This window comes from Microbacterium sp. Gd 4-13, assembly GCF_003095395.1.
Classification (GTDB): domain Bacteria; phylum Actinomycetota; class Actinomycetes; order Actinomycetales; family Microbacteriaceae; genus Microbacterium.
The window spans coordinates 1-114553 of the sequence record NZ_QEIJ01000006.1 but is presented as its reverse complement, the minus strand read 5'-3'; the positions used below and the strand labels follow the sequence as shown (position 1 = coordinate 114553).

General features: G+C 69.6%; 113 protein-coding genes and 1 tRNA gene (1 of these 114 cut by a window edge). 28 read left to right on the top strand and 86 right to left on the bottom strand.

All coding sequences use genetic code 11. The annotated features are described in order from the left end of the window. The 4 genes from DEA06_RS12510 to DEA06_RS12495 all read right to left on the bottom strand — a co-directional run. A protein-coding gene (locus tag DEA06_RS12510) for a M14 family zinc carboxypeptidase (RefSeq protein WP_116648334.1) crosses the window boundary here: on the bottom strand, positions 1-1492 show its 5' portion. It extends 1367 nt beyond the left edge of the window; only the first 1492 of its 2859 coding nucleotides appear in the window; it begins with the start codon at positions 1490-1492; its stop codon lies beyond the left edge, outside the window. Positions 1493-1660: 168 nt separating this feature from the next. Next, complete coding sequence (locus DEA06_RS12505; RefSeq protein ID WP_116648333.1) at positions 1661-2626, bottom strand: carboxypeptidase-like regulatory domain-containing protein; 966 nt, start codon at positions 2624-2626, stop codon at positions 1661-1663. Between the two features lie 84 nt (positions 2627-2710). Further along, positions 2711-2962, bottom strand: coding sequence for a hypothetical protein (locus tag DEA06_RS12500; protein ID WP_116648332.1), 252 nt, complete (start codon positions 2960-2962; stop codon positions 2711-2713). Between the two features lie 51 nt (positions 2963-3013). Then, on the bottom strand, positions 3014-3583 hold the full coding sequence (locus DEA06_RS12495; protein WP_165817993.1) for a helix-turn-helix transcriptional regulator: 570 nt from the start codon (positions 3581-3583) through the stop codon (positions 3014-3016). A 222-nt stretch (positions 3584-3805) separates the two neighbouring features. Here DEA06_RS12495 and DEA06_RS12490 point away from each other — a divergent pair, with 222 nt between their 5' ends. Then, positions 3806-4837 (top strand): TerC family protein, encoded by a 1032-nt coding sequence (locus DEA06_RS12490; protein ID WP_116648330.1) that lies wholly within the window; start codon positions 3806-3808, stop codon positions 4835-4837. A gap of 156 nt (positions 4838-4993) precedes the next feature. Here DEA06_RS12490 and DEA06_RS12485 read toward each other — a convergent pair whose 3' ends face one another. Both DEA06_RS12485 and DEA06_RS12480 read right to left on the bottom strand, forming a co-directional pair. Beyond that, positions 4994-6169: a glycoside hydrolase family 3 N-terminal domain-containing protein gene (locus DEA06_RS12485; RefSeq protein ID WP_116648329.1), complete on the bottom strand. Its 1176-nt coding sequence runs from the start codon at positions 6167-6169 to the stop codon at positions 4994-4996. Positions 6170-6227: 58 nt separating this feature from the next. Next, entirely contained in the window at positions 6228-6614 is a 387-nt protein-coding gene (locus DEA06_RS12480; protein WP_165817992.1) for a DoxX family membrane protein, read from the bottom strand. 87 nt (positions 6615-6701) lie between these two features. Between DEA06_RS12480 and DEA06_RS12475 the strand changes: the two genes are divergently transcribed. After that, entirely contained in the window at positions 6702-7157 is a 456-nt protein-coding gene (locus tag DEA06_RS12475; protein WP_116648327.1) for an SRPBCC family protein, read from the top strand. Positions 7158-7210: 53 nt separating this feature from the next. On the opposite strand, the gene DEA06_RS12470 is transcribed toward DEA06_RS12475, so the two are convergent. After that, positions 7211-7588 carry a PPOX class F420-dependent oxidoreductase gene (locus DEA06_RS12470; protein WP_116648326.1) on the bottom strand — a complete coding sequence of 126 codons (378 nt, stop codon included), beginning with the start codon at positions 7586-7588 and terminating at the stop codon, positions 7211-7213. A 113-nt stretch (positions 7589-7701) separates the two neighbouring features. Here DEA06_RS12470 and DEA06_RS12465 point away from each other — a divergent pair, with 113 nt between their 5' ends. Then, positions 7702-8175, top strand: a complete 474-nt coding sequence (locus DEA06_RS12465; protein ID WP_116648325.1) for a MarR family transcriptional regulator — start codon at positions 7702-7704, stop codon at positions 8173-8175. 12 nt (positions 8176-8187) lie between these two features. Here DEA06_RS12465 and DEA06_RS12460 read toward each other — a convergent pair whose 3' ends face one another. After that, the gene (locus DEA06_RS12460; RefSeq protein ID WP_116648386.1) at positions 8188-8511 is read right to left on the bottom strand and encodes an ATP-dependent DNA ligase; all 324 of its coding nucleotides are present in this window, start codon (positions 8509-8511) and stop codon (positions 8188-8190) included. A 315-nt stretch (positions 8512-8826) separates the two neighbouring features. Between DEA06_RS12460 and DEA06_RS12455 the strand changes: the two genes are divergently transcribed. After that, positions 8827-9858, top strand: a complete 1032-nt coding sequence (locus DEA06_RS12455; RefSeq protein ID WP_116648324.1) for a glycoside hydrolase family 6 protein — start codon at positions 8827-8829, stop codon at positions 9856-9858. Between the two features lie 130 nt (positions 9859-9988). Beyond that, complete coding sequence (locus DEA06_RS12450) at positions 9989-11005, top strand: response regulator transcription factor (protein ID WP_116648323.1); 1017 nt, start codon at positions 9989-9991, stop codon at positions 11003-11005. A gap of 81 nt (positions 11006-11086) precedes the next feature. Here DEA06_RS12450 and DEA06_RS12445 read toward each other — a convergent pair whose 3' ends face one another. Together DEA06_RS12445 and DEA06_RS12440 are read right to left on the bottom strand one after the other, a co-directional pair. Then, positions 11087-12562, bottom strand: a complete 1476-nt coding sequence (locus DEA06_RS12445) for a glycosyltransferase family 2 protein (RefSeq protein WP_116648322.1) — start codon at positions 12560-12562, stop codon at positions 11087-11089. A gap of 122 nt (positions 12563-12684) precedes the next feature. Further along, a complete protein-coding gene (locus DEA06_RS12440; protein ID WP_116648321.1) occupies positions 12685-13416 on the bottom strand; it encodes a fructose 1,6-bisphosphatase in 732 nt (243 codons plus the stop codon). Positions 13417-13595: 179 nt separating this feature from the next. Here DEA06_RS12440 and DEA06_RS12435 point away from each other — a divergent pair, with 179 nt between their 5' ends. Both DEA06_RS12435 and DEA06_RS12430 read left to right on the top strand, forming a co-directional pair. Next, entirely contained in the window at positions 13596-15257 is a 1662-nt protein-coding gene (locus DEA06_RS12435; RefSeq protein ID WP_116648320.1) for a PAS domain-containing sensor histidine kinase, read from the top strand. Between the two features lie 12 nt (positions 15258-15269). Next, a complete protein-coding gene (locus DEA06_RS12430; RefSeq protein WP_116648319.1) occupies positions 15270-16388 on the top strand; it encodes a hypothetical protein in 1119 nt (372 codons plus the stop codon). Here the strand turns inward: DEA06_RS12430 and DEA06_RS12425 are convergent, their stop codons facing one another. Further along, complete coding sequence (locus DEA06_RS12425; RefSeq protein WP_240606934.1) at positions 16389-17015, bottom strand: hypothetical protein; 627 nt, start codon at positions 17013-17015, stop codon at positions 16389-16391. Between the two features lie 75 nt (positions 17016-17090). On the opposite strand from DEA06_RS12425, the gene DEA06_RS12420 reads away from it, so the two are divergent. Together DEA06_RS12420 and DEA06_RS12415 are read left to right on the top strand one after the other, a co-directional pair. Continuing rightward, on the top strand, positions 17091-18866 hold the full coding sequence (locus DEA06_RS12420; protein ID WP_240606933.1) for a DUF4012 domain-containing protein: 1776 nt from the start codon (positions 17091-17093) through the stop codon (positions 18864-18866). A gap of 143 nt (positions 18867-19009) precedes the next feature. Beyond that, positions 19010-19549: an LPXTG cell wall anchor domain-containing protein gene (locus DEA06_RS12415; protein WP_240606932.1), complete on the top strand. Its 540-nt coding sequence runs from the start codon at positions 19010-19012 to the stop codon at positions 19547-19549. A 60-nt stretch (positions 19550-19609) separates the two neighbouring features. On the opposite strand, the gene DEA06_RS12410 is transcribed toward DEA06_RS12415, so the two are convergent. Together DEA06_RS12410 and truA are read right to left on the bottom strand one after the other, a co-directional pair. Next, on the bottom strand, positions 19610-20311 hold the full coding sequence (locus tag DEA06_RS12410) for an endonuclease/exonuclease/phosphatase family protein (RefSeq protein WP_116648317.1): 702 nt from the start codon (positions 20309-20311) through the stop codon (positions 19610-19612). A 76-nt stretch (positions 20312-20387) separates the two neighbouring features. Next, positions 20388-21239: a tRNA pseudouridine(38-40) synthase TruA gene (gene truA, locus DEA06_RS12405; RefSeq protein ID WP_116648316.1), complete on the bottom strand. Its 852-nt coding sequence runs from the start codon at positions 21237-21239 to the stop codon at positions 20388-20390. Positions 21240-21311: 72 nt separating this feature from the next. On the opposite strand from truA, the gene DEA06_RS12400 reads away from it, so the two are divergent. Continuing rightward, positions 21312-23207, top strand: coding sequence for an acyltransferase family protein (locus tag DEA06_RS12400; protein ID WP_116648315.1), 1896 nt, complete (start codon positions 21312-21314; stop codon positions 23205-23207). A 70-nt stretch (positions 23208-23277) separates the two neighbouring features. Here the strand turns inward: DEA06_RS12400 and rplQ are convergent, their stop codons facing one another. The 55 genes from rplQ to DEA06_RS12125 all read right to left on the bottom strand — a co-directional run bounded on the left by rplQ (position 23278) and on the right by DEA06_RS12125 (position 73393). Then, positions 23278-23844, bottom strand: coding sequence for a 50S ribosomal protein L17 (gene rplQ, locus DEA06_RS12395; protein ID WP_116648314.1), 567 nt, complete (start codon positions 23842-23844; stop codon positions 23278-23280). Positions 23845-23882: 38 nt separating this feature from the next. Next, entirely contained in the window at positions 23883-24872 is a 990-nt protein-coding gene (locus DEA06_RS12390) for a DNA-directed RNA polymerase subunit alpha (RefSeq protein WP_116648313.1), read from the bottom strand. Between the two features lie 124 nt (positions 24873-24996). After that, entirely contained in the window at positions 24997-25395 is a 399-nt protein-coding gene (gene rpsK / locus DEA06_RS12385; RefSeq protein ID WP_116648312.1) for a 30S ribosomal protein S11, read from the bottom strand. Positions 25396-25427: 32 nt separating this feature from the next. After that, positions 25428-25802, bottom strand: a complete 375-nt coding sequence (gene rpsM, locus DEA06_RS12380; RefSeq protein ID WP_116648311.1) for a 30S ribosomal protein S13 — start codon at positions 25800-25802, stop codon at positions 25428-25430. A gap of 197 nt (positions 25803-25999) precedes the next feature. Beyond that, the gene (gene rpmJ, locus DEA06_RS12375) at positions 26000-26116 is read right to left on the bottom strand and encodes a 50S ribosomal protein L36 (protein WP_005050492.1); all 117 of its coding nucleotides are present in this window, start codon (positions 26114-26116) and stop codon (positions 26000-26002) included. A 64-nt stretch (positions 26117-26180) separates the two neighbouring features. Continuing rightward, on the bottom strand, positions 26181-26402 hold the full coding sequence (infA, locus tag DEA06_RS12370; RefSeq protein WP_116648310.1) for a translation initiation factor IF-1: 222 nt from the start codon (positions 26400-26402) through the stop codon (positions 26181-26183). 193 nt (positions 26403-26595) lie between these two features. Next, positions 26596-27621, bottom strand: a complete 1026-nt coding sequence (locus tag DEA06_RS12365; RefSeq protein ID WP_116648309.1) for a hypothetical protein — start codon at positions 27619-27621, stop codon at positions 26596-26598. Positions 27622-27803: 182 nt separating this feature from the next. After that, complete coding sequence (locus DEA06_RS12360; RefSeq protein WP_116648308.1) at positions 27804-28493, bottom strand: thioredoxin domain-containing protein; 690 nt, start codon at positions 28491-28493, stop codon at positions 27804-27806. Between the two features lie 3 nt (positions 28494-28496). Beyond that, complete coding sequence (gene map / locus DEA06_RS12355) at positions 28497-29336, bottom strand: type I methionyl aminopeptidase (RefSeq protein ID WP_116648307.1); 840 nt, start codon at positions 29334-29336, stop codon at positions 28497-28499. Position 29337: 1 nt separating this feature from the next. Continuing rightward, the gene (locus DEA06_RS12350; protein ID WP_116648306.1) at positions 29338-29925 is read right to left on the bottom strand and encodes an adenylate kinase; all 588 of its coding nucleotides are present in this window, start codon (positions 29923-29925) and stop codon (positions 29338-29340) included. After that, on the bottom strand, positions 29925-31247 hold the full coding sequence (gene secY, locus DEA06_RS12345; protein ID WP_116648305.1) for a preprotein translocase subunit SecY: 1323 nt from the start codon (positions 31245-31247) through the stop codon (positions 29925-29927). Before secY ends, DEA06_RS12350 begins: the two co-directional genes overlap by 1 nt. A gap of 143 nt (positions 31248-31390) precedes the next feature. After that, a complete protein-coding gene (gene rplO, locus DEA06_RS12340) occupies positions 31391-31939 on the bottom strand; it encodes a 50S ribosomal protein L15 (protein ID WP_116648304.1) in 549 nt (182 codons plus the stop codon). Continuing rightward, the gene (rpmD, locus tag DEA06_RS12335; protein WP_091484804.1) at positions 31939-32124 is read right to left on the bottom strand and encodes a 50S ribosomal protein L30; all 186 of its coding nucleotides are present in this window, start codon (positions 32122-32124) and stop codon (positions 31939-31941) included. The genes rplO and rpmD overlap by 1 nt, the downstream gene beginning before the upstream one ends. Further along, positions 32124-32822 carry a 30S ribosomal protein S5 gene (gene rpsE / locus DEA06_RS12330; protein WP_276308356.1) on the bottom strand — a complete coding sequence of 233 codons (699 nt, stop codon included), beginning with the start codon at positions 32820-32822 and terminating at the stop codon, positions 32124-32126. The genes rpmD and rpsE overlap by 1 nt, the downstream gene beginning before the upstream one ends. Then, a complete protein-coding gene (rplR, locus tag DEA06_RS12325; protein WP_116648303.1) occupies positions 32819-33178 on the bottom strand; it encodes a 50S ribosomal protein L18 in 360 nt (119 codons plus the stop codon). Before rplR ends, rpsE begins: the two co-directional genes overlap by 4 nt. Positions 33179-33180: 2 nt before the next feature. After that, entirely contained in the window at positions 33181-33717 is a 537-nt protein-coding gene (gene rplF / locus DEA06_RS12320) for a 50S ribosomal protein L6 (protein WP_116648302.1), read from the bottom strand. 6 nt (positions 33718-33723) lie between these two features. Further along, on the bottom strand, positions 33724-34122 hold the full coding sequence (rpsH, locus tag DEA06_RS12315) for a 30S ribosomal protein S8 (protein WP_116648301.1): 399 nt from the start codon (positions 34120-34122) through the stop codon (positions 33724-33726). Between the two features lie 69 nt (positions 34123-34191). Next, the gene (gene rplE / locus DEA06_RS12310) at positions 34192-34782 is read right to left on the bottom strand and encodes a 50S ribosomal protein L5 (protein ID WP_116648300.1); all 591 of its coding nucleotides are present in this window, start codon (positions 34780-34782) and stop codon (positions 34192-34194) included. A 2-nt stretch (positions 34783-34784) separates the two neighbouring features. Continuing rightward, positions 34785-35144 (bottom strand): 50S ribosomal protein L24, encoded by a 360-nt coding sequence (gene rplX / locus DEA06_RS12305; RefSeq protein ID WP_116648299.1) that lies wholly within the window; start codon positions 35142-35144, stop codon positions 34785-34787. A 2-nt stretch (positions 35145-35146) separates the two neighbouring features. Beyond that, positions 35147-35515: a 50S ribosomal protein L14 gene (gene rplN / locus DEA06_RS12300; protein ID WP_116648298.1), complete on the bottom strand. Its 369-nt coding sequence runs from the start codon at positions 35513-35515 to the stop codon at positions 35147-35149. Positions 35516-35518: 3 nt separating this feature from the next. Next, positions 35519-35821, bottom strand: coding sequence for a 30S ribosomal protein S17 (gene rpsQ, locus DEA06_RS12295; protein WP_116648382.1), 303 nt, complete (start codon positions 35819-35821; stop codon positions 35519-35521). Between the two features lie 92 nt (positions 35822-35913). Beyond that, the gene (gene rpmC, locus DEA06_RS16920; RefSeq protein WP_116648297.1) at positions 35914-36225 is read right to left on the bottom strand and encodes a 50S ribosomal protein L29; all 312 of its coding nucleotides are present in this window, start codon (positions 36223-36225) and stop codon (positions 35914-35916) included. After that, positions 36225-36644 carry a 50S ribosomal protein L16 gene (gene rplP, locus DEA06_RS12285; RefSeq protein ID WP_116648296.1) on the bottom strand — a complete coding sequence of 140 codons (420 nt, stop codon included), beginning with the start codon at positions 36642-36644 and terminating at the stop codon, positions 36225-36227. The genes rpmC and rplP overlap by 1 nt, the downstream gene beginning before the upstream one ends. Further along, positions 36644-37414 carry a 30S ribosomal protein S3 gene (gene rpsC / locus DEA06_RS12280; protein WP_116648295.1) on the bottom strand — a complete coding sequence of 257 codons (771 nt, stop codon included), beginning with the start codon at positions 37412-37414 and terminating at the stop codon, positions 36644-36646. The genes rplP and rpsC overlap by 1 nt, the downstream gene beginning before the upstream one ends. Beyond that, positions 37414-37812 (bottom strand): 50S ribosomal protein L22, encoded by a 399-nt coding sequence (gene rplV / locus DEA06_RS12275; RefSeq protein ID WP_116648294.1) that lies wholly within the window; start codon positions 37810-37812, stop codon positions 37414-37416. The genes rpsC and rplV overlap by 1 nt, the downstream gene beginning before the upstream one ends. A 25-nt stretch (positions 37813-37837) precedes the next feature. After that, a complete protein-coding gene (gene rpsS / locus DEA06_RS12270; protein WP_116648293.1) occupies positions 37838-38119 on the bottom strand; it encodes a 30S ribosomal protein S19 in 282 nt (93 codons plus the stop codon). Between the two features lie 13 nt (positions 38120-38132). Beyond that, a complete protein-coding gene (gene rplB, locus DEA06_RS12265) occupies positions 38133-38972 on the bottom strand; it encodes a 50S ribosomal protein L2 (RefSeq protein WP_116648292.1) in 840 nt (279 codons plus the stop codon). 25 nt (positions 38973-38997) lie between these two features. Continuing rightward, positions 38998-39294 carry a 50S ribosomal protein L23 gene (rplW, locus tag DEA06_RS12260; protein ID WP_116648291.1) on the bottom strand — a complete coding sequence of 99 codons (297 nt, stop codon included), beginning with the start codon at positions 39292-39294 and terminating at the stop codon, positions 38998-39000. After that, complete coding sequence (rplD, locus tag DEA06_RS12255) at positions 39291-39953, bottom strand: 50S ribosomal protein L4 (protein ID WP_116648290.1); 663 nt, start codon at positions 39951-39953, stop codon at positions 39291-39293. Before rplD ends, rplW begins: the two co-directional genes overlap by 4 nt. 4 nt (positions 39954-39957) lie before the next feature. After that, entirely contained in the window at positions 39958-40617 is a 660-nt protein-coding gene (rplC, locus tag DEA06_RS12250; RefSeq protein ID WP_116648289.1) for a 50S ribosomal protein L3, read from the bottom strand. Positions 40618-40625: 8 nt separating this feature from the next. After that, the gene (gene rpsJ, locus DEA06_RS12245) at positions 40626-40934 is read right to left on the bottom strand and encodes a 30S ribosomal protein S10 (protein ID WP_116648288.1); all 309 of its coding nucleotides are present in this window, start codon (positions 40932-40934) and stop codon (positions 40626-40628) included. Positions 40935-41403: 469 nt separating this feature from the next. After that, on the bottom strand, positions 41404-41766 hold the full coding sequence (locus tag DEA06_RS12240; RefSeq protein WP_116648287.1) for a hypothetical protein: 363 nt from the start codon (positions 41764-41766) through the stop codon (positions 41404-41406). 178 nt (positions 41767-41944) lie between these two features. After that, positions 41945-42160 (bottom strand): Rv0909 family putative TA system antitoxin, encoded by a 216-nt coding sequence (locus tag DEA06_RS12235; protein ID WP_116648286.1) that lies wholly within the window; start codon positions 42158-42160, stop codon positions 41945-41947. A gap of 142 nt (positions 42161-42302) precedes the next feature. Then, positions 42303-43496, bottom strand: coding sequence for an elongation factor Tu (gene tuf / locus DEA06_RS12230; RefSeq protein ID WP_116648285.1), 1194 nt, complete (start codon positions 43494-43496; stop codon positions 42303-42305). A gap of 166 nt (positions 43497-43662) precedes the next feature. After that, positions 43663-45777 (bottom strand): elongation factor G, encoded by a 2115-nt coding sequence (gene fusA, locus DEA06_RS12225; protein WP_116648284.1) that lies wholly within the window; start codon positions 45775-45777, stop codon positions 43663-43665. Between the two features lie 91 nt (positions 45778-45868). Beyond that, positions 45869-46339, bottom strand: a complete 471-nt coding sequence (rpsG, locus tag DEA06_RS12220) for a 30S ribosomal protein S7 (RefSeq protein ID WP_116648283.1) — start codon at positions 46337-46339, stop codon at positions 45869-45871. 5 nt (positions 46340-46344) lie between these two features. Next, positions 46345-46713, bottom strand: coding sequence for a 30S ribosomal protein S12 (gene rpsL, locus DEA06_RS12215; protein WP_017201609.1), 369 nt, complete (start codon positions 46711-46713; stop codon positions 46345-46347). A gap of 317 nt (positions 46714-47030) precedes the next feature. Then, the gene (locus tag DEA06_RS12210) at positions 47031-47684 is read right to left on the bottom strand and encodes a hypothetical protein (protein WP_133241762.1); all 654 of its coding nucleotides are present in this window, start codon (positions 47682-47684) and stop codon (positions 47031-47033) included. Further along, on the bottom strand, positions 47681-48274 hold the full coding sequence (locus DEA06_RS12205) for a hypothetical protein (RefSeq protein ID WP_116648281.1): 594 nt from the start codon (positions 48272-48274) through the stop codon (positions 47681-47683). The genes DEA06_RS12210 and DEA06_RS12205 overlap by 4 nt, the downstream gene beginning before the upstream one ends. After that, positions 48271-49101 (bottom strand): hypothetical protein, encoded by an 831-nt coding sequence (locus DEA06_RS12200; protein ID WP_133241761.1) that lies wholly within the window; start codon positions 49099-49101, stop codon positions 48271-48273. Before DEA06_RS12200 ends, DEA06_RS12205 begins: the two co-directional genes overlap by 4 nt. A gap of 10 nt (positions 49102-49111) precedes the next feature. Then, positions 49112-50482 carry a hypothetical protein gene (locus DEA06_RS12195; protein WP_116648279.1) on the bottom strand — a complete coding sequence of 457 codons (1371 nt, stop codon included), beginning with the start codon at positions 50480-50482 and terminating at the stop codon, positions 49112-49114. Further along, positions 50479-50775 carry a hypothetical protein gene (locus tag DEA06_RS12190; protein WP_116648278.1) on the bottom strand — a complete coding sequence of 99 codons (297 nt, stop codon included), beginning with the start codon at positions 50773-50775 and terminating at the stop codon, positions 50479-50481. The genes DEA06_RS12195 and DEA06_RS12190 overlap by 4 nt, the downstream gene beginning before the upstream one ends. A 91-nt stretch (positions 50776-50866) precedes the next feature. After that, a complete protein-coding gene (locus DEA06_RS12185) occupies positions 50867-51157 on the bottom strand; it encodes a WXG100 family type VII secretion target (RefSeq protein ID WP_240606931.1) in 291 nt (96 codons plus the stop codon). Between the two features lie 117 nt (positions 51158-51274). Then, entirely contained in the window at positions 51275-55747 is a 4473-nt protein-coding gene (locus tag DEA06_RS12180) for an FtsK/SpoIIIE domain-containing protein (RefSeq protein ID WP_116648277.1), read from the bottom strand. Next, positions 55744-56832 carry an RDD family protein gene (locus tag DEA06_RS12175; RefSeq protein WP_116648276.1) on the bottom strand — a complete coding sequence of 363 codons (1089 nt, stop codon included), beginning with the start codon at positions 56830-56832 and terminating at the stop codon, positions 55744-55746. Before DEA06_RS12175 ends, DEA06_RS12180 begins: the two co-directional genes overlap by 4 nt. 102 nt (positions 56833-56934) lie before the next feature. Beyond that, positions 56935-57564, bottom strand: a complete 630-nt coding sequence (locus tag DEA06_RS12170; RefSeq protein WP_116648275.1) for a hypothetical protein — start codon at positions 57562-57564, stop codon at positions 56935-56937. After that, positions 57561-59060, bottom strand: a complete 1500-nt coding sequence (locus tag DEA06_RS12165; protein WP_116648274.1) for a DUF5684 domain-containing protein — start codon at positions 59058-59060, stop codon at positions 57561-57563. The genes DEA06_RS12170 and DEA06_RS12165 overlap by 4 nt, the downstream gene beginning before the upstream one ends. After that, on the bottom strand, positions 59057-61516 hold the full coding sequence (locus DEA06_RS12160; RefSeq protein ID WP_240606930.1) for a transglutaminase-like domain-containing protein: 2460 nt from the start codon (positions 61514-61516) through the stop codon (positions 59057-59059). Before DEA06_RS12160 ends, DEA06_RS12165 begins: the two co-directional genes overlap by 4 nt. Then, positions 61513-62886, bottom strand: coding sequence for a DUF58 domain-containing protein (locus DEA06_RS12155; protein ID WP_116648273.1), 1374 nt, complete (start codon positions 62884-62886; stop codon positions 61513-61515). Before DEA06_RS12155 ends, DEA06_RS12160 begins: the two co-directional genes overlap by 4 nt. Positions 62887-62914: 28 nt before the next feature. Further along, positions 62915-63880 (bottom strand): MoxR family ATPase, encoded by a 966-nt coding sequence (locus tag DEA06_RS12150; RefSeq protein WP_116648272.1) that lies wholly within the window; start codon positions 63878-63880, stop codon positions 62915-62917. 31 nt (positions 63881-63911) lie between these two features. Beyond that, entirely contained in the window at positions 63912-69842 is a 5931-nt protein-coding gene (locus DEA06_RS12145; RefSeq protein WP_165817991.1) for an Ig-like domain-containing protein, read from the bottom strand. Next, positions 69843-70976, bottom strand: coding sequence for a serine/threonine-protein kinase (locus DEA06_RS12140; RefSeq protein ID WP_116648271.1), 1134 nt, complete (start codon positions 70974-70976; stop codon positions 69843-69845). Positions 70977-71105: 129 nt separating this feature from the next. Then, positions 71106-71780: a spermidine/putrescine ABC transporter substrate-binding protein gene (locus DEA06_RS12135; protein ID WP_116648379.1), complete on the bottom strand. Its 675-nt coding sequence runs from the start codon at positions 71778-71780 to the stop codon at positions 71106-71108. A 62-nt stretch (positions 71781-71842) separates the two neighbouring features. After that, on the bottom strand, positions 71843-72328 hold the full coding sequence (locus tag DEA06_RS12130; protein ID WP_116648270.1) for a hypothetical protein: 486 nt from the start codon (positions 72326-72328) through the stop codon (positions 71843-71845). Positions 72329-72340: 12 nt separating this feature from the next. Then, positions 72341-73393 (bottom strand): ABC transporter, encoded by a 1053-nt coding sequence (locus tag DEA06_RS12125; RefSeq protein WP_116648269.1) that lies wholly within the window; start codon positions 73391-73393, stop codon positions 72341-72343. A 127-nt stretch (positions 73394-73520) separates the two neighbouring features. Between DEA06_RS12125 and DEA06_RS12120 the strand changes: the two genes are divergently transcribed. After that, positions 73521-74117 carry a hypothetical protein gene (locus DEA06_RS12120; protein WP_116648268.1) on the top strand — a complete coding sequence of 199 codons (597 nt, stop codon included), beginning with the start codon at positions 73521-73523 and terminating at the stop codon, positions 74115-74117. An 82-nt stretch (positions 74118-74199) separates the two neighbouring features. Here the strand turns inward: DEA06_RS12120 and DEA06_RS12115 are convergent, their stop codons facing one another. The 6 genes from DEA06_RS12115 to DEA06_RS12090 all read right to left on the bottom strand — a co-directional run bounded on the left by DEA06_RS12115 (position 74200) and on the right by DEA06_RS12090 (position 85834). Further along, on the bottom strand, positions 74200-74832 hold the full coding sequence (locus DEA06_RS12115; protein WP_133241760.1) for a hypothetical protein: 633 nt from the start codon (positions 74830-74832) through the stop codon (positions 74200-74202). A 268-nt stretch (positions 74833-75100) separates the two neighbouring features. Further along, on the bottom strand, positions 75101-78991 hold the full coding sequence (gene rpoC, locus DEA06_RS12110; protein ID WP_116648266.1) for a DNA-directed RNA polymerase subunit beta': 3891 nt from the start codon (positions 78989-78991) through the stop codon (positions 75101-75103). A gap of 107 nt (positions 78992-79098) precedes the next feature. Then, the gene (locus tag DEA06_RS12105; protein WP_116648265.1) at positions 79099-82599 is read right to left on the bottom strand and encodes a DNA-directed RNA polymerase subunit beta; all 3501 of its coding nucleotides are present in this window, start codon (positions 82597-82599) and stop codon (positions 79099-79101) included. A 958-nt stretch (positions 82600-83557) separates the two neighbouring features. Continuing rightward, positions 83558-84427 carry a biotin-dependent carboxyltransferase family protein gene (locus tag DEA06_RS12100; protein ID WP_116648264.1) on the bottom strand — a complete coding sequence of 290 codons (870 nt, stop codon included), beginning with the start codon at positions 84425-84427 and terminating at the stop codon, positions 83558-83560. Continuing rightward, entirely contained in the window at positions 84424-85068 is a 645-nt protein-coding gene (locus DEA06_RS12095; protein ID WP_116648263.1) for an allophanate hydrolase subunit 1, read from the bottom strand. Before DEA06_RS12095 ends, DEA06_RS12100 begins: the two co-directional genes overlap by 4 nt. A 10-nt stretch (positions 85069-85078) precedes the next feature. Next, positions 85079-85834, bottom strand: coding sequence for a 5-oxoprolinase subunit PxpA (locus tag DEA06_RS12090; RefSeq protein WP_116648262.1), 756 nt, complete (start codon positions 85832-85834; stop codon positions 85079-85081). 158 nt (positions 85835-85992) lie between these two features. On the opposite strand from DEA06_RS12090, the gene DEA06_RS12085 reads away from it, so the two are divergent. From DEA06_RS12085 to DEA06_RS12070, 4 genes are all read left to right on the top strand, one after another. Next, positions 85993-86859, top strand: a complete 867-nt coding sequence (locus DEA06_RS12085; protein ID WP_116648261.1) for a fused MFS/spermidine synthase — start codon at positions 85993-85995, stop codon at positions 86857-86859. A 79-nt stretch (positions 86860-86938) separates the two neighbouring features. Continuing rightward, entirely contained in the window at positions 86939-87466 is a 528-nt protein-coding gene (locus tag DEA06_RS12080) for a hypothetical protein (RefSeq protein ID WP_116648260.1), read from the top strand. Between the two features lie 44 nt (positions 87467-87510). Further along, the gene (locus DEA06_RS12075; protein ID WP_116648259.1) at positions 87511-87999 is read left to right on the top strand and encodes a SprT-like domain-containing protein; all 489 of its coding nucleotides are present in this window, start codon (positions 87511-87513) and stop codon (positions 87997-87999) included. Between the two features lie 36 nt (positions 88000-88035). After that, positions 88036-88542, top strand: a complete 507-nt coding sequence (locus DEA06_RS12070) for a hypothetical protein (RefSeq protein WP_116648258.1) — start codon at positions 88036-88038, stop codon at positions 88540-88542. A gap of 293 nt (positions 88543-88835) precedes the next feature. Here DEA06_RS12070 and DEA06_RS12065 read toward each other — a convergent pair whose 3' ends face one another. From DEA06_RS12065 to DEA06_RS12050, 4 genes are all read right to left on the bottom strand, one after another. Further along, positions 88836-90305 carry an FtsX-like permease family protein gene (locus DEA06_RS12065; protein WP_116648257.1) on the bottom strand — a complete coding sequence of 490 codons (1470 nt, stop codon included), beginning with the start codon at positions 90303-90305 and terminating at the stop codon, positions 88836-88838. Further along, positions 90302-91081 (bottom strand): ABC transporter ATP-binding protein, encoded by a 780-nt coding sequence (locus DEA06_RS12060; protein ID WP_116648256.1) that lies wholly within the window; start codon positions 91079-91081, stop codon positions 90302-90304. The genes DEA06_RS12065 and DEA06_RS12060 overlap by 4 nt, the downstream gene beginning before the upstream one ends. A gap of 240 nt (positions 91082-91321) precedes the next feature. Next, positions 91322-91975, bottom strand: coding sequence for a response regulator transcription factor (locus tag DEA06_RS12055; protein WP_116648255.1), 654 nt, complete (start codon positions 91973-91975; stop codon positions 91322-91324). After that, complete coding sequence (locus DEA06_RS12050; protein WP_116648378.1) at positions 91972-93111, bottom strand: histidine kinase; 1140 nt, start codon at positions 93109-93111, stop codon at positions 91972-91974. Before DEA06_RS12050 ends, DEA06_RS12055 begins: the two co-directional genes overlap by 4 nt. Positions 93112-93250: 139 nt before the next feature. On the opposite strand from DEA06_RS12050, the gene DEA06_RS12045 reads away from it, so the two are divergent. The 7 genes from DEA06_RS12045 (at position 93251) to DEA06_RS12015 (ending at position 100542) form a co-directional block, all read left to right on the top strand. Then, positions 93251-94099 (top strand): nitrilase-related carbon-nitrogen hydrolase, encoded by an 849-nt coding sequence (locus tag DEA06_RS12045; RefSeq protein WP_116648254.1) that lies wholly within the window; start codon positions 93251-93253, stop codon positions 94097-94099. An 88-nt stretch (positions 94100-94187) separates the two neighbouring features. After that, positions 94188-95618 (top strand): dihydropyrimidinase, encoded by a 1431-nt coding sequence (gene hydA / locus DEA06_RS12040; protein WP_116648253.1) that lies wholly within the window; start codon positions 94188-94190, stop codon positions 95616-95618. A 56-nt stretch (positions 95619-95674) separates the two neighbouring features. Beyond that, positions 95675-96709 carry a TIGR03842 family LLM class F420-dependent oxidoreductase gene (locus DEA06_RS12035; RefSeq protein WP_116648252.1) on the top strand — a complete coding sequence of 345 codons (1035 nt, stop codon included), beginning with the start codon at positions 95675-95677 and terminating at the stop codon, positions 96707-96709. An 85-nt stretch (positions 96710-96794) separates the two neighbouring features. Next, positions 96795-98117: an aspartate aminotransferase family protein gene (locus tag DEA06_RS12030; protein WP_116648251.1), complete on the top strand. Its 1323-nt coding sequence runs from the start codon at positions 96795-96797 to the stop codon at positions 98115-98117. Between the two features lie 25 nt (positions 98118-98142). Further along, positions 98143-99678: a CoA-acylating methylmalonate-semialdehyde dehydrogenase gene (locus DEA06_RS12025; protein WP_116648250.1), complete on the top strand. Its 1536-nt coding sequence runs from the start codon at positions 98143-98145 to the stop codon at positions 99676-99678. A gap of 87 nt (positions 99679-99765) precedes the next feature. Then, positions 99766-99838, top strand: a tRNA-Arg gene (locus DEA06_RS12020). 176 nt (positions 99839-100014) lie between these two features. Beyond that, complete coding sequence (locus tag DEA06_RS12015) at positions 100015-100542, top strand: hypothetical protein (protein WP_133241759.1); 528 nt, start codon at positions 100015-100017, stop codon at positions 100540-100542. 35 nt (positions 100543-100577) lie between these two features. Here the strand turns inward: DEA06_RS12015 and DEA06_RS12010 are convergent, their stop codons facing one another. Together DEA06_RS12010 and DEA06_RS12005 are read right to left on the bottom strand one after the other, a co-directional pair. Further along, positions 100578-101144 carry an asparagine synthase gene (locus tag DEA06_RS12010; protein WP_116648248.1) on the bottom strand — a complete coding sequence of 189 codons (567 nt, stop codon included), beginning with the start codon at positions 101142-101144 and terminating at the stop codon, positions 100578-100580. Between the two features lie 43 nt (positions 101145-101187). Next, entirely contained in the window at positions 101188-101619 is a 432-nt protein-coding gene (locus DEA06_RS12005) for a YdeI/OmpD-associated family protein (RefSeq protein ID WP_116648247.1), read from the bottom strand. Between the two features lie 176 nt (positions 101620-101795). On the opposite strand from DEA06_RS12005, the gene DEA06_RS12000 reads away from it, so the two are divergent. Further along, a complete protein-coding gene (locus DEA06_RS12000) occupies positions 101796-102206 on the top strand; it encodes a DUF4383 domain-containing protein (protein WP_116648246.1) in 411 nt (136 codons plus the stop codon). Between the two features lie 17 nt (positions 102207-102223). Continuing rightward, positions 102224-102805: a hypothetical protein gene (locus DEA06_RS11995; RefSeq protein WP_116648245.1), complete on the top strand. Its 582-nt coding sequence runs from the start codon at positions 102224-102226 to the stop codon at positions 102803-102805. An 18-nt stretch (positions 102806-102823) separates the two neighbouring features. Here the strand turns inward: DEA06_RS11995 and DEA06_RS11990 are convergent, their stop codons facing one another. From DEA06_RS11990 to DEA06_RS11965, 6 genes are all read right to left on the bottom strand, one after another. Continuing rightward, positions 102824-103777 carry an aldose 1-epimerase family protein gene (locus DEA06_RS11990; protein WP_116648244.1) on the bottom strand — a complete coding sequence of 318 codons (954 nt, stop codon included), beginning with the start codon at positions 103775-103777 and terminating at the stop codon, positions 102824-102826. A 1-nt stretch (position 103778) separates the two neighbouring features. Beyond that, positions 103779-105290, bottom strand: a complete 1512-nt coding sequence (araA, locus tag DEA06_RS11985) for an L-arabinose isomerase (protein ID WP_116648243.1) — start codon at positions 105288-105290, stop codon at positions 103779-103781. A gap of 150 nt (positions 105291-105440) precedes the next feature. Further along, complete coding sequence (locus DEA06_RS11980) at positions 105441-106460, bottom strand: LacI family DNA-binding transcriptional regulator (RefSeq protein WP_116648242.1); 1020 nt, start codon at positions 106458-106460, stop codon at positions 105441-105443. Continuing rightward, a complete protein-coding gene (locus tag DEA06_RS11975; protein ID WP_133241758.1) occupies positions 106457-107569 on the bottom strand; it encodes a hypothetical protein in 1113 nt (370 codons plus the stop codon). The genes DEA06_RS11980 and DEA06_RS11975 overlap by 4 nt, the downstream gene beginning before the upstream one ends. Positions 107570-107719: 150 nt before the next feature. Further along, complete coding sequence (locus tag DEA06_RS11970; protein WP_116648240.1) at positions 107720-109297, bottom strand: FGGY-family carbohydrate kinase; 1578 nt, start codon at positions 109295-109297, stop codon at positions 107720-107722. Continuing rightward, on the bottom strand, positions 109294-110007 hold the full coding sequence (locus tag DEA06_RS11965) for an L-ribulose-5-phosphate 4-epimerase (RefSeq protein WP_116648239.1): 714 nt from the start codon (positions 110005-110007) through the stop codon (positions 109294-109296). Before DEA06_RS11965 ends, DEA06_RS11970 begins: the two co-directional genes overlap by 4 nt. Positions 110008-110280: 273 nt before the next feature. Here DEA06_RS11965 and DEA06_RS11960 point away from each other — a divergent pair, with 273 nt between their 5' ends. The 4 genes from DEA06_RS11960 to DEA06_RS11945 all read left to right on the top strand — a co-directional run bounded on the left by DEA06_RS11960 (position 110281) and on the right by DEA06_RS11945 (position 114354). Continuing rightward, positions 110281-111201, top strand: coding sequence for an oxygenase MpaB family protein (locus DEA06_RS11960; protein WP_116648238.1), 921 nt, complete (start codon positions 110281-110283; stop codon positions 111199-111201). 184 nt (positions 111202-111385) lie between these two features. Further along, positions 111386-111964 carry a DUF1992 domain-containing protein gene (locus DEA06_RS11955; protein ID WP_116648237.1) on the top strand — a complete coding sequence of 193 codons (579 nt, stop codon included), beginning with the start codon at positions 111386-111388 and terminating at the stop codon, positions 111962-111964. 78 nt (positions 111965-112042) lie between these two features. Further along, the gene (locus DEA06_RS11950; RefSeq protein ID WP_116648377.1) at positions 112043-112786 is read left to right on the top strand and encodes an ABC transporter ATP-binding protein; all 744 of its coding nucleotides are present in this window, start codon (positions 112043-112045) and stop codon (positions 112784-112786) included. Further along, positions 112768-114354 (top strand): hypothetical protein, encoded by a 1587-nt coding sequence (locus DEA06_RS11945; protein WP_116648236.1) that lies wholly within the window; start codon positions 112768-112770, stop codon positions 114352-114354. The genes DEA06_RS11950 and DEA06_RS11945 overlap by 19 nt, the downstream gene beginning before the upstream one ends. Positions 114355-114553 lie beyond the last annotated feature (199 nt).

Here is a 114553-nt window from a genome sequence, read left to right as displayed (position 1 = left end):
TCGCGAGGCCGCGGACGGGCTGGTGCATGTCGACGTAATAGGACCCGGCGGGATAGGTGACGCCCTCGGCGGTGAACGGTGCCGTGGTGCGCGAGACCTCGATGCCGTTGACGAGCAGTTGCTGCACGAGCGTCTGCGCGTCGGAGTCGGAGCGCTGGCCCGCGCCCTGCGGGATGACGTAAGCGCGCGGGAAGTCGGTCGTGTAGATGTCGTTCTCGTCCCAGATGTCGGTCCACTCCGTGGGCACGCCCTCGGGGAGGTCGTCCGGCGAGACGTCCGCGGGGATCTCGACGCTCTCGGCGCCGGTGAGCCCGCGCCCGAAGATCTCGATCTGGTTCTCCAGCAGCGAGGCGCTGTTGTCCTGCACGTAGTCGGCGACGGTATCGATGACCACCTCGGCGACCTCGATGTTCACCTTCGCGCGCGCCGGCTGGTCGCCGCTGCGACCGAGCGGCAACTCGACCGTGTTGGTCACGGCACCCTGATACGCGACGTACTGCGGGGCGAAGATCGGCGGCCAGTCGTCCCATCCCGAACGCTGGTCGCGGTAGGGGATGTTGATGAAGCCGGTGTTGGTCGACGTCACTCCCCCGGTCTCGGGGTTGTAGTAGGTGTTGCCCGGGATGTTCGCCTCGGTCACGGCCTTCTCGATGTCGAGCGCGGTCGCGTAGGCGTGCGGCACGAACAAATCGTACTCGTAGTTCTCGCCGTGGGGCGGACCGCACGGCTCGACCTGCAGCACGCTGGTGTAGCCGTGCAGATCGATGAAGTACGTCGGCTGGATGATGCTGGCGAGGTCGCGGACGATGGATGCTTCCTTCGTCGCGCCGGTGATGAAGTCGCGGTTGGGGTCGTACCCGTTCACGGTGCCGCGCTGTCCGAGCGCGCGCCCGTCGGGGTTGTTGGTGACCGTGAAGTAGATGCGATGGTTGTCGAGCAGATCCTGGACGACCGGGTCGGCGCTGGTGGCGAGATCCTCGATGTAGTTCAGGGTGGCGTCGGTGCCCTCCCACTCGTTGCCGTGGATATTCGCGTTGAACCACAGCGGCACCTTGTAGCCCTCGGCGAGCGCCGCATCGGAAGCCGCCGCCGCGGGGTCGTACTTCACTTTGGTCCGCCAGGCGTCCTGCTGAGCCGTCTCGGCGGGGGTCTCACGCGACGTCACCGTCACCATGTAGATCTCGCGGCCCTGGTAAGAGGTGCCCACGACCTGCGACGACACGCGGTTGCTGCGGTCCATGAGGCGGTTCAGGAACGGCGCGATCTCGTCGTACGGCATCACACCGCGCGCGATCGACGCATCGGTGGGCAGGTCGGGGACGACGGTGAGACGGGGCTGGTACGGATACTGCGTCGGCATGTCGATCGACGACGTCGGGCGCACGATCGAGAGCGCGGGCGGGGCGACCGCCGCCGTGGCCGGCGCGAACGCCAGCATGGACGAGACGATGGCGACGACGCCACCTATGGACACGAGAGCACGGGTTCGCACGAAGCGGACTCCATTCGAAAGGGGGGAACTCGACGCACGCTCGGAGCTGAGCGCGCGAGACCACGCCGTCCGGTGGGACGCGGATCGAAGAGACAGGCGGTGCCCCCACCCTAGGAAGCGCGTGTTTCGCTCCCGTGTCGGTCGGGTGTCGGGAAGACTATGCGCGGGCTATGCGGGGATCGGACGGTCGGCGACGCGCGCGACGCGGTCGGGTTCGACCGTCACGACGAGGGACGGCGTCCGCGCGACCCCGTCGACCGCCACGACGTAGCGCCCCGGGGCGAGTCCTTCGAAAAGCACGCGCCCGGCCTGATCGGTGAGACCGTCCCGCTCGACGCGGAGGCATCCCTGCCGCGCCAGCGTGACATCGGCTTCCGCCGCGAACGCCCCGTCGTCCGCGCACAGGTGAAGCTCGACCGCGCCGGCCATCGGCACCACCACCGGAGTGACCTCGACGTCGCCGCGGCTCGGGAGCTCCACGCGCTCCTCCGAGAGCGCGTAGGGCAGCCAGTCGTGACCGAAGCGGCGGTAGACGAGCAGCTCATACCCGCCGGCCGGAGCCCGGAGGGCGAAGCGGCCCGCGCGGTCGATCTCGACCACGAGCGTGTCGCCGTCGAAGGGATCGACCGGGGTGGGCTCGTCCAACAGCGCGACGGCGTACTCGCCCACGGCACCCGAGATCACGCCCGTCACGCGTCCGGCCGCGGTCAGGACCGCGTCGACGTCCACGGTCTCCACACCGGCATCCACGATCACGCGGGCCGCATCGTCGCCCCGGCGGACGTTGGGAAACCAGGCCTCCGCGTATCCGAAGGGGGCATCGGGGAGAGCGATGTCGGAGGGGCGGAACAGCACCGCGTAGCGACCGGCAGGGACGTCGCTGATCGCGTAACCGCCGTCCGATCGCGCCGTCGCGCTGTACGCCCGACCGGTGGTCTCGTCGATCGCGACGATGTCGCCGGCAACCGGCTCGCCCCTGTTCGAGGCGAGGCGCCCGAGGATGCGGCCCGTCCCCGGCTCTGCGGCGATGGCCGCGGCCGGCGCGAAGAACGATCCCGCGACGACCGCGGAGGCGAGGAGGGCGGCAGCCCGGCGCAGCGACCCGGGCCGGTGCGAGCCGTTCGAGTGGTTCACGTGCCCGCTCCTGCTGAGGTCGATCCGCCGCCGTGGTCGGCCGCGGTCGCCGCACCGTAACAGGTGCGGATGGCGCGGAGGTGACTACTCGGTGTCGCTTTCGTGCTCGATCTCTCCGGCGGCGATCGCCTCGGCGTAGGTGCGCAGGTCGGGTCCGGGTTCGTAATCGATGAACCGGTCCTTCAGACGGGCGTTCAGCTCGGCGAACGCTTCGTCGGCCGTCGCCCCGGGGTGGGTCTTCGCGACGTCGACGACCGCTTCGCGCAGCACTCGGTTCGCGTCGTCGACGATCTTCGCCCGCGCCGGTTCGTTCCAGGAGATCTCTGAGGTCTTCATGCCGCGAGCGTACGTCGCGCGGGGTCCGCGAAAGCCGGGGTTGCGCCCGCGCTACCGACGGTGTGCGGCGGAGTCGGAGCCGATTCTCTCATCGACCCAGCCCTGGAGCTTCCAGGCCGGCACGCGGAAGACGCGGGCGATCGCCGCGACCGAGTACCGCGCCTCGATCACGGCCGCGACGGCGAACTGCGGCAGGGTGTCGAACGAGCGGCCGGCCAGCGCTCCCGTGCGCAGATCCGCGAACGTCCGCGGAGGCCGCTCGGCGGGCGCGGCCGGATCACGCGGCGATGCCGCAGCGACCGTCGGCGCCCCCGCGGGCGCGTAGCCGCGCGACGGGGACGGGGGCGCAGCATCCGCCGAGGTCTCGCCGACCGAGACGAACGAGCGCACCGGCACCCCGAGCGCATCCGCGGCCGCGAACAGCGTGAACAGCGTCGTCGCACCCTCGCCGCGCTCGAGCGCCGACAGTGCGGGGGCGGCGACGCCGGCGAGCGTGGCGAACTCCTGCAGCGACAGCCCCTGCGCCGTCCGGTGTTCATGGATGCGGCGGCCCAAGGCGGCTACGCCGACACCCGCTCGTGCCGCCCTCTCCGAGCGTCCGTGCGATGCGATCGTCCCCATACGATCCTCCCCGCCTCGGATCGTAGCGCTACCACATGAACGCCGCATCCCGAAGCCCTCCGTGGATGCCTTATCCTGGAGGAGCAAGGGGAGTACTCCCACTCGCGGCGCTGCCGTCATTACGGACTCGACATCGAGTCCCGGCACGTCGGTCCCGACCCCGGTCGTGATGGAGGAGACCTTGACGTCGTTGTAACGTCCTCTCACCCCTGGAGCTCTCCCGTGGAGATCACGCCTCTCATTTGGCTTATCACGATCGCGGTCACCATCGCGTTCTTCGTCTACGAATTCTTCGCGCACGTGCGCACACCGCATGAACCGACCGTGGGCGAGTCCGCCCGCTGGTCGGCGTTCTATATCGGGCTGGCGCTGCTGTTCGGTGTCGTCATCGGCGCGGTGTGGGGCTGGAACTTCGGCGGCGAGTACTACGCCGGATACCTCACCGAGAAGGCGCTGTCGATCGACAACCTCTTCGTGTTCCTTCTGATCATGACGGGCTTCGCGGTGCCCAAGAAGTACCAGCAGAAGGTGCTGATGGTCGGCATCGTCATCGCGCTCATCATGCGTGGCGCGTTCATCGCCGTCGGCGCGGCGCTGATCGACAACTTCTCGTGGATCTTCTACCTCTTCGGCGCCCTGCTGCTGTTCCTCGCGTACCGCCAGGCCTTCTCCCACGGTGAGAGCGACCCCGCCAACGGCAAGTTCATGAGGTTCGTTCGTCGCCACCTCGCCGTCACCGAGGAGTACCACGGAGACAAGCTCACCGTGAAGCTGGACGGCAAGCGCTTCGTCACCCCGATGCTGCTCACCATCGTCGCGATCGGTTTCATCGACCTCGTCTTCGCGGTCGACTCGATCCCCGCGATCTACGGCCTGACGAATGAGGCCTACATCGTGTTCACGGCCAACGCCTTCGCGCTCATGGGCTTGCGTCAGCTCTACTTCCTTATCGGCGGCCTGCTCGAGCGTCTCGTGTACCTCGCCCAGGGGCTGGCGGTCATCCTCGCCTTCATCGGTGTGAAGCTCGTCTTCCACGCCCTGCACGTCAACGAGCTGCCGTTCATCAACGGGGGCGAGCCGCTCCTGTGGGTGCCCGAGATCCCGATCTGGTTCTCGCTCCTGTTCATCGGCGCGACCATCGCCGTCGCCACGGTCGCGAGCCTCGCGAAGACCCGCAACGACGCCCGGAAGAAGGACCGCACCCGCATCGAGGGCGAGCCCGTCATCCACGCCGACGAGGAGTCGCAGCACTAGCCCCCGCATCCGCCTCTCGCCCGGCTCGTCCCGCCGCGAGAGGCGCGCGTCCGGCCACGGGCGGCGGAGACCTCACGAGCGGAGGACGGTTCCCCAGAAACTGGTCCTCCGCTCGTCGGTTGTCCTCCGGCGGTGACGGATGCTGCGCCGGCGCGATCAGCCGAGCGAGGCCTTCGCCTCGACCACGCGGCGGGCGGCGGCGTCGACCTTCGCCGCGAACGCATCGTCGGTCTGTGCGCGCGACAGCACCGCCGCGTACATCTCGGGGAACACCGTCGGGTCGGCCGAGACGAGCACCAGGTCCACCCCGGCCTCGATCGAGAGCAGGGCGCGGTCACCGGGTGCCCAATCGCGGATCTGGGCGGCGGCCGAGAGGTCGTCGGTCGTGACCACGCCCTCGAAACCGAGCTGTTCCCGCAGCAACCCCGTGACGACGGTGGGCGAGAAGGCGGCGGGCGCGGCGGGGTCGATCCGCGCGTAGACCGCGGTCGACATCATCACGACCGCCGGCCCCTCGGCGAGGAGATCGCCGTAGACGGCCACGTCGGCCGAATCGGCGCCGACGACGTCGTCGACGACGCCCGACCGGGTGTCGGTGTTCTGCGTCGCCCGCCCGAGACCGGGGAAGTGCTTCAGCGTCGGCATGACGCCCGAGGTGCGCATCCCGGCGGCGAAGGCTCCGGCCTTGTCGGCGACGGTCGCCCGGTCGAACCCGTACTCGCGGTTCAAGGCACCGATCGGCGGGTTCTGGGGCCCCGCTTCGGCACTCGTGACGATGTCGGCCACCGGGGCGAGGTTCATGTTCACCCCGGCCTGCGCGAGCTGGGCGCCCCAGCGGGTGGCGTCCGTCTCGAGCGTCGCGGTGTCGGAGCGCGCCTGGGTGAGGGCGGTGGGCATGCTGTCGAAGCCAGGACCCGAGAGCACCTGCACGTCGCCGCCCTCCTGGTCGGTCGCGATCCACAGCGGCGGGACGCTCTCGAGATGGGCGTCTTCGAAGGTCTTCACGAACGCGGCCGCCGCTTCGACGCCGGCCGAGGAGCGGCCGTGCAGGAAGATCCCGCCGACATGCTGCTGCGACACCGCCTCGAGGGTGATCGGATCGGGCCCACCGACCGAGGTGCCCACCATGAAGAGCTGCCCCACCCGCTGTTCGAGCGACAGGTCGGCGATCGGGTCGACGGGTGTGGGGGTGACGGTCGGGGACGCCGGTGCAGCCGTCGAGGGGGCCCTGCTCGACGACTCCGCGGTCGGCGACGGGGACGCCGCCGCGCATCCGACGAGGCCGAGGAGCGCGACGACGGCCAGGGCTGCGGGGGGAAGGATTCTCGTCACCCCTCCATCGTGGCAACCCGATCGTCTCGCGGGGCCCGGGTTGCGCGTGCGCGGGGTGCTATGCGGCGCGACGCGTCGACCACCACGCCCACGCCACCAGCACCGGCTGGAAGAACAGCCGCACGTACCGCCGACGGTCGGTGTCGAGGCCGAAGGCCGAGCGCCCCTTGCGCCACTGGTCGAGATTCCCCGGGAACACCGCGACGAAGAACGCCGCGAGAAGCGCACCGATCCGCCGGCGTTCACCGGGGAGGGCGACCAAGGCCACACCGAAGGCGACCTCGACCACTCCCGAGGCCACGACGACCGTGTCCTTGTCCAGCGGCATGCCGTCGACGAGGGCGTCGGGCACCTGCGCCTGGAAATCCTTCCTCGCCCACAGGAGGTGACTCAGTCCGGCGAAGACCATGGCGGCGGCGAGCGCCCAGCGGGCGACTGTTCTCATGCATTCGAGGGTAGTTGTCAAGGCCGGGGCGCGCGACGGCGGGCCCGCGCCACGATGGGAGCACACCCCGCAACAGGAAGGCAGAACATGGCCCGGATCATCGAGACCATCGACGTGGACGTCCCCGTTCGTGTCGCCTACAACCAGTGGACGCAGTTCGAGGAGTTCCCCGAGTTCCTCAGCTTCGTCGAGTCGATCGTGCAGACCGACGACAAGACGCAGCACTGGAAGGTGAAGGTCGGCGGCCAGGAGCGCGAGTTCGACGCCGAGATCACCGAGCAGCACCCCGACGAGCGCGTCGCGTGGAACAGCATCGCGGGCGAGGAGAACCACGCCGGCGTCGTGACCTTCCACAAGCTCAGCGACACCACCTCGCGGGTCACCGTGCAGATCGACTGGGAGCCCACCGGCCTGCTCGAGAAGGCCGGAGCCCTGGTCGGCGTCGACGACATCGCCGTCAAGCGCGACCTCGCGAACTTCAAGAAGTTCATCGAGTCGCGCGGGTCCGAGACCGGTGCGTGGCGAGGCGACGTCGAGAACTGACGCTCGCTGGAGGACGGACGGCGGTGGGAGCGATCCTGCCGCCGTTCGGCGTATCAGGCCCGGAAGTCGGGCGAGCCCAGCACGCGGTCGGGACGGATCTCGAGCACGACCCGCTCGGGATTCACACGCGGCTGGCGGTAGCGCCGCGCATACAGGTCGACGGCGTGGGCGACGGCCCCCTCATCGTCGAGCACCCTCGCGGCGCCCTCGAAGCTGATCCACCGCCGACCGTCCACCGAACAGATCGACGCGCGCCCGCGGCGCTCGGCGTTGAGGAACTTCTGCGAACCTCGCGATCCGATCACGCGCACGACGTCGTCCTCCCACGTGAAGCCCACGGGCACCGCGTGGATCCGGTCATGCCGCCCGAGGGTCGAGAGGGTGGCGAGGTGGTATTCGGAGAGGAAGGCGCGCGCGGCGGCGGTGATCATCGTCCCAGCGTGCCAGAGTGGAAGTTCTTTACTCGGCTAGTAATCACCGAGCCTAAGTAGAATGTGCTCCGGCACGGACCATGCACCCTGAGCCCCCAGGGAAGGAGTGACCGGTGACCATCACCGACACCGACACCAATTTCGAGACGAACGAGGCGATCCACGACGCCGCCCGGTCGGTGGAGCTGCTGCGACTCTCCGAGGCCCGTCTCTCTCGCAGACGACAGACCCACTGCGGTCCCAGCGAGAACGCCCGCGCGGCGATGCGATACATCCTCGAGCGAGCCGATGGCGGCGAGGGAGTCACGCCGAGTGAGATCGCGGCTCACCTCGGTGTCTCGGGCGCCTCGGTCACCGGCATGCTCGATCGATTGCACGCCGGAGGCATGATCGCGTTCGAAGCGCACCCTCGCGACCGGCGCAGCAAGCTGGTCGTTCCTTTCGACCGTTCGACGGACGCGGACGACGTCGACCCGGTGACGGCCAAGATCCGCCAGTTCGCCGGCGATCTCTCCCCCGAAGCGGCGGCCCAGATCGCCGACTTCCTCGAACGCGTGCGCGAGGTCGTCGACGCCGAGTGCGCCTGACAGCCGCGGCCGTCAGCCGACGACAGGCTCCGGCGGAGCGTCGGCGTCGGGCTCGGGCGTCACGGCCAGCCCGTTCGGGCTCCCGGCCTCGAGCATGAGCTGATCGACCCAGCGACGGTTGAGCGACGGCGGGCGGCTTCCGTAGAAGTGGAAGACCAACGGGATGGACGGATGGATCCAGATCGACCGCGAACCGCTTCCGTCGCCGGCGGCGAACTGGAACATGAACGACTCGTTCCGGCGCAGCTTGTTCATGAACACGATCCGCAGGTGAGACAACGCACGGTCCTCGATGTCGAAGGAATGACCCTGCGCGTTGTAAATCAGTTTGCCCACGATCACAGACTACCGCGCGCACCGACTTAACTAGTCAGGGCGGCGGCGGTGAACGATCTCCGGCGCGGCGCCATTTTTCACCCTCCCACGGCCTCGTGACGCTGTCCGCCCTTCCCGCGAGTTCACCGAGAATCGATGCACGAGAATCCACTTTTGTCCCCCGAACGGGGGACGCCGCCCGTATGATGGGCGGGACGGCCCGGCACCGGTCGTCAGCCCTCGCCGGCGTGTGACTTCGTCCACCCGACGGGGGCACTCTTTTTCCCTCCCGTCCGGATCGCACCGGTCGGCCCACCGCGAGTAGAGTCCCTTCTGATGGGTACCCCGACGTCTCGTCCGACGACGCGTCGACGGACAAAAAAGACCCTGCTGATCGCCGCCGCCGCGCTACTGGCCATCGGGCTCGTCGCTGTGATCGCGTTCGTCGGGATCAACGCGCAGACCTTCTTCCACGCGTTGGGCGCGCGTCCGCCCGCGGTCGGAACGACGATCGTGGCCCCGAGCGAGTCCAAGGCCGCCCGGTCGGCCGCCTCCCCGACCGGGCTGTCCGACGATGAGACCGCCGCGGCCACGTATCTCGCCGCGCAGCCGACCGCCTACTGGTTGACGCCCGAGCTCGACCCGATCGACGAGGTGTGGGACCGGATCGCGCATCTTGCCGACGAGGCACGCGATCAGGATGCTGCGCTCGCGGTCGTCGTCTACGGCCTGCCCGGGCGCGATTGCGGCAACCATTCCGCCGGCGGGCTCGACCCCGAGGCGTACGTCGAATGGACCGACCTCATCGGTCAAGCGCTGCGCAACGCCCAGGACGTGCAGAAGATCGTGATCCTCGAGCCCGACAGCCTCGCCCTCGCCCCCGACTGCGGCAACGTCGACGAGAGAGTCGTGCAGCTCTCCGGCGCCGCCGACCGGTTGGCCGGGATCGACACCTGGATCTACCTCGACGGCGGGCACTCCGACTGGCTGTCGGCGCAGCAGATGGCCGATCTGATCCGCCAGGTCGGCGTCGCCGACCGCGTGCGAGGCTTCGCCACGAACGTGTCGAACTACCAGTCCACGTCCGCCGAGTTCGACTACGCGCACGAGGTGGCTGCCCTCCTGGGAGGCAACGTGCACGCGATCGTCGACACGTCGCGAAACGGCGCCGGTCCGGCCGGCAGCGAGTGGTGCAATCCCGGAGGACGCCTGGTCGGAGACCCCGGAGGCACGTACGGCGACGACGTGGTCGACACGAACCTCTGGATCAAGCCGCCCGGCGAGAGCGACGGCACCTGCAACGGCGGCCCCGACGCCGGTGTGTGGTGGCCGGAGGGCTCCGCCGAGCTCACCCGCGACGTACGGTGAGGCTGTCACTGCCCCGCTCACGCCGTATGTACAAGTATGTAATGATAACGCTGGACCGAGCGGTGCCACCGGTCTGCGCGACTTCCGGTTCGCAGCATCCGCTCACCTGATAAGCCCGGAGAGCAGGGACATGAGCGATTCAGCGGACGTCAAGACCGCCGTCATCGTCGAGGACGATCCCGACATCCGGCACCTTCTCGTAGAGGTCCTCGAGTCGGCCGGCTTCTCGACCGTCTCGGTCGGCAACGGCATCGACGGGGTTCGGGCGGTCATCGCCTACCAGCCGTTGATCACCACCCTCGACGTGAACATGCCCGGCATCGACGGATTCGAGGCCGCCCGCCGCATCCGCGCGCAGAGCGACACCTACATCATCATGCTGACCGGCCTGGAGGACGAGGCCGACGTCGTGCTCGGACTCGGCGCAGGTGCCGACGAGTACGTCGTCAAGCCGTTCCGGCCGCGTGAACTCCGAGCGCGCATCGAAGCCCTCCTGCGCCGCCCCCGAGGCGGCGACACCCAGGCGACGACACCGCGACAGGACTCCGTCGGGCCCTCGTTCCCCGGCGCGCGTGCGACCGGTCACACGCAGTCGATCCCGATCGTGCGCAATGTCCCCGACGCCGCCTATCACCAGGCACCCACGGGGCAGCCCTCTGTCGCGGCATACGAGGAGCACCGCCTTCCGCCGACCGGCGCGATGCCCGGCTCCCCCGTCATCGTCCCGTCCTCGCACGGCCCCGCCTCCTACCCGCCCGCGGGTTCCGACGTGGCCGTCCGTCCGAGCGGCTCCGTCGCGCCGACCGGCGCGCACTGGGTGCTGCACCGAGACCTGCAGCTCGATCCCGAGACCCGCATCGTCTTGGTCGCCGGGCAAGAGATGGATCTGACCCGCACCGAGTTCGATCTGCTGGCGACGCTGCTCGAATCCAAGCGGCGCGTGCGCAGCAAGGCCGACCTCACCCTGGTCCTGAGGGGCGAGTCCTACGTGACGAGCTACTTCGTCGGCGACGCCGACAAGCGGGCGATCGAAGCGCACATGACGAACCTCCGCCGCAAGCTCGGCGACAACCCGGCCGCACCGCGCTACATCGAGACGGTGCGGGGAGTCGGCTACCGCCTCACGTCCGAGCTCACCTCGGCGTGATCCGCGCGCACCACGCAGAACGGATGCCTCGACCCTCCCCAGGGCCGAGGCATCCGTGTTTCTGACACGTCGGATTCGTGATCAGACCTTGTATCCGTGGTAGCGACGGACGAGCTTGAAGAACATTCCGAGGGTCTGGAGCACGGTCACGACGCCGACGATCGGCCAACCGATCCACAGGATCGTGGACTGGGCCATCGGGCCGATCAGCAACCAGACGATCGTCATCGCGATAGCGATGGCGACGAGCACGATGAGCGGCGTCCAGTGTCCGAGGCCGCCACCCTTCTCGGCCTTGGCCTGCATCGCCCAGTTGTCGACCTTCTTCCGCGAGAAGAAGCGGCTCCAGGAGCGGACGAAGTGACTGAGCCGCACCCACATGAACATCTCGGCGGGGAGGAAGGTCGCCGCGAAGAGCAGGTCGCGGCTGTTGCTGTCCTTCATCGTCCGCGCGATGCGCACGTTCAGCAGGATCGCCATCCCCGACGGGATGAGCCACCACGGCGAGAAGACGAAGGCGTTGATCGACAGCGAGCCCGCCAGCAGCGTCACGAAGGCGACGCGCACGAACAGGTTGGTGAGCATGCCGAAGTTCTCGAGCCAACGCAGACGCAGGTTCGGGTGGAGGGGCTGGCCCTTGGTGTCGCCCCGCTGGCCGGGCCACATGAGCTCGATCGCACCGTAGGTCCACTTGACCTGCTGCGCGTCGTAACCGGAGAGCGTGGTCATTCCGCCGACGTTCGCGCGAGCGTAGGGGCTGATTTTCGTGAGGTAGCCGGCGCTCTTGATCTGCAGCGAGAGCAGCGAGTCCTCGACCTCGGAGTCGCGCACCCAGGGAGAGTTCTGGTGGTTCTGCCGCATGGCTTCGCGCAGCGCGTGCGTGGAGAAGATCGAGAACTGCCCGCCCAGAACGGCCATGTTGCGTCCGCGCAGCAGGTTCTGGAGGTTGAAGGCCGCGAACTGCGTGCGCTGGCCGGCGATGAGGAACTTCGCGATAGCGCCCTTGATCGGGCGGTCGTCGATCGAGTAGATCGCCGAGATCCCACCGATGCGCGAATCGGCGACGGCTTCGCTCTCGAGGTACTCGACGGCCTGCGTGTCGGCGATGGTGTCGCCGTCGACGCCGAGCAGGTAGTCGTACCCCTCCACCAGCGAGTAACCGTAGTTGAGCGCGCCGACCTTCTTGTCGGGGTTCTTTCCGATGTCGTGCACGAAGACCTCGGTGAACTGCTCCCCGAGGTCGGTCGTGATCTCGTGCGGCCCGCTGTACTCGGAGGCGATCTTGACGGTCGCGTCGGAGGTGTTGTTGACGACGACGTGGATGACGTCGGGCACGCGGGTCTGCTTCAGGAGCGCCTCGATCACCTCGGCGATCGACTCCTCCTCGTTGTAGGCGGGGATGACGCACCCGATGGTGGAGCGGTGTCCGCCGTTGTCCTCGAGCACCGCGGAGAAGTCGTCGGCGAACCCGGCCGCCGAGTTCGCCTGGATGGGCTCGTGGGTGAACGAGGGGGGCGCGAACGCCTGCGTGGCGAGGGAGGTGCGCGTGTCGCTCATGGGGTGTCTTCCAATCGGATTCTTCGACCTTCCGGCCGAGACCCACTCTGGCGGACCCCCCTCAGGGAATCAGCGCGCGTACGTCACGCTTTCCCACAAGATTCCCTCAAGATCCCCTCGGTTCATCCCGCCGAGCCGGCGGGGTAGATCGCGATGGGCACGTACTGGTAGACCGTCTGCTGCGAGAAGGAGTTCTCGTCGTTGGCGCCGCCTTCGACCCAGATGTTCATTGCGAACTCCAGAGTGACGCCGTAGGTGTCGTTCGGCATCTGGCGCATCGTCGTCTCGGGAACGTGCAGGCCGCCCTGGAAGCTGTTCAGCAGCAGACCGCGGTCGGACCGGTTCGTGTCGGCCGGGACGAGCGTGCGCGGGTCGGCGCTGAACTGGAACGGGCTCTGCACCTGACCCGACGTCTGGGCGGTCTGCGACGTGATCGAGATCGCCGAGATGTAGACGCGGCGCTTCTGGGTGAGAACGGCCTTCTCGTCCACGCGCTGGTCGTACGCGTTGACGGCGAATCCGAACGTCTTCTCCCGATCGGTCGTCCATTCCTGGGTGCGCCGTGAGTCGACCGCCCACATGTCGAGCGTCACCTCGAGCCCGTCGGCGACCTCGGTCTTGAGCGAGACCGAGCCGTCGTAGGTGAACTGGGAGGCGAAGTCCATCGACTCCGACGGCTGCGGCTGCGGGGTGACGACCGCGCTCGGGGCGCTCGCGGGCTCGGCGATGCCTTGCACGTTGTTGAACGTGTCGACCAGCTGCGCGCACCCGGTGAGCGATAGCCCGGCAAGGGCGAGGGAGGCGACGACGGCCGCGGAGCGGACTTTCCGGCGCGAAGAAACACGGAGGCTCATGGGCCCACTCCTGAGGATGTGATGCGCGGGTGCGCGAAGGGTCGATTCGGCGACCATCACGCTGCGGGATGCAGGCCTCAGGGGGAGTCTGACCGGGGCGATGAGTCGGGAGCATACATCGGCCGGAGCAGAGACAGGATGGCGCGCAAGAGAATACACCACCGCCGTAGACTCACCGCATGGGTGCCGCGATTCGTCTTCCGGTGTCGTCGCCGGTCGACGTCGTGGAAGACCCAGACGACGCGTCTCCGAGCAGCCGCACGCGGTCGATCTGGCTGTTCCAGCTCGTCCTGGCGGCGAGCGTGATCGTCACGGTGATCGTGGTCGAAGCGCTTCAGCCTCGCCTGTTCGGTTCATGGACGTTCGCGGCCGGAGTGATCGCGATCGTCGTCTTGACGGTCGCGACCCTGGTCGTGCCTTGGCAGCGCGTGTCGCGCAACGCCGTCGTCGTCATGCCGTTCCTCGATCTGATCGGGATCGGATTGCTCGCGTACGACAGCGACATGCGCTTCGGTTTCTTCTGGGTGTTCCCGGTGACCTGGATCGCCTCCTACTACTCCCTCCTGCACCTCGGCGGGGCGCTCGGGACGGTCGGCGCGATCATCCTCATCGATGCCAGCGTGAACGGCCCCACGCCCTTCGCCGCGCTGCGGCTTCTCGTGGTGATGCTCTCGCTCACCTTCATCGGCCTCACCACCTACCTGACGGCCCGCCAGAACAACGCCTTCAAGAATCTCCTCCGCCGTCAGGCGTCCCGGCTTCAGAGCACGCTCCAGCGTGTCACCGGACAGGAGAGGCGCGTGTCCGAGATGCTGAACGGCCTCGACACCGGTATCGCTCGCCTGTCGTCGGATGGAGAGGTACTCGCCCTCAACGACACCTACGTCACGCTCTATGCCGTCGACCGCGACGACCCCAAGCGTCCGGGGGCGTCGGTGGAGTACGCGACCCTCCGCGGCGAGCCCCTGCCCGAGCCCGACCGGCCGTTCATGCGCGCGGCCCGGGGCGAGCAGTTCGAAGACGAGCGCGTCTGGCTCTACGACACGCACGGACAGTGGCACGCACTGTCGGCATCGACGCGTCGCCTCACCTCGAACGCCGACGAGCCGGCCACGACGCTCCTCATCGTCCACGACGTCACAGCCCTGATCGAGGCGGAGCGCGCGCGGGAGCACATCGCGACGGTCGTCTCGCACGAACTCCGCAACCCCCTCACGGCGATCATCGGTCACGCCGACCTGCTCCTGGACCACGACGACCTCCCGGCCCGCGTCCGGGAGCAGATCGAAGTCATCGACAACGCCGGCCAGCGCATGCAGAAGCTGATCTCCGAGATCCTCGCGGGCTCCCGCGCGCGATCGGACGAGTCGAGCACTCAGACCTCCGCCGACGTGCGTCGCATCATCGATGCATCCGTCCAATCCTTCCGCCCGGCCTCCGACGGGCGTCGCATCGCGATCCTGGTCGACGCGCCCGACCACCTCCCCCACGTGGGTGACGCGTTCCGGTTGCGGCAGGCGTTCGACAACATCCTCAGCAACGCGATCAAGTACACGCCCGGCGGCGGGACGGTGCGCATCAGCGCGGCGAAGACCGACGACCGCCTCGTCGTGGCGTTCGCCGACACCGGCGTCGGCATCTCGCCCGCCGACCTGCCGCGCATCTTCGACCCGTACTTCCGCACGCAGTCCGCGCGCGAGAGCCCCACGCCGGGCACGGGACTGGGAATGGGCATCGTTCGCGACATCATCGAGCAGCAGGGCGGTACGCTCGACGTGGACAGCGAGCAGGGAACCGGCACCACCGTGACGGTCTCGCTGCCGGTCGTGACAGAGGCATAAACGGGGTTCTTCATGGGGTCGATCGCCGTCGCCAACCTCGGCGTCGCCCAGGCGGTCGTCGCATCGTTGGGCACCGTGATGATCGTCGGTCTCGGGTTCCTGCAGCGCCCGTCGCGGTCGTCGCTGCTGTGGTCGCTCGCCTTCATCCTCGCCATGGTCAGCACCTGGGTCACCCTCGCGGGCGAGGCATTGGCGCTCGAGGGGCTGCGGCGTCTGGGCCTCGGCCTCATGCTCGGAGCCCCGGCACTCATCTGGTCGGGCTTCCGCGCCCGACGCCGGGTGCGCGCGTTCCCGTGGATCGCCGCCGTGCTGGCGGCCGTGTGCGCCGTGATCCTCATCGTGCTGACCGACCCCCAGGCGTACAGCCTCGGGTTCCGCACGGTGTTCCTCGCCTCGAGCGTCTTCGCCGCGCTCACCGTCGTCGAGATCCAGCGCTCCCCCGACCGGCACGAAAGGCTCGTGCTCCCCCTGCTGCTGGTCTCGTCCGCGTTCGTGGTGCTGGGCGTGTTCTCCCTTCTGGCGGGTCTGATCTCCTCCCCCGGCACCGTCGAGGACCTCGCACTCGTGCGACTTCTGAATTCGCTCGGGATGCTGGTGTACCTCGTGTGCGTGACCGTCACCCTCCTGTTCTTCACCTCGGTGTCGAGCGCGGGCGTTCAGACGGCCCGGTCGTGGACGCAATTCGCGGTCGCCGCCACCGACCGTCTCGCGCGCGCCCGCGCGGCCGGCGAGACCAGCTGGGTGCTGCTGTCGGTGCAGATCGACGACCCCGACGAGATCCGCGCGGCCGCCGGCGAAGCATCCTTCTCCCGCATCGCCGAACGATTCGACTATGCCGTCGTCTCCTCGTTCCCCGCCGAAGCCGACATCGGACGCGAGGGGCGGGGCCGCCTGGTCGTGCTGACCGCGCGACCCGGTCCCGTGATCCGCGAGCACATGCGCACCCTGCTGCGCGAGGTGTCGACCATCGACGCCGCCCAGCAGATCTCCGTGCAGCTGTCGGCCAGCATCGGATGGGCCCCGGCCGACGTCGTCGGTTACGACTTCCCCGCCCTGCTCACCGCGGCGCAGCAGGCGTCCGCCGAGGCATCCGCGCTCGGTGGCGACCGATGGCAGCGGATCGGCGCCTGACTACTCCGCGCCGCCCGCGATGGCGACGGTGAGCGTGTCGGTCGCGGTCTGCTTCGCGTACTCGCTCGACGTCGGCGTCGTCTGCACGAGGTACTCGTACGTGAACTGCAGGGTGACGAAGGTCGCGCCGTCGGGCACCTCGCCCACGTTGAACGTCTGCGAGTAGCTGTAGGGGTCGAGCACGGGATATCCGGGGCTCACCGTCGACTGATCGACCTGCGCGGTCAGCGGCGCGAACGACTCCGTCGCGTTGCCGGGCACCGCGATCATCGACGCACGTTGCAGATAGACCTGCTGGCCGTCGTTCGGCGTGACGGTGGTCACCATCGAGAGCTGGATCGGCTTCAGCGCCGTCGCCGTCCACCTGTCCATCGACAGGGTCGACCAGTAGTTCACCTCGGCGGCGACCGATCCCGCCTGGATCTTGCGCTCGGTCGATCCGCTCGAGAGGTCGTTGGGCACCGGCTGCGGGGCCACCGACTGCGTCGGGGAGGGCGACGTCGAGACCGCCGGCTCGTCCGTGCCGTCCACCGCCCAGGGCGGGGTCCCGCAGGCCGTCATCACGAGCGCGGCCGTCAGCGCGAGGGCGCCCGCACCCACGGTGCGGCGTCGATTCGAACCAAACATGTGCGGCCTCTCCCTGGATGACTGCGATTCTATCCGCGGGGGGATGAACCACCCGTGACCGCCTAGGGTGATCGGGTGAGCGCATCGACTCCCGACGCCCCCCGGAGCCTGCCGGGTCGCATCGTCGCCTGGACGCTGGCGGCGATCCTCGCCCTCGCGGTCCTCGGGGCACTGTGGATCGGCGTGCGCGGCGTGATGGCCTACGGGCACCTGACCGACGCTCAGGATGCGGCGGCCGAGGTCGCCGCCCGTCTGAACGACCCCGCCGCGGCCGCCGAGGCCATCGCCGGTATCTCCGGCGACACGGCGCACGCACGCGCTCTCACGAGCGACCCGATCTGGCGGGCCGCCGAATCCCTGCCGTGGATCGGTGCGCAGCTGTCGGCGGTGTCGACGGTGACCGCCGCCGTCGACGACGTCGCGAGCTCGGCGCTCACCCCGCTGGCCGAGGTCGCGTCGTCGTTCTCGGTCGATGCCATCCGCCCCCGGGACGGCGCGATCGACATCTCGCTCTTCACTTCGCTCGCGCCCGCGGCGCGTACCGGTGCCGACGAGATCGGCGCCGCCGCAGCATCCGTCGGTTCGATCGACACGTCGCGGTTGATCGGCCCCCTGCGGGAGCCGATCCTCCAGGCGCAGGAGCTTCTCGAGACGACCACGGCCGGCGCCGAGGCCCTCGCCCGCGCGACCGAGCTCATGCCCGCCATGCTCGGCGCCGACGGGCCCCGCAACTACCTCGTGATCTTCCAGAACAACGCCGAGTGGCGCTCGCAGGGCGGCATCGTCGGCGCGATGGCCGTGATCAGCACCGACGGCGGGCGGATGTCGCTCTCCGCGCAGGGGTCGTCGGGCGACTTCCGGCGGTACGACGCGCCGGTGGTGCCGTTGTCGCCCGAACTCCTCGGCGTGTACGGCGAGCGCCCCGGGCTCTACATACAGAACGCCACCCAGGTGGCCGACTTCGCGCTCACCGGGCAGATCGCCAAGGAGATGTGGGCGCGCGAGTTCGGCACGCAGGTCGACGGCGTCATCTCCCTCGATCCGGTCGCCCTGTCGTACCTGCTGGCGGCGACGGGTCCGATCACCCTGCCGACCGGTGACGTGCTGACCAGCGACAACGCGGTCGACCTCCTCCTCAACGGCGTGTACCAGCGGTACGAACGACCCGCAGACCAGGACGCCTTCTTCCAGGCAGCCGCGGCCGAGGTCTTCTCGGCACTGTCGTCGGGCGCCGCCGAGCCCCGCCCCCTCCTCGAGGCCCTCGCGCGAGCGGGCGACGAGAACCGCCTGCTGCTGTGGAGCGCACGGAACGATGACCAGGCGATCCTCGACGCGACGACGCTGCAGGGCGGGCTGCCGGTGACCGACGCGCAGCAGACGGCGTTCGGCGTGTACCTCAACGACGGCACCGGCTCGAAGATGGACTACTACCTGACCGCTGACGCGGGTGCGGGGTGGTGCACCGGCGTCGACGGCGAATCGACCGCGGAGGCGGTCGTCATGATTCGCAACGACGCACCGGCCGATGCGGCGAGCCTGCCGACGTACATCACCGGCGGGGGCAGCTTCGGCGTACCGGAGGGATCGGCGCGCTCGGTCGCCTACGTCTACCTGCCCTCCGGGGCCGAGCTCGTCTCGAGCGAGGCCTCGAACGCCGGTGGTACGCCGGTTTTCGGCGGTGGTTTCGATTCGGGCCGCCAGGTGATCTCGTGGACGAGCGAGCTCGCCCCCGGCGAGGAGGCAACCCTGCGCGTGCGGGTGAAGACGCCGCAGACCTCGCAGTTGGCCATGCACATAACACCGACTGTTAACACGAATGAAACGCCGCGAGTTGCAACTACCTGTGAGTAGCCTCGATAATCGTTTATAGGGGACCCTCAGGATCCACCTCCACCGTCGTTCCCCTGCCTTGCACAACGCTGCGAATCCGCGGCGACATGCTGACCAAGAGACAGGTGCCCCCCATGAAAAATAGTTTTGCGAAGGTAGCCGCGGTGATCACACTCGCCGCCGCCGCCACATTCGTTCCGCTCGCTGCCCAGGCCTACCCCACCGGTGACGAGGCGGGTGTCTCCAGCCCCACCGTCACGCCCGGAGGAACCGTCGAGTTCACCGTGGCCGACGACACGTTCGCTCCGGGCGAGCCCGTGACGATCACCCTGACCGGCGAGAACGCGTCGGGCGCGAGCCTGGCCGCTATCAAGATGGCCGTCGAAACCGCCACGCTCGGAACCGTCACGGCCGCGGCCGACGGTTCGATCAGCACCGGCATCACCTTCCCCGCCAACGCGTCGGGCGTCTACACGATCACCGCCACGTCGCCCTCGGTTCCGGCGGGCGTGAGCGTCAGCGTGTCGGCCGCAGCGGCTGGTGGCGGCACCGGCGGTTCCAACGCCGGTGGCAGCCTGCCGGCCACCGGTATGGACTCCGGCTCGCTCCTCGGCCTCTGGGTCGGCGGCGGCGCGCTCGTCCTCGCCGGTGGTGCCGTCGCGGTCGGTGCAGCAGTGCACCGCCAGCGCAAGCACGCCGCGTAAGACACAGCGGTTCGCAGAGAGGGTCGTCCGGAAACGGACGGCCCTTTCTCGTTGCCGCGGTCAGTCCGCGTCGTCGCCGACGGGGGTGTGGGAGTCGGACACCTTCGCGGTGATCAGGATCGGGAGGTGGTCCGACAACCCCTGGGGCAGGGTGCGGATGCGCTCGATGTCGAAGCCGGAGGACGTCGCGAAGTCGTAGTGCCCCCGGAAGAACCGGTACCGGGTGTACGTGCGCGAGTCGCTGAGGGTCAACTCGTACCCCTGCGCACGGATCTTCTGCCCCAGGTACTCCTTGAAGACGGGGTAGTTGTAGTCGCCGACCATGAGCGTCGGCAGCCCCTCCCCCAGGTTCTGCAGGGCCGACAGCGCCGTGCGGATCTGGTGACGCCGCAGCGAGTTCAGCGCCGTCAGCGGCGCCGCGTGGAACGACGCCACGATGATCTCGCGTCCGTGGTCGATGTCGAACAGCCGCACGGCCAGCATCCGCTCCTCGGCGGGCTTGAGCACATAGTCGTGCAGAGACTTCTTCAATGCGAGGGAGCGCACCTCGACGGCGCGGAAGGTGTTCGCCCGGTAGTACACCGCCAGACCGAGTCGGTTGCGCTGCGTCGCTTCTGCGAGACGGAGGCCGGCGATCTCGGCGGGCAGGCCGGTCCTGTCGCACTCCTGCAGGCAGAGGACATCGGCCCCGTGGGCCTCGACGAGCTCGGCGAGCTCGGTGGCCGCGCGGTGCTTGCGCAGGTTGTAGGAGATGACCTTCATAGCGGGTCCAGCCTAGGCACACGATCTATGGGGGCCTGCCAGGTTGACACCGGCTCGCCGTCGATCGACGCGACGCTCACTCCTGGTCTCGCCGGCGACGCGTCTGCTCGGCTCGATCGGCGAGCAGGTCGGCCGCCGGATAACCCACCTCGGTGAGCGTCAGGCCCCGGGCGGCGAGCACCTTCGTCTCGCTCGTGCGCACCGCCCCGTCGCGGATCGACACCACGTCGTCGACGCTCAGCCGCCCCTCCCCGACGGCGACGCAGGCCCCCACGAGGGCGCGCACCATGCTGTGGCAGAACGCGTCCGCCCTCACGTGCGCGAGAAGCACCCCGTCGTCGGTGCGGCGCCAGTCGAACTCGAGCAGGGTGCGGATCGTCGTCGCCTCGTCCCGCGGCTTGCAGTACGCCGCGAAATCGTGGAGTCCGATGAGCGAGCGCGCCGCAGCATCCATGCTCCCGACGTCGAGCGCACCTCGGACGGTCGTCGTGCGCAGCCGTTCCAGCGGTTCGTACCGAGCGACACCGTCGGCGATCCGATACTCGTAGCGACGCCAGACGGCCGAGAACCGCGCGTCGAATCCCTCGGGCGCGACCGCGGTCGACCGGACGGTCACGTCGGGGTAGGCGCCGAGCACGCCGCGCACACGCCCCGACAGTGCCGTCGCGGCTTCGTCGGGCTCGACTGCCTCCGCCCCCCGCCCCCGCGGAAGGCGGCGCACCTGCTCGGGATCGAGGTCGAGGTGGGCGACCTGGCCGGTGGCGTGCACGCCGGCATCGGTCCGCCCCGCGACGACGAGCCGCGGCGCGCCGCCGACGATGCGTGCGAGCGCGTCTTCGAGCGTCCCCTGCACGGTGCGAAGACCGGGCTGTCGAGCCCATCCGCGGAATGCGGTGCCGTCGTAGGCGATGTCGAGACGGATCCGCACCGCCCCAGCCTATGCGTCCCGCGCGCCTGTTTAGACTGGCATGTCCGCGAGTCTCGGAGCCTCCCCCCGCCCATGACAGATCGTCCGCCACGCCCTGCCCGCTATGCGGGTCTCGACGGCATGCGTGCCATCGCCGTCGCCCTTGTCATCGTCTACCACCTCTTCCCGGGGTGGGTCTTCGCGGGCGGTTTCGTCGGCGTCGACGTGTTCTTCGTCATCAGCGGGTTCCTGATCACCTCGCTCCTGCTCGTCGAGCACCGGGCGGCGGGCCGCATCGACCTGCGCGCCTTCTGGACGCGCCGCGCGAGGCGGCTGGCGCCCGCGCTCCTGCTCGTGGTGACCGTCTGCGCGAGCGTGGCCTGGCTCGTCGGAGGCGACGTGCTCGCGCGCATGGGGGCGCAGATCCTCGGCGCGGTGACCTTCAGCTACAACTGGGTGTCGATCGCCGGGGGCTCCGACTACTTCGCCGCGACGTCGCCCGAGCTCTTCCGCAATCTCTGGTCACTCGCCGTCGAGGAGCAGTTCTACGTGCTGTGGCCGGTGGTGCTTCCCCTCCTGCTGCTCGTGCGCTCCCGCGTGGTGCGGGTCGCGGTCGTGCTCCTGGCCGCCGGCGCGTCGGCGGCCTGGATGGCGCAGGTCATCGGCGGCGGCGATCTCACGCGCGCCTACTTCGGCACCGACACCCACGCGTTCGGCATCCTCATCGGCGTCGCTCTGGCTCTCGTCCTGCGGGCGGCCCTCGCCGAACCACCGTCGTGGATGCTGCGACGTCGCGCGACGACGCTCGTCGGTTCCGCCGGCGTGGTGGCCCTCGCCGCGCTCCTCGTCGTGGCCGCCCTCCCCGCCGCCGATTCCGCGGCGACGTTCCCGGGCGCGATGCTCGCCGCGAGCCTGCTCACCGCCGTGGTCATCACCGCCGCGACCTGGCCGGGCGCGCCTCTCGGCCGATGCCTCGACGTCGCGCCGCTGCGGTGGGTCGGCGACCGCTCCTACGGTCTCTACCTGTGGCACTGGCCCGTGCTCGTGCTCCTCGCCGCCACGTCGGGCGCGACACCCGCCGAGGTGCCGCTGACCATCGCCGTGGTCACGCTCGTCGTCACCGTCGTCGCGGCTGAGCTGTCGTACCGACTGTGGGAGACCCCCGTGCGCCGCCGAGGCTTCCGAGGCGCGGCACGGGCCGCGTGGGGCGCGCTGAGAGGCTCCCCACAGCGCCGCCTGCGCGCGGTGGCCGCCGCAGGCGCTCTGCTTCTCATGCTCGGGGGAACGACGGCCGCCATCGCGGCAGCCCCCGCCGAGACCTCCGCCGAATCCGCGGTGCGGGCGGGAATCGATGCCCTCAACGACGCGCAAGGCACTCAGCCCGACGCCACGCCGACGGCCGACCCCCTCCCCGTGCCGACGCCGGTGCCCACGCCCGTCGGAGGCACCGAGATCACCGCCGTGGGCGACTCCGTCATGCTCGCCTCCGCGCCCGCGCTGGTCGATCGCTTCCCCGGAATCCAGGTGGATGCGGCGGTGTCGCGCTCGATGTATGCCGGCCCGGGCATTCTCGAGCAGCTCGCCTCCGCCGGTCAGCTGCGCCGCTACGTCGTCGTCGCTCTCGGCACCAACGGGGCGATCGACCGCGCCACGCTCGACGAGATCGAGCGGATCGTCGGACCCGACCGCGAGCTCGTCGTCGTGAACGCCCACGCGCCACGCGACTGGATCGCGGGCGTCAACTCCGAGCTGCAGACCTTCGCCGCCGACTACCCCACCGTCGAGCTCGCCGACTGGTCGGGGGCGATCGGCGCGCACGAGGATCTTCTCGCCGGCGATCGGATCCACCCCGAATCCGCGGGAGGACGCATCTTCGCCGACACGGTCGGCGCGGCCGTCGACACCGCCCAGAAGGACCGGCTCGACCGCCAGTACGCCCTCGACCTGCGGAGCTACGAGCTCAACCGACGCCTGCTCGGCAGCAACTGAGCCGGGAACGCGGAACGGCCCGCGCATCTCGCGATACGCGGGCCGTTCGAGCCGGAGATCCGGCGGGGTGTTACTTCTTGTCGTCTTCGACGACCGCGTCGTCGGCGGCAGCCTCGGCGGCGGCGCCCTCTTCGGGCGACTCCGAACCTGCGTCGGCGGCGGCGTCGTCCGCAGCATCCGCGTCGGCGACGGCGTCGGTGGCCTCGTCTTCGACGGGCTCCTCGACCGGGGCGGCGGCGGCCGGAGCCGTGCGCTTCGCCGAGCTCGCCTTGGGCGTCACGGGCTCGAGAACGAGCTCGATGACGGCCATGGGGGCGTTGTCGCCCTTGCGGTTGCCGATCTTGGTGATGCGGGTGTAGCCGCCCTGGCGCTCGGCGACCAGGGGCGCGATCTCGGTGAAGAGCGTGTGAACGACGTCCTTGTCACCGATGACGCTCAGCACGCGACGACGCGCGTGCAGGTCGCCGCGCTTGCCGAACGTGATGAGACGCTCAGCGAGCGGACGGAGGCGCTTTGCCTTCGTCTCGGTCGTCTGAATCGACTTGTGCGTGAACAGTGCCGCGGCGAGGTTCGCCAGCAGGAGACGCTCGTGGGCCGGACCGCCGCCGAGGCGGGGACCCTTCGTGGGCTTGGGCATAGTGATTTACTCCAGTGGAATCGAGGCGGAAGCCGGGATCAGACGGTCTCGTCGTCGTAGCCGCTGTAGAACTGGGCGCCGTCGAAACCGGGCACCGAGTCCTTGAGCGACAGTCCGAGCGACGTGAGCTTGTCACGAACCTCGTCGACCGACTTCTGACCGAAGTTGCGAATGTTCATCAGCTGCGTCTCCGAGAGGGCGACGAGCTCGGACACCGTGTTGATGCCCTCGCGCTTCAGGCAGTTGTACGAACGGACCGAGAGGTCGAGGTCTTCGATCGGCATCGACAGCTCGTTCGAAAGGACGGTCTCGACCGGCGCGGGGCCGATCTCGATGCCCTCGGCCTCGACGTTCAGCTCGCGAGCGAGGCCGAACAGCTCGGTCAGCGTGCGACCGGCCGACGCGACCGCGTCGCGCGGGGCGATGGACGACTTCGACTCGACATCGAGGATGAGCTTGTCGAAGTCGGTGCGCTCACCGGCACGAGTGGCCTCGACGCGGTAGCTGACCTTCAGCACGGGCGAGTAGATCGAGTCGATCGGCACCTGGCCGGCCTCGGCATACTCGTTGCGGTTCTGGGTAGCCGACACGTAGCCGCGGCCACGCTCGATCGTCAGCTCGAGCTCGAACTTCGCGGTGTCGTTCAGTGTCGCGATGACGAGCTCGGGGTTGTGCACCTCGACGCCGGCGGGGGCGGAGATGTCGGCCGCGGTGACCTCACCGGAGCCGGTCTTGCGCAGGTAGGCCGTGATGGGCTCGTCGCGCTCGCTCGAGACGACGAGCTGCTTGATGTTGAGGATGATCTCGGTGACGTCCTCTTTCACACCCGGGATGGTGCTGAACTCGTGCAGCACTCCATCGATACGGATGCTGGTGACGGCCGCACCGGGGATCGACGAGAGGAGGCTGCGACGCAGCGCGTTGCCGATCGTGTAACCGAAGCCGGGCTCGAGCGGCTCGATGATGAAACGGCTGCGGAACTCCCCGACCTTCTCCTCGGTCAGAGTGGGACGCTGTGCGATAAGCACGATGTGTTCCTTTCGATCACGTATCCGCTATATGACACGTGCAATGGGTGAGGTATTGAGTTGTGGTCGAGCGGATGCTGCGGCCACCGAAACGGGTGGCCGCAGCATCCACGGTCGACGGGTGTCAGACGCGACGGCGCTTCGGCGGGCGGCAGCCGTTGTGCGCCTGCGGGGTGACGTCCTGGATCGATCCGACCTCGAGGCCGGCGGCCGTGAGCGAACGGATCGCGGTCTCGCGGCCGGAGCCCGGACCCTTCACGAAGACGTCGACCTTCTTCACGCCGTGCTCCTGCGCCTGGCGGGCGGCCGACTCTGCGGCGAGACCTGCGGCGAAGGGCGTCGACTTGCGCGAGCCCTTGAAGCCCACGCCGCCGGACGATGCCCAGCTGATGACCGCACCCGAGGGGTCGGTGATCGAAACGATCGTGTTGTTGAACGTCGACTTGATGTGGGCGTGGCCCAGCGCGATGTTCTTCTTCTCCTTGCGGCGCGGCTTGCGCGCTGCGGACTTGGGGGTAGCCATGATTCTCCTGAAACCTCAGCGCCGGCGCAGGCCTAGCGCGCCTTCTTCTTGCCGGCGACGGTGCGCTTCGGGCCCTTGCGGGTGCGAGCGTTCGTCTTGGTGCGCTGTCCGCGCACGGGAAGACCGCGACGGTGGCGGATGCCCTCGTACGAGCCGATCTCGACCTTGCGGCGGATGTCGGCGGCGACCTCACGGCGGAGATCACCCTCGACCTTGTAGGCGGCCTCGATGTGATCGCGCAGGGCGATCAGCTGGTCGTCGGTGAGGTCCTTCACACGGATGTCGGGGCTGATGCCCGTCGCCGTGAGGATCTCTTCGGAACGGGTACGGCCAACGCCGTAGATGTAGGTCAGGGCGATGATCACGCGCTTGTCACGCGGGATGTCTACGCCGGCGAGACGTGCCATGCGACTCTCCTAGGAGTGTTGTGGAGGTGTGGAGCAGGATCGGTGCCCGGGCCTCCGCCCGAGGTGTCACCTCCGTCTTCGGTCTTCGAGCGGGTCGAAGGGCCGATGGCGGAGGATCTGATCCTGCCGGTGTGTCTTCAGTTGCGAGTTTCGAGGTGCGGCGCAGGCTGCGATGAGACGGCCTGGCGCAGCATCCGTCAGCCCTGGCGCTGCTTGTGACGCGGGTTGCTCTTGCAGATCACCATCACCCGGCCGTGACGGCGGATGACCTTGCAGTGGTCGCAGATGGGCTTGACGCTGGGGTTTACCTTCATGATTTCCTGCTTCGCTGTCTTCGTTCCCCGCACCGCGGCACGGGGACGTTACTTCTCGACCGGCCTAGCGGTAGCGGTAGACGATTCGACCGCGCGTGAGGTCGTAGGGGCTCAGCTCTACGACGACGCGGTCTTCGGGGATGATGCGGATGTAGTTCTGTCGCATCTTGCCCGAGATCGTGGCGAGCACCTTGTGTCCGTTGGTGAGCTCGACGCGGAACATCGCGTTGGGCAGCGCCTCGGAGATTGTGCCCTCGATCTCGATGACACCGTCTTTCTTCGCCATATACTCGCTATCACTTGGAGACCGGTCGGTCTGCGTTGGATGGGTGTCGGTGCAGAAGCACGCCAAAGTAGGCGCAACGCACCAACGAACGAGCATACGCCACGCGCCGCCGTGCGGCAACTTCGCCCCGCCCCTGCGCCCCCGACGCCGTGAATCAACACGTCTGCGATCGAATCAACCGTCGATTGTCGCGTCAGAATGTTGATCGAGGCATCTCGAAGTGGATTCGCAGATGCGGCACGGGGGCGGTGACGCCGAAGGCGGCGAGGTGACGTCGGAAAGAGGCCGGGCTGGCGATGTGCGACCAGCCCCATCGCAGCACCGGACGACCCGTGGTTCCACGAATCCAGTCCTCCCTGGCCTTCTCTGCGAGTACCGCCGCAGCCGTCGACTGCCCCGCGAGCATCTGCGGGTCGGTGTACTTCGCCTGGCCGTCGAACTCCCCCCACGCGGGTACATCGTCCAGACCGAGGTCGATGACCCACTCCTCGCCGTTCGGTCCCGTGACCGGCACCTGCAGGCGCGGCCGGCCGAACCCGAGTCGTTCGAGATAGAGACGGCTGATGCTCTCCCCTGGCCGTTGCGCACGGCCGTCGGCGAACTCGAGCACCCACCTGGCCTGGACGATGCCGCGAGCACCGCCGCGTCGGGCCAGGTGCTCCCGCATCTCCGTACGCCAGAGCTCAGCGGCGACCGCGTCATAGGTGCGCGTGTCCTCGCGCCATGCGACCGACCGCATCGCCGCGTCGGCGAGCGAGACCGCCGACTCCAGGGGCAGATGACCGATGAGGTCGCAGACGGTGCGCATCAGGCTCGTCACGCTCACACCGAACCGCGTCGTCACGTCGGAAGCCGTCAGATCCGCCCGATGACGCGCGACGAGCCGATCCGACGCCACCCGTCCGTTCGCCCTCGCCGAGACCAGGTGCACCTTCTTCGGCGAGATCCGCGCGATCGGCAGAAGCAAGAACGCGGCCGCTGTCGTGTGCGACGCTATTGCGCGTTCCGAGCGCGCAGCACCGAAGACCGCGAGCCCCTGGGCCACCTGGCGACCCTCGCTGTACAAGGTCGCCCAGTACGCCGCATCCATGTACCACCCGCGGTGCACACGGACGAGCCTCCCCTCACGCAGGTCGGCTTCGATGGAGGCACGGGTGCGTCCGGTGGCGCGGAGCTCCGCTGTCGACAGAAGATGAGCACCGATCTCGGGGATATCCATCCCCACACCGTGCCGCGCTCCCCGAGTCCGTGGTCCGCGCGCTCAACTATCGCGAGCAACCGACACCCTTCCCCTGCCTGTGCAGGAGGCAATGGTGCGCGCGAATCAACAACCGAACGCGCGAATCCACATCCGCACGCAGCATTCGGCGGTGGATTCACGCAACAGAATGGTGCTTCGGGTCAGCTGAAGCGGGCGACGATGTCGGCCTGCGGGTCACCCGTGAGGTCGGTCTGGTTCGTGAGGGTCTGGCCGTTCACGACGATCGTCGGGGTCGATATGCCCCCGGCCCCCGACTGCACCGGCGTCTCGCGCGTCTTCGCGGTGACGTAGCGGCTGTAGGTTCCGTCGGTGATGCAGGATGCGACGCCCTCTCCCGCTCCGACGCTCTCGGCGATGCTCGTGAGGGTGGCGTCGTCGAGACCGGTGGACTGCTCCTGCGGCTGGTTCTCGTAGAGGGCCTGCAGGAAGGGCAGCGCGTTGGCCGGGTCGTCGGCCGCGACGCAGTACATGGCGTTCGCCGAGCGTGTCGAGTACTCCGTGCCCTGCGAGGCGCGATCGAGGATCGAGATCGGGTGGATGTTGAGGGTGATCGTGCCGTCGTCGGCGAGCTGCGAGAGCGTCGAGCCGTAGGTCTGCTCGAAGTTGTTGCAGATCGGGCACATGAAGTCGACGTACGTGTCGACGGTGTTGGGGCCGCTTCCAACCGCGATCGCACCGGTCTCCTGGTTGATCGCGGAGCTCTCGGGGGCCGGGCCCGGCGAGGCCGCCTGCGAGTTCGAGAACCACACGATGCCCCCGACCGCGACGATCACCACAACGACAGCGGCGCTCACCCAGATCGCGAACCAGTTCGTCTTACCCGCAGCCATGCTCTATCCGATCACTCGTGGAACGACGCCGAAGGGCGCCAACTTCGCGGCTCCTCCGTCGGGCGACGTCAGGACCCAGATGCCTCCATCGTGCACCGCGACGCTATGTTCCCAATGTGAGCCGGGCGACCCGTCCACGCTCGTCACGGTCCAGTCGTCGTCTTCGACGAAGGTCTCCTGATCGCCCGCGACCACCATCGGTTCGATCGCCACGGCGAGCCCCGGCCGCACCTCGGGACCGGGGTCGCTGATGCGGTAATTGAAGACGCTGGGCGCCTCGTGCATCTTGCGCCCGATCCCGTGACCGACGTAGTCGCGCAGGATGCCGTAGCCCCCCTCGGGGGCGTTCGCCTCGACGTAGGCCTCGATCGCCGTGCCGACCTCGCCCAGCCGCGACGCAGACGCCAGCGCGGCGATCCCGGCCCAGAGCGACCCCTCGGTCACGTCCGACAGGCGCCGACGCTCCTCGACGATCGCGGCGGGAGCGTCACCGGGCACGATCATCGTGAACGCGGAGTCGCCGTTCCAGCCCTCGAACTGGGCACCGGCGTCGACCGAGACGATGTCGCCCGGCTCGAGCACGCGCTCCCCCGGGATGCCGTGCACGACCTGGTCGTTCACCGACACGCAGATCGTGTGGCGGTACCCGCGCACCATCTGGAAGTTCGACTGCGCACCGCGGGCCCGGAGCACGGCGGATGCTGCGGCGTCGAGCTCGATCGTTCGCACACCCGGTGCGATCATCGCGCGCACCGCGTCGAGCGCGGCGGCGGTGATCAGTCCGGGTTCGACCATTGCCCGCAGCTGGGCGGGCGACTTGTAGATCGAGGTGCGGAAGCGCACGTCAGACGGAGCGGGAGAGCCCGCGGGCGTCCAGCGCCGCGAAGATGCGTGCCGTCACCTCGTCGAACGACCCGACGCCGTCGATCTCGTCGACCACGCCACGGGTTCCGTAGACACCGAGGATCGGCGCCGTCTCGGACTCGTAGATCGACAGACGGTGCGCGATGACCTCTTCGGTGTCGTCGGCACGACCCTGCTCCTGCGCGCGCTTGCGCAGTCGGTCGATCGACTCGTCACGGGGAACCACGAGAGCGATCACCGCGTCGAGCGACTCGTCGCGCCCTTCGAGGAACTCGTCGAGGTGCAGCACCTGACCGAGGTTGCGGGGGTATCCGTCGAGAAGGAAGCCGTCCGCAGCATCCGCCTGCGAGAGACGGTCGCGGACGACCGCGCTGGTGAGCTCGTCGGGAACGAGGCGGCCGGCGTCGATGATCTCTTTGACCTGCAGGCCCAGATCGGTTCCTTCAGCCACATTCGCCCGGAAGACGTCGCCCGTGGAGACCACGGGGATGCCGAACGACTCCGCGATGCGCACGCCCTGCGTGCCCTTGCCGGAACCCTGGGGGCCGACGATGAGAAGGCGCGCCATCAGCGGAGGAGCCCTTCGTAGTGACGCTGCTGCAGCTGGGCGTCGATCTGCTTCACGGTCTCGAGGCCGACACCGACGATGATGAGGATCGAAGCGCCGCCGAACGGGAAGTTCTGGTTGGCACCGACCGTCGCCAGGGCGATGAGCGGCAGGAGCGCGATCAGACCGAGGTAGATCGAGCCCGGCAGGGTGATGCGGGTCAGCACGTAGTCGAGGTACTCGGCCGTCGGGCGTCCGGCACGGATGCCGGGGATGAACCCGCCGTACTTCTTCATGTTGTCGGCGACGTCGACCGGGTTGAACGTGATCGCCACGTAGAAGTAGGTGAAGCCGATGATGAGCAGGAAGTACGTCGCCATGTAGACCGGCTGGTCACCGGACGTGAAGTACTGCTGGATCCACGCGACCCAGCCCGGAACCTCCTGGCCCGGCTGCGGCTGGTTGAACTGCGCGATGAGCGCGGGGATGTACAGCAGCGACGAGGCGAAGATGACGGGCACGACGCCGGCCATGTTGACCTTGATCGGGATGTAGGTGTTCGATCCGCCGTAGGTGCGTCGGCCGACCATACGCTTCGCGTACTGCACCGGAATGCGTCGCTGCGACTGTTCGACGAAGACCACCAGCGCGACGACCACGACGCCGACCGCCAGGACCATGAGGAAAACCTCGAAACCGCGGGCGGCCCAGATCGAGCCCATCGCCGACGGGAACGTCGCCGCGATCGAGGTGAAGATGAGGATCGACATTCCGTTGCCGACACCGCGCTCGGTGACCAGCTCGGCGAACCACATGATGAGGCCGGTACCGGCGGTCAGCGTGATGATCATGAGCAGCTGAGCCCACCACACGTCGTTGGTGAGGAGCTGCTGGCACTCGGGGATGCTGGTGGCGCCGAAGAGCTGGCCCGACCGTGCGACCGTGACCAGCGTCGTCGACTGGAGGAGCGCGAGGGCGATCGTGAGGTAGCGCGTGTACTGCGTCAGCTTGCTCTGGCCCGCCTGGCCCTCCTTGTAGAGGGTCTCGAAGTGCGGGATGACCACGCGCAGCAGCTGCACGATGATCGTGGCGGTGATGTAGGGCATCACGCCGAGCGCGAAGATCGACAGCTGCAGCAGCGCGCCGCCCGAGAACAGGTTGACGAGCGAGAGGAGACCCTCGGTGCTCCCCGACTGGTCGAGGCACGACTGCACGTTCGGGAAGTTCACGAACGGCGTCGGGACGTGCGCACCCAGACGGTAGATGGCGATGATCGCGAGAGTGAAGCCGATCTTCCTCCGCAGGTCGGGTGTGCGGAACACCCGCGCGATGGCGCTGAACAAGGGGACTCCTCCGGAATGGTTCCGCGCGCACAGAGAGCGCACAAGAAGCCAGCGTAGCCCAGCCGGGCGCGCGGGGTGGTCCGCGCCTCCCGACTGGAACGGCAACAGGGGCCGGAGGAAGCCTCCGACCCCTGTCATGGGTGTTACTGAACGGTGCCGCCCGCGGCGACGATCTTCTGCTCGGCGGAACCCGAGACCTTGTCGACCGACACGGTGAGCTTCACCGAGATGTCGCCGGTGCCGAGCACCTTGACCTTCTCGTTCTTGCGAACCGCGCCCTTGGCGACGAGGCCCGCGATGGTGACCTCTCCGCCCTCGGGGTACAGCTCGGCGAGCTTGTCGAGGTTGACCACCTGGTACTCGACGCGGAACGGGTTCTTGAACCCGCGCAGCTTCGGCGTACGCATGTGGAGGGGCATCTGCCCACCCTCGAAGCCGACGCGCACCTGGTAACGAGCCTTCGTTCCCTTGGTACCGCGACCGGCGGTCTTACCCTTCGAGCCCTCACCGCGACCCACGCGGGTCTTGGCCTTGTGGGCGCCGGGGACCGGACGGAGGTGGTGCACCTTCAGCACACCCGGGCGGGTGGCAGGAGCTTCCTTCGTCTTCGCCGCAGCGGCAGGCTTCTTGGCGGCGGGCTTGCGCGCCGGAGCCTTCTTGGGCTCGGCGGCTTCGGTTTCGTTCTCAGCCATTAGTCGATCTCCTCAACCTTGACGAGGTGGGCGACGGTCTTGACGTAGCCGCGCGTCTGCGCGTCGTCGGGACGAACGACCGAGTCGTTGATCCGCTTCAGACCGAGGCTGCGCAGCGTGTCGCGCTGGTTCTGCTTCTCGCTCACCTTGGACTTGATCTGCGTGACCTTCAGACGGGCGGCCATCAGGCACCTACCTTCTGGGCGGCGATGGCGTCGGCCTCGGCACGGACGAGACGGGCGGGTGCCACCTGGTCGAACTCCAGGCCGCGGCGGGCGGCCACGGCGCGGGGCTCTTCGAGCTGCTTCAGGGCGGCGACCGTCGCGTGCACGATGTTGATCGTGTTCGACGAGCCGAGCGACTTCGACAGGACATCGTGGATGCCGGCGCACTCGAGGACGGCGCGGACCGGACCACCGGCGATAACACCGGTACCGGCAGCGGCCGGACGCAGCAGCACGACGCCGGCCGCGGCTTCGCCCTGCACCGGGTGCGGGATCGTCGATGCGACGCGGGGAACGCGGAAGAAGTTGCGCTTGGCCTCTTCGACACCCTTCGAGATCGCCAGGGGGACCTCGCGGGCCTTGCCGTAACCGACGCCCACGACACCGTTGCCGTCACCGACGACCACCAGGGCGGTGAAGCTGAAGCGCTTTCCACCCTTGGTGACCTTGGCGACACGGTTGATCGTCACGACGCGCTCGAGGAACTGGCTCTTGTCGTCGCGCGAACCGCGGTCACGCTGGTTGGCGTTGCGCTCACGGCCGCCGCGACGCGGCTCGCGCTCGCGCTCGGCGGGCGCCTGAGCTGCAGCAGCCGGCGCCTCGGCGGGCGCGGTCTGCTCGGCATCCACTGCCACTTCGGTCTCCTTGTTGTCGCTCACAGGTTCAGCCCCTTCTCGCGGGCGCCATCGGCGATCGCTGCAACGCGTCCGGCGTAGCGGTTGCCGCCACGGTCGAACACGGCGTCGGTCACGCCGGCGGCGATCGCACGCTCGGCGACGAGCTCGCCGACCTTGCGCGCCTTGGCGGTCTTGTCGCCGTCGAGGCCGCGCAGGTCGGTCTCGAGGGTCGACGCGGAGGCCAGCGTGCGGCCCTTGCTGTCATCGACGAGCTGCACGAAGACGTGACGCGCCGAGCGGGTGACGACGAGACGAGGACGGGCCTCGCTGCCGACGATCTTCTTGCGAAGGCGGGCGTGACGACGCGCGCGTGCTTCGCTCTTTGTCTTGAGAGCCATGGCTACTTACCACTCTTTCCGGCCTTGCGGCGCACGACCTCGCCCGCGTACCGCACACCCTTGCCCTTGTACGGCTCGGGCTTGCGGATCTTGCGGATGTTGGCGGCGGCCTCACCGACGGCCTGCTTGTCGATGCCGCTCACGGTGACCTTGTTGTTGCCTTCGACCGTGAGGGTGATTCCCGCGGGGGGCTCGACGAGAACCGGGTGCGAGAAGCCGAGGGCGAACTCGACCGAGCTGCCCTTCTGTGCGACGCGGTAACCCGTGCCGACGACCTCAAGACCCTTGGTGTACCCCGTGGTGACACCGATGATGTTGTTGCTGATGAGCGTGCGGGTCAGCCCGTGGAGCGACCGCGACTCGCGCTCGTCGTCGGGACGGCTGACGAGAACCTGGTTCTCCTCGACCTTGACCTCGAGCGGGCGCGACACGGTGAGCGTGAGCTCACCCTTGGGGCCCTTGACTGCCACATCCTGGCCGGCCACCGTAACGGTGACGCCGGCGGGGATGTCGATGGGAAGACGTCCGATTCGCGACATGTCAGATCACCACACGTAGGCGAGGACTTCTCCGCCCACGCCCTTCTGGTCGGCCTGGCGGTCGGTGAGAAGACCGGAGGAAGTGGACAGGATGGCAACGCCGAGGCCACCGAGCACGGTGGGGATCTCGGAGGACTTCGCGTAGACCCGCAGACCGGGCTTCGACACGCGCTTGATGCCGGCGATCGACCGCTCGCGGTTCGGGCCGTACTTCAGCGTGAGGGTCAGGGTCTGACCGACGCGGGCGTCTTCGACGATCCAGTCGGAGATGTAACCCTCCTGCTTGAGGATGTCGGCGATGTGGGTCTTGAGCTTCGAGCTCGGCAGCGACACGGAGTCGTGGTGCGCCGAGTTCGCGTTGCGCAGACGGGTCAGCATATCTGCGACCGGGTCTGTCATCGTCATGTGATGCTTCTTTCGTTCATGAGGTTTCGGCTGCCGTTACGCGGCAGACGACCTTCGATGATGGATGGCTTATGCCTGGGTCTCGGCGGCCTGGAAGGGGAAACCGAGCTGCCGCAGCAGCGAGCGGCCCTCGTCGTCCGTCTTCGCGGTGGTCACGACAGTGATGTCGAAACCGCGAACACGGTCGATGCGGTCCTGGTCGATCTCGTGGAACACCGACTGCTCCTGGAGGCCGAACGTGTAGTTGCCGTTGCCGTCGAACTGCTTCGACGACAGACCGCGGAAGTCGCGGATACGGGGAAGCGCGAGGTTCACGAGGCGGTCGAGGAACTCCCACGCACGGTCGCCGCGGAGGGTGACGTGAGCGCCGATGGCCTGGCCCTCGCGCAGCTTGAACTGCGCGATGGACTTGCGGGCCTTGGTGACGACCGGCTTCTGGCCGGTGATCTTGACGAGGTCGTCGACCGCGCCATCGATCACCTTGCTGTCGCGAGCTGCCTCGCCGACACCGGTGTTCACGACGACCTTCACGAGACCGGGGATCTGCATGACGTTCGAGTAACCGAACTCTTCCTGCAGAGCCTTCTGGATCTCGTTCTTGTACTTCTGCTTCAGGCGCGGCTGGATTTTGCCAGCGGGCGCGGCAGTATCGGTGCTCATATTCAGAGGTCCTTGCCTGACTTCTTCGCGAAACGAACGCGAACGGTCCGCTTCACGCCGTCCTTGACCTGCTCCTCGACGCGGTGGCCGACGCGGGTCGGCTTCTTGCTCGAGGGGTCGACCAGGGCGACGTTGGAGATGTGGATGGGGGCTTCGAAGGTCTCGATGCCACCCGTCTTGGTTCCGCGCTGGGTCTGGCCCACGCGGGTGTGCTTGGTGACGTAGTTCACGCCCTCGACGATGACGCGGTTCTGCTCGACAAGGATCTCGAGGACCTTACCCTGCTTACCGCGGTCGCCGCCGCGCTCGGGCTTGGCGCCCGAGATGACCTGAACCAGGTCGCCCTTTTTGATCTTCGCCATGATCAGATGACCTCCGGTGCCAGCGAGACGATCTTCATGAACTTCTTGTCACGAAGCTCACGACCGACCGGCCCGAAGATGCGGGTGCCGCGGGGCTCCCCGTCGGTCTTCAGGATCACGGCGGCGTTCTCGTCGAACTTGATGTACGAGCCGTCGGGGCGACGGGTGTGCTTGATGACGCGCACGACGACAGCCTTGACGACGTCGCCCTTCTTGACGTTTCCGCCAGGGATCGCGTCCTTGACCGTCGCCACGATGACATCACCGATGCCCGCGTACCGACGGTTGGAGCCGCCGAGCACACGGATGGTGAGCAGCTCCTTGGCGCCGGTGTTGTCGGCGACCTTGAGGCGGGATTCGTTCTGAATCATGGGTTACTTCGCCTTCTCGAGGACCTCGACCAGACGCCACCGCTTGGTGGCGCTGAGCGGGCGGGTCTCGTTGATCAGCACGAGGTCGCCGATGCCGGCGGAGTTCGTCTCGTCGTGCGCCTTCACCTTGGAGGTGCGACGGATGACCTTGCCGTAGAGCGGGTGCTTCACGCGGTCTTCGACCTCGACGACGATGGTCTTGTCCATCTTGTCGCTGGTGACGTAGCCACGGCGCGACTTGCGGTAACCGCGAGCGTCCGCGTCGCGCACATCGCGCTCGGAGCTCTCGTGTCCCTTGGCCTGCACGGCCTCGTCCACGACGGGCGCCTCGGCGGCCGCAGCCGCCTTGGTCGACGCCTTGCGGGCGGGAGCCGTCTTCTTCTCGGTGGTCTCAGCCATCACTCGGCCTCTTCCTTCGCGGCCGAGTCAGCGGCATCCGCCTTCTTGGCCTTGGTCTTCTTCGCCTTCGTCGCCTCCACCGGAGCGGGAGTGGCACGGATGCCGAGCTCGCGCTCACGGATGACGGTGTAGAGCCGCGCGATGTCGCGCTTGACGGCGCGGATGCGGCCGTGGCTCTCGAGCTGGCCGGTGGCCGACTGGAAGCGCAGGTTGAACAGCTCTTCCTTGGCCTTGCGCAGCTCTTCGACCAGACGCTGGTCTTCGAACGTGTCGAGCTCGCTCGGGGCGAGCTGCTTGGTGCCGATCGCCATTACGCGTCGCCCTCCTCGCGCTTGATGATGCGTGCCTTGAGGGGCAGCTTGTGAATTGCCCGGGTGAGCGCCTCGCGAGCGAGGGACTCGTCGACACCGGAGACCTCGAAGAGGACCCGGCCCGGCTTGACGTTCGCGACCCACCACTCGGGCGAACCCTTACCGGAACCCATGCGGGTTTCGGCGGGCTTCTTGGTCAACGGACGGTCGGGGTAGATGTTGATCCACACCTTTCCACCACGCTTGATGTGACGCGTCATGGCGATACGAGCGGACTCGATCTGACGGTTGGTCACATAGGCGGGAGTCAGTGCCTGGATGCCGTACTCGCCGAAGCTCACCTCGGTGCCGCCGGTCGCCTGACCGGACCGCCCGGGGTGGTGCTGCTTGCGGTACTTGACCTTACGGGGGATGAGCATTACGCCGACGCTCCTTCTGCCACGGGGGCCTCGTTGCGGGGGCTGCGCGGCGGACGGCGGTCGCCGCGGTCGCCACGGTCGTCGCGACCGCGGGACTTCGGCGCGTTGGCCTGCTCGCGAGCGAGCTCCTTGTTGGTCATGTCGCCGTTGTAGATCCAGACCTTCACGCCGATGCGGCCGAAGGTGGTCTTCGCCTCGTAGAAGCCGTAGTCGATGTTCGCGCGGAGCGTGTGCAGGGGCACACGGCCTTCGCGGTAGAACTCCGACCGGCTCATCTCGGCGCCGCCGAGGCGGCCGGAGACCTGGATGCGGACACCCTTGGCGCCGGCGCGCTGTGCACCCTGCATGCCCTTGCGCATCGCGCGGCGGAACGCCACACGACCCACGAGCTGCTCGGCGATGCCCTGCGCGACGAGCTGAGCGTCGGCCTCGGGGTTCTTGACCTCGAGGATGTTCAGCTGGATCTGCTTGCCGGTGAGCTTCTCGAGGTCGGCGCGGATGCGCTCGGCCTCGGCGCCACGACGACCGATCACGATGCCCGGGCGGGCGGTGTGGATGTCGACGCGGACGCGGTCACGGGTGCGCTCGATCTCGATGCTGCTGACACCGGCGCGGTCGAGCGACGTGGTGAGCAGACGACGGATCTTGATGTCCTCCGCCACGTAGTCGGCGTAGCGCTGGCCCGGCTTCGTCGAGTCGGAGAACCACCGGGACACGTGGTCCGTGGTGATACCGAGGCGGAAGCCGTACGGGTTGACTTTCTGGCCCATTACTTGCTCGCCTTCTTGGTCGGGGTTCCGGACTCGGCCGTCGGCGCCTCGGGCGTCGACAGCACGACCGTGATGTGGCTCGTGCGCTTCTTGATCTGGAAAGCGCGGCCCTGGGCACGGGGACGGAAGCGCTTCAGCGTCGCGCCCTCATCGACGTACGCGTTCGCGACGAACAGATCCTGGTCGTCGAGGTACTCGTTCGTCTTGTCGGCCGTGACCCGAGCGTTCGCCATCGCCGAGGCGACGAGCTTGTAGATCGGCTCGCTCGCGCCCTGCGGCGCGAACTTCAGGATGGCGAGGGCCTCAGCGGCCTGCTTGCCCTTGATGAGCGCAACGACACGACGAGCCTTCTGAGGGGTCACGCGGATGTGTCGCACGCGTGCGATGGACTCCACCATTTCTCTCTCCTCTAGCGCCCCCGCGTCAGCGGCGGCGGCCCTTCTTGTCGTCCTTCTCATGGCCGCGGAAGGTGCGGGTGGGCGCGAACTCGCCCAGTTTGTGGCCCACCATGGTCTCGGTCACGAACACGGGGATGTGCTTGCGACCGTCGTGCACGGCCACGGTGTGGCCGAGCATGGCGGGGATGATCATCGATCGACGCGACCAGGTCTTGATCACGTTCTTGGTACCGGCTTCGTTCTGCGACACGACCTTGCGAAGCAGGTGCTCGTCGACGAAGGGGCCCTTCTTAAGACTGCGTGGCATCTTCTGTTCCTACCTACTTGCGCTTCTTGCCGGCGGTACGACGACGGACGATGAGCTTGTCGCTCTCCTTGTTGGGGTGGCGGGTGCGCCCCTCCTTCTGACCCCACGGGGTCACGGGGTGACGTCCACCGGACGTCTTGCCCTCACCACCACCGTGCGGGTGGTCGACCGGGTTCATCGCGACACCGCGGACGGTCGGGCGGATGCCCTTCCAACGGTTGCGACCGGCCTTGCCCCAGTTGATGTTCGACTGCTCGGCGTTGCCGACCTCGCCGATCGTGGCGCGGCAGCGCACGTCGACGTTGCGGATCTCGCCCGAGGGCAGACGCAGCTGGGCGTACGGGCCGTCCTTGGCGACCAGACGCACGGATGCGCCGGCCGAACGCGCCAGCTTCGCGCCGCCGCCGGGGCGGAGCTCGATGGCGTGGATGACCGTACCGGTCGGGATGTTGCGCAGCGGCAGGTTGTTGCCGGGCTTGATGTCAGCACCGGCACCCGACTCGATGACGTCGCCCTGCGACAGCTTGTTCGGCGCGATGATGTAGCGCTTCTCGCCGTCCGCGTAGTGCAGCAGCGCGATGCGCGCGGTGCGGTTGGGGTCGTACTCGATGTGAGCGACCTTGGCGTCGATGCCGTCCTTGTCGTTGCGACGGAAGTCGATCAGACGGTACTGGCGCTTGTGGCCGCCACCGATGTGACGCGTGGTGATGCGGCCCTGGTTGTTGCGGCCACCGGTCTTCGACAGCGGTCGGAGCAGCGACTTCTCAGGCGTCGATCGCGTGATCTCGGCGAAGTCTGCCACCGACGAACCGCGGCGACCCGGGGTCGTGGGCTTGTACTTGCGAATAGCCATGTTCTGTAGTCCTCAGTCCCGACCGTCAGCCGACTGCCGTGAAGATGTCGATGGTGCCCGACTTCAGCGTGACGATGGCGCGCTTGGTGTCCTTGCGCTTGCCGAGGCCGAAGCGGGTGCGACGCGCCTTGCCGACGCGGTTGATGGTGTTCACCGCGGCGACCTTGACGTCGAAGATCTTCTCGATGGCGAGCTTGATCTCGGTCTTGGTGGCGCGGGTGTCCACGTAGAACGTGTACTTGCCCTCGTCGATGAGCCCGTAGCTCTTCTCGGAGACGACCGGCTTCAGGATGATGTCGCGCGGGTCCTTGTTTACGGTCATGCCGACACCTCCTGGGTGGTCGCCGACTTCGACGCGACGAAGGCGTCGTACGCGGCCTTGGTGAAGACGATGTCGTCCGAGACGAGCACGTCGTACGCGTTGAGCTGGTCGAACGTGAGGACGTGGACGTACGCGAGGTTGCGGACGCTCTTCACGGCGACGTCGTCGCCGCGCTCGATGACGACCAGCACGTTCTTCGTCGCCGAGAGGGCACCGAGCACGGATGCTGCGGCCTTCGTCGACGGCGTGCCGTCGAACCCGAACGAGTCGATGATGTGGAGACGGTCGCCGCGTGCGCGGTCGCTCAGTGCGCCGAGGAGGGCGGCCGAGATCATCTTCTTGGGGGTCCGCTGCCCGTAGTCGCGGGGCTTGGGACCGTGGACGATGCCACCACCGGTCATGTGGGGAGCACGGATCGAACCCTGACGGGCGTTACCGGTTCCCTTCTGCTTGAACGGCTTGCGGCCGGCACCGGAGACCTCACCGCGACGCTTGGTCGAGTGGGTTCCCTGGCGAGCCGCCGCGCGCTGCGCGACGACGACCTGGTGGATCAGCGGAATGTTCGTCTTGACGTCGAAGATCGCGGCGGGCAGCTCCACGGAGCCAGCCTTCTTGCCGTCTGCCTTCAGCACGTCGAGCGCGAGAGTCGAGTCAGCCATGAGTTCAGGCACCCTTCACTGCGTTGCGGACGTAGACGATGCGGCCACGTGCGCCGGGGACGGCGCCCTTGACGAGCAGCAGACCCTTCTCGGCGTCGACGGCGTGCACCGTGAGGTTGAGGACGGTCACGCGCTCGCCGCCCATACGGCCGGCCATGCGCATGCCCTTGAAAACGCGGCTCGGGGTCGACGATGCGCCGATCGAACCGGGCTTGCGGTGGTTGCGGTGCGAACCGTGCGATGCCGAGACGCCCTTGAAGTTGTGACGCTTCATGACACCGGCGGTTCCCTTGCCCTTGCTGGTGCCGACGACGTCGACCAGCTGGCCGGCCTCGAAGAGGCCTTCCGCGGTGAGTTCCTGCCCGAGCGAGTAGTCGCCGGCGTCCGCGGTGCGGATCTCGGTGACGTGACGACGGGGGGTGACGCCCGCGGCCTCGAAGTGGGCCGTCAGGGGCTTGTTCACCTTGCGGGGGTCGATCTGCCCGTAGGCGATCTGCACGGCGTTGTAGCCGTCCTTCTCGGGGGTGCGAACCTGGGTGACCACGTTCGGAGCCACCTCGATGACGGTGACGGGAACGAGCTTGCCGTTGGCATCCCAGACCTGGGTCATGCCCAGCTTGGTGCCCAGCAGGCCCTTGGAAATCTTGGAGTTGATGTCAGCCATGTCGAACCTCAGAGCTTGATCTCGATGTTGACATCGGCCGGGAGGTCGAGACGCATCAGCGAATCGACGGCCTTGGGCGTCGGGTCGATGATGTCGATCAAGCGCTTGTGGGTGCGCATCTCGAAGTGCTCGCGGCTGTCCTTGTACTTGTGCGGCGACCGGATGACCGCGATGACGTTCTTCTCGGTCGGAAGCGGCACGGGGCCGACGACCGTAGCGCCGGCACGGGTCACGGTGTCGACGATCTTGCGCGCGGACGAGTCGAGTCCGGCGTGATCGTACGACTTCAGGCGAATGCGGATCTTCTGTCCCGCCATTGTCTGCTCTCTCTCTTTACGCGTCTTACCCCGGGCCATTCGGACCCGGTGGCATTGGACGCACGACGGCGCTTGCGCGCCCTGGCACTTCTGCTCGCTCTCGCGAGCGATGCTGCACCGCTGTTCTGCTGTCAAACCGGCTGCCGAAGCATCCGGCCCGCCCCTCCTCGCGCACGAAGACGCACTCCCGAAAGAGTGGAGGGTTTCGGTGGGATGTTCTCCTGCCCGCGGCCTAGCTCACTTTCGTGTCGCTATGCACTGCCCTGGCAGTGACCGGCGGCACGCAGAGCGACCACCGGAGTGTGGAACTGGATTAGTCTACGTGCCGCCCGGGCGTGTCGCAAACCCGGGCGTGTCGCGACAGGCGATATGCAGCGCTCCCCCAGCCTCGCACACACCGAGGGTGCCCCTTTCGGCCGAGGGTGCCCGAAATTGCGGCCTCGAATGGCGGATTCGGGCACTCTCGGCGTCAGTCGAGCACGTCGTGGGAGCGCAGGAACGCCGCGAAGGCCGTCAGCGAGGCCAGGCGCTCCCATCCCCAGCGGACGGGCAGCCACCCGGTGGCCTCCGTGACCGCGGACTCTCGAGCGCGCTGATCGCGCAACGTCTCGCGGATGCTGCGGCCACCGGTCATTCCGGGATCGACGTACTTCCCGTCACCGTCGAACTCGGCGAACCGCCGCCGCCTCGGCCACGCGAAGTCGGGGTAGGCCCTCCGCCCATCCCGCACGCGCACCTCGGTCTGCAGCACCGGCGCCTCCGCCCTCACGGCGCCGGCGGTTCCGACGCGGGCGAGATCGGCGGTGCGAATGAGGGGTCCATCGGCGCGCATCCCCCGAGGATGCTCCCGCCCGCGCTCCCCCGGCCCCTCGATCGCGCGACCCCGCGTCATCCGCTCGGCGCCCCGCCCTGGGGAGGAGAGGACGCCAGACGTCGAAAGTGCCCGTTCCCGCCGGGGGTGCCCGTCTAAACGGGCACGTTCGGCAGAAACGGGCACTTTCGGTGCGGCGCTACTGGTTGCCGATGTTCTTGTCGACGTTGGCGCGGACCTCGTCGATCTTCCCGTGGTGCTGCTCGGGAGCGACCTTCTTGATCGCGTCGGCGGCGCCGTCGAGGAACCTGTCGCTGACGTCTTCGGCCTTCTCGCTCTTGAGGGCCTCCTCGATCTTGTCGCGGTTCTGCTCGAACATCTGCTTGCCCTTGTTGATGATGTCGTCGACTCCCATGGTGGGACCTCCTCGTGATCGGGATCCTCATTCTCGGACGCCGCCTCCCTGCCCTGCAAGGGCTGGCGCGCGGACGAGAAAGCCCCCCGGATCCTGATGGACCCGGGGGGCTGCTCGTTCGCTCGCGGGGCGAGCGGAGGTGTTACTTGAGGATCTTCGTGACCGTGCCGGCGCCGACGGTGCGGCCACCCTCACGGATCGCGTAGCCGAGGCCCTCTTCCATGGCGATGGGCTGGATCAGCTCGACCGTCATGTCGGTGGTGTCGCCGGGCATGACCATCTCGGTGCCCTCGGGCAGCGTGATGACGCCGGTGACGTCGGTGGTGCGGAAGTAGAACTGCGGGCGGTAGTTCGTGAAGAACGGGTTGTGACGGCCGCCCTCTTCCTTCGACAGGATGTAGGCGGTGCCCTCGAACCCGGTGTGCGGCGTAACCGAACCCGGCTTCACGACGACCTGGCCACGCTCGACGTCGTCACGCTTGGTGCCGCGCAGGAGCAGACCACAGTTCTCGCCGGCCCAGGCCTCGTCGAGCTGCTTGTGGAACATCTCGATACCGGTGACGATCGTCTTCTGCGTCGGACGGATGCCGACGATCTCGACCTCGGAGTTGATCGCCAGCGTGCCACGCTCGGCGCGGCCGGTGACGACGGTTCCACGACCGGTGATCGTGAAGACGTCCTCGACGGGCATGAGGAACGGCTTGTCCTTGTCACGCACCGGGTCGGGGATGGACGCGTCGACGGCTTCCATGAGCTCGACGATCTTCTCGACCCACTCGGCGTCGCCCTCGAGAGCCTTGAGGCCCGAGACGCGGACGACGGGGGCGTTGTCGCCGTCGAAGTCCTGGCTCGAGAGCAGCTCGCGAACCTCGAGCTCGACGAGCTCCAGGATCTCCTCGTCGTCGACCATGTCGGACTTGTTCAGCGCGACGAGCAGGTAGGGGACGCCGACCTGCTTGGCGAGCAGAACGTGCTCACGGGTCTGAGCCATCGGGCCGTCGGTGGCGGCGACCACGAGGATCGCGCCGTCCATCTGGGCAGCACCGGTGATCATGTTCTTGATGTAGTCAGCGTGGCCCGGCGCATCGACGTGGGCGTAGTGACGCTTGGGGGTCTCGTACTCGACGTGCGAGATGTTGATCGTGATACCACGCTGACGCTCTTCCGGCGCCGAGTCGATCGACGCGAAGTCACGCTGAACGTTGGTGGCCGACGGGTACTTGTCGGCGAGCACCTTCGAGATGGCAGCGGTGAGCGTGGTCTTGCCGTGGTCGACGTGACCGATCGTTCCGATGTTCACGTGCGGCTTGGTCCGCTCGAACTTGGCCTTAGCCACTGGGTCCTCCTCAGGACGGTCATGTGTAGAGGGTCCGGGCACTGGTTTGCGACCGGTTCTCTACGGGGATGGTTCTCAGCTTAGTAGAGGTGTGATGTGAAGTTGTGGGGTGGATGCTGCCGGCCCCTCACCGGGGCGCGGCACCGGCAGCATCCGGAGGACGGAGTTACTCGCCCTTGGTCTTCTGGACGATCTCGTCGGCCACCGCGCGCGGCACCTCGGCGTAGCTGTCGAACTCCATGGAGTAGACGGCACGGCCGGAGGTCTTCGAGCGCAGGTCGCCGATGTAGCCGAACATCTCCGAGAGGGGGACGTTCGCCTTGACGACCTTGACGCCCTGGGCATCTTCCATCGACTGGATCTGGCCACGACGCGAGTTGAGGTCGCCGATGACGTCGCCCATGTACTCCTCGGGAGTACGCACCTCGACGCCCATGATGGGCTCGAGGATGATGGGGTTCGCCTTGCGGACGGCTTCCTTGAATCCCATGGAGCCGGCGATCTTGAACGCCATTTCCGAGGAGTCGACGTCGTGCGACGCACCGTCGAGCAGGATGGCCTTGACGCCGACCATGGGGTAGCCGGCGAGCACGCCGACGTTCATGGCGTCCTGGAAACCCTGGTCGGTGGGGCCGATGTACTCGCGCGGGATGCGGCCACCGCTGACCTTGTTCTCGAACTCGTACGTCTTGTCGGCCGTGACCTCGAGCGGCTCGATCGCGAACTGGATCTTCGCGAACTGACCCGAACCACCGGTCTGCTTCTTGTGCGTGTAGTCGTGACGCTCGACGGCCTTCTTGATCGTCTCGCGGTAGGCCACCTGGGGCTTTCCGACGTTCGCCTCGACGCGGAACTCGCGCTTCATGCGGTCGACCAGGATGTCGAGGTGGAGCTCGCCCATGCCCTTGATGACGGTCTGACCGGTGTCGGAGTTCTGCTCGACGCGGAACGTCGGGTCCTCCTCCGCGAGCTTCTGGATCGCGAGACCCAGCTTCTCCTGGTCAGCCTTGGTCTTGGGCTCGATGGCGACCTCGATGACCGGCTCGGGGAACGTCATCGACTCGAGCACGACCTGGTGCTGCGAGTCGGAGAGCGTGTCGCCCGTGGTCGTGTCCTTGAGGCCGATGACCGCGTAGATGTGACCCGCGGTGACCGAGTCGACCGGGTTCTCCTTGTTCGCGTACATCTGGAAGATCTTCCCGATGCGCTCCTTCTTGGACTTGGTCGAGTTGACGACCTGTCCGCCGGAGTCGAGGTGACCGGAGTAGACGCGGATGTAGGTGAGACGACCGAAGAACGGGTGCGTCACGATCTTGAACGCGAGGGCCGTGAACGGCTCTTCGCGGTCGGCGTGACGCTCGATGACGATCTCTTCGTCCTTCGGGTCGTGGGCCTCGATGGCCGGCACGTCGAGGGGCGACGGGAGGTAGTCGACGACCGCGTCGAGCATGGGCTGCACGCCGCGGTTCTTGAACGCCGAACCGCACAGGACCGGGTAGACCTCGGACGCGATGGTGAGCTTGCGGATCGCGGCCTTGACCTCGGCCACGGTCAGCTCCTCGCCGCCGAAGTGCTTCTCGAGAAGCTCCTCGTCCGACTCGGCGACGGTCTCGAGCAGCAGCTCGCGGTACTCGGCGGCCTTGTCGGCGAGGTCGGCCGGGATCTCCTGGATCTCGTACTTCGCTCCCATGGTGACGTCACCCTTGGAGTCGCCGGGCCAGACCAGGGCGCGCATCTCGACGAGGTCGATGACGCCGACGAAGTCGTTCTCCGCACCGATGGGGAGCTGGATGACGAGCGGCTTGGCCTTCAGCTTGTTGACGATCGTGTCGACGGTGAAGTAGAAGTCGGCGCCCAGCTTGTCCATCTTGTTGACGAAGCAGATGCGGGGGACGTCGTACTTGTCGGCCTGACGCCACACGGTCTCGGACTGGGGCTCGACGCCCTCCTTGCCGTCGAAGACGGCGACGGCGCCGTCGAGGACGCGGAGCGAGCGCTCCACCTCGACGGTGAAGTCGACGTGACCGGGGGTGTCGATGATGTTGATCTGGTTCTTGTCCCAGAAGCAGGTGACGGCGGCCGACGTAATCGTGATGCCGCGTTCCTGCTCCTGCTCCATCCAGTCGGTGGTCGAGGCGCCATCGTGCGTCTCGCCGATCTTGTGGTTGACGCCCGTGTAGAAGAGGATGCGCTCGGTCGTCGTCGTCTTGCCGGCATCGATGTGCGCCATGATGCCGATGTTGCGGACCTTGGTGAGGTCGGTGAGCACGTCTTGTGCCACGGGCGGGGTTCCTAACTTGTGGAGAGGGACATTCCGTCGACCTCCGGGCCCTTCGACAGGCTCGGGACCCGGAGGTCGACGTTCAGGCGTATTACCAGCGGTAGTGCGCGAAGGCGCGGTTCGACTCGGCCATCTTGTGGGTGTCTTCGCGGCGCTTGACCGCGGCACCGAGGCCGTTCGAGGCGTCGAGGATCTCGTTCTGGAGACGCTCGATCATGGTCTTCTCGCGGCGGGCCTTCGCGTAGCTCACGAGCCAGCGCAGGGCCAGCGTGTTCGCACGGTGGGGCTTCACTTCGATCGGCACCTGGTAGGTGGAGCCACCGACGCGGCGACTCTTGACCTCGAGGGTGGGGCGCACGTTGTCGAGCGCCTTCTTGAGGGTGGCGACGGCGTCCTGGCTGTTCTTCGCCTCGACGCCCTTGAGGGCGGTGTAGACGATCGATTCCGCGATCGACTTCTTGCCGTCGACGAGGATCTTGTTGACCAGCTGGCTGACGATCGGAGCACCGTAGACCGGGTCGTTGACGACCGGACGCTTGGTGACGGGACCTTTACGAGGCATCTGACTCAGCCCTTCTTCGCGCCGTAGCGGCTGCGAGCCTGCTTACGGTTCTTGACGGCCTGGGTGTCGAGTGCACCGCGGACGATCTTGTAGCGGACACCGGGGAGGTCTTTCACACGACCGCCGCGGACGAGCACGAGCGAGTGCTCCTGCAGGTTGTGGCCCTCGCCGGGGATGTAGGCGGTGACCTCGGTGCCGTTGCGGAGCTTCACACGGGCGACCTTGCGCATGGCCGAGTTCGGCTTCTTCGGGGTCGTCGTGTAGACGCGGGTGCAGACACCGGCCTGCTGGGGGTTCGACTTCAGGGCGGGAGCCTTGGTCTTGGTGACCTTCGGCGAGCGTCCCTTGCGAACCAACTGCTGAATAGTTGGCACGTTCTCTCCTTGTTGTGCTGCACGGTGACAGCGGGTGTGTCTCCCCCGCAGCATCCGGATCTTTCGATTCATGACGTTGCGGGCTCACATAGACCCACCGAGCGGCAGAATGATCTGACGCTTCTCGTGGTGGATATGCCGTGGGGGTGACCTGTTCGCAGGCCCATCCCTGAGATGGTGCGACCAACGCTCCTGCGAGATACCGGGGGCACGACGCAGGGCGCGCGTGAGCGCACACCCGCCCAATCATACGCCCCCGGGAGGGGTGCGGGCAAACGACACCGGATGCTGCGCATCCTCGAGGCGGGGAAGCCGCGTCAGTCTTCGACGTCGGTCCACCGGAAGGTGCTCAGGATGACGTCGCCGGTCTCGAGCAGCAGTTCCGTGAGCCTGGTCGGGGTGAGGGCGTCGTCCGACAGCGCGGGCTGCGTGTCGTCGGCGGCCAGGACGGTGTGGACGAAATGGAGCCCGCGGCGCTCGGATGCATCGACGCCCACCGGAACGACGTAGTGCTGCGCACGCGTGCGGATCGCGGGCTCTTCCGTGCCGCGCCGATCGCTGTGATCGTTCGCCCACCGCCACATCGGGGTCGCCGTGAAGTCCGGCTGGACGACCTCGGCACCTCGGGCGGCACGAGCGACCGCACCGGCCCACGAGACGTCGCTCGGACGCACGAAGGGCGCCACCGTCAGCACGGCCGGCTGGGGATCGCCGTCGAGGGTCGGCGGGAGGTACGCCTCGAACACGTGGGTCGACCGCAGGGATCGTCGCAGCTGCGACAGCATCCCCCGCATCTGCAGCACGAGATCCGGCCGACCGGCCTCCTTCAGGCGCTCGACCGCCGTCTCGCCGAAGACGTCCGTGAGGACCTCGGCGGGGACCCTCCGCCATCCCGCGGGGGCCAGGAGGCGGTAGGGCGCGGGCCGGGGCGGAGCGGCTCGGCGGCCGATGAGTTCTTCGCGCAAAGTCATCGATCCGTCTCTCGTCCGCCGGGTTCCGCCATACTGCGGAACAGCGCCTCGACGTCGGCTTCCCGGTCGGCGATCGCCGCGGGGTCGTGATCGTTCGTGACCACGTAGCAGACCCACTCGGGCGTGACGCCCAGCCATTCGAGCCGCGGCAGTACCGCGGGCTCGGCGTCGTCCTCTGAACGCAGCACGAGCGGGAGGCTGTGACGGCACGCCGCGGAGATGAACCCGTCGATCGAGAAGACCTCCACGACCGGATCGAGCGCCGTGAAGCCCGGATCGGGGAGCAGATCCTCCGCATCCGTACCGTCGGGTTCGCGACTCTGGACGTAGATGTCGGCGAATCCGGTCGGGATCGACGCGATCGGATAGTGCCAGAACCGGGCCCACACGTGAGCGGCGGGGAACAGGGCGACCGCGCGTGCGCCGGAGCGCACGAGGGGCGCGACGGTCTCGGCGTCCGGCCGACCGCTCGTGGCCGATTCCGCGAGCCAGTCGGCCCACTCCTCGGCGTCGCGCCACGGGGTATCCGCGTAGTCCAGAGGCACCCGTATCCAGCGATCGGTGTCGAAGATCACCTCTACGGCGCTCATCCGGCGTCTCCTCTCCAGACCACCGACGGATTCTTCCGACGGAGGCGACGTGCGTCGCCGCCGCGGATGATGCCCTCGCGCTCCAGCACCTCGATCGCGGTGCCGTACGAGCGGTCGGCGACCGACCGCTCGGCGGGCGCGAGTTTCGTGGGCAGAGAAGCCCACCACTCGTCGATGGGGTCGTCGCCGCCGGCGCTGACTCCCCATTCGTCCTTCGCCGCCACGGCGGGGTCGAGCAGCGCGACACGGTCGCGACGACGCGCCACGATCGCGAGCCCCGCCATACCCACGACCGACAGCCCGAGGAGAACGAATCCGGCGATCGGAGCCTGGGGCTCGAAGCGGTCGACGTCGTCCCCGTTGAGCACCATGTAGACGAACACCGCCGCCCACACCACGGCGAGCACGACGAACAGGCGCCAGGCGCCCCGCGTGTGGGCGCCGAGCAGGAGGGTGTCGCGTCGGCCCCGTTCGAGAGCGACGAAGATCGCGAACGCGGCGACCGCGCACAGGCCCACCCAGAGAGCAGCGGCGTCGACCCCGAGCGCGGGGCGGCCGTTGCGCGGGGACGGCAGAACGAGGCCGGCCACGAGGAGCCCCAGGAGCAGAGCGACGACGGTGACGGTGTCGCGCACGCCCCACGTCGGACGCGAAGGTCTCGCCGGCGCCGCACCTGCACGACGAACGACGCTGTCGTAGTCGCCGCGCAGGCGGGGCACCGCCACGAGGAGGGCTGCACGCGACGCCTCGACGACGGCGTCCAGGCGTGTGCGGCGACGCAAATCCGGGATGCGGTCCTTCAGCTCGGCGACGACACCCGTGGTCATGTCGGACACGTCACCTCGCCAAAGGGTTGACGTCGAGACCGGGGATGTCGGAGACGGTCGGGATGTCGGGTCCCCCGAACGCGCTCACACCGCTGCTCACCGACTGCTCGATGCCGTTGAAGAAGTTCAGCACGTTGGATCCCTGCGTGAGAGCACCGGGGGCGCCGACGCTCGCGAGCCAGTTGTTCGCCGCGACACGCGGCACCCCGCCCGGGCGCGGCCACGCGGTGAGCATGTTCTCCGACATGCTCAACGCCTGGCCGTCGAGACGACCACCGCCCGACCGGATGGCGTTCCAGGCACCCTGACCCCAGTTGCCGACCGAGGTGCGCAGGAAGTCGTCCGCGATACCCCCGGCAGCGGCCTGTCGAGCCGCCTGTCCCCCGCCCGAGCCGCCCCATCCGCGGATCGTGCGCACACCGTCTTCGACGGCGTTGCGACCCGCTGTGATGGTGGTCCGCGACGCGGTGCCGAGACCGGCTGCCGGTCCGAGCGCACGGAAGAAGGTGGATCCGCCGCGCATCGCCTTGACGACGCCTCCCGCGAACGGGATCACCGCGATGGTGTCGAAGATCAGGTCGCCCATCGTCACGCGTTTGGACCCGGCCAGCATCATGCCGAGATGGATGGCGAGGGTGGCGATAGCCGCCACGGTGGCGATGACGAGGAGCACCGCCGCGATGGGAGCGGCGACGAAGATCGCCACGACGATGGCGATCGTGCCGATCACCGTCAGCGCCTGGGCGATGAAATCGAAGGCGTCTTCCCACGGGTTGTCGTCGATCCCCGACGCGCTGTACGCGGTCTCCAGATCGTTGACGGCCTTCTCGTAGGCCTCTTCCCACGCCGAATAGCCCGACTCGAAGGTCTCCCAGAGGCCCTCGAGTTCGCTCTCGGCGGTGTTCGCTGCGCTCCCCGTGCTCGAGACGGCCTGGTCGGCGGTGGCGAGCTGAGCATCGGTGGCGTCGTCCTGCCACGGCCAGGGGTTGCGGAGGTCGTCCGCGGTGCTCTCGGCCTCCTCGCGGGCGGCAACGGCTTCGTTGCGCGCGGCGATGGCGGCGAAGATGTCGTCCACGAGCGGGTTGACGGTGCGCGTGCGCGCATCGCGGAGCGCGGAGGCGTATGCGACCAGTACCGGCCCGGAGCTCGTGTAGCGATCGGCGACCTTCGTCAGCTGGTCGGCGAGCTCGCCGGCCTGTTCACGGATCGCGTCGAGCCCCTCGGCTTTGTAGCGCGTCTCCGACGAGAGCTTCTGCAGCTCGTCCGAGGTCCACTGCATGCGCTCGCCCATGCGGGTGTATTCGTTCCCGGCGGTGTCGATGTCGTAGGGGTCGCCCTCGAGTTCCTCGAGCCGGTAGCCGCGATTCGGTGAGTAGGTCATTCGGGGTCACTCGCCAATTCCACATCGAGTTCGCCGATGGTGTCGACGAAGTCCTTCAGGTGCTGGTAGACGGTGTCGAGGTCTTCCGAGAGCTGCTCGCGGTTGCCGTCCCACCCGCTCTGGAACTCTTCGACCTTGCTGCGCAGTTCTGACCGCCCAGAGGGTCGTCCCACAGCATCCGCCACGGTATCGGTGTTCTTCCCGAGATCGGCGAACTCGGTCTTGAACGAGTCCAACCGGCCCACCATCAGCTCGAGATCCCCGAGATCGACGTCCATCCCGTCGTTGGCCATGCGGTCTCCTCCTCGTCGTCGCCGGAACCGTCGCGCACACGACTTTCACCCCGGGTCGTCCTCGTGGAGAACGGCCCGGGGTGAAAGGACGTCAGTTGCCCGCGAGCGCCTGGTCGGTGTCCTTGATCGCCTGCATCATCTTGCGCAGCGACTCGCCCATGTCGGAGATGCCCTCGATGGCCTTCTCCAGACCGGTCGTCAGCTCGGTGTAACCCTCACCGAACTTGCCGGAAGCGTGCTGGGTCTTGAAGTCGTCTCCCAGAAGCCGGTCGACGTCGTCCTTCAGACGACGGAGGACGTCGCCGATCTCTTCGCGGCCCGAATCGAGCTTGCCCGACATCGACTCCATCTCGCCGTAGGACGCCTTGAAATCCGCCATCATGCACCTTTTCGTTGAGGAGAAAGGGGCCGGAACCCCTGAACGACCACCACCCTAATCGAACCTCTTCGCGGCCTCCGACAGGCCTTCCCGCCGGCCAAGAGGTTGTGGTATCGCGCCTCAGGCGGTCACGAGCGGAAGCTGAACGGTCACCATGCGGCCGTTCTCGACGAACAACCCGCGGCCCGGCGGGAACTCGTGACGCTGCACCTTCGGGAACGGCACTTTGAACAACGAGTCGCCGTCGTAGGTCTCGGGCCGCAGCGCGATGCCGTGGCGCCCCGCCTTGAGTTCCCCGATCAGACCGAACCCGCTGGTGAGCTGGGCGACGTCGCCGTCGGCGACGAGGAAGTGGTCGCTGCGGTTGATCGCCTGGAACAACTCCTTGAGCGGGCGCTCGGCGTCGGTGTCGCTGAATTCGGTGATGTTCTCCACCACGACCATGAGCCGCTGGGTGAGGGTGTCGTCGATGACGACGTCCTTGAGCTCCTTGGCGAGCGCGCGCACGTCCTCCGGACTGCTGGCCGTCCTCGTCCACGGCCGGAAGGAGCGCAGTGCCGCACGGCGTCCGCCGACGTGGAACAGTGCCACCTCGGGGTCGAGGCGCTCCACCGCTCTGACGAGGCCCCGCAGCGCCGTGGTCTTGCCGCTCTGCGGCGGCCCCGCCACGACGAAGGTTCCGATCGGCTCGAACGCCCGAGGTCCCAGGGTGTCATCGCCGATCCCGAGAACGGGGAGCCCGTCGATCCGGTCGGGCAGGCTCGACGCCTCGAGCTCGGTCGGAAGTGCGCCGATGTTCTCGGCCTCGATGGCTCCGGCTGCTCGAAGCCTCGCGCTGAACGCCTCGGCGGCGGCGTTCTGCTCGGCCACGTTCGTGGTGCCCCCGATGACCGCGATCTGCGTCTCGACACCGTCGACGATCGCGCGCCCGGGAGCGCTGCGCTCATTGAGCACGTCCTTCGGCACCCCGAGGATCGAGTACGCGCCGTCGTCGGCCATGCGCAGGACGATGCGCTTGGTCACGTTCGCGCTCACGGCCGTGGGGACACTCCCGTAGCGATCGGCCGTGGCGACGACGTGCACGCCCAGCGGCCGCCCCTCACCCAGCACGCGCATGAAGATCGCGTAGTACGGCGCGCGCGCCGAGACCGTCTCCCAGTCCTGCTTGAACGTGCCGAACCCGTCGAGGAGGATGACGATCCGCGGCTCGTCGGGCTTGTCTGCCAGAACCCTGTACTCGGTGAGCGTCGACGCGTTCACCGCGGAGAACCGTCGTGAACGGTCGTCGAGGATCGAACGGACGGTGCGCAGCAGCCGCTGCACGCGCTCGGAGTCGTCGCCCGAGACGATCGCGCCGACGTGCGGCATGGTCTCGATCGAGCGGAGCGAGCCGGTACCGAAGTCGATGCCGTACACCGCCACCCGGCCGAGGTCGGGGCGCGCACCCGCGGCGATGCCGATCGAGCGCAATGCCACGCTCTTGCCCGACCCGCTGGTTCCGTAGACGAGCATGTGGCCGTCGGTGTCGGGCTCGAAGAAGACCGCCGTCTGCAGCTGCTGCTGCGGGATGTCGGCGAGTCCGAGAGGGATGCGCGCATCTCCGTCGAGCGGCAGGTCGCGCAGGTCGATCGTGCCCGCCAGATCGTCGAGCCAGGGCCGCCTCGGCTTCGGCAGGCCGGCCTCCTCGGCCGAGGCCACCAGGTTCGCCACGAGGCGTTTCTGGTCGTTCGGGCCGAGATCGTCGTCGTGCGCGTCAGATCCGTCATCGTCGCGCTCGGACTCCCAGAGCGTCACCGATCCGAAGCGGAGCTCCGCGACCCGCACCTGAGCACGATCGGGCTCCTGCGTCGTCCATCCGCCCGCATAGGCCGCCTGGAACGGCACGAGTCGGCCCGGGCCGGTCTTGGCGATCCCGCGGCCGGGGATGGAGGGGTCGAAAGTGGATGCGACGGCATCGCCGACGACGTCGTTCGAGTCCGAGGCATCCGCCATCCGGAGCGCGACGCGCAGGTTGGTGTTCGCGCGCAGGTTGTCTTTGATGACACCGGCGGGGCGCTGCGTGGCCATGATCAGGTGGATGCCGAGGGAACGACCGCGCTGGGCGATGTCGACCACACCGTCGACGAACTCCGGCACCTCGGTGGCGAGGGCGGCGAACTCGTCGATGACGATGACGAGCGCGGGCGGCGTCTCGGGATCCTGCCGCTTCTCGAGCTCGAGCAGGTCCTTCGCCTTCTTGCGGTTGAACAGGTGCTCGCGGTGGTGCAGCTCCGCTCGCAGGCTCGTCAGGGCGCGTCGCACGAGGTGCGGGCTCAGGTCGGTGACGAGCCCCACCGTGTGGGGCAGGTCGACGCAGTCGGCGAAGGCGGAGCCGCCCTTGTAGTCGACGTACAGGAACGTCACACGGTCGGGGCTGTACTCGGCCGCCATTCCCAGCACCCAGGTCTGCAGGAACTCGCTCTTGCCCGAGCCGGTCGTTCCGCCCACCAGCGCGTGAGGACCCTGGGTGCGCAGGTCGAGCGACATCGCGTCGGGGCTCCCCTGCCCCATGAACGCCTTGAGGGTGCCGGCGCGCTTCAGGCGCGGCCGGGGCGTGCGCGACCGGTCGATGATCGAGTTGTTCTGCCGCCACCGTTCGATCACGGCCGAGGTCTCGGCGGCTCGATCGGCGCCGATGATGCGCAGGAGCGACACGCTGTGGGGCAGGTCCGACGAGTCGGGCGCGACCGAACTGGAGTCGACGACGGGCGCGAGCCGCTTGGCGAAGTGCTCGGCGTACTCGCGCGAGACGCCCTCGACGCTGACCCCCTCGGCCCGCTCACCGGCGCGCACCCAGCCGACCACGGCGTCGTCGAGGCCGTTCGTGACATCGACGAACGTGCGGCAGGCGGCAGGGAGCGACTCGACGGTGGGGGCGACGAAGATCGTGTAGACCCCCGCATCCGGTCCACGCTCGATCAGCTGGGTGAGACGGGCGCGGTCGACGGGCGCGTCGTTGGTGGCGATGAGGATCAGCGAGACGTCGCCGCCCTTCGCGGGGCTGTGTGCCCGCTCGCCGACGCTCTTGCCGAGCTCCATCGACGTGTCCTGCGGGGCGAGCGGTCCCCGCTGCTCGGTGGAGCCGGTGAGGCGCTCGAGAACGGCGCCCTCGAGGGCGTTGAGCAGCACGGTCGCCGCGGAGGGGCTGTCGGCGAGCGCGATCTCGGCGAACGGAGACTGGGGGCTCGTGGTGTGCGGCAGCCACTTCATCCACTCGACGTCGGGCGTCCAGGCGGGGTCGACGATCGCCGCGGTGATGACCTCGTTGGGCGCGTGGAGGCCGAACAGCTGCACGCCGATCCCGCGGAGCACGTCGGCGACCTCGCCGCGTCCTCCGGCGATGCCGATCGCTCCCGCCGACGGGAGGAGTTCCACGAGGGGCACGTCGGAGATGTGCTCGAACCGCGACCGGAGGGCGTTCACCCGGTCGGAGTATTCGGCGATGCCGCGCTGGTCGCTCGCCTCCTGCACGGTGTTGCGACTGCGACCGGTGCCCGACCCGAGTCGCACCGAGAGAAAGTTCCAGTGCTCGGGGCGTCGGGTCCACATCAGCGGGCCGAGTTTCATGGACTGCTCGAAGACGGTGGCCGTCGGAGGAGCCTCCTCTCGGCGGCGTTCGCGCTCGACCACCTCCTCGGCGAGCAGGGCGTCTTCGAGCTCGTCGATCTGCGTCTCGAACGTGTCGATCTCCAGACGGAGCTTCTTGCCCTGCTGCGTGCGCTGCCCGATGAAGTTGCCGAGCATCATCAGCGGCGCCATGAAGACGATCAGCAGCGACGTCGGGCGCTGGGTCACGGCGAACAGGGCGAGGCCCAGGAGCACGGGGGCTGCGACCATCGGCCACGGGAAGATGCGGGGGTCGGCCTCGGCCGGGATGATCGGGTGCCGGTGCTCGCGCCCGGCATAGCGCTTCTCGACGCGGGGCGAGCGGTTGAACAGCAGAGACCCGCCCTGCTCGAAGATGCGCGTCTCCTCGGCATCGCCCTCGTTCGCCGTGCGGACGAATCGCACGTCGGTGCCGCCGATCGTGATGATCTGGCCGGGTCGCACACGCACGCGGGAGACGAGACCGCCGTCGATGACCAGCCCGTTGGCGGAGTTGAGATCGATGACCTCGATCTCCTTGTCGACCTCGACGCGCGCGTGGCGCTTGGAGACCATCGGGTCGCGGAGCACCACGTGAGCCGGCTCGACCCGCCCGATGATCGAGGTGCCGTGGGCGAGCGGGACGACGCGCCCCGCTTCGGCGCCGCTGAGGATCTGCATCACGGCGGCGGTGGCGCCGCTGGACGCATAGGCGTCGGCGGTCGCTGCGACCACCGCGGCATCGAAGCCCGAGCCGAGGGGCGCGTCGGCGACGAGCGCCGTCGGATCCATCTGCGCGGGCTCCTCGCCGGGAGGGGCGACGAGCAGCGTGGGCGTGACCGATGCCGGGATGCGACTGCTGTCGGCGAGCGATCGGGCCACGTCTTCGACGGTCGCGGTGGCGTCAGCGGTGACGATGACGTCGACGGGCGCTGCGGCCTCTCGGCGGAGGGCGAGTTTGATCTTCATGCCTGGGGACCCCCTCGACGAACCTGGAACATGCGGCCACCCAGGCGCACGACGACGCCCGCCTCGAGGCCGACGCGCGACCCCGGGGTGAGCGGGGTCTCGGCGCCATCCGCCCCGACGATCGTCGTCCCGTTGCTCGAGTTGCGGTCCATGACCCACACCCCGCCCGCATCGAGACCGAACGCCAGGTGCGTCTTGGACAGCAGTTTGTCGGGGTCTTCCAGGGCCAGCAGCACCTCGGCGGTCTGACCGGGTGCGGCCTCGGGCTGGCGGCCGATCAGGCCGTACTCCGGCACGCGGACGCTCGAGCCGTCCTCGAAGACGAGCACGTGCTCGATCCGCGGCGCGGCGGTGATCAGTCCCGCAGCCTCGTCCTCGACGGGGTGCGGAGCCCACGGTCCGCCCGAGACACCGACGACGCCGGCCCTCGAGCGACGCTCGGCGAGCATCGGCGGCTCGCCGGATCCGTTCGATGCGAGCGAGGGCAGGCCCTCCGACACCTCCCGCAGCGGCATCTCGAGCTCGCGGATCGTGCGGCGCAGCGCCCGCGCGTCGGCCGGGTCGAGCCCCGCGCGCGCGTCGATCAGCCAGCATCCCGCGACACGATCGAGGATGCTGCGCCCGCGGCCTTCGCGATCCCACAGCCCCGACGCGAACATCACGGCCGGGCCGACGACCGGCACGATCCCGCTGGCGCACAGGACGAGGGCGCGGAGCACGATGCGCCAGAAGCCGGGGCGCCCGAGATCGACGACGGAGACCGAGCGCAGCCGCATCGCAGCCTTGCCGGCGGTCACGCCACGACGCCCATGGAGCACGAGCTGGACGAGTCCGAACAGGGCCGGCAGCACCGAACCGGCGATCACGAGGACGATCGGGCCCCACGAGACGTCTCCCCCGAGGAGGAAGGCAGCGCCGATGCCGGCGGGGACGGCCAGCAGCGACCAGATCAGGACGTCGATCGCGAACGCCCACGCCCGCACTCCGGGGCGCGCGTCGACGATGCCGAGTCTCGTCGCGGACTCCGGGTCGCCACCGATCGAATCCGACGGGGTGTGATCCCGCGTCTCACCGGCTCCGCTCATCGGTCCCCCTCGCAGAAAGCTCGACTGGTAAACCTATCGCAGCGACGCTGCCCGACCCGTCCCTGGACGGGCGCGCGGCCGGACACCTCCCCGGTGCCGCCGTCACGCCGGTACGACGATCGCCCAGACGATCGCGGCGATCGCCAGCGCACCCGCCGCCGCACCCGCCGCGATCGCGACACCGGCCCGACGCCGAGCCCGTCGAGCGCGCGAGGCCGCTGCGGCGACCACATCGACGGAGACCTGCGGTTCCCGTCGGGCCGGAGCCGCACGCGTGACGACCTCGGACTCGACCGCTCGCGGCCGGTAGATCTCGCGGTCCTCCACCGACGGGACGCGCGCCGTGCGCTCCGCGGGAAGCCCCCGCGCCGCACGCACCGCCGACTGGCGGACGCGGGTCGGGGGAACCTCGGCGGGGCGGGCGCGGGCGCGCGTGCCGGGGGCGGTGTCGTCGTCGCGTTCGCCGTCGGATGCGGCGAGCCGCCGACGCCCCGGGACGGTGGCCTCATCGAGCGGCTCAGCCGACGCCGGAGCGGCCGGCTCCACCGGGCCCGCGGGTGACGCGCGAGGAACGAGGACGGTCGGCTCCCGCGCCGCGCGGCGTCGCGCCAGGACGGTCTCGTCGTCGTCCGGTGACGGAGCCGGGTGCTGCTGCTCCTCGGGGGGAGGATTCGGCCACGCGCGCAGTCGCCCGGCCCAGATGGTGACGTCGTCGTCGTCGCGGTCGCTCACGCCTCGCTCCGCGTGAGTCGCACCTCCGCGTCGCCGAGGAAGAACCGCTCGCCCGCTTCGAGTTCTTCACCGGGCTGCGCCTCGATCTCGGTGCCCATGAGGGTCGCGAACAGCACCCCGTTCGTCGAATCGAGGTCGGTGACGAACCACGTCTCGCCGCGCAGTTCCAGGCGGGCGTGCGTCTTGGACACGGTGCGCGTCTCGTCGGAGATGGCGATCAGCTGCGCGCCGGGCCGGGTGGCATCGGGGGCGGGACGCCGACCGAGGATGACGACCTCCGACGAGATGTCGATCGGAGCACCGCCCGGCGGAATCAACTTCCACGGCACGCGACGCCGCCGCGCCACGATCGTGCGATCCATGGCCTCGAGGTCGTCGTCCTCGTCATCGGACGAATCGCCCTGGGCGTACAGCGCCGAGACCGACGACAGCGCCGGCCGGGGGGCACCCGCATCGGGGGCGCCCGGCACGGCGGAGATGGCCTCGCTGAGTTCGGGGAACTGCTCGGGATCGCGCGGAGGCGAGGCGGGCGCGCGCAGGGGTCCGGGAGCCCACGGTTCTCGCACCGGTGCCGGTGCGGGAGGCTCGGGAACCTCCGCGACCGGCGCGGGGGCGACCTCCGGCGTCTCGCGCGGCGGCACGGTCGGCACCGACTCGATCGGCGCGGCGGGCTCGGGGCCGCGCCGGGGCTGTTCGGGGTCGAGTGCCGGAGCAGACGGGGAGGATGCGGCGCTCGAGGCGGACGGCGGCGTCTCGCGGTCTTCGGGGTCTACGGCGCTGTCATCGGGCTCTGCGGCGGGGCGGGTCGAGCGCCGCGAGGTGAGGAACGACGCGGGCGGCGGCACGACCGCCGACTCGGCGGGGGGCTCGGCCTTCGGCACGACGACCGGTGCGGGAGGAGGGGTGGATGCTGCGGGCTGTTGCGGCTCGGGGGTCGGAGCCCAGAACCCCGTCGACAGGGGCGCGGCGTCCTGAGGCTCGGTGTCGGCCCGCGGGATCTCGACGCGCGTCGTGTCGACCGGATCGGCGAACATCGGCTCGAAGGCGGTGAACGCCCGCGCGCGCGGGGCCAGCGCAGCATCCGCGGGGTCGCCGAGATCCCCCGTGCGACGGGGGCCGGACTGCTCCTCGCCGATCCAGCGCGCCGAGCCGAAACCGACGATGCTCGCCCAGATGAGCGGGAAGAGCGCGGCGACGACCGTCATCCCCCCGCCGAAGCCGAACGCGACGTTGACGCGGTAGTACGAGATCACGAGGATCACCACGAAGGCGATCTGACCGAACAGCGGCACGAAGACGATGAAGACGAGCCACGGCGAGAATCCGCCCAGCCGCAGGAGCACCGCGGTGTTGAGGATGGGCACCCATGCCTGCCAGGCGTCCTCTCCGGCTTTACGGAACACCGCCGCGAGCGAGAGAGACGCCCAGAGGTAGAGGACGACGATCACGGCGAACGTGATGAGCCCGGCGACGACGCCGATGGAAGAGTCGTTCATGTCGTGGTGCGTCCGCCAGCAGCTGGTCGGCGCTTCCCCCTCTCGACGGACCGCGGCGACCGCGGGCGCGAGGGGCGCGGCGCGATCAACCGGACGAATGATCTCAACGATAGGGCCGTGACGAAGCGACGCCAGAATCCACGCTCACGGGAGAGGCGTCTGCGCTCGTCGTCGACGATGCGCCAGAACTCCGCGGCGTCGTCGGGTGTGGTCTGCTCGCGTGCGAACACCGCTCGGTCGGCCGTGGCCGCGAGCTGCCCGCCCGACGGGGTGCCGAAGGCCGCCGCGAGCTCTGAGCGCGTCAGTTCGCGCGGTGCGGGATGACCGGCGTCGACGCCCGCGTCGACGTACTCCTCCCAGCCGCCCGCGATCTTCTCGACGGGATCGGACGTCGTCCGGCGCCCGCGCCGACGCGACGCCTTGGCGGCCAGGACGGCCAGGAACGGACCGAGGACGACCACGAGGACGAGCAGCACGATGCCCGCGACGCGCAGGATGGGCCACAGCCACGCCAGGTCGATCCCGCCGGCGTCGTCGTCGGGGGCGTCTCGTGCCGAGTCCTCCTGCACGGGCTCGGGCGGCACGACCTCCTCGACGGTGTCGGGGCGCACCTCGGTGACGTTCTCGGGGTCGCGCTGCTCGGTGACCTCCAGGCTCGGCGACTGCTCCCACTGGGGGGTCGCGTCGACCGCGATCCAGCGGCCGTCGTCGGAGAGCACCTCGGCCCACGCGGCGAGGTCTTTCGCGCGGCAGGTGCCCGACTCGCAGGTGCTGAGCCCCGGATCGGAAGAGGTCAGTCGCGCACCGACCACCACCCGGGAGGCGAAGCCGAGCTCGCGCGCGACGAGCGCGACGGCGACCGAGAACTGCTCGTCGTCGCCGACGGCCGCCACGAAGTTGTCGGACGCGACGGCCCGCGGGTCGCTCTCGCGCTCGATCAGGCGGGAGAAGAGCGTGTCGATGCGCGCGAGGGAGTGCCCCGACGCGCTGGGCTGGAAGACGTAGCCCGCGAGCCCCGCCCTCCACACCGGTGTCTGCTCGCCCTCGTCCAGCGCGTGGCTGAGGAAGCCGCGCTCCCGCAGCAGCCGCACGAGCCCGTCGAGCGCCGCACCGCCCGTGCCCACGGCGTGCTCGTCGACCCAGGCCGCCAGGTTCTCGGGCGGGACGACACCGCCCGGATCACCGCCCGGCTCGCCGATCGACGCGAGATCGGCGACGGCGGGCTCGACGCCCCGCAGCCGGTAGCGATCGCCCGCCGCGAGCCCGCCCTGGGCGGTCTGCACCCCCGCGCCGGCCGTGACGTCGTAGTAGAAGCTGTCGGCGAGCGCTGCCGCACGATCGCCCGCGAACTCCACGCGGGCGAGGCTGCCCGCGGTAGGCATCCAGATGCCGCCCAGATCGCCGATCTCGACCTCGGCGTCGATCGGCGTCCCCTCCCCCGCATCGCGGACGGAGGGTACGCGCACGAACCGGCTGCCGTCGCCGCCCGGGCGGAAGATCTCGCCGTCGTAACCGTCGAGCGTGGCGACGCGCACCCGCTCGGGAAGCGCGTCGCCGCTGACCGTGAACAGCACGTCATCGGCACGCTCGTCGGAGAACAGCATCCGATAGTCCGACAGCGGACTCACCGCGGCGGCGATCTCGAGCTCGGGACCGGCCGCCGTCCGGAGCACCTGCCGATCGGCGCCCCGTGCAGCCCACGGCACGACCGCCACGGTCGCCACCACCGCGATCGCGAGCATTCCCGCGCCGAGAGCCGTTCGGCGCCGATCGGCGCTCGACGGGCGGCGCGACAGGCGCACGCCGGTCGCCGACGTGGCGCGCTGCAGCGCCGCGACGCGTTCGTCGCGCGCACGCCACGCGAGCCACATCAGCGCGGAGCCGAGGGCGCAGACCCCGACGAGGGTCTCGACGGGCGCGGCGAGAGTGAGCGGCCCGAGCACGAGCGCGGAGCTGACGGACGTGCGACCGAAGAAGAGTCCGAACGACACCATGCCGAGGCCCACGACGACCGAGGCGTTCGCCCACCGGTCATCGCGCCAGGCGAGGAGCAGTGCCACGGTCGTGCCGACGAGGAAGATCACGAGCGCCGGGGCGAGGAGGTTGCGGTAGGCGCCGACGGGGAGGTCGACGGTGACGAGGTCTTTCCACCCGACGATCACGCCGGCGAACGCCTCGCCGAGACCCTGCAGCACCTCGGCCGGGCCGACGAGCCGCGACGGCACCGCGAGGGGCACCGCGAGGAGGGCGAACGCGCCGACGAGCAGGGCCGCCACGATCCAGCCGCCCCAGCGTCGCAGGAGCGCGGCGACGGCGATCCCCGCGCCGACGAGGGCTCCGACACCGGCCGCGAGCAGGAACGCCGTCGACGCGTAGATCGGCCACGCGGCGAGCGCGGCCACCAGCACGGTCGCGGCCACGTAGACGGCGCCCGCGGCGATCCGGGGGCCCTTCACGACGCCGCCCCCCGTGCGAGGAGGCCCGAGAGGTCGTCCAGGGTGCCGATCGTCAGCACCGAGAGCCCCGACAGCACGCGCATGCGCGGGTGCGCGCTCTCGTCGCAGACGACGGCGACGAGAGCGGTGTCGGCGGGGAAGGCGAGCGCCGCCTGCCGCAGGCGCTGCAACGGCACGGTCGAACCGACCACCATGAACGCGATGGAGAGACGCTCGTTCGCCTCGGCGGCCAGGCGGCACACCTCGTCGACCGGCATGGTGTTCTCCAGGCGCGTGATGGCGCTGAAGCCGTCGAGCATCGCCCGGGGCGAGACGGTCGCGATGTGCTGGATCGCTCGGAGCCGGCCCCGCACCACCCGCGGGATCTCGGACCCCGAGACGATGTCGAGGTCGCGCGCGTCGCGCACGGCGCGCAGGCCGAGGGATGCGGCGGCCGAGACCGCGAGCTCGAACTCGTCGGCGTCGGCGAACTCGGGCTCGGCGACGCCGAGCACCACCGCCATGCGGGAGCGGCGCGACTCCTCGAACTGGCGCACCATCAGGCGCCCGGTCTTCGCCGTCGATTTCCAGTGCACCTGGCGCTGCGAGTCGCCCGGGGCGTACTCGCGGATCGCGTGGAACGACATGTCGGAGTCGACGAGACGGCGCGTGGGGTTGCCCTCCAAGTCGCGGATGAGCCCCGCGCTCGTGGAGGGGATCGCGGTGGTGCGCGGGTGAACGAACAGGTCGCGCACGTCGTCGAACGCGTGCTCGCGCCGGAGGAGCCCGACCGGGTCGCTGCGCACGGTGGTGACGGGCCCGACCCTCACGACGCCGCGGGGGAGAGCGGGGATCTCGAGCGGCTGCACCACCGTGCTCCCCGGACGCAGGAGCGGCACCCCGAACTCCACGAGTCCGCGACCCACGGGGATGTCGAGGCGCCCGGGGAGGGCGACGCGCCGCCCGTCGTTGCGGACGATGATCTGGCCCGTCACGCCCTGGCCGGCCACGACCCGCTCGTGGGTGAGGGTGAGGTCTACCTCGTAGGCGCGGGCGCCGAACAGGAACGGGACGGCCATGACCACCAGGAGCGCGGAGACGACCCCGGCGACCATCCATTCGACCCACCCGAAGGCGATGCCGACGATGAGCCCGGCGGTGGCAGCGATCACCACGAGCGCGCCGGCGGGTCGGACGGTGCGCCCCGCCCAGCGGACCGCGGCGACGAGCGCTTCGCGGGTGGCGCGGAGGGCGATGCTCGTGCGCACCGCGGCGCGCACGATCGCCCGCTCGCGCCGCCGGGAGGTCGTCGAGGTGATCGATGTGCGAGACGACGTGGTCGTCGACGACGCGGCGGAGGTGCGGGTCAGACGCGAATCGACCGTGTTCATGCCGCGTCGCCGGGGCTCGGGTCAGCGCTCATACGGTCTCGCGCTGCGTGGGAGGGGCGACGTCGAGGAGCACCTGGCCGATCACGGCCTCCTGCGTGACGCCGTCGAATTCGGACTCGGGGTGCAGGATCAGGCGGTGCGAGAGCACGGGCACGGCGAGCGCCTTCACGTCGTCGGGGGTGGCGTAGGTGCGCCCCTGCGACGCGGCGCGTGCGCGGGTCGCGCGGCTGAGGGCGAGGGCGCCGCGGATGCTGACACCCAGCCGCACTTCGTCGGCCGATCGGGTCGCGTCGACGAGCCGCGCGATGTAGTCGAGCACGAGGGCGTCGACGTAGGTCTCTGCCGCGAGGTCGGCCATCCCCGCTAGCGCCTGCGGTGTGATGATCGGCGAGAGGTCGTCGGTGGCGACCGCTGCGCCGTCGAGGATGCGCACGGTGGCGGCGTGGTCGGGATACCCGAGAGAGGTGCGCATCATGAAGCGGTCGAGCTGGGCCTCCGGCAGGCGGTAGGTGCCCGCCTGCTCCACCGGGTTCTGCGTCGCCAGCACGAGGAACGGGTCGCCCACCGCGCGGGTGACCCCGTCGATGGTGACGTGCTTCTCCTCCATCACTTCGAGCAGCGCCGACTGGGTCTTGGGGCTCGCCCGGTTGATCTCGTCGGCGAGCACGATGTTGGCGAAGACCGGACCGGAGTGGAACTCGAAGGCGCCCGTCTTCTGGTCGTACACCGTGATGCCCGTGATGTCGCCGGGGAGGAGGTCGGGGGTGAACTGGATGCGGGTGTTCGTGCCCTGCACCGACTGCGCCACCGCACGGGCGAGGGAGGTCTTGCCCGTGCCCGGCACGTCTTCGAGCAGCACGTGTCCGTCGCTGAGCATCGCGGTGAGCACGAGGTCGACGACCCGCCGCTTGCCGAGCACGGCGCGCTCGACGTTGTCGGCGATCTGCGCGAAGGTGTCGGCGAACCACGTCGCCTGCTCCTGGGTGATCGTCATCGTGCTCTCCTGTGTCGTGGGGAAGGGAAGGTCAGGGGGCGGGCTGCTCGGGCGCCGGGGGTGTGCCGGGATCGCACTGCCCCGAGAAGGTCGACTGTGCCGCGTCGAGGTTCCAGCCCTGCGTGGTCCATCCGGCTGTGACGGCGATGTTCTCGACGTAGCGCGCGCCGACCGGCACCAGCCGTGGATCCTCGCCACGGGTGAGCGCCGCGCGGTTCGCATCGAGATAGCGCACCCCGGAGTAGTCGAACGCGATGTCGGCCTGGGCATTGCTCGAGGTGCCCGTCGCGGTCAGCGTGCCCCCTGCGACGCATCCCCCCTGGCCCACCGACCACGCCGCCTGCACCTGGAACGGCGCGCTGCCGGCGCGGGGCCCCACGTTCTGGGGCGCCGACGACGACCACCCGTCGCGGACGTAGCGCACCGTGATGCCCGGGTCGCGACCGTAGATCGTCGAGGGGAAGCCCTCGAAGGCGGCCCGATAGCGTCGAGGCGGCTGATCGGTCTGCGAGCGCGGCTCGCTCGTGATGCTCCACTCCGCCCGCGCGCCCGACACGGACGCACGACGGTCGACCTCGAATTGCCAGCCCGTGGGGACCTTGGTCGTGTCGATGCGCGCGGTACGACTGGCGGTGGCGGTGCCGAAGCCCTCATCCCGGTAGCGCGACTGCACGCAGACGACGACCGAATACTCCTCGCCCTCGTCGACGTCGGAGAACGTGGCGGTCGCGGCCGATCCGCTCGGGCTGCATCGATCCCGGCCCAGGGCGAATCCGTACACGAGGGTCGACCCCTCCCCGTTGGCCGCGGCCGTGGCGCTGGCGACGAGCTCGGTTCCGTTCTGCCCCTGTCGGGCTTCGACCGAGAGCGCCACGTTCTGCGGGGCACCGACGCCGTTGGCGCGGATCGTCGTGGACTGCCCTGACGGTGTGCCGCCGAGACCCGGCGGGAGGGTGAAGCGCGAGAACGGCGTCACGGTGACATCCGTGGCCGCGTTCGAGCCGACGGAGAACGATCTGACGTCGACAGAGGTCTGGCCCGGGCGGATGGACACGTCGCGCGTTTCGCCCGCCGCACTGATGATCTGCAGCCGCCCGGTCGCGGAGGCGTCGATTCCCGAGATCGCGAGATCGATGACCTTTCCGTCCGCGCCGACGTCGCGGGGCTGCCAGACGATCTCGGTAGGGGCATCGGGGGCGTCGTACGCCCACGCGGTCGTGCGCACGCTCGACCGCGACTCACCGGTGCTGTTCACCGCCCACGCCTCGTACGAGCGCTGCTCGCCGTTGGGGGCGGCGATCGCGGGGCAGACGCCGTCGACGCCGCAGCGCGCGACCTCCTGCCCGGCCTGACGGATCACGAAACCGGAGAGCGACGGATAAGCCTGGCGCGACTCCCCCGCATCCACGCGGAGGGTCACCGAGCCGTCGGCGTACGCCGTCTGGCGAACGCTCCCCGGAGCCTTCGGGAAGCCCTGCAGATCGAGCAGCAGGCGTCCGTCCCGGGGGCCGGCCGTCACACGTCCCTGGGCATCGCGCACCGAGAACGAGGCGCTGCAGGTCGCTCCCGGGGCATCCGCCGTCCACGACGCGGTCACCGTGTTCGCCGAGGCGACACGGAAGCTCACCCCGACGCACGCGCCGGTCGGGCGGACGTCGACGACCTCCAGGGGCGTGCGCGGGAGCGGGTTGACCTCCCCCGACGAACCGATGACCGTCACGGTGCACGACGACCCGGCGGCCTGCGAGCACTGCTGCGCGGTCGACCCGCCCTGCGGCAGCGTCGACGGTGCCGCACCCACGCGCAGGATGAGGCGGGCGGGGGCCGCGGTGTGGCTGGTGATCCCGACCAGGACAGCGTTCTCCGAGCCCGGAAGCGCTCGATCATCGCCGGTCACCGTGACGGTCGACCCCGCCAGAGACACGTCGAACGCCGACCCGCTGTACTCGATGCCGTACTGCAGGGCGTTCCAGTCGTCACGGAGCTGCCACGTCGTCATGGTTCGCAGGTCGAACGTCGCCGTCTCGCCGGGTCCGACGGTGAGGGATGCGGGGCGCAGCTCGGGCTGCGGGTCGAGTGCGTTCACCAGGATGGGCACCGAGAGGTAGGTCCAGTCCTCCGTGCCGGCGATCCGCACGGGAACCTGGCACGCGTCGGTCCACGGCGCGCCCTGACCCGAGCTGTAGCGCACCGTCGTGCCGCCCTCCGCGGTGCAGATCGCCGCCGGCCGTGCCCCCGCAGACCGGACGTCGCCACCGATCTCGAGCGACGCGCCGCGCGGGAGGGCGACCAGCTGAGCCATGTCGAACGAGACCGACTCGAGTTCGTTCACCTGCTGCGCGGTGGTGCCGGCGCGCAGGGCCAGCGCCAGGTCGTCGTCGCCCGGTACGCGCAGGAACGCGTAGGTGCGCACCTCGGCGCCGGCGGCCTCGCCCGTCACGGCGAACGGGATGACCCGGGTGGTCTGGGGAAGTTCGCCGCTCAGACGCCATCCGTCGACCCGGATGTCGCCGGGGTCGGCCCACAGGCCCACGGTGAGGCTGCCCACGTCGCCCCCCGACCAGGAGGCCTTCGCCGTCAGCACGTCGACGCCGTCGGCGAACTCGTCGCGGTTCTCGGTCGTGAGCACCGTGTCGGAGACGATCGGATAGTCGGGCACGCTCTCGCGCACGACCTTCACGACGATGAGGCCGCGGCCGGTGTTGCCCGAGCTGGACTCGACGTCGTAGAGGAACGACATCGTCCCGGGGTTCTCCCCCGCCGCCAGAAGCACGTCGCTGTCGCCGACGTCGCGGATCTGCGCGGCGAGGCGGGTGTACTCCTCGTTCACCTCGCCGTCGGCGAGGGTCTCGGGCAGATCCGGCCGCACATCGGTGATGGCGAGCGTCCCCTGCGTGGGGTCGATGTCGTTGGCCAGCGCGCTGACGCGGATCGTGTTGCCGGGCCCCGCCTGCACCTGCACGTAGTCGGTGAAGGTCACCGGGCTCGGGTTGGCGTCGGCGTCGAGCACGCCGACGCGCACCGTGCCCTCGCCGCCCGCGCCCGCAGCATCCACCGCCCGGTACCGGAACGAGACCTGCCCGCGATACCCGGGCACGCTCGTGTAGACGATCGACGAACCGTCGGCCGAGATCGTCGCCGAACCGCTCTCGGGCTGCGTGACGATGCGGTCGAGGGTCACCACGTCACCGTCGGGATCCATGCCGAAGCCGTCGAAGTCGATCGACGTGGTCTGTCCGCTCAGCACCCGCCCCTCGATGCGGTCGGGCCGCGGTGCGCGATTCGCGTCGCCGGGGAGCACCCGCACCCGCACCGTCGCGGTGTCGGAGAGCGACGGGAGTCCGGTCGTGTACACCGCGTAGTCGATGCCGTACTCGCCGGGCTCGATGGGCGCGAGATAGCGCAGCACGCCGCCCGACGCGAACGCCAGGGCGTCGGGGGTGCGGGAGACCACCGATGCCGGGTTCAGGGTCGGACGCCCGCCCGCGGGCGAGATGTCGTTGTCGAGCACGGGGATGTCGATCTGCGAACCGGCCCGCACGACCACGCTGTCGTCGACCGCGATCGGCGCGATCTCGGGCGTCGGCGGCAGCAGGTACACGGTGGCCTCGCCCGCGACGCGGGATCCTTGGTCTTCGGTGCCGTCGCTGACCGTGTACGAGACCGTGCCGAGCCGCCCGGCGGAGCCGCTCGCCGTGCTGCCCGAGACGCGCAGATCGTTCTGCCCCACGGCGTCGACCGACAGCGTGGCGCCCTCGTCGGCGTTCGCGACGACGTCGCTGAGCAGGAGCACCCGCCGGGTGGGGTTCGAGACCGCGGCGAAGACGTCGAGGGTCGCATCCTCCTGCGGGCGCACGAACGCCACGACCGGGGAGGTGGCGAGCTCGGCGGGCGCGTCGGCGGCGACGAGTGTGATGCGCGCGGTGCCCGTGGCTTCGCTGACGCCGTCGGTGACGGTGAATCCGACCCGGAACGTGCCGGCGTCTCGCGCTGAGAAGTCGAAGGTCGTCGACCCTCCCACCACGGTCGCCGAGGCAGCCGCGTCATCGAGCACTCGCACCGACGACACCGAGAGCGAGCCCGAGGTGCCCGTCACGTGCGGGGCCACGTCGACCGTGATGCCCGACTCGATGGAATCGACGGCGGCGAACGACTGCACCGCGAGCGCGGGGCTCGGCGAGACCCGCACGAGCAGTGAGCGCTGCGAGACCAGCCCCGTCGTGTCGGCCACCGTCACGGGCAGCTCGATGAGCTGTTCGCCGCCCGAGCCGTCATCGCTGTGCTGGTAGACCACGTCGCCCGACGGCGACGCGGCGACGGTGCCGATGCCCGACGGGTTCTCGACCGAGAGCAGCAGCAGCGGGTCGCCGTCGGGGTCGACCCACCCGGGCAGGACGGGCACGGTGACGGTGCCTCCCCGCGCCACCTCCGGCTCGGGCCACCGCACGAGACAGCGGTCGACGCCGCACCATTCGGGCGCGGCATCCGCCGTCGACACTGTCAGGGTGACCGTCGTCGCGGCGGAGGTCAGGCCGCCCTGCGCGGTGCCGTCGGTCACGGCGTACTGGAAGCTCGTCGAGCCGACCGCCCCCGGCTCGACCCGCACCGCCAGGCGCTGGCCGTCATCGGTGATCGACACGGTGCCGAATCGGGGGTCGAGCCCCGTGACCGACGCGGGGTCGATGCTCAGCACGTCCTCGTTCGGGTCGTGGTCGTTCATCAGCACCGGCAGCGTCGCCAGGCTCCCGGCCCGGACGCCGAAGGCGTCGGGCTCGGCGATGGGCGGCTTGGGGTCGATCACGACGCTCAGCTGCTCCTCGCTGGGCACGGCGTCGGGATCGGTGCGGTCATCGAGCGACCAGTCCTGGCTCGACGGTACGAGTTCTCCGTCGGGTACCGTCCACACCCAGCCCGTGCGCGTCTCGTTGAGGATGACCGCGTCATCGGTCGCCACGAAGACCGGTCGGCGCTGATCGGGGGCGGTCTCGCCGCCGTAGTCGAGCGTCGTCTCCCCGACGTCGCTGCGCCAGAGCGTTCCGCCCCCGCCGCCCGGGCCGAGCCAGGCGGCGTAGACGACGCCGTCGTGCACGATCGGCGGGGCGGGCGTGCCGAGCACCGACGCGCCCGCGTCGCGTTGCGTGGCGACGCCCGACCCGTCGACGGGCACGCCCACCAGGGTCGACTCGTCGGCGAGGTAGACCGACGAACCGGCGGGGTCGGGCTCGCCCACCGCGATCGTGCCGGTGAGATCGGTGACGACCGGCGCCTCGACATCGCGCACCCGCACGTCTCCCGACTCGCCGTCGACGAGCGCCCACGCGTCGCCGGCGGCCGTCAGCGACGGCGAGGCGATATCCGCGTCGAGCGGATCGCGACCGCGCACCTCCGACGTCGCGATGTCGTAGCGCACGACGGATGCGTCGGCCGAGGAGTAGGCGAAGAGACGACCGGTGCGGTCGACCGCGACGGCGTCCGCCGCGTACTGCGGGGCGTCGTCGTCGGACGCGAACGGATCGACCTGGACGGCGTCGCCCGACGACAGGCGGCCGGCGAAGACCGCCCCGGTGTCGGTGAGGTAGGCCGTGAAATCGCCGGCCGTGGCCACGCGGGTGGTGCCCGCGGGCGTGGACGGCGACGTGCGGAGCACCTCGTCGTCGAGGTCGACGGGAAGCGACTCGTCGATGCGAGTGAGTTTGCTGTAGCTGTCGGAATAGAGGTACGCGCCGTCAGCGCCCTGCACGACGGCGCTGGGGTTCGTGACGCTGCGCACCGTGTCGAGCTCGCGGATCGTCGTGTTCACCCGCGCGTAGCGGAAGTTCTCGCCCGTCTGAAGCGCCCAGACCGAGGTGTCGACCTCGGGAGTCTGCTGGGCGTCGAGACCGGGCCACACCACGCTGACGCCGAGGATCAGAGCGGCCGCGACAGCGGATGCCGTGATCCCGGCCGCGGTGCGGCGGCGCATCTAGAGCACCCCCGTGACGAAGAGGGTGGTCACGACGACGATGCCGGCCGCGAGCACACCGCCCCCGGCCAGCATCCACGGCGAAACCCTGCGCCGACGACCGGGCGACGCGGAGATGTCGGTGTCCTCGTCGCGCGCCAGGCCCGCCATCCCCGACGCGGTGCGCACCTTGCGTGAGCTGGTGTGCTCCACGCGCGAGCGCACCGGACCCCGCAGGGAGCCGTCGGCGAAGTCGATCGGGCGCGATGTCGGCGCCCACTCGTCGGCCGCGACCTCGAGCGGCGTGACGGGGAGTCCGAGCTCGGACTGCGCCTCGCGCAGGGCGTCGCCGACCTCACGAGCGCTGGCGAACCGCTGCTGCGGATCGCGATGCATGGCGCGGGCGAGCACCTTCTGCACCGAGGCGGGCACGTCGGCGCGGGCGATCTCGACGTACGACGCGCGGGCGATCCGCCGGCGCAGCTGATCGCGCGTATTCTGCCCGCGCTCGCGCCGTTCGAACGGGCTGTGCCCGGCGAGGAGCGAATAGACCGTGGCGCCCAGGCTCCACACCTCGCTCGCGATCGACCCGGCCGTCTGCTCGGCGACGACCTCGGGGGCGCTCCACGGGATCGACATCGCGAGCATCTCGTCGGCCGACTCGCGCGCGAGGGACGACGAGATGCCGAAGTCGGCGAGAACCGGGGCACCGAACGTGGTGATGAGAATGTTGCTCGGCTTCACATCGCGGTGCACGAGCCCGGCACGATGAGCGGACTCCAGTGCGCTCGCCATCTTCACCCCGATGGTGAGCACCTCGGGAACGGGCATGCGCTCGACGCGGTAGCGCTGCGACAGCGACCCGGGGCAGAACTCCATCACGATGTACGGCCGCCCGTCGGCCGAGATTCCCGCCTGATAGACGGTGACGATAGACGGGTGCGCCGAGAGGTGCGCGAGCACGTCGGCCTCGGCGTTGAACATGCGCAGCAGGTCGGGGTCGCGCACGTCGCTCGGCAGCACCTTCACCGCGACGTTCCGGCGCGGCATGTCCTGCTCGTAGAGGAACACATCGGCGAAGCCGCCCGAACCGAGCGGTCTGATGTAGCCGAGCCCGGGGAGGATCGGGGGCGCGGCAGGCAGGCGTGTCGGCACCCGGCCTCCCGATTCTTGCAGTCCCAGCGCGCCGACATCGGCGCGGGCAGCTCCTGGTACGAGCCCGGCAATGCTAACAAGATCGACGCGGCGAACGCCCACCGCCCGCCCGTGGAGCGGCCGATCCGGTCAGAGGTTCGGCAGGCCCGGCTCGCCCGGATCCGCCGGCGCCTCGAACGGCGCGTCGAGCGTGCGGGTGAGCTCTTCCAGCATCGCGGCGATCTGGGGCTCGACGTACTGCGCGACGGCCGCCTGGATGCGCAACCGGTGGTGCAGCAGGATCGCGCACACCTCCCGGCCGATCATGTTCGCGTAGTCGTCGGCGAGCCCGACCTCCTGCCGCAGCGCCGCCTTTGCCTCGTCGCTGAGCGGAGGAAGCGCCGGGATCGCCGCTTCTTCCTCGGCCGCCAGCCCGGAGAGGGTGAAGAGGAAGGGCGACGCAGGGTCGGGGTCGGGGTCGAGCGGGAGTCCTTCGAACTCCGGGTCGAGCCCCTCGGCCGGACGATAGCTGCGGACGCGGTTGCGCTCGGCCTGCTGGTCGAGCTCGGCCTGGAGCATCGGGAGGTTTCGGGCCGTGTACTCGGCGACGGCGTGGTCGACGATCGTCTTCACCCGGGTCGACAGGCCGTGCTGCACACCGTGGGGCACGTCGGATCCGAGACCCGCGGCCGACAGCACCGGTGAGCCGAAGCAGCGCCGGCACGGGGCCACGCGCCCGCGGTGGGTGGCGGGTTCCCAGCGCGGCAACCACCGCAGCCAGGTATCGACGGCCTGGCTGACCTGGGTTTCGAGCGACCGCTCCACGGTCCCACGGTAGTCCGACACGCCCGGACTTCCCAGGCACCGGCCATCGGCGGCGCGGCGCGTCACTCGTCTTCGTCGCCCTCCCAGCCCCACCGGGGGCGTCGGGCGCGGGTGCGGACGAGTGCGATACCGGCCCACGCCGCGACGACGGCGGCGGCCGCGACGATCACACCGAACCAGCTGACGAGCGTGCGACCCGCGGCCGCCACCGCCGCCGCCGGGTCGACACCCGCGATCGCCGCGCCCATCGCGACTCCCCCGCCGTAGAGCAGGAAGACCGCGAGAGCGACGACCGGCGCACTCCAGAAAGACGGATGCGGCGCCCGCAGCGCGGCGGCGAGAGACCCGGCGAAGACGGCGAGCGCGACGATCATCCCGACGATGCCGGGGATCTGTCCGCCCCCGGGGGTCGTGATCACGTCCGCATCGAGCACGAGGCTCGTCACGCCGAGCCCGCAGATCGCGAGGGCGGCGAACCCGACGCTCGCGAAGGCGACCGCGATCGAGCGGCGAACGGGGCCGCCCTCTGTTTCCGACGCGCCCGTCATCGCCGCATCCGATCAGCCCTGGCGCAGCTGCGGACCCGCTTCGAGAGTGCGCTCGTACTCGCGCTGCGCCTCGTCGTTGAGCTCGGTGGCGCGGCGTCCGCGGGCGGCGACCCATGCGCCGAACCAGATGGTGAGCTCGCGTCCGAGCACGAAGGCGACGATCGACAGAGGCGCCAGCAGCTGCTCCTCGACCAGGGTCGCGCCCTCTCGCGCCGTCAGCATCCAGAACGGTGCCTGGAAGAGCTCGCCGAGCAGGTTGCCGGCGTAGGCGAACAGACCGACCAGGATGCCCCAGACGACCCAGTGCCCCCAGCGCCCACGGTTGATGAAGGCGCCGAGCAGCCAGAAGCCGATGTAGAAGGCGACGACCGGCACCCACAGCGTCCACGTCGTGAGCGCCGCAAGGGCGGCCTGCGGCACCTCGGCGAGCGTGATCCCGCCGTCGTACAGCAGCTCGAGACCGAGCCAGGCGGCCAGGAAGAGCACGGCGAAGACGAGCGCCGCGAGCAGCCCGATGGCGCCGGCGGCGCCGCGGTTGCCCCGCGCGCGCGGCGCTTCGGGTGCCTGTACGAAGATCGGCTGGGCGGCGGGCGCCGTCGCCGCCGCGGCGCCGGCCGCGTAGGACGGCTCAGGCGCGGAGGCGGGTTCGGGCGCGGCGTAGGTCTGCTCGGGCGCGACGGAGGCCGGCTCCGACGCCTGCGCGGTGCCGCCGGTCCACGCGGCGGGCGCGTACGACGTGTCGCGCTCGGCGGCGGGTTCGCTCGCGGTCACCGCGGGCTCGTCGTCGAGGGGAACGTCGTCGCGCTCGTACCAGGGGACGCCGTCGGGCTCCACGCGCTCGTGGGAGACGGGCTCCGCGCGATCCTGCGCCACGGGTTCGACGCGCTCGTCGGCGGCACGGTCGACCGGGGCGCGCTCGGGGCCGGGGGCGTCGGCCGCCTCCGCCTCGCGGCGCGCGGCCTCGGCTTCTGCAAGCCCCTCGTGGGCGCGGCTGACGACGTCGTGGTCGACGACATCCTTCGGCTCATCGACCGGTTCGCCGTAGGACGACCTGGAATCACTCATCGCCGCATTCCTCCCGCGGGGGCACGATCCCGCGTTGCGAGGTTAACCCCGTGGTGCTCGCCAGGCGGTGAGGCGTGCCGTCGTGTGTCGATGTCGGGGTCGCGATCGGCGCCGGTAGGGTGTGCCCATGACCCGTCTCCGCGTCCGCACCCTCGCCCTCGCCGTCGCGGTGGCGGGAATCGTGGTGCTCGCGGGATGCGCCCCCGAGGGCGACGGGCAGGCGACGCCGTCGACCGCGCCCGCGACGAGCCAGACGACGGGCGCCTCTGCCAGCCCCGCCCTCTCGCCGTCGCCGTCGGGTTCGCCGGGGTCATCCGCGCTGCCCACCGACTGCCGCAGCATCCTGTCCGCCTCGGTCCTGGCCGAGCTCGCGGGCGTTTCGCTCAACGACCCGTCGTTCGGACCCTCCGGCGCGCGGGGCGACACCCTCACGTGCATCTGGCGCGACCCGGCCGCCGACACCACGAGCCTGGTCACCACGATCACGAGGATGTCGTCGGGGCCGGCGCTCGACCTGCTGAACGGCCTCGTCGCCTCCGACGGGTTCACCTGCTTCACCCCCGACAAGGGCACGCGGTGCGAGAAGACGTTCCAGAACCCGACGTACGGCACGACCGACGGCCGCACGCTCTTCTACCGCGAGGGGCTGTTGATCGACACGTCGTACTCGAACCTGGCACCCAGCGGCTACACCAGCAGCATCATCGAGCGCGTCTTCGGCTGACCGCCCGCCGTTCGGGACACCGCGATCGGCTGAGACACACCGCCAGGCGGGGAGCCTCGGCCGGAAGGCGTGTCTGACGCGGTCAGCGCGGGAACGCGCGAGCCACCGTCTGGGCGCCGTACTCCTCGGGCTGCCAGTTCGTCAGCACCGTCGAGAGCCACGCCGTGCCCCTCAGGTCGTGCAGCTCGACGACCCCGCCCGTCGTGCGCTCGCAGTGCAGGCGCCCGCCCTCGTCCCCGCACGAGAATCCCTCGCTCGCGAGGGCGGCCGACGCGATCGCCCCCGCCCCGGTGGCAACATCGGAGAGGGTCGTCGACGCGCTCCGGCCGTCTTCGGTCGTCCACGTGCACGTGAACCGCACCGTCGGCGCGAGCGCCTGGGCGAGGGTGGTCGTGGTCGCCGGCGCCGACACGTTCTGCGAGAGGAGCACCTCGGGCGTCCAGGTCAGCTCGGCCCACAGCCGGTCGGGGTAGAGCGTGCGGCAATCGGTCGCGGGCTCCTCGGCCTCGTCCGGCGTGCTGGCGACGGAGGCCGTCGTGGCACTGCGCAGCGTGTCGCCGACGAACGAGATCGCGCCCGGCACTCCCGGGGCGGCGAGCCAGAGCAGAACGAGCACGACAGCGGCGCAGAACAGCAACGCCGGCCACGCGATCCAGGCGCTGCGTCCACCCACCTTGGCCATGTCTTCGACCTCCCCTCCCACCACGGTACGCACCGGGGCGTCAATCCCCCGGCTGCGGCACGCCCGACGTGCGCGCTGCGGGACCTTCCGCCGGCGGTCGAGCGTGCGGCCGGCATCCATCCCTCGCGGTGTGGGGCGCATTCCGACCCTTGGGGCGCGCAATACTCCGCCCCGGAGCGAAGAACGCGCCCCGAACCCGTCGAGGAGCAGCGCCTCGTCGGGGCCACGCATGACGAAGGCCCCCGACCCGTGAGGGGCGGAGGCCTTCGTCACACGGATGCTGTCAGCATCCGTTCTTCACTCAGTTGTAGGTACCGGGCGTGAAGTCGTCGGTGGAGAAGCTGTCGAAATCGACGTAGCTCAGGTCGGCGTCGCTGTACGCGCCGTCCGAGGCGAAGATGCGGTTGGGGTACCGCTCGCTCTTCGCTTCCTCCGTCGCCTCGACCGCGACGTTGCGGTACTTCGCAAGTCCGGTTCCGGCGGGGATGAGCTTTCCGATGATGACGTTCTCCTTGAGGCCGACGAGCGGGTCGCTCTTGCCCTCCATGGCGGCCTGCGTGAGAACGCGGGTCGTCTCCTGGAACGATGCGGCCGACAGCCACGACTCCGTCGCGAGCGACGCCTTCGTGATACCCATCAGCTCCGGTCGACCCGACGCGGGGCGCTTGCCCTCGCCCACGGTCTCGCGGTTGATGTTCTGGTACTTCTTGAAGTCGACCAGCTCGCCCGGGAGCAGCGTGGTGTCGCCGTGGTCGACCACGGTGACCTTCCGCAGCATCTGACGGACGATGACCTCGATGTGCTTGTCGTGGATCGGCACACCCTGCGAGCGGTACACGCCCTGGACGCCGTTCACGAGGTAACGCTGCACCTCGCGGGCACCCATGACACGCATGACCTCCTTGGGGTCGAGCGTTCCGACGAGGATCGGCTGACCGACGGTGACGTGCTGGCCGTCCTCGACCAGGAGCGTCGCGCGCTTCAGGACGGGGTACACGACCGCCTCGTCGCCGTTGTCGGGCGTGAGGATGACCTTCTTGGCCTTCTCGGTCTCGTCGATCGTGATGCGGCCATCGGCCTCGGCGATCGGCGACGCACCCTTGGGGGTACGGGCCTCGAAGAGCTCCTGCACACGGGGAAGACCCTGGGTGATGTCCTCCGCCGACGCCGAACCACCGGTGTGGAAGGTACGCATCGTCAGCTGGGTTCCGGGCTCACCGATCGACTGGGCCGCGATGATGCCGACCGCTTCGCCGATGTCGACGATCTTGCCGGTGGCCAGCGAACGGCCGTAGCAGTTCGCGCAGACGCCGACAGCGGAGTCACAGGTCAGCACCGAGCGCACCTTGATGGTCTCGACACCGGCCTCGACCAGCTTGTTGATGAGCACGTCGCCCACGTCGTCGCCGGCGTCGGCCAGGACGGTGCCCTGGGCGTCGACGACCTCGGAGGCGAGGGTACGGGCGAACACCGAGTTCTCGACGTTCGGGTCGCGGGTGAGCGTTCCGTCAGCGCCCACCAGGGCGATGGGGAGCTCGAGGCCCTTCGACGTGCCGCAGTCCTCTTCGCGGATGATGACGTCCTGCGAGACGTCGACCAGACGACGCGTCAGGTAGCCCGAGTCGGCCGTACGGAGGGCCGTGTCGGCCAGACCCTTACGGGCACCGTGCGTCGCGATGAAGTACTCCGCCACCGACAGACCCTCGCGGTACGAGGAGATGATCGGACGCGGGATGATCTCACCCTTGGGGTTGTTGACGAGCCCTCGCATACCGGCGATGTTCCGGATCTGCAGCCAGTTACCACGAGCACCCGACGACACCATGCGGTTGATGGTGTTGTCCTCGGGGAAGTTGGCGCGCATCGCCTTCTGCACCTCGTCGGTCGCCTCGGTCCAGATCTTGATGAGCTCCTGACGACGCTCGGCGTCGGTGGTGAGACCCTTCTCGTACTGCGACTGGACCTTCGCGGCCTGCTTCTCGTAGCCGCCGACGATCTCGGCCTTGTTCGGCGGGGTCAGGATGTCGCTGAGCGCCACCGTGACACCCGAACGGGTGGCCCAGTAGAAGCCGGCGTCCTTGATCCGGTCGAGCGAGGCGGCGACCTCGGTCTTCGGGTACTCCTCGGCCAGCTTGTTCACGATCTGCGACAGCTTGCCCTTGTCGGCCTGCTCGCGGACGAACGGGTAGCCCTTGGGGAGCGTGTCGTTGAAGATCGCCTGTCCGAGCGACGCCTCGACGAGACCGTTGCGCTCGTACGCCTCGATCGTCTCGGGGGTCTCACCCTCCGACTCGAGGAACGACAGACCGGGGATGCGGATGCGGACCTTGGCCTGCAGGTCGAGGGTTCCCTCGTCCTTGGCCAGGATCGCCTCGCCCACCGAACCGAACGCGCGCCCCTCGCCGATCGCACCCTTCTTGACCGTGGTCAGGTGGTGGAGGCCGATGATCATGTCCTGCGAGGGCAGGGTGACCGGGCGGCCGTCGGACGGCTTCAGGATGTTGTTCGAGGCGAGCATGAGGATGCGGGCCTCGGCCTGGGCCTCGACCGACAGCGGCAGGTGGACGGCCATCTGGTCACCGTCGAAGTCGGCGTTGAACGCCGCGCAGACGAGCGGGTGGAGCTGGATGGCCTTGCCCTCGACGAGCTGCGGCTCGAACGCCTGGATGCCGAGACGGTGCAGCGTGGGCGCACGGTTGAGCAGCACGGGACGCTCGCGGATGATCTCCTCGAGCACGTCCCACACCTCGGGACGCGTGCGCTCGACGGCGCGCTTGGCGGCCTTGATGTTCTGCGAGTGACCGAGGTCGATCAGGCGCTTGATCACGAACGGCTTGAACAGCTCGAGAGCCATCTGCTTGGGCAGACCGCACTGGTGGAGCTTGAGCTGCGGACCGACGATGATGACCGAACGACCCGAGTAGTCGACGCGCTTTCCGAGCAGGTTCTGACGGAAACGACCCTGCTTTCCCTTGAGCATGTCGCTCAGGGACTTCAGCGCACGGTTGCCGGTACCGGTGACGGGGCGACCACGACGACCGTTGTCGAACAGCGCGTCGACGGCCTCCTGCAGCATCCGCTTCTCGTTGTTCACGATGATCTCGGGAGCACCGAGGTCGAGCAGGCGCCGCAGACGGTTGTTGCGGTTGATCACACGACGGTAGAGGTCGTTGAGGTCGGAGGTCGCGAAGCGGCCACCGTCGAGCTGCACCATCGGGCGCAGCTCCGGCGGGATCACCGGGACGACGTCGAGCACCATCGAGGCCGGGCTCATGCCGGTCTGGAGGAACGAGTTGACGACCTTGAGGCGCTTGATCGCGCGGATCTTGCGCTGGCCCTTGCCCTCGGAGATCTGCAGGTGGAGGCTGTCGGCCTCTTCCTGCAGGTCGAACGCGGCCAGACGACGCTGGATCGACTCGGCGCCCATGTGGGCCTCGAAGTACTGTCCGAAGCGGTCCTGCAGCTCGTGGAAGACGTCGTCCTCGGGCTTGAGGGCACCGACCTCGAGCGTGCGGAAGTCCTCCCACACGCGCTCGAGCTTGGCGATCTGCTCGTCAGCGCCCTTGCGGACCTGCGACATCTCCTTCTCGGCGGCGTCCTTGACCTTCTTCTTGGCGTCGGCCTTGGCACCCTCCGCCTCGAGAGCGGCGAGCTCCTCCTCGAGCTTGGCGAGGCGGGCAGCGATCTTGGAGTCGCGGCGGTCGCCGAGCGTCTTCAGCTCGAGACGGATGTTGTTCTCCTGCGTGGCCAGGTCGCGGTGACGCGCGTCGGCGTCGACCGAGATGACCATGTAGGCGGCGAAGTAGATGACCTTCTCGAGGTCCTTGGGCGCCATGTCGAGCAGGTAGCCCAAGCGCGAGGGGACGCCCTTGAAGTACCAGATGTGGGTCACGGGAGCGGCGAGCTCGATGTGGCCCATGCGCTCGCGACGGACGGAGGACTTGGTGACCTCGACGCCGCAGCGCTCGCAGACGATGCCCTTGAAGCGGACGCGCTTGTACTTGCCGCACGCGCACTCCCAGTCACGGGAGGGACCGAAGATCTGCTCGCCGAACAGACCGTCCTTCTCGGGCTTCAGGGTGCGGTAGTTGATGGTCTCGGGCTTCTTGACCTCGCCGAAGGACCAACGACGGATGTCGTCGGCGGTCGCGAGGCCGATGCGAAGCTGATCGAAAGTTGTTGACTCGAGCACGAATTCTCCTGGTAGAAATTCAGTCGCTGAAATTTTGGGTCGACGTCCGGGGTCGGATGCTGCGGCCGGTCGCCCTCAGGCGGAGGGCCGCAGCATCCGGTTCCGGATCAGATCTCGTCGATGGATGAGGACTCGAAACGGCTCGAGATGTTGATGCCGAGTTCTTCGGCGGCGCGGAAGGCGTCGTCGTCGGTGTCGCGGAGGTTGACCGCCGTGCCGTCGGCCGAGAGCACCTCGACGTTCAGGCAGAGCGACTGCATCTCTTTCATGAGCACCTTGAAGGACTCGGGGATGCCGGGCTCCTGGATGTTCTCGCCCTTGACGATCGCCTCGTACACCTTGACGCGGCCGAGGATGTCGTCGGACTTGATCGTGAGGAGCTCCTGGAGCGCGTATGCCGCGCCGTAGGCCTCGAGGGCCCACACCTCCATCTCACCGAAGCGCTGTCCGCCGAACTGCGCCTTACCACCGAGCGGCTGCTGGGTGATCATCGAGTACGGACCGGTCGAACGGGCGTGGATCTTGTCGTCGACGAGGTGGTGCAGCTTCAGGATGTACATGTAGCCGACCGAGACGGGAGCCGGGAACGGCTCGCCGGAGCGGCCGTCGAACAGCTTCGTCTTGCCCGAGGAGTCGATCAGACGGTCGCCGTCGCGCGTGGGGGTCGTCGAGTCGAGCAGACCCGCGATCTCCTGCTCGAACGCGCCGTCGAACACCGGGGTGGCGACCTTCGTGTTCGGAGCGGCCTCGAAGGCTTCCTTCGGGAGGTTGGCCGCCCACTCGGGGGTGCCCTCCACCTTCCAGCCCTGCTTGGCGATCCAGCCGAGGTGAAGCTCCAGCACCTGGCCGAAGTTCATGCGGCCGGGGATGCCGAGGGGGTTCAGGATCACGTCGACCGGCGTTCCGTCGGCGAGGAACGGCATGTCCTCGACGGGGAGGATCTTCGCGATGACGCCCTTGTTGCCGTGACGACCGGCGAGCTTGTCGCCCTCGGTGATCTTGCGCTTCTGGGCGATGTAGACCACGACGCGGCGGTTGACGCCCGAGCCGAGCTCGTCGTCGCCGTCCTCGGCGTTGAACTCCTTGACCGCGATGATCGTGCCCTGCTCACCGTGGGGGACCTTCAGCGACGTGTCGCGCACCTCGCGGCTCTTCTCGTTGAAGATCGCGCGGAGCAGGCGCTCCTCGGCCGACAGCTCGGTCTCGCCCTTGGGCGTGACCTTGCCGACGAGGATGTCGCCGGGGCGAACCTCGGCGCCGATGCGGACGATGCCGCGCTCGTCGAGGTCCTTGAGCAGGTCGGGGCTGACGTTGGGGAGATCACGGGTGATCTCCTCCTTGCCGAGCTTCGTGTCGCGCGCGTCGACCTCGTACTCCTCGATGTGGATCGAGGAGAGCGTGTCGTCCTTCACCAGCTCCTGGCTGAGGATGATCGCGTCTTCGAAGTTGTGGCCTTCCCACGTCATGAACGCCACGAGGAGGTTCTTTCCGAGGGCGAGCTCACCGTTCTCGGTGGCCGGACCGTCGGCGATGACCTCGCCGACCTCGATGCGGTCGCCCGCCGAGACGATGACGCGCTGGTTGTACGACGTGCCCTGGTTGGAGCGGTCGAACTTGCGCAGGAAGTAGTCCTGCGTGCCGCCCTCGTCGAGCTGGATGGTCACGACGTCGGCCGAGACCTCCTGCACGACGCCGGCCTTCTGCGCGGTGACGACGTCACCGGCGTCGATCGCGGCGTAGCCCTCCATACCGGTTCCGACGAACGGCGAGTCGCTGCGAACCAGCGGCACGGCCTGACGCTGCATGTTCGCACCCATGAGGGCGCGGTTGGCATCGTCGTGCTCGAGGAAGGGGATGAGCGATGTGGCGACCGAGACCATCTGGCGCGGCGAGACGTCCATGTAGCCGATCTCGTCGATCGGGAAGAGGTCGACCTCGCCACCCTGGCCGCGACGTGCGAGCACGCGGTCCTGGACGAACGATCCGTCGGCCTTCAGCTCGGCGCCGGCCTGGGCGACGATGTAGTCGCTCTCTTCGCTGGCCGTGAGGTAGTCGATCTGCTCCGAGACCTTGCCCGCGGTGACCTTGCGGTACGGCGTCTCGATGAACCCGAACGAGTTGATACGGGCGAACGAGGCGAGCGAACCGATCAGACCGATATTCGGGCCTTCAGGGGTCTCGATGGGGCACATGCGGCCGTAGTGCGACGGGTGGACGTCACGGACCTCGACGCCGGCGCGCTCACGCGACAGACCGCCGGGGCCGAGCGCGGAGAGGCGACGCTTGTGGGTCAGACCCGCGAGCGGGTTGTTCTGGTCCATGAACTGCGACAGCTGCGACGTTCCGAAGAACTCCTTGATCGCGGCGACGACGGGGCGCACGTTGATCAGGGTCTGCGGCGTGATCGCCTCGATGTCCTGCGTGGTCATGCGCTCGCGGACGACGCGCTCCATGCGCGACAGACCGGTGCGGACCTGGTTCTGGATGAGCTCGCCGACGGCGCGGATGCGACGGTTGCCGAAGTTGTCGATGTCGTCGGTGTCGAGACGGATCTCGGCGGGCTTGCCCGCGCGCAGGCCGTCGAACGTCGTGTCGCCGCGGTGCAGGCGCACCAGGTACTTGATCGTCGCGACGATGTCTTCGACGGTCAGCACCGAGTCGCTGAGCGGGCCCGCGAGGCCGAGCTTCTGGTTGATCTTGTAGCGACCCACCTTGGCGAGGTCGTAGCGCTTCGGGTTGAAGTAGAAGTTGTCGAGCAGCGCACGCGCGGCCTCGGCGGCGACCTGCTCGCCCGGACGGAGCTTGCGGTAGATGTCGCGGAGCGCGTCTTCCTTCGTGAGGATGGTGTCCTTCGACAGCGTCTCTTCGATGGAGTCGAAGCCGGCGAACTCGGCGAGGATCTCTTCGCTCGTGAGGCCGAGGGCCTTGAGGAAGACGGTGACCGACTGCTTGCGCTTGCGGTCGATGCGGACGCCGACCTGGTCGCGCTTGTCGATCTCGAACTCGAGCCATGCACCGCGGCTGGGGATGATGCGCGAGGAGACGATGTCCTTGTCGGACGTCTTGTCGGGGGTCTTGTCGAAGTAGACGCCCGGCGAACGGACGAGCTGCGACACGACGACACGCTCGGTGCCGTTGATGATGAACGTGCCCTTGCCGGTCTGGAGCGGGAAGTCGCCCATGAAGACCGTCTGGGTCTTGATCTCACCGGTCTGGTGGTTCATGAACTCGGCCTCGACGTAGAGCGGGGCGGCGTACGTCTTGCCGCGCTCCTTGCACTCCTCGATGGAGTACTTCTCGGGCTCGAGGTAGGGGTTCGTGAACGAGAGCTGCATCGTCTCGCTGAGGTCCTCGATCGGGGAGATCTCCTCGAAGATCTCCTCCAGACCGCTGATCTCGGAGACATCCGTGCGGCCGACGGCCTGGGCCTCGGCGACCCGCGCCTTCCACTTCTCGTTACCGACGAGCCAGTCGAAGGACTCGGTCTGCAACGCCAGGAGGTCGGGGACCTGCAGGGTGTCGGAGATCTTGGCGAACGAGAGGCGGGAAGTGCCGCGACCGTTCTTCTGGTTGGTGGTGGTGTTGGATGCGTTGCGCGCAGCAGCCAAAAGATATCCTCCGCAGAGCCCGGGCAGGGGGCTCATGATTCCTCGTCGTCAGGTGGAGTGCTCCTCGGCCCCGAAACCCTGTGCGTCGCACACCGCGGAATCGCGGGGACGCGCAGAGACAGCCGACCACCATATGAGGGCAGGGAGATACGAGGAGCGCAAAGACCAACTATATGTCGAATCCCGCGCCGTGTCCAGCCGGAATCTTGACGCGTGTGATCCGCTGCGGTATAACCGCGCGCCGACGTTCGGCATTCCCGCCCGCAGCCCTCCCCCAGCCCGCCCCATCCCTCCCCCACCTTCGCGCCCGAACTCAGGATGAGTGCGGTGCGCCGCCCTCTTCCCCGCGTCGTTTCGGCTCGCTCTGTGGCCTCAGCCTGAGTTCGTGTCGCGCCGCCCCGCGCGCCGCCTCTCGGACTTCGGCGGGCCCGCTGCCCTCTTCGCCTCGGACGGACCGCCCTCTTCGGCCTCGGCCGGACCGCCCTCTTCGCCTCGGCCAGACCGCCCTCTTCGGCCTCGGCCATCGCCCGCACACCCCTCGCCGCCTCGGCAGCGAGGCCGGGACGAATCCCCTGCCCAGCACGAACTCAGGATACGAGCGAGCCCATAGCCCTCTGAACGGCGTGTCGCGCGCGATGCACCGGGCCCATCCTGAGTTAGGGCGCAAGGGAGGGCGGAACCCGGGGAGTCAGGAGCTGTCGGGACTGCGGTCACTGCCGGAGGACGCCGGCGCCGTCGGACGCGGAGACTGCGGATGCCCGGGACCCCGGGAACGCCGGAACTGCGGATGCCCGGGACCCGGGAACGCCGGAACTGCGGATGCCCGGGCCCCCGGGAACGCTGGAGCGGCGGGCCCGCCCGAGCTGCGGGGCACCGGCCTGCCGGAGCCCCGCCCGAGCTGCGGACACCGAGGCAGATGGGGGCCGCGCGCGGGGGCGGGCATCGCCGCCGCCGTCGCCTACTCGATCAGGCGCGCGTGGGAGAAGCGCACGCGGTCGCCGGGCCTGGCCTGACCGAGGGCGTCCAGCGACGCATCCGCCACCACCGCGATCACGGGATACCCGCCGGTCACGGGACCATCGGCCAGAAGGATCGTCGGACGCCCGCTCGGCGGCACCTGCAGGGCACCCGGCACCATGCCCTCGCTCGGCAGCTCCCCGTCGTGCACGTGCTCGAGCGATGGCCCGTCGAGGCGCAGCCCCACCCGGTCGGCGGCACTGCCGACCGTCCACGCACCGTCGAAGAGGAGGGAGAGGGCGGATGCGGCGAACCAATCGGTCCGCGGACCGGGAGCCAGACGCACCTCGATCGGCGACTCGGGGTGCGTGCGCCAGGGGACGGCGTCGATCGTCGGCACCTCGCCGAGAACCTCCCGCCCGACGGCGAGCCCGTCGCCGACGCGCAGCGGCGCCCCGCCGAGCCCGCCCAGCGTGTCGGTCGACCGCGAGCCCGCGACGACGGGCGCGTCGATCCCGCCGCGCACCGCCACGTAGGCCCTGACACCGGCGACGAAGGGCGCGAGCGACAGCTCCTCCCCCGCGGGCCACCGCACCGCCGCGTGCGAGTCGACCCCGCGGCCGCCCAGGCGCAGGTCGCCGCCCGCCCCGGCGACGGCCACCCACAGGTCGCACTCGGCGACGGCGCGGAACCCGCCGACGGTCACCTCGATCGCCGCGGCGCCCTCGCGGTTGCCCACGAGACGGTTCGCCAGCCGGAGCGCGCCGCGATCGAGGGCACCCGAGCGCGCGATGCCGAGCGCCGCCCTCCCCGCCCGGCCGAGGTCCTGGACGGTCGAGAACAGGCCCGGCGCGAGCACGCGCAGGCTCACCCCGTCACCTCGGTGAAGCGCACACGGCTGCGGGGTGCGAGGAGCACCGGATCGTCGGCGTCGGGGTCGAACAGGGTCGCCCGTGTCGTGCCGATCAGGCGCCACCCCCCGGGGGTCTCGCGGGGGTAGGCACCGCAGAACGATCCGGCCAGTCCGACGGCCCCGGCCGGCACGCGCGTGCGGGGCGCGGCCAACCGCGGCACCTCGAAGGGCCACCCCGCGCCGACGAGGTAGGCGAACCCCGGCGCGAAACCGGTGAAAGCGACCGACCACTCGGTCGCCAGATGGCGCTCGACGAGAGCGCGCGGCGTCAGTCCGAGCAGTTCGGCGGTGCCGGCGAGGTCGGGCCCGTCGTACCGCACCGCGATCTCGACGAGCGGGCCGGGCCCGGCAGCATCCGTCCCCGCGGCCTCGGCCGCGTCGACGATCCATGCGCGCGCTCGCGACACTGCCAGCACGGCAGGGTCGACGGCGATCAGGATCGTACGCGCGGCGGGCACGAGGTCGATGACGCCGGCGGGCCTGGTCGCATCCAGCGTCGCATGGAGGGCGAGCACCGCGTCGAGCGAGCCGGCCTCGGCCAGGAGCGCCCGGTCGCCCATCGGACGGACGACGACGGATGCGGCGTCGCCGCCGCTCATCGCCGACACCTCACCACGGCGCCCTCACGCTCACGCCGTCGGCCGCGAGACCGCGGCGCACCGCCCGCGCCATCGCGACGGAGGCCGGGGTGTCGCCGTGCACGCAGAGCGAGTCGGCGTTCGGTCGCAGCCGAGTGCCGTCGACCGCGTCGAGCTCGCCGTCGGCGACGAGGCGCCGCGCGCGGGCGGCGACGGCCTGTGGGTCGTCGAGGAGGTCGCCCGGCTCCCCGCGCGGGACGAGAGCGCCGGTCGAGAGGTAGCCGCGGTCGAGGAAGGCCTCCCGACGAAACGGCAGACCCGCAGCGACCGCTGCCCGCTCGACCTCGCCGCCCACGCCCAGGAGCGGAACGGGACGACCGAGGTCGGACGCGAGGTCGGCGACGGCATCCACGAGCGCGTCGGCCTGCCCCGCGTCGTCCACGACCGCGTGGTAGAGCGCTCCGTGGGGCTTGACGTACCGGATCTCGGCGCCCGCGGCGCGGAGCGCGTCGAGCTGCGCCGCGATCTGCGCGCGCAGGGCGACAGCCCCGGGGTCGCGGCGCACGCGGCCGAAGTTCTCGGGGTCGACGTACGACGGGTGGGCGCCGACGGCGACGCCGAATCGTTCCGCGCGCGTCACCGACGCCCGCATCGACGCCGCGTCGCCCGCGTGCCCTCCGCAGGCGATGTTCGCGCTCGAGATGAGCGCGAACATGGCCTCGTCGTCGGCCGTGGCGACCCCGCGGATCGTCTCGCCGAGGTCGGCGTTCAGGTCGATCGTGCCCATCACCCCACGGTAGTGGCGGCCCGCTCGCTCCCGACCGCCGCACGGCGTCGGAGGAACGCGCGGAGGTCGGAGCTTTCGCCGCCGAACCTCCGACGGCCGTGCGATGCTCCGACGTTCGGAGGTCGGGCGCGACCGGGCGGCGCCACTAGCGTGGGAGCGTGGCCAGGGCGCGGATAGAGAACGACGAGCTCGGCCGCGCGCGCCTGGGCGACGGCACGATCGCGCGCGTGCTGCCCTCGGCGTACACCTCCGGATACGAGCTCGACGTCGACGGGACGCCGCAGTCGCACGTCGACCTCGACGACCCGACGCACCTGCACTTCGAGTACGTCGCGCGCATGGGCGCGGTCATCGATCTCCTCCGCCTGCCGGGGCAACCGCTGACCGCCGTGCACCTCGGGGCGGGCGCCCTGACGATCCCGCGCTACGTCGAGGCCACGCGCCCGGGGTCGCGCCAGCAGGTGGTCGAGCTCGAGCAACCGCTCGTCGACCTGGTGCGCACGCACCTCCCCCTGCCGCGGAACGCCTCGCTGAGGGTGCGCATCGGCGATGCCCGCGCGGTCACCGCGAAGCTCCCGGCAGGACTGACCGGCGCAGTCGACCTGCTCGTCTCCGACGTCTACGCCGGGGCGCAGACCCCCGCGCACCTGACCACGGTGGAGTTCTACCGGGATGCTGCGCGCCTGCTCGCGCCCGACGCGGTGTTGCTCGTGAACGTCGCCGACGGGGCGGGGCTCGCCTTCGCCCGCCGTCAGGTCGCGACCGTCCGGGAGGTGCTGGAGCACGTCGTCGTGCTCGCCGAGGTGCAGGTGCTGAAGGGCCGCCGGTTCGGCAATCTGGTGATCGTCGCATCGGCGTCCCCGCTTCCGGTCGAGTGGCTGCCGAGGCTGATGGCGGCCGGACCGCACCCCGCGAAAGTGGCCCAGGGCGCCGAGATCGACGAGTTCGTCCGCGGTGCCCGACCGGCGACCGACGGCGACGCCACGGCGTCTCCGAAACCTCTGCCGTCGCTGTTCCACCGGTGAGATCGGCGCGCCTGGGCGAGGCACCCGGCGACGTGCCGCAGACTTGCTGAGCGGCCGGCACGGGCGGAAGGAGTCGCGAGTGAGCTACATCCACGGGTACGACCCCGACACGCTTCGCGAGATCGTCGATCTCGAGGAATGCCGTGAGCGTCTCGAAGAGATCGGCGTGCAGCGCAGCCTGCCCGCGCTCCTCGAGCGCGTGTGGCTGCTGAAGGTGCTCGACCGACTCGACGAGGCCCTGGTGGTCTCCGACCAGTCGGTGCGCGTGGCCCGCATGGGCGGCACCCGCAAAGACCTCCTTCGTGCCCGCATCCTGCACGCGACCGTGCTGCAGAACCGCGGAGCGTTCGCCGCCGCGCTGCAAGAGCTCACCGCCTGCGCCGAAGAGGCCGAGGGCCAGCGCTGGTCGGGCATCGCCGCGTTCGCCTACCAGCACCGCGGCAAGACCTCCTACGACGGCGAAGACTACGAGTCGGCGCGCACCGACTTCAAGCGCGCACTCTTCCTCCGCCAGGACGCCGGGGCCACCGACGAGCAGCTGGAGGCGACCCTGCTCGCGATCGACGCCGCCGACCGACGACGCGCTCGGACCACCGTCGCCAGCTGACCCCCGATGGCCGAGTGTCGCACGTACGTTCTATCGTCGCGAGCATGACCGAACCGCAGCGCGTTCGCACCTGGGCTGAGGCGCTCCTCGCCCTCCACCTCGATGCCTCGTGGTCGTTCGGCTTCGACAACGCGAAGCTGCGTGCCGGGCTGTGCGACTTCCGACGCAAACGCATCACCGTGTCGCGTTACCTCTCCGCGCGGTACGACGACGAAGAGAACCACCAGACCCTGCTGCACGAGGTCGCCCACGCGATCGCCGGCCCGGGTGCCGGTCACGGCCCCCGGTGGAAGGCGATCGCCCGCGATCTCGGTTACGTCGGCGGCACCACGCACCGCGGCGAGACCGCCGTCGAACTCGCGCCCTGGGTGGGGGTCTGCCCCGCGGGCCACGTCGCGTACCGCCATCGCCGCGCACCGCGGGCCACGTCGTGCTCGACGTGCGCGCCGCGTTTCGACCAGCGGTTCCTCTTCACCTGGACCAGGCGCGAGATCAGCTCCGCCGACCGGCTCGCCGCACGAACTCCGCGCTGAGGCGCTCGTGCAGCCGCCGCTGAGAGAGGATGAGGCATGCGCATCCTCTTGAAGCTCGTGATCGACTGCGACGCGGATGCCGCGTGGCGCGCCCTCCACTCCCCGACGGCGGTCGCCGAGCTCTACGGGCCGCTCATGCAGATGCAGCCGCTGGCCGACCCGCCGACCTCGTTCGAGACGGGCACCGACGCCCCGGTGAGCCTGAGCGTGGCCGGCGTCGTGCCCGTCGGCAGTCAGCTCATCTCGGTGTCCGACCGCGAGACGACGGATGCGGCGGGCGCCCGCGTGCGCATCTTCCGCGACAGCGGCATGCCGCTGACCGGCCCGCTCGCCGCCCTCGACGTGTGGGACCACCAGATGGCCGTGTCACCCGCCCCCGGAGACCCCACGCGCACCCTGTGGCGCGATCGCCTCGTCATCGGTGGTCGCGCGGCACCCCTCCTGTGGCCGACGCTCTGGGCGGCGTGGCAGTGGCGTGCCGCACGGCTGCGCGCCCTCGCCCCGACCTGGGCCCACGACCCCGAGCCCCAGCCCGAGGCCTGACCCGCGGGTCGCGGCACGGCTGCGCAGTGTGAGATCCCCCGACCCTGCGGCGGCGCGGCTGCGCGGTGTGAGGGTCCGTGACGCATGCCCGGAGTCGCCGGCCCGGGGCCGGCGGCTCCCCGCCAGTCCCGATGCCAGCGTCTCGGCCCCTCACCCCGCTCCGCCGATCCCCCGACCCTGCGCAGCATCCGATTCACCCCGTGATGCTCGAATCCACATCCCGCCGCTGCAACGGGATGTGGATTCGACCACGAGCGTGTTGATCGGATGCTGCGGCACGACCCGCGGAGCGGCTATTCGGCGAGCGCGGCGACGGGGGCGACGCGCGTGGCGAGCCTGGTGGGGACGACCGCGGCCACCAGGGTGAGGATCGCGGTCGCGACGACCACGGCGAGCACGGGCCACAACGGCACCGCGGGAAGCACGAAGGTCGGCGAGAGCCATGCGGGCGGGAACCGCACCGACCCGAGCACCGACTGCGCGCCCGCCCAGCCGTAGGCGATGCCGAGCACCAGGCCCGCCGAGAGGGCGGCGATCGTGACGTGCGCGGCCTCGAGCAGCACCATCCGACGCACCTGCGCGTTCGACATCCCCAGCGCCCGCAGCAACCCGAGCTCGCGTCGCCGCTGCACCACCCCGATCGTGAGGAGGTTGACCAGTCCCACGCCGGCGATCACGGCGCTCACCGCCACGAGCGTCATCATGATGGCCGAGAACGAGTCGATGAGGGTCGCCATCCCGGGGTCGAGCTCCCCGCCGCTGGATGCCGTCAGCACCGCTTTGACGGTCTCGAGGGCCACGGCGAACATCGTCACCAGCGTCACTCCCATGACGACGCCGATCGCCATCCGCGACGAGCGCTCCGGGTAGCGCAGCGCGTTCTCCGCGGCCAGTCGCGCCGTCGCCGAGCGTCCGAACAGACGCCCGACCAGGCGGAGCACCGGCGGCATGACCAGGGTCGCCCCGAGGGCGAGCGCCGTGAACGAGAAAATGCCGCCCAGGAACGAGATCGCAACGCCCAGGGGCGTGACCAGACCGACCGCGATGCCCAGGGCGAGCAGCCCCCCGCCGATGACGAACAGCACCAGGGCGGCGATGTTCCGACCGCTCCGGCGCGCCACCGTTTCGCGGGTCGGTTCCACCGAGCCGCCCAGCGCCTGCAGCGGCGTCACGGTCAGCACGCGGCGCGATCCCGCCCACGCTGCTCCCCAGGTGGTCAGGGCGACGACGACGACGGGGAGCACCAGCAGCGGCTGCAGAAGCGTCGAGACGTCGTCGACCAGCGCGAGGCCCATCAGCTGCACCGCGAGCTGCGCCCCGCCGAGCGACAGCACGGTGCCGATGACGAAGCCGAGCGCGGCGCCGATCGCCCCCACGATCAGTCCCTGCCGGGCGACCTCGGCGCGCTGCGCCTTGGCCGACGCGCCGATGAGCCGCAGCAGCGCGATCTGACGTGTGCGCCCCGCGACCACGGTGGCGAAGGTGTTGGCCGTGACGATCGCGGCGACGTAGACGGCGACCCCGACGAGCAGCACGGTGAGAAAGCCCAGGATGAAAACCAGCGTCTCGCTCCCCCCGATGAAGGGGTCGGAGCGCAGGACGAGCGAGATGAACGCCGTCGTCGACATGAGCACCACCGCGAAGGCGCTCGACAGGGCGGCGACGAGCACGCTCGCGCCCATCCCGCGTTCGCGCAGCCACGCCAGCGGTCGGGCGGATGCTGCGGGACTCACCGTCCGTTCCTCCACCGCGACCGCGGTCATGCCGTCACCTCGGGCGCCAGGGCGCTCTCGGTCTCGAGCATGTACGCGGCGATCTGCTCGGCACTCTGCCGCGGCTTGTCGGCGACGATCCGGCCGTCGCCGAGGAACAGCACGCGGTCGGCGTGCGAGGCCGCGAGCGCATCGTGGGTCACCATCGCGATCGACTGGCCGTGGTCGCGGCTGGCCGCGGCGAGGAGCCTCAGCACTTCTCGGCCGGAGCGCGAGTCGAGGTTGCCCGTGGGCTCGTCGGCGAAGACGAGGTCGGGCGCGGTGGCCAGCGCCCGGGCGATCGCGACACGCTGCTGCTGCCCGCCGCTGAGCTGGTGCGGGCGGTGGGTGAGGCGCGCGGTGAGGCCGAGCGTCTCGACGAGTCCCTCGATGCGCGCCCGCTCGATCGCCGAGGGGCGGCGCCCGTCGAGGTCGAACGGCAGGAGGATGTTGCCGATCGCGTCGAGGGTCGGCACGAGGTTGAAGGCCTGGAAGACGAAGCCGACGCGGCGGCGGCGCAGGAGGGTCAGCTCCAGGTCGCCGAGGCCGCTGATCTCGGTGTCGCCGATCCAGGCTCGACCCGAGGTGGGGGCGTCGAGTCCGGCCATGACGTGCATCAGTGTCGACTTGCCCGAACCGGAGGGGCCCATGATCGCGGTGAACTGTCCCCGGCGGATGCCGACCGAGACGCCGTCGAGGGCGCGGACGGCGTTCTCGCCGCCGCCGTAGGACTTGGTGAGCTGCTGCACCCGGGCGGCGAGCCCGAGATCTGTCGAGGTGATTTCCATGCTTCGACGCTACGAATCGGGCCGCGCGCCCCGCGTCGCCCGAGCGGCGCATTCGCGTACATCGCGAGGATGACGTTGCCGCAGCATCCGGCCGCCCTCCGTTCGGGAATGCGCCACTTCTCGGTGAATGCCCGCAGCGACATGTGCAGTCTTTCGCAGGAATGCGCCACATTCCTGCGAAAGAGACAGGGGGTGCCACAGTCCTGCGAAGAGACAGGGGCGCCCGCGGATGCTTCGGGGTCAGGCGAGTCCGTGCTCGAAGGCGAAGACGACGAGCTGCACGCGGTCCCGCAGGGACAGCTTCGACAGGATGCGGCTGATGTGCGTCTTCACGGTGGCTTCCGACAGGTACTCGCGGGCGGCGATCTCGGCGTTGCTGAGCCCGCGGGCGGCGAGCGCGAAGATCTCGCGCTCGCGGTCGGTGAGGGTCTCGAAGACGGCGGGAACGGGCACCGGCGCGGGGGTCGTGGCCGCGAACAGCTCGCGGGTGGCAGATGCGGCGATCACGGCCGACCCGGAGTGCACCGTGCGGATCGCGGCGAGCAGGAACTCGGGGTCGGCGTCCTTCAGAAGGAATCCGCTGGCCCCCTGGCGGATGGCCCGCGCGGCGGCCTCGTCGAGGTCGAAGGTCGTGAGCATGACGATCCGCGGCGGCCCCTCGATGTGATCGGCAACGGGGTCGGCGAGGATGACGGCGGCCGCGGCGAGGCCGTCCATCCGCGGCATCCGGATGTCCATGAGCACCACGTCGGGGCACGTCGCGCGGATGACGTCGATGCCCTCGGCGCCGTCGGCCGCCTCACCGACGACCTCGAGGTCGTCCTGCGAGTCGATCATCATGCGGATGCCCGCGCGGAAGAGCGCCTGGTCATCGACCAGCACCACCCGGATCACGACTCCACCCCCAGCGGGATCGTCGCCCGAACGACGAAGTCGGCGTCTTCGGCGCCGGCGTCGAGACGCCCGCCGACGAGTTGCGCGCGCTCGCGCATGCCGATCAGCCCGTGGCCGCCGGGGGCGGGGTCGCTCGTCCGTCCGTTCGTGACCGTCAGTTCGACACGGGTGGGCCACCACGCCAGCCGCACCGAGACGACACCGCCGTCGCCGTGCCGCAGGGCGTTCGTAAGCGCCTCCTGCAAGATGCGGTACACGGCCAGCTGCACCGAGGCGGGTTGCTCGTGGGCGGGCGCCGGATCGACGTCCACCCTGAGCTCGACCCCGGCCGCACGCACCTGCGTATAGAGCGCCTCGACGTCGGCGAGAGTCGGCTGCGGACCGGGCGCCTGGCTGTGCCGCAGCTGCGTGAGCAGCAGCCGCACGTCGGCGAGAGCCGCACGGGCGGTGGTCGAGATCGTGCCGAGCGCGACGGCGGCGGCGGCGGGATCGGATGCTGCCGCATACCGGGCCCCGTCGGCCTGCGCGATCACGACCGTCAGCGAGTGCGCCACGACGTCGTGCATGTCGCGGGCGATGCGCACGCGCTCCTGTTCGGCGGCCGCCTGGCCCTCGGCGAGCTCCTGCGCGCGCCGGGTTTCGCGACCGCGGATCGCGGTGCGGACGAGCGCTCCGGTCACCCACGAGAGCAGGAGGGCGAACAGGGCGGCGACGAGCACCACGACCGCGAGGGGCAGGCTCTCCACCCCCGTCGAGGCAAGCACGCCGAAGACATACACGGTGATCACCACCGCACCGCCGATGGCCGAGCCGAACCCCCACCAGAAGACCAGGCGCGATCCATACGCGGCCGACGTGTAGAGCACCGCGAAAACGACGACGTCGACCGGGCCCGGTTGCAGCAGGAACAGCATCTGGAGGATCGCCGCCAGCCACGCCACCCCCAGCGCCAGCCCCGGTTGCAGTCGGCGGATCGCCAGCGCGGTCGTGAAGATCAGGGCCACCACGGTCACCGGCAGGTAGCTCGTGATCGAACCGCCGCCCGCGGAGAGCTCGAAGGACAGCGCGAGGGCGGCGAACACGCCGGCGAGGGACAGATCGAGGGCGATCTGGTGCGGGCGGAGTGGGCGGAACATCGCTTTCACCGTACGCGTCGGGGCCGCCCCCAGCATCCGCCTCGCGATGTAGATGAGGCCCCGACCGTTGTGGCGACGGCCGAGGTGCGGTAGGGATGCAGTGCGGGCGAGCACCACCACGATCAGCATGGAGGTAGCAGTGACGACAGTACGAGCGGCCATCACCCAGACGACGTGGACGGGCGACAAAGCCTCGATGCTCGACAAGCACGAGCGCTTCGCGCGCGACGCCGCCGACGGCGGGGCAGAGGTCGTCTGCTTCCAGGAGCTGTTCTACGGCCCGTACTTCGGCATCACGCAGGACAAGAAGTACTACGGCTTCGCCGAGGCGGCCGACGGGCCGATCGTGCAGCGGTTCGCCGACCTCGCTCGAGAGCTCGGCACGGTGATGGTGCTCCCGATCTACGAGGAGGCGCAGACCGGCGTCTACTACAACACCTCGGTGCTCGTCGATGCCGACGGCTCGATCCTGGGGAAGTATCGCAAGCACCACCTCCCCCACCTCGATCGGTTCTGGGAGAAGTTCTACTTCCGTCCGGGCAACCTCGGCTACCCGGTCTTCGACACCGCGGTCGGTCGGATCGGGATGTACATCTGCTACGACCGCCACTTCCCCGAGGGCTGGCGCGAGCTGGGTCTGAACGACGCGCACATGGTGTTCAACCCCAACGCCACCAAGCCCGGGCTGTCGAACCGCCTGTGGGAGGTCGAGGGCCCGGCCGCGGCCGTCGCGAACGGCTACTTCGTGCTGCAGCCCAACCGCGTCGGCCGCGAAGACAACGAGTACGGGGAGCTCGCGGTGGACTTCTACGGCACCAGCCAGGTGATCGACCCGCGGGGGAATTTCGTCGGCGAGCGCGGCTCGGGCGAGCACGAGGAGGTGCTGGTGCGCGATCTCGACCTCGACATGGTGCGGCAGATGCGCGACGACTGGCAGTTCTATCGGGATCGCCGCCCCGACTCCTACACCGGGATCGCGCAGCCGTGAGCGCCGCGACTGCCCGGGTCACCGCCCGCCTCGAGCACCTGGGTATCGGGTCGGCCTCCAGACCGAGCGGAGCGACGGAGGTTAGGCCATGAAGACACTCATCACGGGTGGCACCGTCGTCACGGCGACGGGCTCGAGCCTGGCCGACGTGCTGGTCGACGGCGAGACGATCGCCGCGGTGCTGGCGCCGGGCTCGGCGCTGCTGGGCTTCGACATCGCCGCGAACGTCGATACCGTGATCGACGCGACGGGCAAGTACGTCATCCCCGGCGGCATCGACGCGCACACCCACATGGAGCTGCCGTTCGGCGGCACGAACGCGTCCGACACGTTCGAGACGGGCACCCGGGCCGCCGCCTGGGGCGGTACGACCACGATCGTCGACTTCGCCGTGCAGAAGACCGGTGAGCGGGTGCAGGACGGACTCGCCGCGTGGCACGAGAAGGCCGCCGGCACCTGCGCGATCGACTACGGGTTCCATCAGATCATCGGCGGCGTCGACGACGCGTCACTGCGGGCGATGGATTCGCTGGTCGACGAGGGGATCACGAGTTTCAAGCTGTTCATGGCCTACCCCGGCGTCTTCTACTCCGACGACGGGCAGATCCTCAGAGCCATGCAGAAGTCGGCCGAGACGGGCCTTCTCACGATGATGCACGCCGAGAACGGCCCGGCGATCGACGTGCTGGCCGCCCAGCTCGCCGAAGCCGGCAAGATCGCACCGTACTACCACGGCATCGCGCGCGCCTGGCAGATGGAGGAGGAGGCGACGCACCGCGCCATCATGCTCGCGAACCTCACCGGCGCCCCGCTCTACGTCGTGCACGTGTCGGCGAAGCAGGCCGTCGACCAGCTCGCCTGGGCGCGCGACCAGGGCTGGAACGTGTTCGGCGAGACCTGTCCGCAGTATCTCTACCTCTCGCTCGAGGAGCAGCTCGGCGCCTTCAGCGAGGAGTGGGGCCAGTTCGAGGGCGCGAAGTGGGTGTGCTCGACACCGCTGCGCTCTCGCGCCGAGGGCCACCAGCACCACATGTGGCAGGCGCTGCGCACGAACGACGTGCAGATGGTCTCGACCGATCACTGCCCGTTCTGCATGAAGGGGCAGAAGGAGCTCGGCAGGAACGACTTCCGCGCCATCCCCAACGGCATCGGCTCGGTCGAGCACCGGATGGATCTCATGTACCAGGGCGTTGTCACCGGCGAACTGACCCTCGAGCGCTGGGTGGAGCTGACCAGCACGACCCCGGCGCGCATGTTCGGCATGTACGGCAGGAAAGGCGTCATCCAGCCGGGGGCCGACGCCGACATCGTCGTCTACGACCCGAACGGTCGCACGACCATCAGCGCAGCATCCCACCACATGAACATGGACCACTCGGCGTGGGAGGGGTTCCAGATCGACGGACACGTCGACACCGTGCTCTCGCGCGGGCGGGTCATCGTCGACGACGGCGCCTACCGCGGTACCAAGGGCGACGGCCGGTTCGTCAAGCGCGGGCTCAGCCAGTACCTGATCTGACCCTTCGGAACAGCTCAAGGACTACCCTTCGACAAGCTCAGGGACCAAAGGAGATCATGGACTTCGGCGTCGTTCTGCAGACCAATCCGCCCGCCTCGCGGGTGATCCACCTCGCCCAACTGGCCGAGGCGCACGGGTTCTCGCACGTGTGGACGTTCGACTCGCACCTGCTGTGGGAGGAGCCCTACGTCATTTACTCGGCCATCCTCGCGACCACCCGCCGGGTGACGGTCGGTCCGCTCGTGACCAATCCTGCCACGCGCGACTGGACGGTGACGGCCTCGATCTTCGCGACGCTCAACGAGATGTACGGCAATCGCACGGTGTGCGGCATCGGACGCGGCGACTCCGCGGTGCGGGTCACCAACGGACGCCCGTCGACGATGGCCGAGCTGCGCGAGTCGATCCACGTCATCCGCGAGCTCGCGAACTCGCGGCCCGTCGAGTACAAGGGCGCGACCCTGCAGTTTCCGTGGAGCCGCGGCTCCGAGCTCGACGTCTGGGTCGCCGCCTACGGACCGATGGCGCTGAAGCTCACGGGCGAGGTCGCCGACGGGTTCATCCTGCAGCTCGCCGACGTCGACATCGCGGAGTGGATGATCACGACGGTGCGGGATGCTGCGGCCGCCGCCGGGCGCGACCCCGACGCGATCGCGTTCTGCGTCGCAGCCCCGATGTACATCGGCACCGACCGGGCCCACATGATCGACCAGACACGGTGGTTCGGCGGGATGGTCGGCAATCACGTCGCCGACATCGTGGCGAAGTACGGCCCTTCGACAGGCTCAGGGACCGGCAGCGCTGTGCCCGAGGCGCTCACCGACTACATCGCCGGGCGCACCGGTTACGACTACAACTCCCACGGCAAGGCCGGCAACGACCACGTCGACTTCGTGCCCGACGAGATCGTCGAGCGCTTCTGCATCCTCGGCACCGCCGAGGAGCACATCGCGAAGCTCGAGCGGTTGCGCGCACTCGGGGTCACCCAGTTCGCGGGCTACCTGCAGCACGACAACAAGGAGGAGACCCTCCGGGTGTACGGCGAGACCGTCATCCCCGCGCTCCAGCAGCACGTGACGGCGAAAGCGTGACCTGCGCGGCGCGCGGATCACGCCGTATGGTCGATGACAGGTCGGGGTTCCGGCCGGACGACGCGACTCGACGGTGAGGATGCCGATGGACCACGACACGACAGACCTCGACGCCCGCACGAAGGACCTCGACCGCGCGCACGTCTTCCACTCGTGGTCGGCGCAGGGGGCGCTCGATCCGATGGTGATCGCCGGGGGGTCCGGCACCACCGTGTGGGATCACGCCGGCACCCGCTACCTGGACTTCTCCAGCCAGCTCGTGAACGTGAACATCGGCCACCAGCATCCGGCCGTCGTCCGCGCCATCCAGGAGCAGGCGGCGACCCTCGCGACCATCGGACCCGCGACGGCGAACCTCGCGCGGGGAGAAGCAGCGCGACGCATCGTCGAGCGGGCGCCCGACGGCTTCGAGAAGGTCTTCTTCACCAACGGCGGCGCTGACGCGAACGAGAACGCCATCCGACTCGCGCGATTGCACACCGGCCGCGACACGGTGCTGTCGACCTACCGCTCGTACCACGGCAACACCGGAGCCGCGATCGTCTCCACCGGCGATTGGCGGCGCATCCCGAACCAGTACGCCCGAGGGCACGTGCACTTCTTCGGCCCGTACCTCTACCGCACCGAGTTCTGGGCGAACAGCCCCGAGGAGGAGTGCGAGCGCGCGCTCCGCCACCTCGAGCGCGTGATCCAGGCCGAGGGCCCCACCACGATCGCCGCGATCCTGCTCGAGACGATCCCCGGCACCGCCGGGGTGCTCGTGCCGCCGCCGGGATACCTCGCCGGCGTCCGGGGTCTGGCCGACCGGTACGGCATCGTGCTGATCCTCGACGAGGTGATGGCAGGGTTCGGCCGCACCGGACGCTGGTTCGCCTTCGACGGCTACGACGTCGTGCCCGACCTCATCACCTTCGCCAAGGGCGTGAACTCCGGCTACGTGCCCGTCGGCGGCGTCATCATATCCGACCCCATCGCCGCGCAGTTCGACGAGCAGGTCTTCCCCGGCGGACTCACCTACAGCGGGCACCCGCTCGCCGCGGCCTCGATCATCGGTGCCCTCGACGCGATGGCGGGCGAAGGCATCGTCGAGCACGCCGTACGCATCGGAGCCGACTCGATCGGCCCGGCGCTGCGGGCTCTCGCCGACCGGCACGACGTCATCGGAGAGGTGCGCGGCGAGGGCGTCTTCTGGGCGCTCGAGCTCGTCGCCGACCGCACCACCCGCCAGCCGCTGTCGGGCGCGGCCATGGGCGCGCTCAAGAGCGGCCTCGTCGCCCGGGGGCTCCTCCCCTTCGTGTCCGAGAACCGCATCCACGTCGTACCGCCCTGCGTGGTCACGGCCGATGAGGTCGATCAGGCCGCCGCCATCTACGACGAGGCCTTCACCGACCTCGCCCGCGCTCGCTGACGAGCGACCTCAGAAAGGACCGCCCATGGCCGATACCGCACTCACGGCTCCCCCCGCCGCAGCATCCGACACCGTCGTGCTGGACCACTGGGTCGACGGCGCACCGTGGCCCGGCTCGTCCGACCGCACGGGTCCGGTGTTCGACCCGGCGCGCGGTGTCGTGCAGAAGGAGGTGCGGTTCGCCTCGACGCAGGACGTCGCTGATGCCGTCGCCTCGGCCTCGCGCGCGGCCGCCGTGTGGGGCGATACGAGCATCTCGAAGCGCACGCAGGTGCTGTTCGCGTTCCGCGAGCTGGTGAACGCGAGGAAGGACGAACTCGCCGCGATCCTCACCTCCGAGCACGGCAAGGTCACCTCCGACGCCCTCGGCGAGATCGCGCGCGGCCTCGAGGTGATCGAGTTCGCCTGCGGCGTCGGCACGCTCAACAAGGGCGCCTACTCCGAGAACGTCTCGACGGGCGTCGACGTCTACACCCTGCGGCAGCCGCTCGGCGTCGTCGGGATCATCAGCCCGTTCAACTTCCCGGCGATGGTGCCCATGTGGTTCTTCCCACTCGCTCTCGCGGCCGGCAACGCGGTCGTACTCAAGCCCAGCGAGAAAGACCCGTCGGCGGCGAACTGGATGGCGGCCCGGCTGAAGGAGGCGGGGCTGCCCGACGGCGTCTTCTCGGTCGTCCACGGAGACAAGACGGCGGTCGACGCCCTGCTCGAGCACCCCGACGTGCGCGCGATCTCGTTCGTCGGCTCGACCCCGATCGCGCGGTACGTGTACGAGACGGGCACCCGGCTCGGCAAGCGCGTGCAGGCGCTCGGCGGCGCGAAGAACCACATGCTCGTCCTCCCCGACGCCGACCTCGACCTGACCGCCGACGCGGCGGTGAACGCCGGCTTCGGCTCGGCGGGCGAGCGCTGCATGGCCGTGTCGGTCGTGCTCGCCGTCGACACGGTCGCCGACGCGCTCATCGAGAAGGTGCGCGAGCGCATGGGACGACTCACGATCGGCGACGGCACCCGCGGCACCGACATGGGACCGCTGATCACCGCCGCCCACCGCGACAAGGTCGCGTCGTACATCGATGTGGCCTCCGGCGACGGGGCGGACGTCGTCGTCGACGGGCGCGGTGCCGCCGTCGACGGTGACGCCGACGGATTCTGGCTCGGCCCGACCCTGCTCGACCGCGTGCCGACGGCCTCGGCCGCCTATCGCGAGGAGATCTTCGGACCGGTGCTGTCCGTGATCCGCGTCGCCGGGTACGAGGAGGGTCTCGAGATGATCAACTCGGGCGCCTTCGGAAACGGCACGGCGATCTTCACGAACGACGGCGGGGCCGCGCGCCGCTTCCAGCACGAGGTGCAGGTCGGCATGATCGGCGTGAACGTGCCGATCCCCGTGCCGGTGGCGTACCACTCGTTCGGCGGGTGGAAGGCGTCGCTGTTCGGCGACGCGAAGGCCTACGGCACGCACGGGTTCGACTTCTTCACGCAGGAGAAGGCGGTGACCTCGCGCTGGCTCGACCCCTCGCACGGAGGCCTGAATCTGGGCTTCCCGCAGCACGAGTGAACCGCAGCATCCGTCTCGATTGGCGAGCGCGTTCTCCGTAGGGTAAGCTCGCTCGAGGCCCCCGCACCGTTTCGTGTTGGGGGTCGCGCGCCCGTAGCTCAATGGATAGAGCATCTGACTACGGATCAGAAGGTTAGGGGTTCGAGTCCCTTCGGGCGCACACTGTGTTGAGACAGTGACAGGCTCCGGCCCTCGCGAAAGCGGGGGCCGGAGCCTTTTTCTCTGCCTCGCTCGCTTCGAGAGTCCAGAACACCCGGAGCGCGCCGAGCGTGCGTCCGGGTGTTCTGGACTCTCACGAGCGCCCTCGGTCGTCCGAGCTCTGGGAGCATGGGTGTGATGAGCTATCGCACCGCCGACGAGGCCGCCGACCACGGTGCGCGCCGCATCAGCCTCCGCGTCGCCGCGCCCTTCGACGAGATGCGTGCCCGCATCGAGGCCGAGGTGCCCGAGCTCGACCGCGACGACCTCGATGCGGTCACGGGAGGACGCACTCCGTGGGACGACTTCGTGCGCGGCCTCTCGTGGGATGCGCCGAACGGATTCGTACGCCTGTCGAGCGATGACCTCGGGGGCGTGCTGAGCGTGGCGGGAAGGGATGCTGCGGCCGTGGGCTACCTGCTCATGGACTGGGCGGCGGCCGCCCGCATCCACCGCATCGAACCGACCGCGCTGCTGTACCTGCCGGTGCGGATGCTGCTGGTCGCGCGCGGCGACGAGGTCGCGCTGACTCTCGAGCAGCCCGGTCCGCACCTGGCGAGCTTCGGCCTCAACAAGCTCACCCAGGCGGGTGTCGAGCTCGATCGGCGACTCGGCGACCTGCTCGAGGCACTCGACATCGCGCGCCCGGCGGCGTTGCGGCGCTGACCCGGTTCCCGGCGGGGTGGCGCTGCCGCGGGCGGTCAGGCGTCGCCGGCGCGGGCCTGCTGGGCCTTCTTCTTGGCCTGGGAGGCGAGTCGGGCCAGGTCGATCATGCGCAGCGAATCCATGCGCGCTTTGCGCATCGTCTCGTACTCGGGGTCGGAGTCGGCCGTCATCGCTTCGACGTTCAGCCGACGGGCGAGGTTCGACTCCACGTCGCCCCACGCGGCGTCGCGCGCGCTCTCGAGCAACGCGCTCACGCGGGCCTCATCGCCCGCCCAGGCACGCAACTCCGACGCCACGCCCAGGTACTGCTTGCGACGGCGACGGAGGTTGGCGGTGTCGCGGTCGCGGTAGTCGTGCGTACCCGACGACGTCGAGAACTTGCCCCAGGCACCGCGCCGCAAGCGCCGCGCCCGGTCGGCGGCGCGCTCCTGCTCGGCAGCGAGTCCGAGCAACGTCTCGCGGGTGATCTCGCCGAACGCGTCGGCATCGAACTGCCCGCCATCGGCGATCGTGTCGACGAGGATGCGGTTGCGCACGATCAGCCGTGCGGCCGCTGCGGCGATCGAGACGCCCTCGGCGACAGCATCCGACGTCTTCCCCACGGCGCACCTCCTCTACACGAGGCTAGCGCGACCGCGGCCGGGCTCAGACGGAGAGCTTCGCCACGATGGACCGGATGCGGCGTTCCCGCGTCTCGGCGGTCTTCGCGCCCTCGATGTTCGTGACGTGCGCCTTGCGCTGACTCGGCGCCAGGGCGTCGAAGAGTTCTCGCGAACCCGCCTCGGCGAGGGCCGACACGAGGTCATCGGGCAGCTCGACCGTTCGCGGAGCGGTGTCGAGGGCCAGCTCGACCGTGATCGCGTCTCCCCCGCGAAGTCCGGTCTCGGCGCGCTTGTCGGATGAGAACGGGATGAGGTGGCGCCCTCCCATCACTCCGACCGTGCTCCGATAGGTGAAGCCGTTCACCGTCACGATCACGGCGGGGCGCTTGCCCCCGCCCAACTCCTCGATCAGTTCCGGGGGCACCTCGATGCCGGTGTTGTTGCCGCTCTGGGAAAGAGTCGTCTCGAACGTCATGTGTGAAGTGTGACAGCACGCAGATACCGCGTCGGACCGGCGCGCGCAACCCCCGCGATTCGAGGCCAGACCAGGCCATAGCTTCGAACCTGGGAGAACGCCCAATCCGATCTCCCACCCAGTACGAATCATTCTCAGATGCGGCGCCGGTCGCATCCTGAACTAGGAGGTCCCTCATGGGCTCGTCACCGAACCGCATCGTCGCCACCATCTTCGGCGCCGTCTACCTGCTCGTCGGCCTGCTCGGCTTCGCCGTGACCGGCGGCGTGGGCTTCATCGCCACCGACGGAGGCCTCCTCCTCGGCATCTTCGAGGTGAACCCGCTGCACAACATCGCCCACCTCCTCATCGGTGCAGCGCTCCTCATCGCAGGCCTCGCCAACGTCCGCGCCGCGAAGGGCGTCAACACCACCGTGGGCGCGGTCTACCTGCTCCTGGGCGTCGTCGGCTTCTTCCTCGTCGGAACCGCCGCGAACATCCTCGCGCTGAACGTGGCCGACCACTTCCTCCACCTCGCCAGCGCGGTCGTGCTGCTCGGTGTCGGCCTCGCCGCCGACAAGAACGTCCCCCGCACCGCGGCGATCTGATCGAACGACTCTTCACCGTGACTGTTCATGCGAACACCCCCGCGGTCGTGACGGCTCATCGAGCCCGTCCGGCCGCGGGGTCGTCCGGCTTCACCGGGTCGTGGCCGTCGGTCGCGGCCTGGGGGGCCGGGCTCATCCAAGCCGCCCTCGGCGCCGGGGCGATCGTCGGAGCGACGTCGGGCTTCACCGAGCGTGCCGTCGGCGTGCTGCTGGTCAGCCTCGGCGTCCTCTCGCTCTTCTGGGGCGGCGCCAACCTCGTCGCCTCCCGTCTCGTCGCTCCCCCGCTCGCCCTCGCCGGGGCCGTCGCGGGCGTGCTGGCGATGTTCGGGCTGCTCGCCGTCGCGCCCTCTCACACGGGCGTCTACGCGATCGCCGCGGGCACCTTCCTCCTGCTGGTCGTCGGCGGCGCCTGCGCCGTCGTGGTCCGTCGCGGCGCCGACAAGGCCCGTGACGTCGGCACCCTCCGCGGAATCCTCGGCATGCTGGTGGCCGCGGCCATCATCGCCGTCATCGTCACCCCCGCGCTCGGCGCGGCGCAGGACGCCGTGCTCCTCACCGACGACGGCACAGTGCCCGTCGTGACGCACGACGGGCATTGATACGCGACACCCTGCGGGTCAGCCGATCGCGCGGATGCGCCACCGGGCACCCGGATGCTGGACGCCGGGCTCGAGAACGATGAGCCCGGCGTCGAACGGGTACGCCGCGTCGTTGAACGCATCGGGAGCACAGGTCATCGGTTCCACCGCGAGTCCGACGCGGTAGCCGGGGGTCGCGGGGTCGCCGTCGACGTCGGCGGTGTGGATCTGCACCCAGGGGCACGTCGAGTCCCAATCCATCGCGACACCGTTGCCCGCGGCATCCGTCACCGTGACGGTCGCGAGTCCGTCGTCGTCGCGCTCGAGCGAGGTGAACGCGTGGTCGATCTCGACCGCGCCCAGAGCGCGGGCGACGCGGAAGTCGAACCGGTCGGCGTCGACATCCACCGGTGACAGCTCGGTGGGCGACAGCCTGTCGGGCGTGACCTCGAGCACCTCGGCGGCGGGCAGCGTCAGGGTCCACGCATCGACGAGCCCGTCGCCGGCGACCAGGTACGGGTGCGGTCCGGTGCCCCACGGAGCGGCCGTCGCGGAGTCGTTGCGCGCCGTGACCGACTGGGTGAGCCCCTCCGACGAGAGGGCGAAGGTCGTCTCGACCTCGACGCGCCACGGGTAGCCCGACTGCGGTTCGACCGTGGCGGCGAGCGTCACGTGGCTCGGGCCCTTGTCGGTGACGCTGAAGTCGCTCCACCCGAGCAGTCCGTGCAGCGCGTGGCCCCGGTCGGGCTCGCTCAGAGCGACCTGATACTCCTCGCCGTCGAACGTGTAGCGACCGTCGACGATGCGGTTGGGCCAGGGAGCGAGCGTTGCCCCGCGGAAGCCGGGGCGGAGCTCGTCGGCGCCGAACGGCACGACGAGGTCGCGACCGCGGTGAGTCAGCGAGCGAAGCGATGCCCCGACGCTCGCGACGATCGCGTCGTACTCGCCGGCGCGCAGAACGTGCTGCTCACCGGAGACGGGAACGCGTGCCACGTCAGAGTCCCTGGGCGAGGCGGTAGTAGGCCTGGTTCCAGCGCAGCTCACGCTGGAAGTCGCGCACCGTGGTGTCGTCGTCGATGACGACGAGCTCGGTCTTCGCGATCTCCGCGAAATCACGGAACACCTCGATACCGACCGCGGTGGTCATCACCGTGTGGTGCGCGGCACCGGCGGCGAGCCAGCACGCCGCGCTGGTGGCGAAATCGGGCTGCGGCTTCCACACCGCACGGCCCACCGGGAGGTTCGGCAGATCGGGGGCGTCGACGTTCTCGACCACGTTCGCGACCAGACGGAACCGGTCGCGCATGTCGCTCATCGCCACCACGAGCGCAGGTCCCGGGTCGGCGGTGAAGACCAGACGCACCGGGTCTTCCTTCCCCCCGATACCGAGGGCGTGCACCTCCAGACGCGGCTTCGCGGTCGTCAGCGACGGCGAGACTTCGAGCATGTGGGCACCGAGGATGCGCTCCGCACCGGGCACGAGGTCGTACGTGTAGTCCTCCATCAGCGACGCACCACCGGGAAGACCCGCACCCATGACGTTCGCGACGCGCACGAGGATCGCGGTCTTCCAGTCGCCCTCCGCACCGAAACCGTAGCCCTCGGCCATCAGACGCTGCACCGCCAGCCCCGGCAGCTGCTTCAGAGCGCCGAGGTCTTCGAACGACGTCGTGAACGCGCCGAACCCGCCCTCCTCCAGGAAGGAACGCAGCCCGATCTCGATCGCCGCACCGTCACGGAGGGACTGGTGACGGTCACCGCCGGGAAGCAACTCCTCCGCAACGTCGTACGAGGCGATGTACTCGGCCACGAGCGCGTCGACATCCGCGTCGGATGCTGCGGCCACAGCATCCGCGAGTTCGTTCACGCCCCACGTGTTCACCTGCACACCGAACCGCAGCTCGGCCTCGGTCTTATCGCCCTCGGTGACCGCGACGAACCGCATGTTGTCACCGAAACGCGCCAGCTTCAGCGTCCTCGACGCCGCCCACCCCGCCGCCGCACGCTGCCAGTCCTCGACCTGCTGGCGCACCACCGGGTTCGACACGTGGCCGACGACGGTCTTGCGGGCGACACCGAGGCGGGTCTGGATGTACCCGAACTCCCGGTCACCATGAGCCGCCTGGTTCAGATTCATGAAATCGAAATCGATGTCGGCCCACGGTAGCTCGACGTTCGCCTGCGTGTGCAGGTGCAGGAGCGGCTTCTGCAACGCATCCAGACCCGCGATCCACATCTTCGCCGGACTGAACGTATGCATCCACGCGACCACACCGATCACGTCATCGCGGCCGTTGACCTCCAGCGCGAGACGACGGATGCTGTCGGAGTCCTTCAGCACCGGCTTCCACACAACCTTCACCGGCAACCCGCTCAACCCGTCCGCCACTGCCTGAGACTGCTCCGCCACCTGACGAAGCGTCTCCTCCCCGTAGAGATTCTGACTACCGGTGACGAACCACACCTCGAAGGCATCGAGCGACGTGGACAGGGGCGTACGAGACATGACGGGGCTCTTTCGTCTTTGAGGAGTGCGGCTGGAACTACCATTGTGCGCGCTAACACTATAAATCCGCGAGTGATTGCCGCAGTTCACCCGAAGTCGTCCTGACACTCTGCGCGAGTGTCCACCGACCGCCCGGAGCTCCTCGCGACCTCAGCGTCCGCCGCGAACGGTCGGCGGCGAGGACGACGACATCCGCACCACCACGAGCGGCTCGATCGTGTGGTGCTGCGGCGCACCGTCGTGCTCGATGGCCGAGACGATTCGCTGCAGCGCGAGGTCGCCCAGGGCAGCGAAATCCTGACGCACGGTTGTCAACGGCGGAAGAAAGTGGCGCGTGTCGGGGAGGTCGTCGAAGCCCACGATGCTGAGGTCGTGCGGCACGCGCAGACCGCGCTCGCTCAGCCCGTGGATCAGGCCGAGTGCCATCTGATCGTTGGACGCGAACACCGCCGTCGTCTCGCCGATGTCGAACCGGCGGCCGAACTCGTAGCCGAAATCCGATGTCCAGTCACCGCTGACCATCGCACCGGGGCGGATCCCGTGGTCTTTCAGCGCCTGGCGCCATCCCTCGGCACGTTCGCGGGAATCGAACCAATCGAGCGGCCCCGCGAGGTGCGCGATCGACGTGTGTCCCCGCTCGATCAGATGGGTGACCGCTTTCACCGCGCCGGCACGCTGATCGACGCCGATCGTGTGCCACTGCTCGTCGCGTTCTGACTTGATCACGACGGTCGGCAGACCGGTGGCCTGCCGTCGGAGCAGGTCGAGGGACTTTGCCCGTGGCGCGATGACACACAGCGCCTCGACACCCTGGTTGGCGAGTTCCGACGCGCCGGAATCGATCGGCGATCCCTCGTCGTCGGCGACGGAGAACGTGCTGATCGCGTACCCCGCCACGCGAGCAGCGCTTTCGAACGCCTGCAGCGTGCTGTTCGGACCGTACTGGTCGGGGGCGTCGACCAGCACACCGATTCGATGAGCACGACGCGTAGCGAGCGCCCTCGCGATGGGGCTGGGGGTGTAGTTCATCTCGTCGATGACCTGCAGCACCCGCGCGCGCGTCGCGTCGCGAATGTTCGCGTGACCGTTCAAGACGCGCGAGACCGTCATGTGCGACACGCCGGCCTGGCGCGCGACGTCGTAGATGCTCGGACGCTGGCGGTGGATCATCCGTCGCGGTCTCGGCGTTCGGCGCTCCGCAGCGCAGACCTCGTCAACGGCACGGATTCGCCGGCGTTCGCACGCGCACCGGCCGAGGCCATCCCCTCCTCGCGCGCCGCCGCGATCGCCGCCACGAACCGGCGTCGGGAACGCCGGCGCCCCCAGAGAAGAGCGACCAGAACGAGCGTGACACCGAGCAGCAGCAGCAGCTGCGGGATCGGGACGGCCCAGATCGTCACGTCGGCCGTGAGGGGCGCCATGTCGATGCGTGCACCCCCGAAGTCCGTCGCCGAGGGAGTCAATGAGATCGATGCGGGCACGAACAGCGTCGGCCAGACGTCGCCCACCGCGACGGTGAAGCTGCGACTGTCCCCGGGAAGGAGCAGCTGTTGCGGTTCGTCGGATGCGGGGAAAGACACCGATCCCGCGCCGGCTCCCACGCGGCCGACGACGGAGACGCTGGCGTTCCCCGTGTTGCGGACGTCGAACGACACCGTCGCGACGCCGGGTCGGAAGGGGTTCCACGACATGTCGTACGCGGTCGTCACCGCCGCGACCTCGATCGACGGCGTGATCTCACCGGTGACCCGGGTGAGCACGCGGAATCCGACCCGGCTCTCGACACCGACCTGTGCTCCGCTGTCGTCCGTGGAAGACGAGAGAACGGATGCGGCGATCCCGGCCGCGTGGTCACCGGGGGTCGCATCGTCAGGCACGGTCGTCGTGAACGGCACGACAGCGGTGGCGTCGGCTCCGACCGTGACCGTCTCCGGCATGTCGATCCACGTGCCGGCGTCGATGGACTCTTCGCCGGCCGGCAGCATGTTGAACCGCCCGGCATCCGTGTAGTAGCCGTCCGCTGCGGTCAGCCGGAAGGTGACTTCCGACGGACTCAGATTGCGGACGGCGAAGTAGTCCTCTTTCGAAGATCCGGCGTCGAGTTCCTGCTCGACGACGCTGCGACCGTCGGGGCCGCTCGCGGCCGCCGGCGTCACCGACCACGTGACATCGCCCGCCGCGTCCGCCGCGGCGACGGCGGGCGCTGCCGCCAGGGCCGCCACCAGTGCCGCGCTCGCCACCGACACGACCCGTCCCCACCCGAAGATGCGCCTTCGCATGCCCCTACCACCCTGCCTCGGATCCACGCCGCGTAGCCGCGGAACGGAGCGTGTTCGACGTTGTCTTCGGAGACTCCTCGTGCGAGGAGCAACTTTACCGGTCGGCGCCGATCTGGCACGGAGGAGGGACGGACGACCCCTCCCGCGAGATCAGAGGGAGGCGACGGCGGCTCGCTCGACGGCGAGTCCGGCGGCGTAACGGTCGAGATAGACGGCGAAACCCGCGACGTCGGCGGGGTCGGGGTCGGCGGTCTCGAACGCGGACGTCGCGAAGACGCGGTCGGTGAGATAGTCATCGAGCGCGATGTTGGGCGCTGTGGCGGCGTAGGCCGCGAGCACGGCGATGCCCCACGCCCCTCCTTCGGAGGCCGTCTCAGCGACCGAGACCGGGGCGGCGAGCGCACCGGCGAGGAACCGCTGGGCGACCCCGGCCGTGCGGAACATCCCCCCGTGGGCGAACATGCGGTCGAGCGCCACGCCCTCCCCGTCGAGCACGCGCATGCCGAGGGCGAGGGTGCCGAACACCCCGTAGAGCTGCGCCCGCATGAAGTTCGCGAGGTTCAGCGCGCTGTCGGGGGTGCGGACGAACAGCGGCCGACCTTCGTCGAGACCCGCGATCGGCTCACCGGCGAGGTGGTTGTAGGCGAGGAGCCCGCCCGCATCCGCCGCTCCGACGAGGGCCTCACGGAAGAGAGCGTCGAAAGCCGCATCGGCCCCGACGGGCGTACCCGCGGCCTCCGAGAAGCGCGTGAACAGCCCGACCCACGCGGCGAGCTCGCTCGCGCCGTTGTTGCAGTGCACCATCGCGACCGGGTCACCCGCGGGGGTGGTGACGAGGTCGATCTCGTGGTGCAGACTCTCGAGCGGTCGTTCGAGCACGACCATCGCGAAGATGCTCGTGCCGGCGCTCACGTTTCCGGTGCGCGGCGCGACCGAGTTGGTCGCGACCATGCCCGTACCCGCGTCGCCCTCGGGCGGGCAGAGGATGACGCCCGGGCGGAGCGCTCCGGTCGGGTCGAGCAGGGCGGCACCCTCGGTGGTGAGATCACCGGCCGGCACCCCCGCGGGGAGCACCTCGGGGAGGAGCGCTGCGAGGTCGATTCCTCGCTCGCCCACCAGATCGCCGAACTGGCGCAGCATCCGCTCGTCGTAGGTCTTCGTCGTGGCGTCGATCGGGAACATGCCCGAGGCGTCGCCGACACCCAGTACGCGGCGACCGGTGAGGCGCCAGTGCACGTAGCCGGCGAGGGTCGTGACGAACCGCACGTCGGCGACATGGGGCTCGTCGTCGAGCACCGCCTGGTAGAGGTGCGCGATCGACCACCGCAGCGGGATGTTCGTGCCGAACAGGTCGGTCAGCTCGGCCGCGGCAGGGCCGGTCGACGTGTTGCGCCACGTGCGGAACGGCACGAGCAGCTCGCCCTCGCCGTCGAAGGCGAGGTAGCCGTGCATCATCGCCGAGACGCCGATCGCCCCGACCGCGCCGAGAGCGAGACCGTAGCGGCGCTGGACGTCGGCGACGAGGTCGACGTAGGCCGCCTGCAGGCCCGACCAGACGTCGTCGAGCGAATAGGTCCACGTGCGGTTCTCGAAGCGGTTCTCCCAGTCCGAGCTGCCGACCGCGAGCACGGCGGTCGGGTCGTCGGGGTCGATCAGGCATGCCTTGATGCGGGTCGAGCCGAGCTCGATCCCGAGGACGGCGCGGCCGTCGGCGATCGCGGCGGTCACCGGCGGGCGTCCGAGTTCTGGCCGTACACGTTCTGGTAGCGGTTGTAGAGGGCGTCGATCCGGTCCTGCGGGATCGGGATGAGGGGCCCCGCTTCGCGCGCGATGTGCACCGAACGCGCCGCGTCCTCGCACATGACGGCGGCCTTCACCGCATCCTTGGCCGACACGCCGATCGTGAACGGTCCGTGGTTCTGCATGAGCACGGCGCGACTGCGGTGACCGCGAAGGGTCTCGACGATGCCGCGACCGATCGAGTCGTCGCCGATGACGGCGAACGGGCCGATCGGGATGGGGCCGCCGAACTCGTCGGCCATGCCCGTGATCACGCAGGGGATCTCCTCGCCCCGCGCGGCCCAGGCCACGGCGTAGGTCGAGTGGGTGTGCACGACCCCGCCGACGTCGGGCATGTTGCGGTAGACGTAGGCGTGGGCGGCGGTGTCGCTCGACGGGCTCCGCTCGCTTCCCGGGGTACCGGGGATGACGGTGCCGTCGAGGTCGCACAGGATCATGTTCTCGGGGGCCAGGTCGTCGTACGACACACCGGAGGGCTTGATGACGAAGAGATCGGCACCCGGCACGCGTCCGGAGACGTTGCCGCCGGTCCAGACGACCAGGCCGTAGCGGACGAGTTCGCCGTGCAGCCGGGCCACGTCGGCTCGCACCGCCTCGACCGCGTCCTGGATCTCGGGGGTGAGGGCGGTACTGCTCACGGAAGCTCCATCGTCGTCGTGCGCGGTCCCGTCGACCGCCCCCCGATGTTACCGCTACCACCCCCACCTCGCCAGCCTCACCCCCTCCCCGTCCCCCGTCGAGCCCGCACACGATCACCGAACGCGCACGCCCCCCGCGCGCAGAGCGTGCGTGTTCGGCGAGACCGTGCGGGCTCGGCGAAGGGAAGGGCGGATGCTGCGTCGCGGCTCGCAGGTCGTTCGACGGCGTGAGAACCCGGCCCCCTCGGGGCGCGGCGATGGCACGCTGGGGGGATGACCGCATCCGGCCCGTCCGCGCGCACGACACGTCTGCGCTCGCGGATGCTGACGGCCCTCGCCGGCGACCCGAACGGCACCCCGCCGTGGGTGCTCGCGATCGAAGACGGCGACGACCCGGGGTACTTTCCCGAGGACGGCGCGACGTGGGTCGTGCACGGCGGTATGGGAACGCTCGTCGCGGGCATCCGCGCGCTGCTCGTGCAGGCGCTCCACCCGGGGGCACTCGCGGGCGTCCACGACTGGTCGCGGTACCGGGAAGACCCCATCGGTCGGCTGAGCGGCACCGTGCGCTGGGTCATCTGCGTCACCTACGGCTCACGCACGCAGGCGGAGGCCGAGACCGCGCGGGTCGCTCGCCTGCACACCCGTGTGAAGGGCGACTACACGGCCGGCGACGGCGCGGTCCGCGGCTACACCGCCGACGCCTCCGACCTCGTGACCTGGGTGCACCTCGCATTCGCCGACGCCTTCCTGCGCAGCCACGAGATGTGGGGGGTCCCGATACCCGGGGGCGCCGACGCCTACGTCGCCGAATGGGCGGCCGCCGGAAGACTCATGCGGGTGCCACACCCTCCGACCAGCGAGGCGCAGCTGCGAGCCGCGCTCGAGGGCTTCCGCTCCCGCGGCGAGCTGCGCCGCGACGAGCGGGTCGACGAGGTCGTGCGCTTCTTGCGCAAGCCGCCTTTCACAGGGGCGATGGGGCTGGCGTATCGCGTGCTCTTCGAGGCGGCCGTGGCCTCGCTGCCGCGCGAGTGGCGCAGGATGCTGGGCGTGCGACGCTCGCCGCTGCCGGTGGTGACGCTGACGCGCATCGTTCTGGCGATCTCGGCGCGAACCCTGGGCTCGGGCCCTCGCGCGCAGGACTTCGCGCGACGACGGTTGCGCCGCCTGGAGCACGAGCGCCGCGACGCCTGACCCGTCGACGGCGCCGCGAGGGGCGACGCCGAATCCCGAGCACCGCCATCCGTTCGAACGCCGCGAGGGGCGATCCGCCACGACGGCGACACTTCTCAGCATCCGCCCCCAGCATTCGGTGGGGTCACTTGCAGGAGGGCGACACCTTCTGTTCGATGGAGCCCGGGGAGGAGCCGGAGAGCACATGCGAGACGATCCACGGCAGGCCGCGCAGGAGTATCGACAGGCGCGCGACGCCGCCGCGGCCGGAGAGACACCGGATGCTGCGGAGCCCGACGCCGATGTCGCCCGGGGATCGACCGCGGCCGAACGCGCCGCCTACGTCGAGACGGCGATCCAGCAGGCGATCCGTCGCGGCGACTTCGACGGGCTCCCCGGCGCGGGCAAACCGCTGGTGGGGCTCGGGGACACCCACGATCCCGATTGGTGGATCCGCCGGAAGATCGCGTCCGAGCAGATCACCGGGCTCGGCCCACCCGCGCTGACGCTGCGGGTCGAGCACGCCGAGATGGCCGAGCGCCTCGACCTCCTCCACCGCGAAGACGAGGTTCGCGATGCCGTCGAGGACTTCAACCGCCGCGTCATCGAGGCGCGGCGGCAGCTGCTCGGCGGACCGCCCGTCGTCACCCCCACGCACGACGTCGACGCGGAGGTGACCGCGTGGCAGGACCGTCGCACAGCACGGGAGAGCGCCGCATCCGTCCTCCCCGCGAACGACGACCCGCGGCCGCAACGCTGGTGGCGGCGCGTACGGCCCCGCTAGGTTCGAAGGGTGGCCGACCCTCGTGATCTTCCGATCCCCGTGACCGCTCCCCCGCCAGCCGAACCGGGGGTGCCGGCGATGGCGCTCTCCGGACTCGTCAAACGCTTCGGAGAGAAGGTCGCCGTCGACCGGCTCGACCTCGTCGTTCCGACGGGCTCGTTCTACGGGCTCGTCGGACCCAACGGAGCCGGTAAGACGACGACGCTCTCGATGGCGACCGGACTGCTGCGCCCCGATGCCGGCACCGCCACGATCCACGGCGTGGACGTCTGGGCCCACCCCGTCGAGGCGAAGGCGATGATCGGCAACCTCGCCGACGGCGTGAAGCTCTTCGACCGGCTCACCGGTGAGCAGCTGGTCACCTACACGGGCATGATGTTCGGCCTCTCGCGCGACGAGATCGGCCAGCGCACCGCCGACCTCCTGCGCATCATGGACCTCGGCGAGGCCGCCGGAACGCCCGTCGTCGACTACTCGGCCGGAATGACGAAGAAGATCGCCCTGGCGTGCGCGCTGGTGCACGCCCCGCGCCTGCTCGTGCTCGACGAACCGTTCGAGTCGGTCGACCCGGTCTCGGCCGCGAACATCGAAGACATCCTGCGCGGGTACACGCAGGGCGGTGGCACGGTCATCGTCTCGAGCCACTCCATGGACCTCGTGCAGCGCATGTGCGACCACGTCGCCGTCATCGGCGCCGGGCGCCTGCTCGCCGCGGGCACCGTCGACGAGGTGCGGGGCGGCGAGAGCCTGCAAGACCGCTTCGTCGAGCTCGTCGGCGGCCGTCACCACACGGAGGGCCCCGAGTGGTTGCGACGCTCCTGAGGATCCGCTTCCGCATCCTCGGCAACACTCTCTCGCGCAGCCCCTGGCAGCTCGTCGGCTTCATCATCACCGCCTTCTGGGCGCTCGGCGTGCTGTTCATGGCTGCCGTCGGCCTCTTCTTCGCCGGAGCGGCGGGGGCGGATGTGACGCGGTACGCCGTCGTCGCCGGTGGCGCCATCCTCACGCTCGGCTGGATCATCGGCCCCGTGTTCGTCGCCGGAATCGACACGACGCTCGATCCGGCCAAGCTCGCGACATTCCCCCTCACCACCGGGCGGATGATGATCGCGATCGCGATCGCGGGACTCACCGGCATCCCCGGCCTCGCCTCGCTGATCGGCGGCCTCGCGACCTTCACGGCGTGGTGGCGCTGGCCCGTCGCCGCCCTCGCCGCGATCGTGTGCGTGCCGCTCGGCGTAGCCATCTGCGTCGTCGCGTCGCGCACGGTCGCCTCGCTCGCGTCGGGCTTGGGCGGTCGCCGGCGCACCCAGGAGACCGTCGGCCTCATCGCCTTCGTGGTGATCCTGTTCGCCGGCCCGATCTTCCTCGGGGCAACGCAGCTCTTGCGAACCGGGGTCGAATCGGGCGTGCAGTTCCTCGCGATCCTCGACGGCCTCTCGTGGACGCCGCTCGCCGCGGCATGGGCGGTGCCGGGCGACCTCGCCGCCGGCTCGCCGGTGACCGCGCTGTTCAAGCTGCTCATCGCCGCCGCCACCCTCGCCGGGCTCTGGCTGCTGTGGAACCGCAGCCTGACGACCGGTCTCGCATCGCCGCCGCAGGCATCCGCTCGCCGCGTGCAGTCGGGCTCCCTCGGCTGGTTCGGCCGGCTTCCGACCGGACCCGTCGGCGCGACCTGGGCCCGCTCGCTCACCTATTGGGTGCGCGACTCCCGCTACCTGCAGCAGCTGCTCCTCGCCCCGCTGGTGCCGGTCTTCGTGCTGTTCTACAGCGGCGGCGATCTGACGAGCCCGTTCTTCGCGGGGTCCGCGATCGGTTCGGCGTTCTTCGTCGGCGTCGCGCCGTACACGATCATCTCCTACGACGGCACCGCGTTCGCGGGCATCCTGCAGACGGGCATCCGCGGGAGGGCCGACCGCGTCGGGCGCACGCTCGCCGCAGCATCCGTCGCGGTGCCGCTCGTGCTCCTGGTCGCGGTCGTCACCGTCGCGATCTCGGGCCGCTGGGAGGTGCTGCCCGCGGTGCTCGGAGCCTCGTTCGGCGTGCTGCTCACCGCTTACGGTGTCTGCGCCGTCAGCTCGGCGCTGCTGGTGATCCCGGTCGCCGCGGCCGGCGACAGCCCGTTCAAGCGCGTGCCCGGAGCGACGTTCACGATGGGCCTGGTCGGCATCGGACTCTGGCTGGTGGCCGGGCTCCTCGCCGCACCCGAGATCGTGTTCGCCGTGCTCGCCATCGCGCTCGGCGACCCCCTGTGGTCATGGCTCGCCGTCATCGTGGGCATCGTGCTCGGAGCCGTACTGTGCATCGTCGGCATCATCGTCGGCGGCCGCGTCTTCGACCGCACGGCGCCGTCGCTGCTCAGCCGGCTGAAGTCCTACAAGAACGCCTGAGTTGGCCCGGCGGCACGCCGGACGCTGCGTGCCCCGGACGCTGCGTGCCCCGGACGCTGCGCGGTGTGGGGTGCGGTACCGCATGCCCGCGTCGGCCTGCGGCCGACGCCCGCCAGTCCCGCTGCCAGCGGCCCCGCCCCCCCCCCCCCGCCGCCCCCCCCCCCCCCCCCCCCCCCCCGCCCCCGCCCACGCCCCAGGC

Excerpts from the sequence above, each read along its gene's own strand:
- DEA06_RS12190 (WP_116648278.1), bottom strand. The coding sequence starts at position 50,775 with ATGGCCAACGACGGGATGGACGTCGATCTCGGGGATCTCGAGCTGATG.
- DEA06_RS12435 (WP_116648320.1), top strand. The coding sequence starts at position 13,596 with ATGGGTGCCGCGATTCGTCTTCCGGTGTCGTCGCCGGTCGACGTCGTG.
- DEA06_RS12030 (WP_116648251.1), top strand. The coding sequence starts at position 96,795 with ATGGACCACGACACGACAGACCTCGACGCCCGCACGAAGGACCTCGAC.
- hydA (WP_116648253.1), top strand. The coding sequence starts at position 94,188 with ATGAAGACACTCATCACGGGTGGCACCGTCGTCACGGCGACGGGCTCG.
- DEA06_RS12075 (WP_116648259.1), top strand. The coding sequence starts at position 87,511 with ATGACCGAACCGCAGCGCGTTCGCACCTGGGCTGAGGCGCTCCTCGCC.
- DEA06_RS12430 (WP_116648319.1), top strand. The coding sequence starts at position 15,270 with ATGGGGTCGATCGCCGTCGCCAACCTCGGCGTCGCCCAGGCGGTCGTC.
- DEA06_RS12145 (WP_165817991.1), bottom strand. The coding sequence starts at position 69,842 with ATGCGCCGCCGCACCGCGGCCGGGATCACGGCATCCGCTGTCGCGGCC.
- rpmD (WP_091484804.1), bottom strand. The coding sequence starts at position 32,124 with ATGGCCGCCCGTCTGAAGGTCACGCAGATCAAGTCCAAGGTGAGCGAG.
- rplX (WP_116648299.1), bottom strand. The coding sequence starts at position 35,144 with ATGGCGAAGATCAAAAAGGGCGACCTGGTTCAGGTCATCTCGGGCGCC.
- DEA06_RS12365 (WP_116648309.1), bottom strand. The coding sequence starts at position 27,621 with ATGGATATCCCCGAGATCGGTGCTCATCTTCTGTCGACAGCGGAGCTC.
- infA (WP_116648310.1), bottom strand. The coding sequence starts at position 26,402 with ATGGCGAAGAAAGACGGTGTCATCGAGATCGAGGGCACAATCTCCGAG.
- rpmJ (WP_005050492.1), bottom strand. The coding sequence starts at position 26,116 with ATGAAGGTAAACCCCAGCGTCAAGCCCATCTGCGACCACTGCAAGGTC.
- DEA06_RS12200 (WP_133241761.1), bottom strand. The coding sequence starts at position 49,101 with ATGACCACGGGTGTCGTCGCCGAGCTGAAGGACCGCATCCCGGATTTG.
- DEA06_RS12025 (WP_116648250.1), top strand. The coding sequence starts at position 98,143 with ATGGCCGATACCGCACTCACGGCTCCCCCCGCCGCAGCATCCGACACC.
- araA (WP_116648243.1), bottom strand. The coding sequence starts at position 105,290 with ATGTCTCGTACGCCCCTGTCCACGTCGCTCGATGCCTTCGAGGTGTGG.
- DEA06_RS12475 (WP_116648327.1), top strand. The coding sequence starts at position 6,702 with ATGGCCCGGATCATCGAGACCATCGACGTGGACGTCCCCGTTCGTGTC.
- DEA06_RS12195 (WP_116648279.1), bottom strand. The coding sequence starts at position 50,482 with ATGACCTACTCACCGAATCGCGGCTACCGGCTCGAGGAACTCGAGGGC.
- rplN (WP_116648298.1), bottom strand. The coding sequence starts at position 35,515 with ATGATTCAGAACGAATCCCGCCTCAAGGTCGCCGACAACACCGGCGCC.
- DEA06_RS12070 (WP_116648258.1), top strand. The coding sequence starts at position 88,036 with ATGCGCATCCTCTTGAAGCTCGTGATCGACTGCGACGCGGATGCCGCG.
- DEA06_RS12175 (WP_116648276.1), bottom strand. The coding sequence starts at position 56,832 with ATGAGCGGAGCCGGTGAGACGCGGGATCACACCCCGTCGGATTCGATC.
- rplE (WP_116648300.1), bottom strand. The coding sequence starts at position 34,782 with ATGAGCACCGATACTGCCGCGCCCGCTGGCAAAATCCAGCCGCGCCTG.
- rplW (WP_116648291.1), bottom strand. The coding sequence starts at position 39,294 with ATGACCGTAAACAAGGACCCGCGCGACATCATCCTGAAGCCGGTCGTC.
- rpsC (WP_116648295.1), bottom strand. The coding sequence starts at position 37,414 with ATGGGCCAGAAAGTCAACCCGTACGGCTTCCGCCTCGGTATCACCACG.
- DEA06_RS12450 (WP_116648323.1), top strand. The coding sequence starts at position 9,989 with ATGAGCGATTCAGCGGACGTCAAGACCGCCGTCATCGTCGAGGACGAT.
- rplQ (WP_116648314.1), bottom strand. The coding sequence starts at position 23,844 with ATGCCCAAGCCCACGAAGGGTCCCCGCCTCGGCGGCGGTCCGGCCCAC.
- rpmC (WP_116648297.1), bottom strand. The coding sequence starts at position 36,225 with ATGGCGATCGGCACCAAGCAGCTCGCCCCGAGCGAGCTCGACACGTTC.
- DEA06_RS12360 (WP_116648308.1), bottom strand. The coding sequence starts at position 28,493 with ATGGCTGCGGGTAAGACGAACTGGTTCGCGATCTGGGTGAGCGCCGCT.
- DEA06_RS11955 (WP_116648237.1), top strand. The coding sequence starts at position 111,386 with ATGCGAGACGATCCACGGCAGGCCGCGCAGGAGTATCGACAGGCGCGC.
- DEA06_RS12130 (WP_116648270.1), bottom strand. The coding sequence starts at position 72,328 with ATGACGGGCGCGTCGGAAACAGAGGGCGGCCCCGTTCGCCGCTCGATC.
- DEA06_RS12210 (WP_133241762.1), bottom strand. The coding sequence starts at position 47,684 with ATGACTTTGCGCGAAGAACTCATCGGCCGCCGAGCCGCTCCGCCCCGG.
- DEA06_RS11950 (WP_116648377.1), top strand. The coding sequence starts at position 112,043 with ATGGCGCTCTCCGGACTCGTCAAACGCTTCGGAGAGAAGGTCGCCGTC.
- rpsS (WP_116648293.1), bottom strand. The coding sequence starts at position 38,119 with ATGCCACGCAGTCTTAAGAAGGGCCCCTTCGTCGACGAGCACCTGCTT.
- DEA06_RS12185 (WP_240606931.1), bottom strand. The coding sequence starts at position 51,157 with ATGATGGCGGATTTCAAGGCGTCCTACGGCGAGATGGAGTCGATGTCG.
- DEA06_RS12155 (WP_116648273.1), bottom strand. The coding sequence starts at position 62,886 with ATGAACACGGTCGATTCGCGTCTGACCCGCACCTCCGCCGCGTCGTCG.
- DEA06_RS12120 (WP_116648268.1), top strand. The coding sequence starts at position 73,521 with ATGACCCGTCTCCGCGTCCGCACCCTCGCCCTCGCCGTCGCGGTGGCG.
- DEA06_RS12440 (WP_116648321.1), bottom strand. The coding sequence starts at position 13,416 with ATGAGCCTCCGTGTTTCTTCGCGCCGGAAAGTCCGCTCCGCGGCCGTC.
- DEA06_RS12165 (WP_116648274.1), bottom strand. The coding sequence starts at position 59,060 with ATGAACGACTCTTCCATCGGCGTCGTCGCCGGGCTCATCACGTTCGCC.
- rplR (WP_116648303.1), bottom strand. The coding sequence starts at position 33,178 with ATGGCTCTCAAGACAAAGAGCGAAGCACGCGCGCGTCGTCACGCCCGC.
- rpsH (WP_116648301.1), bottom strand. The coding sequence starts at position 34,122 with ATGACGATGACAGACCCGGTCGCAGATATGCTGACCCGTCTGCGCAAC.
- DEA06_RS12500 (WP_116648332.1), bottom strand. The coding sequence starts at position 2,962 with ATGAAGACCTCAGAGATCTCCTGGAACGAACCGGCGCGGGCGAAGATC.
- rpsK (WP_116648312.1), bottom strand. The coding sequence starts at position 25,395 with ATGGCTACCCCCAAGTCCGCAGCGCGCAAGCCGCGCCGCAAGGAGAAG.
- DEA06_RS11980 (WP_116648242.1), bottom strand. The coding sequence starts at position 106,460 with ATGATCCACCGCCAGCGTCCGAGCATCTACGACGTCGCGCGCCAGGCC.
- DEA06_RS12240 (WP_116648287.1), bottom strand. The coding sequence starts at position 41,766 with ATGCGCGCCGATGGACCCCTCATTCGCACCGCCGATCTCGCCCGCGTC.
- rplC (WP_116648289.1), bottom strand. The coding sequence starts at position 40,617 with ATGGCTGACATCAACTCCAAGATTTCCAAGGGCCTGCTGGGCACCAAG.
- DEA06_RS12480 (WP_165817992.1), bottom strand. The coding sequence starts at position 6,614 with ATGAGAACAGTCGCCCGCTGGGCGCTCGCCGCCGCCATGGTCTTCGCC.
- DEA06_RS12150 (WP_116648272.1), bottom strand. The coding sequence starts at position 63,880 with ATGACGATCACCCAGGAGCAGGCGACGTGGTTCGCCGACACCTTCGCG.
- rplB (WP_116648292.1), bottom strand. The coding sequence starts at position 38,972 with ATGGCTATTCGCAAGTACAAGCCCACGACCCCGGGTCGCCGCGGTTCG.
- DEA06_RS12425 (WP_240606934.1), bottom strand. The coding sequence starts at position 17,015 with ATGTTTGGTTCGAATCGACGCCGCACCGTGGGTGCGGGCGCCCTCGCG.
- rplD (WP_116648290.1), bottom strand. The coding sequence starts at position 39,953 with ATGGCTGACTCGACTCTCGCGCTCGACGTGCTGAAGGCAGACGGCAAG.
- rplO (WP_116648304.1), bottom strand. The coding sequence starts at position 31,939 with ATGGCTGAGAACGAAACCGAAGCCGCCGAGCCCAAGAAGGCTCCGGCG.
- DEA06_RS12235 (WP_116648286.1), bottom strand. The coding sequence starts at position 42,160 with ATGGGAGTCGACGACATCATCAACAAGGGCAAGCAGATGTTCGAGCAG.
- rplF (WP_116648302.1), bottom strand. The coding sequence starts at position 33,717 with ATGTCGCGAATCGGACGTCTTCCCATCGACATCCCCGCCGGCGTCACC.
- DEA06_RS12350 (WP_116648306.1), bottom strand. The coding sequence starts at position 29,925 with ATGGCGCGCCTTCTCATCGTCGGCCCCCAGGGTTCCGGCAAGGGCACG.
- DEA06_RS12095 (WP_116648263.1), bottom strand. The coding sequence starts at position 85,068 with ATGAGCGGCGGCGACGCCGCATCCGTCGTCGTCCGTCCGATGGGCGAC.
- DEA06_RS12400 (WP_116648315.1), top strand. The coding sequence starts at position 21,312 with ATGACAGATCGTCCGCCACGCCCTGCCCGCTATGCGGGTCTCGACGGC.
- DEA06_RS12050 (WP_116648378.1), bottom strand. The coding sequence starts at position 93,111 with ATGTTCCGCCCACTCCGCCCGCACCAGATCGCCCTCGATCTGTCCCTC.
- DEA06_RS12035 (WP_116648252.1), top strand. The coding sequence starts at position 95,675 with ATGGACTTCGGCGTCGTTCTGCAGACCAATCCGCCCGCCTCGCGGGTG.
- rpsM (WP_116648311.1), bottom strand. The coding sequence starts at position 25,802 with ATGGCACGTCTCGCCGGCGTAGACATCCCGCGTGACAAGCGCGTGATC.
- DEA06_RS12090 (WP_116648262.1), bottom strand. The coding sequence starts at position 85,834 with ATGGGCACGATCGACCTGAACGCCGACCTCGGCGAGACGATCCGCGGG.
- rplV (WP_116648294.1), bottom strand. The coding sequence starts at position 37,812 with ATGGTGGAGTCCATCGCACGCGTGCGACACATCCGCGTGACCCCTCAG.
- rpsG (WP_116648283.1), bottom strand. The coding sequence starts at position 46,339 with ATGCCTCGTAAAGGTCCCGTCACCAAGCGTCCGGTCGTCAACGACCCG.
- DEA06_RS12470 (WP_116648326.1), bottom strand. The coding sequence starts at position 7,588 with ATGATCACCGCCGCCGCGCGCGCCTTCCTCTCCGAATACCACCTCGCC.
- DEA06_RS12445 (WP_116648322.1), bottom strand. The coding sequence starts at position 12,562 with ATGAGCGACACGCGCACCTCCCTCGCCACGCAGGCGTTCGCGCCCCCC.
- rplP (WP_116648296.1), bottom strand. The coding sequence starts at position 36,644 with ATGCTCATCCCCCGTAAGGTCAAGTACCGCAAGCAGCACCACCCCGGG.
- DEA06_RS11975 (WP_133241758.1), bottom strand. The coding sequence starts at position 107,569 with ATGCGAAGGCGCATCTTCGGGTGGGGACGGGTCGTGTCGGTGGCGAGC.
- DEA06_RS11960 (WP_116648238.1), top strand. The coding sequence starts at position 110,281 with ATGACCGCATCCGGCCCGTCCGCGCGCACGACACGTCTGCGCTCGCGG.
- DEA06_RS12180 (WP_116648277.1), bottom strand. The coding sequence starts at position 55,747 with ATGAAGATCAAACTCGCCCTCCGCCGAGAGGCCGCAGCGCCCGTCGAC.
- DEA06_RS12060 (WP_116648256.1), bottom strand. The coding sequence starts at position 91,081 with ATGGAAATCACCTCGACAGATCTCGGGCTCGCCGCCCGGGTGCAGCAG.
- DEA06_RS12015 (WP_133241759.1), top strand. The coding sequence starts at position 100,015 with ATGAGCTATCGCACCGCCGACGAGGCCGCCGACCACGGTGCGCGCCGC.
- DEA06_RS12205 (WP_116648281.1), bottom strand. The coding sequence starts at position 48,274 with ATGAGCGCCGTAGAGGTGATCTTCGACACCGATCGCTGGATACGGGTG.
- DEA06_RS12410 (WP_116648317.1), bottom strand. The coding sequence starts at position 20,311 with ATGAAGGTCATCTCCTACAACCTGCGCAAGCACCGCGCGGCCACCGAG.
- rpsJ (WP_116648288.1), bottom strand. The coding sequence starts at position 40,934 with ATGGCGGGACAGAAGATCCGCATTCGCCTGAAGTCGTACGATCACGCC.
- DEA06_RS12125 (WP_116648269.1), bottom strand. The coding sequence starts at position 73,393 with ATGAGTGATTCCAGGTCGTCCTACGGCGAACCGGTCGATGAGCCGAAG.
- DEA06_RS12005 (WP_116648247.1), bottom strand. The coding sequence starts at position 101,619 with ATGACGTTCGAGACGACTCTTTCCCAGAGCGGCAACAACACCGGCATC.
- DEA06_RS12495 (WP_165817993.1), bottom strand. The coding sequence starts at position 3,583 with ATGGGGACGATCGCATCGCACGGACGCTCGGAGAGGGCGGCACGAGCG.
- DEA06_RS12065 (WP_116648257.1), bottom strand. The coding sequence starts at position 90,305 with ATGACCGCGGTCGCGGTGGAGGAACGGACGGTGAGTCCCGCAGCATCC.
- DEA06_RS12000 (WP_116648246.1), top strand. The coding sequence starts at position 101,796 with ATGGGCTCGTCACCGAACCGCATCGTCGCCACCATCTTCGGCGCCGTC.
- DEA06_RS12455 (WP_116648324.1), top strand. The coding sequence starts at position 8,827 with ATGGGTACCCCGACGTCTCGTCCGACGACGCGTCGACGGACAAAAAAG.